Origin of the sequence: Frankia sp. ACN1ag (assembly GCF_001414035.1) — a bacterium.
Lineage (GTDB): Bacteria > Actinomycetota > Actinomycetes > Frankiales > Frankiaceae > Frankia > Frankia torreyi.
Genome location: NZ_LJPA01000012.1, coordinates 1 through 113904 on the forward strand (window position 1 = coordinate 1; position 113904 = coordinate 113904).

The 113904-nt window shown below is 70.2% G+C and carries 104 protein-coding genes, 1 tRNA gene and 13 pseudogenes (1 of these 118 only partly in view); 70 read left to right on the forward strand and 48 right to left on the reverse strand.

All coding sequences use genetic code 11. From position 1 onward, the window contains the following. Positions 1 to 118: 118 nt before the first annotated feature. Complete coding sequence (locus UK82_RS12380; protein WP_055407223.1) at positions 119 to 790, forward strand: NIPSNAP family protein; 672 nt, start codon at positions 119 to 121, stop codon at positions 788 to 790. 47 nt (positions 791 to 837) lie between these two features. On the opposite strand, the gene UK82_RS12385 is transcribed toward UK82_RS12380, so the two are convergent. The 6 genes and pseudogenes from UK82_RS12385 to UK82_RS37500 form a co-directional block, all read right to left on the reverse strand. Continuing rightward, positions 838 to 2139, reverse strand: a complete 1302-nt coding sequence (locus UK82_RS12385) for a DUF2399 domain-containing protein (protein WP_082121932.1) — start codon at positions 2137 to 2139, stop codon at positions 838 to 840. Beyond that, positions 2136 to 3284 (reverse strand): TIGR02678 family protein, encoded by a 1149-nt coding sequence (locus UK82_RS12390; RefSeq protein ID WP_044885718.1) that lies wholly within the window; start codon positions 3282 to 3284, stop codon positions 2136 to 2138. Before UK82_RS12390 ends, UK82_RS12385 begins: the two co-directional genes overlap by 4 nt. Then, positions 3284 to 4825 (reverse strand): TIGR02677 family protein, encoded by a 1542-nt coding sequence (locus UK82_RS12395; protein ID WP_044885719.1) that lies wholly within the window; start codon positions 4823 to 4825, stop codon positions 3284 to 3286. The genes UK82_RS12390 and UK82_RS12395 overlap by 1 nt, the downstream gene beginning before the upstream one ends. Next, complete coding sequence (locus tag UK82_RS12400; protein WP_161849111.1) at positions 4822 to 9000, reverse strand: TIGR02680 family protein; 4179 nt, start codon at positions 8998 to 9000, stop codon at positions 4822 to 4824. The genes UK82_RS12395 and UK82_RS12400 overlap by 4 nt, the downstream gene beginning before the upstream one ends. Before the next feature lie 134 nt (positions 9001 to 9134). Next, positions 9135 to 9317, reverse strand: a pseudogene (locus UK82_RS37495) (nitroreductase); the annotation flags it as partial. 1 nt (position 9318) lies between these two features. Next, a pseudogene (locus UK82_RS37500) lies at positions 9319 to 9749 on the reverse strand (nitroreductase family protein); the annotation flags it as partial. Between the two features lie 130 nt (positions 9750 to 9879). Here UK82_RS37500 and UK82_RS12410 point away from each other — a divergent pair. From UK82_RS12410 to UK82_RS42620, 10 genes are all read left to right on the forward strand, one after another. Beyond that, positions 9880 to 10590: a TetR family transcriptional regulator gene (locus UK82_RS12410; RefSeq protein WP_055407229.1), complete on the forward strand. Its 711-nt coding sequence runs from the start codon at positions 9880 to 9882 to the stop codon at positions 10588 to 10590. 158 nt (positions 10591 to 10748) lie between these two features. Continuing rightward, entirely contained in the window at positions 10749 to 11624 is an 876-nt protein-coding gene (locus UK82_RS31305; protein WP_052681140.1) for a hypothetical protein, read from the forward strand. After that, positions 11621 to 12736: a hypothetical protein gene (locus tag UK82_RS12420; RefSeq protein ID WP_236705859.1), complete on the forward strand. Its 1116-nt coding sequence runs from the start codon at positions 11621 to 11623 to the stop codon at positions 12734 to 12736. The genes UK82_RS31305 and UK82_RS12420 overlap by 4 nt, the downstream gene beginning before the upstream one ends. 155 nt (positions 12737 to 12891) lie before the next feature. Next, on the forward strand, positions 12892 to 13680 hold the full coding sequence (locus tag UK82_RS12425; RefSeq protein WP_044885722.1) for a TetR/AcrR family transcriptional regulator: 789 nt from the start codon (positions 12892 to 12894) through the stop codon (positions 13678 to 13680). A 62-nt stretch (positions 13681 to 13742) separates the two neighbouring features. Beyond that, positions 13743 to 13949, forward strand: a complete 207-nt coding sequence (locus UK82_RS12430) for a CopG family transcriptional regulator (RefSeq protein WP_044885723.1) — start codon at positions 13743 to 13745, stop codon at positions 13947 to 13949. 1 nt (position 13950) lies between these two features. Then, positions 13951 to 14295 carry a glyoxalase/bleomycin resistance/extradiol dioxygenase family protein gene (locus UK82_RS12435; protein WP_044885724.1) on the forward strand — a complete coding sequence of 115 codons (345 nt, stop codon included), beginning with the start codon at positions 13951 to 13953 and terminating at the stop codon, positions 14293 to 14295. A 114-nt stretch (positions 14296 to 14409) separates the two neighbouring features. After that, a complete protein-coding gene (locus UK82_RS12440; protein ID WP_044885725.1) occupies positions 14410 to 14655 on the forward strand; it encodes an AbrB/MazE/SpoVT family DNA-binding domain-containing protein in 246 nt (81 codons plus the stop codon). 250 nt (positions 14656 to 14905) lie between these two features. Continuing rightward, positions 14906 to 15058: a hypothetical protein gene (locus UK82_RS34335; protein WP_199865399.1), complete on the forward strand. Its 153-nt coding sequence runs from the start codon at positions 14906 to 14908 to the stop codon at positions 15056 to 15058. A 250-nt stretch (positions 15059 to 15308) separates the two neighbouring features. After that, a complete protein-coding gene (locus tag UK82_RS12445; RefSeq protein WP_044885727.1) occupies positions 15309 to 15752 on the forward strand; it encodes a Zn-ribbon domain-containing OB-fold protein in 444 nt (147 codons plus the stop codon). A gap of 740 nt (positions 15753 to 16492) precedes the next feature. Next, a complete protein-coding gene (locus UK82_RS42620; RefSeq protein WP_396229919.1) occupies positions 16493 to 16879 on the forward strand; it encodes a thiolase C-terminal domain-containing protein in 387 nt (128 codons plus the stop codon). 100 nt (positions 16880 to 16979) lie between these two features. Here UK82_RS42620 and UK82_RS12455 read toward each other — a convergent pair whose 3' ends face one another. Beyond that, positions 16980 to 18851, reverse strand: a complete 1872-nt coding sequence (locus UK82_RS12455; RefSeq protein WP_152989868.1) for a DEAD/DEAH box helicase — start codon at positions 18849 to 18851, stop codon at positions 16980 to 16982. Positions 18852 to 19317: 466 nt separating this feature from the next. Here UK82_RS12455 and UK82_RS37505 point away from each other — a divergent pair. Next, positions 19318 to 19998, forward strand: a 681-nt coding sequence (locus UK82_RS37505) for an acyl-CoA dehydrogenase family protein (protein ID WP_236705860.1), incomplete at its 3' end; no start/stop codon positions are given. A gap of 1 nt (position 19999) precedes the next feature. Continuing rightward, a pseudogene (locus UK82_RS37510) lies at positions 20000 to 20466 on the forward strand (acyl-CoA dehydrogenase family protein); the annotation flags it as partial. Positions 20467 to 20611: 145 nt separating this feature from the next. Here UK82_RS37510 and UK82_RS12465 read toward each other — a convergent pair. Beyond that, positions 20612 to 21025 carry a hypothetical protein gene (locus UK82_RS12465; RefSeq protein WP_044885729.1) on the reverse strand — a complete coding sequence of 138 codons (414 nt, stop codon included), beginning with the start codon at positions 21023 to 21025 and terminating at the stop codon, positions 20612 to 20614. 182 nt (positions 21026 to 21207) lie between these two features. Continuing rightward, positions 21208 to 22059 (reverse strand): DUF72 domain-containing protein, encoded by an 852-nt coding sequence (locus UK82_RS12470; RefSeq protein ID WP_044885730.1) that lies wholly within the window; start codon positions 22057 to 22059, stop codon positions 21208 to 21210. Between the two features lie 342 nt (positions 22060 to 22401). Here UK82_RS12470 and UK82_RS12475 point away from each other — a divergent pair. The 3 genes and pseudogenes from UK82_RS12475 to UK82_RS12480 form a co-directional block, all read left to right on the forward strand. Further along, positions 22402 to 22885 (forward strand): cysteine hydrolase (locus UK82_RS12475; RefSeq protein ID WP_236705888.1); only part of this gene is annotated, 484 nt, incomplete at its 3' end. A gap of 1 nt (position 22886) precedes the next feature. Further along, positions 22887 to 22989, forward strand: a pseudogene (locus UK82_RS41480) (cysteine hydrolase); the annotation flags it as partial. An 8-nt stretch (positions 22990 to 22997) separates the two neighbouring features. Continuing rightward, positions 22998 to 23594, forward strand: a complete 597-nt coding sequence (locus UK82_RS12480; protein ID WP_044885732.1) for a TetR/AcrR family transcriptional regulator — start codon at positions 22998 to 23000, stop codon at positions 23592 to 23594. Here the strand turns inward: UK82_RS12480 and UK82_RS31315 are convergent. Both UK82_RS31315 and UK82_RS12495 read right to left on the reverse strand, forming a co-directional pair. After that, on the reverse strand, positions 23563 to 24432 hold the full coding sequence (locus tag UK82_RS31315; protein WP_236705861.1) for a class I SAM-dependent methyltransferase: 870 nt from the start codon (positions 24430 to 24432) through the stop codon (positions 23563 to 23565). The two genes, UK82_RS12480 and UK82_RS31315, sit on opposite strands and share 32 nt — an antisense overlap. A 513-nt stretch (positions 24433 to 24945) precedes the next feature. Next, positions 24946 to 25416, reverse strand: coding sequence for a MarR family winged helix-turn-helix transcriptional regulator (locus tag UK82_RS12495; protein ID WP_044888582.1), 471 nt, complete (start codon positions 25414 to 25416; stop codon positions 24946 to 24948). Between the two features lie 127 nt (positions 25417 to 25543). Between UK82_RS12495 and UK82_RS12500 the strand changes: the two genes are divergently transcribed. After that, a complete protein-coding gene (locus tag UK82_RS12500; protein ID WP_044888583.1) occupies positions 25544 to 26302 on the forward strand; it encodes an SDR family NAD(P)-dependent oxidoreductase in 759 nt (252 codons plus the stop codon). Positions 26303 to 26374: 72 nt separating this feature from the next. On the opposite strand, the gene UK82_RS12505 is transcribed toward UK82_RS12500, so the two are convergent. Further along, complete coding sequence (locus tag UK82_RS12505) at positions 26375 to 27370, reverse strand: aldo/keto reductase (protein WP_044888594.1); 996 nt, start codon at positions 27368 to 27370, stop codon at positions 26375 to 26377. A 143-nt stretch (positions 27371 to 27513) separates the two neighbouring features. Here UK82_RS12505 and UK82_RS12510 point away from each other — a divergent pair. Both UK82_RS12510 and UK82_RS37515 read left to right on the forward strand, forming a co-directional pair. Next, the coding region (locus tag UK82_RS12510; RefSeq protein WP_236705862.1) for a helix-turn-helix transcriptional regulator at positions 27514 to 28273 on the forward strand (760 nt) is incomplete at its 3' end. A gap of 1 nt (position 28274) precedes the next feature. Then, positions 28275 to 28368, forward strand: a pseudogene (locus UK82_RS37515) (transcriptional regulator); the annotation flags it as partial. A gap of 21 nt (positions 28369 to 28389) precedes the next feature. Here UK82_RS37515 and UK82_RS12515 read toward each other — a convergent pair. Next, entirely contained in the window at positions 28390 to 29001 is a 612-nt protein-coding gene (locus tag UK82_RS12515) for a TetR/AcrR family transcriptional regulator (protein ID WP_044888585.1), read from the reverse strand. 153 nt (positions 29002 to 29154) lie between these two features. On the opposite strand from UK82_RS12515, the gene UK82_RS12520 reads away from it, so the two are divergent. Beyond that, positions 29155 to 30090 carry an SDR family oxidoreductase gene (locus tag UK82_RS12520; RefSeq protein WP_055407239.1) on the forward strand — a complete coding sequence of 312 codons (936 nt, stop codon included), beginning with the start codon at positions 29155 to 29157 and terminating at the stop codon, positions 30088 to 30090. A 37-nt stretch (positions 30091 to 30127) separates the two neighbouring features. On the opposite strand, the gene UK82_RS12525 is transcribed toward UK82_RS12520, so the two are convergent. The 9 genes and pseudogenes from UK82_RS12525 to UK82_RS12560 form a co-directional block, all read right to left on the reverse strand. Then, a complete protein-coding gene (locus UK82_RS12525; protein ID WP_044888587.1) occupies positions 30128 to 30553 on the reverse strand; it encodes a type II toxin-antitoxin system VapC family toxin in 426 nt (141 codons plus the stop codon). Continuing rightward, entirely contained in the window at positions 30550 to 30849 is a 300-nt protein-coding gene (locus UK82_RS12530) for a type II toxin-antitoxin system Phd/YefM family antitoxin (RefSeq protein ID WP_201784180.1), read from the reverse strand. The genes UK82_RS12525 and UK82_RS12530 overlap by 4 nt, the downstream gene beginning before the upstream one ends. Before the next feature lie 84 nt (positions 30850 to 30933). Continuing rightward, the gene (locus tag UK82_RS12535) at positions 30934 to 31908 is read right to left on the reverse strand and encodes an alpha/beta hydrolase (protein WP_044888588.1); all 975 of its coding nucleotides are present in this window, start codon (positions 31906 to 31908) and stop codon (positions 30934 to 30936) included. A gap of 78 nt (positions 31909 to 31986) precedes the next feature. After that, the coding region (locus UK82_RS12540) for an NmrA family NAD(P)-binding protein (protein ID WP_236705863.1) at positions 31987 to 32628 on the reverse strand (642 nt) is incomplete at its 5' end. Position 32629: 1 nt separating this feature from the next. Beyond that, a pseudogene (locus tag UK82_RS42625) lies at positions 32630 to 32835 on the reverse strand (SDR family oxidoreductase); the annotation flags it as partial. Next, positions 32832 to 33248: cupin domain-containing protein (locus UK82_RS12545; protein WP_236705864.1), on the reverse strand; the 417-nt coding region annotated here is incomplete at its 5' end. The pseudogene UK82_RS42625 and the gene UK82_RS12545, both read right to left, overlap by 4 nt. Before the next feature lie 367 nt (positions 33249 to 33615). Continuing rightward, positions 33616 to 34548 carry an AraC family transcriptional regulator gene (locus tag UK82_RS12550; RefSeq protein WP_152989869.1) on the reverse strand — a complete coding sequence of 311 codons (933 nt, stop codon included), beginning with the start codon at positions 34546 to 34548 and terminating at the stop codon, positions 33616 to 33618. 209 nt (positions 34549 to 34757) lie between these two features. Continuing rightward, on the reverse strand, positions 34758 to 35018 hold the full coding sequence (locus UK82_RS12555) for a PIN domain-containing protein (protein ID WP_199865554.1): 261 nt from the start codon (positions 35016 to 35018) through the stop codon (positions 34758 to 34760). Beyond that, positions 35015 to 35254, reverse strand: coding sequence for a type II toxin-antitoxin system Phd/YefM family antitoxin (locus UK82_RS12560; protein WP_044888598.1), 240 nt, complete (start codon positions 35252 to 35254; stop codon positions 35015 to 35017). Before UK82_RS12560 ends, UK82_RS12555 begins: the two co-directional genes overlap by 4 nt. Positions 35255 to 35318: 64 nt before the next feature. On the opposite strand from UK82_RS12560, the gene UK82_RS34340 reads away from it, so the two are divergent. Beyond that, entirely contained in the window at positions 35319 to 35705 is a 387-nt protein-coding gene (locus UK82_RS34340; protein WP_055407247.1) for a hypothetical protein, read from the forward strand. 84 nt (positions 35706 to 35789) lie between these two features. Here the strand turns inward: UK82_RS34340 and UK82_RS32710 are convergent. Continuing rightward, positions 35790 to 35860: transfer RNA gene (locus UK82_RS32710), tRNA-Lys, on the reverse strand. Positions 35861 to 36489: 629 nt separating this feature from the next. On the opposite strand from UK82_RS32710, the gene UK82_RS31330 reads away from it, so the two are divergent. Together UK82_RS31330 and UK82_RS12575 are read left to right on the forward strand one after the other, a co-directional pair. After that, positions 36490 to 36864, forward strand: a complete 375-nt coding sequence (locus UK82_RS31330; protein ID WP_152989870.1) for a hypothetical protein — start codon at positions 36490 to 36492, stop codon at positions 36862 to 36864. Positions 36865 to 37109: 245 nt separating this feature from the next. Continuing rightward, positions 37110 to 38135: a WD40 repeat domain-containing protein gene (locus tag UK82_RS12575; protein WP_255354291.1), complete on the forward strand. Its 1026-nt coding sequence runs from the start codon at positions 37110 to 37112 to the stop codon at positions 38133 to 38135. Between the two features lie 275 nt (positions 38136 to 38410). On the opposite strand, the gene UK82_RS12580 is transcribed toward UK82_RS12575, so the two are convergent. Then, on the reverse strand, positions 38411 to 39121 hold the full coding sequence (locus tag UK82_RS12580) for an IS6 family transposase (RefSeq protein WP_055407253.1): 711 nt from the start codon (positions 39119 to 39121) through the stop codon (positions 38411 to 38413). Positions 39122 to 39390: 269 nt separating this feature from the next. Here UK82_RS12580 and UK82_RS12590 point away from each other — a divergent pair. Then, positions 39391 to 40865 (forward strand): IS3 family transposase gene (locus UK82_RS12590; protein WP_396230538.1). Its coding sequence is split into 2 segments (ribosomal slippage): positions 39391 to 39819 and positions 39822 to 40865, totalling 1473 coding nucleotides; the frame shifts between segments, so codons are not numbered across the junction. A 116-nt stretch (positions 40866 to 40981) separates the two neighbouring features. Further along, the gene (locus tag UK82_RS12595; RefSeq protein ID WP_152989872.1) at positions 40982 to 41404 is read left to right on the forward strand and encodes a type ISP restriction/modification enzyme; all 423 of its coding nucleotides are present in this window, start codon (positions 40982 to 40984) and stop codon (positions 41402 to 41404) included. 127 nt (positions 41405 to 41531) lie between these two features. Here the strand turns inward: UK82_RS12595 and UK82_RS12600 are convergent, their stop codons facing one another. Next, on the reverse strand, positions 41532 to 42389 hold the full coding sequence (locus tag UK82_RS12600) for a hypothetical protein (RefSeq protein ID WP_055407259.1): 858 nt from the start codon (positions 42387 to 42389) through the stop codon (positions 41532 to 41534). Positions 42390 to 43004: 615 nt separating this feature from the next. Here UK82_RS12600 and UK82_RS12605 point away from each other — a divergent pair. The 3 genes from UK82_RS12605 to UK82_RS12630 all read left to right on the forward strand — a co-directional run bounded on the left by UK82_RS12605 (position 43005) and on the right by UK82_RS12630 (position 49141). Beyond that, complete coding sequence (locus UK82_RS12605) at positions 43005 to 44477, forward strand: AAA family ATPase (RefSeq protein ID WP_201784181.1); 1473 nt, start codon at positions 43005 to 43007, stop codon at positions 44475 to 44477. Between the two features lie 2461 nt (positions 44478 to 46938). Continuing rightward, positions 46939 to 48147, forward strand: a complete 1209-nt coding sequence (locus tag UK82_RS12625) for an ImmA/IrrE family metallo-endopeptidase (protein WP_083507162.1) — start codon at positions 46939 to 46941, stop codon at positions 48145 to 48147. Positions 48148 to 48949: 802 nt separating this feature from the next. After that, the gene (locus UK82_RS12630) at positions 48950 to 49141 is read left to right on the forward strand and encodes a hypothetical protein (RefSeq protein ID WP_055407269.1); all 192 of its coding nucleotides are present in this window, start codon (positions 48950 to 48952) and stop codon (positions 49139 to 49141) included. Between the two features lie 291 nt (positions 49142 to 49432). Here the strand turns inward: UK82_RS12630 and UK82_RS12635 are convergent, their stop codons facing one another. Further along, positions 49433 to 49624, reverse strand: coding sequence for a hypothetical protein (locus UK82_RS12635; protein WP_055407271.1), 192 nt, complete (start codon positions 49622 to 49624; stop codon positions 49433 to 49435). 308 nt (positions 49625 to 49932) lie between these two features. On the opposite strand from UK82_RS12635, the gene UK82_RS12640 reads away from it, so the two are divergent. From UK82_RS12640 to UK82_RS12660, 8 genes and pseudogenes are all read left to right on the forward strand, one after another. Then, positions 49933 to 50682: a hypothetical protein gene (locus tag UK82_RS12640; protein ID WP_152989874.1), complete on the forward strand. Its 750-nt coding sequence runs from the start codon at positions 49933 to 49935 to the stop codon at positions 50680 to 50682. Next, on the forward strand, positions 50679 to 51806 hold the full coding sequence (locus UK82_RS42630; RefSeq protein WP_396230539.1) for a cyclic nucleotide-binding domain-containing protein: 1128 nt from the start codon (positions 50679 to 50681) through the stop codon (positions 51804 to 51806). The genes UK82_RS12640 and UK82_RS42630 overlap by 4 nt, the downstream gene beginning before the upstream one ends. 342 nt (positions 51807 to 52148) lie before the next feature. Continuing rightward, entirely contained in the window at positions 52149 to 52937 is a 789-nt protein-coding gene (locus UK82_RS12645) for a hypothetical protein (RefSeq protein ID WP_055407275.1), read from the forward strand. A 220-nt stretch (positions 52938 to 53157) separates the two neighbouring features. Further along, positions 53158 to 53337 (forward strand): annotated as a pseudogene (locus tag UK82_RS31340) (hypothetical protein); the annotation flags it as partial. Positions 53338 to 53471: 134 nt separating this feature from the next. Next, positions 53472 to 53759, forward strand: a pseudogene (locus UK82_RS37520) (transposase); the annotation flags it as partial. Position 53760: 1 nt separating this feature from the next. Beyond that, a pseudogene (locus UK82_RS12650) lies at positions 53761 to 54539 on the forward strand (integrase core domain-containing protein); the annotation flags it as partial. A 197-nt stretch (positions 54540 to 54736) separates the two neighbouring features. Continuing rightward, positions 54737 to 55315: a hypothetical protein gene (locus UK82_RS12655; protein WP_055407280.1), complete on the forward strand. Its 579-nt coding sequence runs from the start codon at positions 54737 to 54739 to the stop codon at positions 55313 to 55315. Between the two features lie 179 nt (positions 55316 to 55494). Beyond that, positions 55495 to 57120, forward strand: a complete 1626-nt coding sequence (locus tag UK82_RS12660) for a PepSY domain-containing protein (protein WP_055407282.1) — start codon at positions 55495 to 55497, stop codon at positions 57118 to 57120. 126 nt (positions 57121 to 57246) lie between these two features. Here the strand turns inward: UK82_RS12660 and UK82_RS12665 are convergent, their stop codons facing one another. After that, on the reverse strand, positions 57247 to 57657 hold the full coding sequence (locus UK82_RS12665) for a DDE-type integrase/transposase/recombinase (protein ID WP_055407284.1): 411 nt from the start codon (positions 57655 to 57657) through the stop codon (positions 57247 to 57249). A 1498-nt stretch (positions 57658 to 59155) separates the two neighbouring features. Between UK82_RS12665 and UK82_RS12675 the strand changes: the two are divergent. After that, positions 59156 to 59430 (forward strand): annotated as a pseudogene (locus UK82_RS12675) (transposase); the annotation flags it as partial. Between the two features lie 512 nt (positions 59431 to 59942). Beyond that, complete coding sequence (locus UK82_RS12680) at positions 59943 to 60578, forward strand: HNH endonuclease family protein (protein WP_055407288.1); 636 nt, start codon at positions 59943 to 59945, stop codon at positions 60576 to 60578. Between the two features lie 273 nt (positions 60579 to 60851). On the opposite strand, the gene UK82_RS12685 is transcribed toward UK82_RS12680, so the two are convergent. Continuing rightward, complete coding sequence (locus UK82_RS12685; RefSeq protein ID WP_055407290.1) at positions 60852 to 61862, reverse strand: DUF2278 family protein; 1011 nt, start codon at positions 61860 to 61862, stop codon at positions 60852 to 60854. 2116 nt (positions 61863 to 63978) lie between these two features. Beyond that, positions 63979 to 64146 (reverse strand): hypothetical protein, encoded by a 168-nt coding sequence (locus tag UK82_RS33630; protein ID WP_161849113.1) that lies wholly within the window; start codon positions 64144 to 64146, stop codon positions 63979 to 63981. A 2537-nt stretch (positions 64147 to 66683) separates the two neighbouring features. Between UK82_RS33630 and UK82_RS42635 the strand changes: the two genes are divergently transcribed. Both UK82_RS42635 and UK82_RS42640 read left to right on the forward strand, forming a co-directional pair. Next, positions 66684 to 67170: HAD family hydrolase (locus UK82_RS42635; protein ID WP_396230541.1), on the forward strand; the 487-nt coding region annotated here is incomplete at its 3' end. 1 nt (position 67171) lies between these two features. After that, positions 67172 to 67316: pseudogene (locus tag UK82_RS42640) on the forward strand (HAD family phosphatase); the annotation flags it as partial. Here UK82_RS42640 and UK82_RS12710 read toward each other — a convergent pair. Then, a complete protein-coding gene (locus tag UK82_RS12710; RefSeq protein ID WP_055407298.1) occupies positions 67302 to 68630 on the reverse strand; it encodes a helix-turn-helix transcriptional regulator in 1329 nt (442 codons plus the stop codon). The pseudogene UK82_RS42640 and the gene UK82_RS12710 overlap by 15 nt on opposite strands. A gap of 90 nt (positions 68631 to 68720) precedes the next feature. Between UK82_RS12710 and UK82_RS12715 the strand changes: the two genes are divergently transcribed. The 14 genes and pseudogenes from UK82_RS12715 to UK82_RS34345 all read left to right on the forward strand — a co-directional run bounded on the left by UK82_RS12715 (position 68721) and on the right by UK82_RS34345 (position 78414). Next, positions 68721 to 69131 (forward strand): 6-carboxytetrahydropterin synthase, encoded by a 411-nt coding sequence (locus UK82_RS12715; RefSeq protein ID WP_055407466.1) that lies wholly within the window; start codon positions 68721 to 68723, stop codon positions 69129 to 69131. After that, positions 69128 to 69874 (forward strand): 7-carboxy-7-deazaguanine synthase QueE, encoded by a 747-nt coding sequence (locus UK82_RS12720; RefSeq protein WP_055407300.1) that lies wholly within the window; start codon positions 69128 to 69130, stop codon positions 69872 to 69874. Before UK82_RS12715 ends, UK82_RS12720 begins: the two co-directional genes overlap by 4 nt. Before the next feature lie 57 nt (positions 69875 to 69931). Then, positions 69932 to 70588: a GTP cyclohydrolase I gene (gene folE, locus UK82_RS12725; RefSeq protein WP_055407303.1), complete on the forward strand. Its 657-nt coding sequence runs from the start codon at positions 69932 to 69934 to the stop codon at positions 70586 to 70588. 61 nt (positions 70589 to 70649) lie between these two features. Next, a complete protein-coding gene (locus tag UK82_RS12730; RefSeq protein ID WP_055407305.1) occupies positions 70650 to 71186 on the forward strand; it encodes a phosphoribosyltransferase in 537 nt (178 codons plus the stop codon). Continuing rightward, positions 71183 to 72016, forward strand: coding sequence for a bifunctional 2-polyprenyl-6-hydroxyphenol methylase/3-demethylubiquinol 3-O-methyltransferase UbiG (locus tag UK82_RS12735; protein ID WP_083507165.1), 834 nt, complete (start codon positions 71183 to 71185; stop codon positions 72014 to 72016). The genes UK82_RS12730 and UK82_RS12735 overlap by 4 nt, the downstream gene beginning before the upstream one ends. Continuing rightward, entirely contained in the window at positions 72013 to 72720 is a 708-nt protein-coding gene (locus UK82_RS12740) for a thymidylate kinase (RefSeq protein ID WP_055407308.1), read from the forward strand. The genes UK82_RS12735 and UK82_RS12740 overlap by 4 nt, the downstream gene beginning before the upstream one ends. Further along, complete coding sequence (locus UK82_RS12745; protein ID WP_055407310.1) at positions 72710 to 73756, forward strand: radical SAM protein; 1047 nt, start codon at positions 72710 to 72712, stop codon at positions 73754 to 73756. The genes UK82_RS12740 and UK82_RS12745 overlap by 11 nt, the downstream gene beginning before the upstream one ends. Continuing rightward, a complete protein-coding gene (locus UK82_RS12750) occupies positions 73753 to 74859 on the forward strand; it encodes a DegT/DnrJ/EryC1/StrS aminotransferase family protein (RefSeq protein WP_055407312.1) in 1107 nt (368 codons plus the stop codon). The genes UK82_RS12745 and UK82_RS12750 overlap by 4 nt, the downstream gene beginning before the upstream one ends. Before the next feature lie 85 nt (positions 74860 to 74944). Then, a complete protein-coding gene (locus tag UK82_RS12755; RefSeq protein WP_055407315.1) occupies positions 74945 to 75715 on the forward strand; it encodes a thymidylate kinase in 771 nt (256 codons plus the stop codon). Between the two features lie 53 nt (positions 75716 to 75768). Further along, on the forward strand, positions 75769 to 76425 hold the full coding sequence (locus UK82_RS12760; protein ID WP_201784183.1) for an HAD family phosphatase: 657 nt from the start codon (positions 75769 to 75771) through the stop codon (positions 76423 to 76425). Continuing rightward, positions 76425 to 76608: pseudogene (locus UK82_RS42645) on the forward strand (phosphoribosylaminoimidazolesuccinocarboxamide synthase); the annotation flags it as partial. The gene UK82_RS12760 and the pseudogene UK82_RS42645, both read left to right, overlap by 1 nt. A gap of 1 nt (position 76609) precedes the next feature. Then, a pseudogene (locus UK82_RS42650) lies at positions 76610 to 77387 on the forward strand (phosphoribosylaminoimidazolesuccinocarboxamide synthase); the annotation flags it as partial. Positions 77388 to 77489: 102 nt separating this feature from the next. Beyond that, positions 77490 to 78194 carry a PolC-type DNA polymerase III gene (locus UK82_RS12770; protein ID WP_055407319.1) on the forward strand — a complete coding sequence of 235 codons (705 nt, stop codon included), beginning with the start codon at positions 77490 to 77492 and terminating at the stop codon, positions 78192 to 78194. A 16-nt stretch (positions 78195 to 78210) separates the two neighbouring features. Next, positions 78211 to 78414, forward strand: a complete 204-nt coding sequence (locus tag UK82_RS34345) for a hypothetical protein (protein WP_055407322.1) — start codon at positions 78211 to 78213, stop codon at positions 78412 to 78414. A gap of 86 nt (positions 78415 to 78500) precedes the next feature. Here UK82_RS34345 and UK82_RS12780 read toward each other — a convergent pair whose 3' ends face one another. The 4 genes from UK82_RS12780 to UK82_RS12800 all read right to left on the reverse strand — a co-directional run bounded on the left by UK82_RS12780 (position 78501) and on the right by UK82_RS12800 (position 83054). Then, positions 78501 to 79064: an NUDIX hydrolase gene (locus tag UK82_RS12780; RefSeq protein ID WP_055407470.1), complete on the reverse strand. Its 564-nt coding sequence runs from the start codon at positions 79062 to 79064 to the stop codon at positions 78501 to 78503. A gap of 235 nt (positions 79065 to 79299) precedes the next feature. Next, a partial coding sequence (locus tag UK82_RS42655) for a GNAT family N-acetyltransferase (RefSeq protein WP_396230542.1) occupies positions 79300 to 79739 on the reverse strand: 440 nt, incomplete at its 5' end. A 1570-nt stretch (positions 79740 to 81309) separates the two neighbouring features. Next, positions 81310 to 81846, reverse strand: a complete 537-nt coding sequence (locus UK82_RS12795; RefSeq protein WP_055407329.1) for a flavoprotein — start codon at positions 81844 to 81846, stop codon at positions 81310 to 81312. Then, a complete protein-coding gene (locus tag UK82_RS12800; protein ID WP_055407473.1) occupies positions 81843 to 83054 on the reverse strand; it encodes a helix-turn-helix transcriptional regulator in 1212 nt (403 codons plus the stop codon). Before UK82_RS12800 ends, UK82_RS12795 begins: the two co-directional genes overlap by 4 nt. Positions 83055 to 83410: 356 nt before the next feature. Between UK82_RS12800 and UK82_RS12805 the strand changes: the two genes are divergently transcribed. The 10 genes from UK82_RS12805 (at position 83411) to nhaA (ending at position 92712) form a co-directional block, all read left to right on the forward strand. Further along, the gene (locus UK82_RS12805; RefSeq protein ID WP_055407331.1) at positions 83411 to 83896 is read left to right on the forward strand and encodes a hypothetical protein; all 486 of its coding nucleotides are present in this window, start codon (positions 83411 to 83413) and stop codon (positions 83894 to 83896) included. 146 nt (positions 83897 to 84042) lie between these two features. Further along, on the forward strand, positions 84043 to 84837 hold a 795-nt coding region (locus UK82_RS12810; protein ID WP_236705890.1), incomplete at its 3' end, for an SAM-dependent methyltransferase. Between the two features lie 1292 nt (positions 84838 to 86129). Next, positions 86130 to 86873 (forward strand): hypothetical protein, encoded by a 744-nt coding sequence (locus tag UK82_RS32725; protein ID WP_055407335.1) that lies wholly within the window; start codon positions 86130 to 86132, stop codon positions 86871 to 86873. 29 nt (positions 86874 to 86902) lie between these two features. Continuing rightward, positions 86903 to 87160: a hypothetical protein gene (locus tag UK82_RS12825; protein ID WP_152989877.1), complete on the forward strand. Its 258-nt coding sequence runs from the start codon at positions 86903 to 86905 to the stop codon at positions 87158 to 87160. Continuing rightward, positions 87157 to 88014, forward strand: a complete 858-nt coding sequence (locus UK82_RS12830; protein ID WP_055407339.1) for a PHP domain-containing protein — start codon at positions 87157 to 87159, stop codon at positions 88012 to 88014. Before UK82_RS12825 ends, UK82_RS12830 begins: the two co-directional genes overlap by 4 nt. A gap of 8 nt (positions 88015 to 88022) precedes the next feature. Continuing rightward, positions 88023 to 88532, forward strand: coding sequence for a hypothetical protein (locus UK82_RS12835; RefSeq protein WP_152989878.1), 510 nt, complete (start codon positions 88023 to 88025; stop codon positions 88530 to 88532). A gap of 20 nt (positions 88533 to 88552) precedes the next feature. Beyond that, positions 88553 to 88768 (forward strand): hypothetical protein, encoded by a 216-nt coding sequence (locus UK82_RS12840; protein ID WP_152989879.1) that lies wholly within the window; start codon positions 88553 to 88555, stop codon positions 88766 to 88768. Positions 88769 to 88912: 144 nt separating this feature from the next. Beyond that, complete coding sequence (locus UK82_RS12845) at positions 88913 to 89782, forward strand: Crp/Fnr family transcriptional regulator (RefSeq protein ID WP_055407346.1); 870 nt, start codon at positions 88913 to 88915, stop codon at positions 89780 to 89782. A gap of 981 nt (positions 89783 to 90763) precedes the next feature. Next, the gene (locus UK82_RS12855; protein ID WP_152989880.1) at positions 90764 to 91276 is read left to right on the forward strand and encodes a hypothetical protein; all 513 of its coding nucleotides are present in this window, start codon (positions 90764 to 90766) and stop codon (positions 91274 to 91276) included. Beyond that, entirely contained in the window at positions 91240 to 92712 is a 1473-nt protein-coding gene (gene nhaA / locus UK82_RS12860; protein WP_236705868.1) for a Na+/H+ antiporter NhaA, read from the forward strand. Before UK82_RS12855 ends, nhaA begins: the two co-directional genes overlap by 37 nt. A gap of 15 nt (positions 92713 to 92727) precedes the next feature. On the opposite strand, the gene UK82_RS33635 is transcribed toward nhaA, so the two are convergent. After that, a complete protein-coding gene (locus UK82_RS33635) occupies positions 92728 to 92868 on the reverse strand; it encodes a hypothetical protein (RefSeq protein ID WP_161849115.1) in 141 nt (46 codons plus the stop codon). Between the two features lie 617 nt (positions 92869 to 93485). After that, entirely contained in the window at positions 93486 to 94589 is a 1104-nt protein-coding gene (locus UK82_RS42660) for a BTAD domain-containing putative transcriptional regulator (protein ID WP_396230549.1), read from the reverse strand. 1262 nt (positions 94590 to 95851) lie between these two features. Here UK82_RS42660 and UK82_RS32730 point away from each other — a divergent pair. Next, positions 95852 to 96346 carry a hypothetical protein gene (locus UK82_RS32730; protein WP_152989882.1) on the forward strand — a complete coding sequence of 165 codons (495 nt, stop codon included), beginning with the start codon at positions 95852 to 95854 and terminating at the stop codon, positions 96344 to 96346. Positions 96347 to 97045: 699 nt separating this feature from the next. Here UK82_RS32730 and UK82_RS12880 read toward each other — a convergent pair. Next, positions 97046 to 97339: a hypothetical protein gene (locus UK82_RS12880; protein WP_055407358.1), complete on the reverse strand. Its 294-nt coding sequence runs from the start codon at positions 97337 to 97339 to the stop codon at positions 97046 to 97048. Positions 97340 to 97341: 2 nt separating this feature from the next. Continuing rightward, entirely contained in the window at positions 97342 to 98460 is a 1119-nt protein-coding gene (locus tag UK82_RS12885; RefSeq protein ID WP_055407359.1) for a MarR family transcriptional regulator, read from the reverse strand. A 535-nt stretch (positions 98461 to 98995) separates the two neighbouring features. Between UK82_RS12885 and UK82_RS37525 the strand changes: the two genes are divergently transcribed. The 5 genes from UK82_RS37525 to UK82_RS34350 all read left to right on the forward strand — a co-directional run bounded on the left by UK82_RS37525 (position 98996) and on the right by UK82_RS34350 (position 102167). After that, positions 98996 to 99229: a hypothetical protein gene (locus UK82_RS37525; RefSeq protein WP_236705869.1), complete on the forward strand. Its 234-nt coding sequence runs from the start codon at positions 98996 to 98998 to the stop codon at positions 99227 to 99229. Between the two features lie 60 nt (positions 99230 to 99289). Then, complete coding sequence (locus UK82_RS31355; RefSeq protein WP_083507169.1) at positions 99290 to 99787, forward strand: DUF3846 domain-containing protein; 498 nt, start codon at positions 99290 to 99292, stop codon at positions 99785 to 99787. A gap of 120 nt (positions 99788 to 99907) precedes the next feature. Further along, on the forward strand, positions 99908 to 100765 hold the full coding sequence (locus tag UK82_RS12900; protein WP_055407365.1) for a DNA-processing protein DprA: 858 nt from the start codon (positions 99908 to 99910) through the stop codon (positions 100763 to 100765). Continuing rightward, positions 100762 to 101559: a hypothetical protein gene (locus UK82_RS12905; protein WP_055407367.1), complete on the forward strand. Its 798-nt coding sequence runs from the start codon at positions 100762 to 100764 to the stop codon at positions 101557 to 101559. The genes UK82_RS12900 and UK82_RS12905 overlap by 4 nt, the downstream gene beginning before the upstream one ends. 161 nt (positions 101560 to 101720) lie before the next feature. After that, positions 101721 to 102167, forward strand: a complete 447-nt coding sequence (locus UK82_RS34350) for a hypothetical protein (protein ID WP_201784185.1) — start codon at positions 101721 to 101723, stop codon at positions 102165 to 102167. 483 nt (positions 102168 to 102650) lie between these two features. Here the strand turns inward: UK82_RS34350 and UK82_RS12915 are convergent. From UK82_RS12915 to UK82_RS12965, 10 genes are all read right to left on the reverse strand, one after another. Further along, the coding region (locus tag UK82_RS12915; RefSeq protein WP_236705870.1) for a hypothetical protein at positions 102651 to 103091 on the reverse strand (441 nt) is incomplete at its 5' end. Between the two features lie 398 nt (positions 103092 to 103489). Beyond that, positions 103490 to 103945 carry a hypothetical protein gene (locus UK82_RS12920; protein WP_152989884.1) on the reverse strand — a complete coding sequence of 152 codons (456 nt, stop codon included), beginning with the start codon at positions 103943 to 103945 and terminating at the stop codon, positions 103490 to 103492. 381 nt (positions 103946 to 104326) lie between these two features. Then, positions 104327 to 104995 (reverse strand): hypothetical protein, encoded by a 669-nt coding sequence (locus tag UK82_RS12925; RefSeq protein WP_055407370.1) that lies wholly within the window; start codon positions 104993 to 104995, stop codon positions 104327 to 104329. Positions 104996 to 105341: 346 nt separating this feature from the next. Next, positions 105342 to 105653 carry a hypothetical protein gene (locus UK82_RS12930; protein WP_055407371.1) on the reverse strand — a complete coding sequence of 104 codons (312 nt, stop codon included), beginning with the start codon at positions 105651 to 105653 and terminating at the stop codon, positions 105342 to 105344. 194 nt (positions 105654 to 105847) lie between these two features. Then, positions 105848 to 106501: a hypothetical protein gene (locus UK82_RS12935; RefSeq protein ID WP_055407372.1), complete on the reverse strand. Its 654-nt coding sequence runs from the start codon at positions 106499 to 106501 to the stop codon at positions 105848 to 105850. A gap of 555 nt (positions 106502 to 107056) precedes the next feature. Next, the gene (locus UK82_RS12945) at positions 107057 to 108868 is read right to left on the reverse strand and encodes a VWA domain-containing protein (RefSeq protein WP_055407376.1); all 1812 of its coding nucleotides are present in this window, start codon (positions 108866 to 108868) and stop codon (positions 107057 to 107059) included. 86 nt (positions 108869 to 108954) lie between these two features. Then, the gene (locus UK82_RS12950; protein ID WP_083507172.1) at positions 108955 to 110295 is read right to left on the reverse strand and encodes an AAA family ATPase; all 1341 of its coding nucleotides are present in this window, start codon (positions 110293 to 110295) and stop codon (positions 108955 to 108957) included. Between the two features lie 958 nt (positions 110296 to 111253). Next, a complete protein-coding gene (locus tag UK82_RS12955) occupies positions 111254 to 112183 on the reverse strand; it encodes a bifunctional lytic transglycosylase/C40 family peptidase (protein ID WP_055407377.1) in 930 nt (309 codons plus the stop codon). Continuing rightward, positions 112180 to 113145, reverse strand: a complete 966-nt coding sequence (locus UK82_RS12960; RefSeq protein WP_055407380.1) for a replication-relaxation family protein — start codon at positions 113143 to 113145, stop codon at positions 112180 to 112182. The genes UK82_RS12955 and UK82_RS12960 overlap by 4 nt, the downstream gene beginning before the upstream one ends. Beyond that, a protein-coding gene (locus tag UK82_RS12965; protein ID WP_083507173.1) for a type IV secretion system DNA-binding domain-containing protein crosses the window boundary here: on the reverse strand, positions 113142 to 113904 show its final stretch. It continues 1757 nt past the right edge of the window; 763 of the gene's 2520 nt are visible here — the last part of the coding sequence; the start codon falls outside the window, past its right edge; it ends in the stop codon at positions 113142 to 113144. The genes UK82_RS12960 and UK82_RS12965 overlap by 4 nt, the downstream gene beginning before the upstream one ends.

A 113904-nucleotide genomic window follows, 5' to 3' on the forward strand; every position in this document is an offset into this window, starting at 1 on the left:
AGATGGAGCCGGCGGGTCAGGTATAGGTCAGTAAGTCAGGTAGTCGATAGGTCAGGTAGTCGACTCGGCGGTTGGGATGCCGCCGGCGCGACCGACCGATCGTGACCGAAGGAGCCGCATGACCGAGCCCGCCGCCATCACCGGAGCCGACCTGGGCGCCGCCGAGCAGGCCGTCCGCTACGAGCTGGCGACGTTGCACTTCGGCCTGGCCGACGGCGGGCGGGCCGCCGAGAGGGTGCTGCCCTGGGTGGAGGGCGAGGGCGCGCGGGGTCGCCTGCTCGGCTGCTGGCAGACCGAGCACGGCCCACTCGGCCGGCTGTTCGTCCTGCGGTCGTTCGACGATGACGGCGAGCTCGCGGCCGAGCGAACCCGAGCCCGCCTGTCCGCCGCCCCGTTCGGCGCCGGGCCCGGCAGCGTCGTCACCGACCTCTCCCTGGCGAGCTTCGCGCCGTTCCCGTTCGTCCCCCCGGTCCGACCCGGCGAGTTCGGCAGGGTCTACGAGATCCGCGACTACCACCTGCGCCCCGGCGGCCTGTCGCCGACCATCGAGGCCTGGCGCGGGGCGTTGCCCGCCCGCCACGTCATCGACCCGCTGACCGTCGCCATGTACGCGCTCGACGGCCCGACGCGCATCATCCACATCTGGCCGTTCGGCGGCCTGGACGAGCGGGTCGAGATCCGCCGCGACCTCGCCGCCCGCGGCATCTGGCCCCCGGCCGGCGCCCCGGAACAGATCCTCGACGCCCAGTCGATCATGGCCTGGCCGACCGCCTTCTCCCCGCTGCACTGATCCCGCCCCACCTGGGTCGGGGCAGGGTCGGACCTCGCGCGGTCGGGTCACCGCGGGAATGTGCCGCCGTGGGCGGTGAGTACCTCGTCCATCACCCGCTCCTCGTGCACGATCGCCCGGGTGTCGTCGAACGCCGTCGCGAGATCGGGATCCCACGGGGTGGGTGGGGCCGGGGCCGAGTCGCGGGGGAGGTCGACGTTTTCGGCGCGGGCCGCGGCGAGGGCCGCGGTGTAGTCGGCGGCCGACATGTGGAACGGTGTGCAGCCGGCCGCCCGGGCCCGCGCCGTCATCGCCAGGCCGGCGGCGTCGAAGTCGCCGTGGTAGCGCAGCTGTGCGCCGCTCGCCCGCAGCCGCGCGATCGCCTCCGACGGGGCGGTCGCCGGGTTGCCGCCCGTGCACAGCACCGCCGCGGGCAGCCGGCGGCGGGCCGCGGCCTCGACCAGGCGTGGGTTCTCGACCACGAGCACGGGCGTGCCCGCGACGACGGCGATCGGCGCCGCGCGCAGCGCCAGCACGGTCAGGTGCACAGGCAGCCCGGCGGCGGTCATCGCGCGGGCGGCCAAGGCCGCGGCCGAGTCGCCGAGTAGCGGCAGTGCCCAGGTCAGGACCGGCGCGGAGACGAGGTCGAGCGGGATGCCGGCGCGCTCCCAGGCGGCCCGCTCGCCCGCCGGGCCGTCCCGGGCCACCAGGGCCCGAGTGACCAGGGCGGTCAGCCGGGTGGAGCTGTCCAGCGCGTGGGCGTCGCCGCATTCCCTGGCGGCGATCTCCCCACGGCTCAGCCCCGAGCCGGTGTGCGCGAGCACCGCCGCCACCGTGCGGACCAGGGCCGCGACCTCGTCCGGCGCGCGGCCGGCGAACAACCCGTCGGACCAGGCCGCGTCCCGCCAGCCGGTCGCCCAGCCGGTCGCCGAACCGGTATCCCGGTCCGGCCGCGGGAGGGCCGCGAGATGGGTCTCGACCGCCATGTCGAGGGCGGCCCGGCGTCGCCGGGACTCCTCGCGCCGTACCAGCGCCGCCTCGTGGCGCCCTCGCGGCGCGTAGCCAAGGGCGGTGAGCGCCTCGACGAGCCCGGTCCCGGTCAGCCGTTCGACCGCGGCGGCCACGTCGGTGAGCGGCAGCGCCCGGCGTCCCGCGGGCACGGGCCGTTCCACCATGACCCCGAGGCGGCGGCGTCCCTCGGCCGGCAGAGCGGGCAGCGCGAGCCGGCCGCGCCAGTCCAGGCCGTTGCGGTCCAGCGCCGCCGCGACGGACTGCCACAGCGGGCGCAGCGCCGGATCGGCCAGGAACGGGTGCGCGTCGGAGGTCTGGGCGCCGGTCTCGGCATTGCCCGGAACCGTCGGTGGCCTCACAGCAGCATTGCCTGCTCGGGCTCGTCCGCCGGCGGCTCGCTTCGAGGTTCGCTGACCGTGACGCGCGCGGCGAACCGCGCGGCGGCGGGACGGGGGCACAACCGGCCGTCGGGCTCCCACCGGACCAGCCCCATCGAGGCGAGCAGCGCCACGGCCTCGTCGCGCAGCCGCGCCGGCTCGGCCACGGCGTCCTTGCGCCAGTACCGGCCGTAACGTTCGAGCAGATCGTCGAGCTCGTCGTCGACGTCGTCCGTGGTGGCGCCGCCGCGGTGGCGGGCGACGAGCGCCTCGACGAGCAGCAGCGCCGCGTGCGCCGTCGTCCCGCCCGCGGGGAACACCACGTCGCTGCATCCCCCGTCGATATCGATGGCGGCGACCCCTTCGGCCCGGGCCTCGACGAGCAGACCGAACATCTCCTCGCAGTAGCGGGCCTCCTCGCCGAAGCGGCGGCGCAGCTCCGCCCAGTCCTCGGGCGCCACGTCGTCGGCGTACAACACCGGGTCCTCCACCAGCCGCCGGCGCAGCGCCGCCCGACCGCGCCCCTCGCCCCCGGCCCGTTCCAGCAGGTCGGCGGCCGATCGTGCCCCCACCAGCGCCGGCGCGGGCAGCATCGCCAACCGGTCGTTGCGGATCTCCAGCAGGGCGTCCGCACCCTCGTCCGTCTCGTAGCCGCTGACCGACCGGTCCAGCTCACGCACCACGCCGTGCTCGATGAGGAACCGCAACGCGGTGACGAGGGCCCGCCGTTCCCCCGCGGCACCGTCCAGGGTGATCTCCGCGTCGGCCGCCGCGGATCGCACCTGCAGCACGAGGTCGCGCAGGCTGATCCGGTCGGGGCCCGCCGCCGTCGCGGCCAGGACCAGGGCGAGCACGACGTACTGGCGGGTGGTGAACGGATGGTCGGTGTGGGTGCGCAGCGGCCGGTCGGGCGGAACGTAGCCGGACTTGACCAGCCGCGCCGTGTCGGCGCCGACGACGAGCCGGTAGCCCAGCCGCTGGGTGAACCAGCGGTCGAGCACGTCGGCATGCCGGCGGATCAGGACGAACAGCGACCGGTCGGCCTCGGCCGGGCGCCAGGGCCGGGCGAGCAGCGCCCGTGCGGCGGCCGTCAGCTCGCCGGGCCGCTGCGGATCGTCGCGCGTCATCACGCCTCCCGCAGCGGGAGCAGGGTCAGGGCCAGGTCGTGCACCGTCAGGGTGCCCACCGGGGTGCGTAGCGTGGTCGGCTGCCCCGGTCGACGTTCGACGACGCAGCGCAACCCGTCGGCCTCGGACTCGCCCTTCGACCGGCTCGGCCCCATCGCCGCGACGGCCGGTCCCAGCAGGCGTTGCAGGCGGGCCAGCGCCGCCTCGGACAGCGGGGTGCCGTCGCCGAGGGCGCCGTCGGGGCCGGCGGCGGCCAGCAGCTCCTGGCGCGCCGCGGCCTCCCGCTCCTGCGCCGCCCGGCGTCGGGCCAGCAGGTGCGCCCGTTCCCGCGAACGGTCGAGGATCTGCCCGGAGCGGCCCCGGTTGGTGGTGTCGCCGCGCTGGCGCAGGCTGACCGGCACCCGCGCCACCGGTGCGTTCCACCACGACGTGGCGGACGGGACGGGATCGGTCTCGTCGCCGGCCGCCGCGGCGAGGTGCCGGGCGCCGAACAGGCCGAAGGCGGCCGCCGCGAGCCGGTGCGACTCCTGCGGGCTGTCGCGGCCGGCCTGCTCGAACCAGGCGGCGAGGCGCAGGTAGTCGGCCCGCCGGGAGGTGCCGCCGACGCCGGAGCGGGACAGCCGGGTGAGATTCTGGGTCAGGGTGCGCACCGCGTTCACCGCATCGTGGCCGAGGGTCGCGACCCGGCTCGGAGTGCCCGGCCGTCCGAGGAACCAGGCGGTGAGGTTCTCCCAGTCCGCCGCGCTGCTGCCATGCTCGGCGCGAACCCGCACCCCGGTCAGCCCCGCCTCGGCGACCCGCGCGGCCAGGCCGTCCCGGGCCCGGGCCACCAGCACACCCACGTCCGGGGCCAGCACCGCGAGCAGCGCGGCGATTGGCCGGGCCCGGCGTTCCAGCGCCTCCAGCCGCTCGCCGACATAGCCGACGAGCACCTCGGAGAAGAACGCGAACTCGGTCTCGTCGAGGTCGAACCGCGACTGCCACTGGTTGATCGCGGCGAAGAACTGGGTGATCTCGGCGGAGAAGGCGCGGTGCGGGTCGAAGACGGCCCGCACGTGGTCGGCGAGCACCGCCGGGTCGGCACGTTCGAGGTCAAGCCGCAGCAACGCGTCCAGCGCGGCGGCGAGCGCGTCGAGCCGGCCGAGGGAGACGTCGCGGACGTCGTCGACCTGGGCGAGTACGCCCTCGACGAGTTCGTGCACCTCCTGCCCGATCCGGGTGATGAGATACCGGTTGCGGCGCCGGTAGTAGTCGGCGACGGTGCCGACCGTGCCGACCGACGCCGACACGTCGAGGTTGCCCCACTCGCGCAGCTTCTCCAGCCGACCGGTGACCGTCTCGATCGGGAGGATCACGCCCGCCTCGGCGAGCCGGGCGGTGATGTCGTCCGGGGTGAGCTCGGCGAAGAAGGTTCCCGCGAAGATTCCGAGGATCACCCGGTAGTCCGGGCTCTCGGTCACGTAGGCGAACACCGAGGCGTGCACCTCGCCTCGGCTCGCGCCCGTGGTACTGCTCGACCCGGCGGTCCCGGCGTCGCTCATCGGGACGCGACCGCCAGCTCGGTGCGCGCCCGGCCGTCCCAGTGGTAGTGGACCAGCGCGATCGTGCGCAGGTCCGGGTCGCGCAGCACCTCGATGATCGACAGTTCGGGTACGTCCGCGTGGGTGCCGAACAATCGCTCGCTCGTCACGACGAAGTCGAGATCCAGGCTCACCAGCAGGCCGAACAACCGAGCGTGGTTGTCCTCCGACACCTTCGCGAAGGCATCGTCGAGCAGGATCAGTCGCGGCGCGCCGACGCCGTGGGGATCGTGGGCGGCCGCCGACGCGGAGGCCGCCGCCGCCATCGGCAGGTAGGTGACGAGCTTCTTCTCTCCCTCCGACAGCCGGGTCCGCCGGCCGAGCAGCTCGTCGGCGCGCCCCGGCCGGCACAGGTAGATCCGCAGTTCGTACCAGTTCCGGTAATCGAGCACCACGCCGATGACGTCTCGGTAGGACGCCTCGGGACGCTCGGCGCGGGCCTCGTCGACGAGGCCGGCGACCGCGGCGCGCACGGCGGCGTCCTCCTCGGCGGTGCGCGCGTCCGGGTCCTTGGCCAGCAGCCGCAGCGCGGTGGCGGTGGCCGGGTCGAGATCGCCGCGGGTTCGCCAGTCGAGCCGGACGCCGATGCCCTGGCTGGTCGTCACCGCTGTGAGGACCGCGTTCATCCGGTCGATCAGCTCCCGCGCGTCGAACAGCGCGCGGGCGACCTCCTGGGCGACCCGGCCGTGCAGCAGGTTGCGCAGCGCCTGATCCTGCTGGGCGGTGAGCAGCCCGCGGGCGCGGCGCAGGTCGGCCGCGACCTGGATGGTGGCGTCGGGCAGCACGCGGCGGCCGTAGGGGCCGGACACCTCCACGGCCAGCGGCGCGCCGTCCGCGCCGCGGCGGGACTCGGCGTCCCAGCCGGCGCCCAGGCCGTCCCGGATGGCGCGCAGCGAGCGGTGCAGTGCGTCCTCGTTGACGTCGCGCTCCGGCTCCGGCACGCGTTCGCGCAGCCAGGAGACCAGCCGGGACGTCCCCTCGATGGTGTCCGGCGTGGACGGCGGTCGCACCTGCCCGTCCTGTGCAGCCTGTTCGTCCTGGTCTGCCGGTCCGCTGTGGTCCTCGGCGTCGCTGTGGTTCTCGGTGCCGCTCGGACGTTCCCGGGCGGACGCCGCGAGCAGGCCGTCGACCGTGGCCACGGCGAGCAGCTCCGTCCGCTGGTCGCGGCATGCCCGCTCGGCCCGGTCCGCGGCGTCCGCGGCGCTGTCCGCCCTCTCCCGCGCCGACACCGACAGGCCGAACGCCTCGGTGTGGGCGCGGCGGGCGGCAGCCAGCTCACCGTCGATCCGGCCACACCTGGCCTCCAGCTGGATGATCTGCTCGGCAACCCGGCGCGGTTCCTCACCGAGCGCCGCGCGGGCCGCGGCCAGCTCCTCGGTGGCCGTCTCGGCGGCCAGCCCCGTCTCGGCGGCCTCCTCGGCGGCCCTGGTCAGGGTGTCGGACTCCGCGACAAAGGCCGCGACGGCCGCCGCCCAGTCGTCGAGGGAACGCCTGGCAGCCTCCACTCGCCCCGGCATCCGGTCCAGCTCCGCCTGGGCGTCGGTGACCGCGGCTGCGGCGCTGGTCAGTGCGTCGTCGTCGAGGGGGAGCCGGGCGGCCGCCGCGCCGGTCTGGGCCCGTGCCCAGGTCTGCTCGGCCGCGCGTTCGGCGCTGACCGCAGCCTCGCGCGCCTCGGCGGCCCGGCCGGCGGCGCGCCGGGCGTCACCGGTGGCGCCGAGGGCGGCCGCCGCCGCGTCGTCGACCGGCGCGGTGGACGGCACGGTGCGGGCGTGGGTGCGCAGCGCCTCGGCGTGCCGCCGCAGCGTGCCGTGCGTCTCCCGCTGGACGTCGCGGCGCCGCTCGGCGACGTCCAGCGCCGCGGCGAGCTCGGCGATCCGGCGCTGCCGGGCCGCGGCCCGCGCGCCCGCGCCGACATGCTCGGCACCGGTCTTGGCGTGCCGGCCGCGCAGCGGTCCCGCGGCGAAGGCGCCGTCGACGTCCACCCACAGCGCGGTCCCGGCCGCGGCGCCCAGCCCGACATGCTCGAGGACGCGGCGCACGGCGTCCGCGCCGACCGCCGCCCCGACCGGCAACGCCGGGACGAGCGCGGCGGCGAGGTTCGGCGCCACCGCGGGTCCCGGGACGACGAGCAGCTCGCCCGTCGCCGCCAACACGCTGCCGTCGTCGAGCACCCGTGCCGTCAGCAGCCCGACCGCCTCGCACGCCGCCTCCAGACCGGCCCGGGCGGCGCCGTCGAGACCGGGGGCAAAGTCGACGAGCGAGGCGAACAGGGCGGCGTCCGCCGGTTCCGCGGCGCGCCAACCACCCCGCGGCAGCGGTAGCTCGGCGGCGGCCCGCACCGCGGCCAGCTCCGCGGCCAGCCCAGTGGCCTCGAACGTGGCCGCCTCGACGCGGACCCCCGCCGCCGCCACGGCCGCGGCCAGCGCCTCCGTGGCATCGGCGGCAAGGGCGGCCGCGGCGTCGACGCGGGCGCGGGCGACGGCCCGCAGCTCGTCGCCGCCGGGGTCAGGCGCGGGTGGCACGGGCAGCCAGCCCGCGGGGCCGGCCGGCTCGGCCGGCGGCACCGCCCGCAGCAGCTCGGCGAAGCGCCCGGCCCAGTCCAGCACGGCGGCGCGATGGCGCTCTCCGGCCGTCGCGGCCTCGTCACGGGCCTTCGCCGCGTGCTCGCGCGCCCGGTCGGCGTCGACGCCAGCCGTCTCGGCGACGCCGTTCGCCGTCGCGGCCGCGCTGTCGGCCCTTTCCGCGCCCCGTAGCAGGTCGCTCACCTCGCGCACGTCCTGGCGGCGTCGACGCAGCGCGTCTGCGGCGGACCGCAGGGAGAGTTCGGCCAGCGGGTCGACGCCCGACCGCGGTCCCTCCACCCCACCGGCGTGGGGCTCGACCCGCAGCACCGGTGGGTCCGGCAGGCGCAGCGGGACGGCCGCGGGCAGAGCCCGCCGAGCGACCTCGGCCAACCCGAGTCGGATCCGGTCCAGATCGCCATCGACGCGGGCCCGCCGGGCGGTCACCGTCGTCGCGGCCACGCCGACGCGACGCTGGGCGTCCGTTCGCTGCGCCGCCATCCGCGTCGCCTGCGTGCGCAGGTCCGCCACGTGCTGCTCGCGGGCGAGCAGGGCCTGGTGGTCGCGGTAGGCGGCGGAGTTGCGCAGCCCGGTCAGGCGCGCCTGCGTCGTGGACTGCTCCTTCACCAGTGCGTCGACCTGGGCACCGAGCCGGCGCTCGGTCTCGACCGCCGTCTCGGCAGCGGTGCGTAGCCGCCCCCGCTGCTGGGCCGCCGAGCGGGCCGCGCTGACCACGGTCACCGCCTGCGTCGCCGCGGCGAGCAGCACCCGGCGACCGTAGTGCCGGTAGGTGTCGAGCAGGCTGCCCAGGGCGCGGTCGGTCTGCTCCAGCGCGGTGACGTTGCGCCGGTGGTCCTCGAGGTCCTCCAGCGGCTGGGCGGCGTCGGCGATGGCGTCCTGGGGCACCGGCGGGAGCGCCTCCCGCAGGCGTTGCGGCAGGTCGGCGTCGATGCGGTCACCGACCCGTGGGTTGCGGATCTGGTGGAGCAGCGCGAGGTAGCCGGCCGGGTTCGCGCCACCGAACAGCCGCCGGGACACCTCGTCCTGGTAGTCCGCGGCCCTGGCGAACACGGCCTCCGCCCCGAGTTCCGCGCGCAGCGCATCGATGGTGAGGGGGGTCCGGTCGGCGGTGAGGGAGAAGTCGATCCGGGCACGTCGGGGGGTGGAGAACCACCAGGAGGTGACCCGGTCGGTGCTGCGGTTCGCCCGGATGCCGCAGCCGAAGCAGTGGTAGCGCACCCCGCCGGGGACCTCGTCGTCCGGCCGGGCGAACTCGATCCACAGGTAACCGGTGCGCTGCGTTTCCTCGGTGTCGGCGAGCATCCACGAACGCAGGACGCCGGTCTGCTCCCCGGCAGCATCGATCCGGCGAGTGTCGGCCTCCAGCAGGAACGGCAGCAACATGTTCATCGCTGTCGACTTGCCGGAACCGTTGACCCCCCGCAGCAGCAGGCGCCCGCCCGCGAAGTGCAGCGTCTCATCGCCGTACTGGTAGACGTTGAGGATTCCCGCCCGCGACGGCCGCCACCGCGCGGCGGCGACCGGTGCCTGAGTCGGGCCCGGGGCCAAGGTCAACAGGCTCCTCTTCTCTCAACGGGTCCGTGTCCGGCGTGCCCTACCTACCGATTGTTACACGTCGCGGACAGTCGTCATCCCCTGTGACGGAGCCTTCTCTGCGCTGCGCCGACTCTCGGTCGCGGGCCCGCGGGCTAGGCCAGGTGGCCCCAGCCGTCGTGGTAGGTGATGTCCTCGACCGGGGGCCAGACAGCGGGGTGGAAGGTGTCGGTGGTCGTGTAGGCGACGGCCAGCATCGAGATCTGGGTGACGTCGGCGGGAATGCCGAGAATGCCGGCAACCTCCTGCTCGCGGCCGATCAGGTGGTAGCCGACCATNGTGCTGCCGAGGCCGCGGGCGCGCAGGGCGAGCTGGAAGCTCCAGATCGCCGGGTAGACCGAGCCGTAGAAGGCGGACAGTTCCCCGTTGTCGCCGGCGGGGCGGCCCTGCATGCACGGCACGACCAGCACCGGGACGCGGTGCAGCGTGTCGAGCAGGTGCTTCCCGGAGGCGAGCGTCCGGGCGTCGACCAGGTGCCCGTACTTCGCCTGGGATTCGCGGCCCACCTCGCGGATCGGCGCTGCGATCTTCTCGCGCAGAGCCTGGTCGCGAACCACGATCCAGCGCAGGTTCGAGCGCAGCATGCCGGCGGCCGGGGCCTGCTGGGCGATACGCAGGCAGTCGGTGAGGACCTCGGGTTCCACCGGCCGGTCCAGATCGAGCTTGCGGCGGACCGAACGGGTGGTGGTGAGCAGGGTCTCGGCGTCCACGGGATCCTCCACTGAAGCCAGCGTTGAAGCCGGCACTGGACCAACACTTATGCCGTAAGCTTACAAGGTAAGTATCGTAATATCACGCCCGCCGACCCCTGCTCTGCCCAGCTGTTTTCGGAGGCGATCCGTGCCGCGTCAGACCCTGAGCCGGCGGACGGTTCTCGACGCCGGGCTGCGGCTCGCCGACGAGCGTGGCCTGGCCGGTCTGACGATGCGCCGGCTCGCGGCCGAGCTCGGGGTGGAGGCGATGTCGCTGTACAACCACGTCGCGAACAAGCGTGACCTGCTCGACGGCATCGCGGCGCGCGTGTACGAGTCGATCCCGTTGCCCGATCCCGCACTCGCCTGGGACGAACGGCTGCGGTTGCTGGGCAACAGCGCGTTCGCGGCGTTCGCGGCCCATCCGGTCGTGGCCCGAGCGGTGGTCGCGGGCCAGGCCGACCCGCGTTCGGTCCGCGCGCTGCGCGTCGTCGACGAGTTCTTCGGGGCGCTTCTCGACGCCGGGCTCGACGGGTCGAGCGCCGTACGCCGCTACCGGTCGCTGGTCGGGCTGCTGTTCGGCGCGGTCCTGGTCCAGACGGCGAGCCCGGCCGGAGCGCAGACGCACCAGGCCGACCTGCTCGACGACTGGTCGCGCACGGCGGCGCGCAGCGAGGAGCTACCGCACCTGCGGCTCATCCTGCCCGTCATGGCCGCCGACGAATGCCGGCCGGACTTCGGCCCCGAGCTCGACCTCTTCATCGACGGCCTGCGCCCCGCGCGCCCGGGCGTCCCAGCCTCTGCCCCCGCCCCTGCCTCTGCCTCCGCCCCCGCCTCTGCCTCCGCGCCCAGGCTCTGACGCGGCCTGCCGCCGTCGACCGATGCCCCTGGACGACCCTTAGCGTAAGGCTTACGCTAATCGCCTCCACTCCCCGGACGACGATGGGATGACGCCATGTACGGATCGGTAATGACGCCGGCCGCCGGCCGCCGGCCGCCCCGCGATCGGGTCGCGGCATGACGGGCCTGGTGCAGGGTGTGCGGCACGCCACGGTTGCGCGGACCGTCGCCGAGCTCGCCGCGCTGCTGGGCAGCGAGGGCGGCACGCTCGCGCTCAGCGCGGTCGACGAGCGCACCGGCGCGGTGGACCTGTCGTTCCGCCTCGACGACGCGGACTGCGGGGACAACTGCGCCCTGCCGCCCGACCAGTTACGGCAGGTGGTCGAGACCCGGTTGCGCAGCGCCCTGCCCGGCCTCACAGCGGTGCGCATCGACGACTCCCGCCGGCCGGTCCCCGCCGGTGACGGCGTCGCCGGCGATGGCCGCGTCGCGCCCGCCGGCCCGGGGCCTTCGTCGATCACCGTGCTGGACCCCACCGGCGGCGTCGTGCCCGGTGACGCCGATCCGGGGCCGGATCTCGGCTCGCTGCGGGGCCGGCGCATCGGGGTGCGGGTCGACGTCCTGTGGCAGGCGTGGGACCAGACCGTCGACGAGTGGATCGCCGAGCTGGAGCGGGCCGGCGCGATCGTGACGACGTGGCGGCGCGCCCAGGGGCTCAAGGGCGCCGAGGGCGAGCGCAGGCAGGCGGAGTACGACGCCTTCGTCGGCGGGGTCGACGCCGTGATCTCGGGCCTGGCGAACTGCGGTTCGTGTACCTCATGGAGCGTCAAGGACGGCCTGAACGCCCTCAACCGCGGGCTGCCCACGGTCGTCGCGGCCACCGAGCACTTCGTCGGCCTCGCGCGTACCCTCGCCGCCGACAACGGCCGGCCGGGCCTGCGCCTGGTCGAGCTGCCCTCGTCGCTGAACACCCTGCCCGAGCAACAGGTGCGCGCGCACGCCCGCTCCTCGTTCCCGGCGCTGCTCGACGCCATCGGGGCGGTCGTCCGATGACCACCGTGACCACCGCGGGCACCGCCACCACCGCGGGCACGGCGACCGTGGGCACCCCGACGTCCGCGCCCCCGGCGCTGGCGAGCGTGGTCCACGAGGTGCCCGCCGACCAGGAGGCCTTCGACGCCCTCGCGCGCGAACGCGGCTGGAGCGACGGGCTGCCGCTGGTGCCGCCCACGCCCGAGCGGGTGGCGCGCTACCTCGCCGAGTGGGGGACGCCGCCGGACGAGGTGATCGGCGCGCTGCCGCCGTCGAGGGCCCCCGTCACCGCGGAGAAGCTCGCCGTCAACGCGGTGATGGCCGGCGCGCCGGCGGCCGCGCTGCCGCTGCTGCGCGCCGCGGTGGAGGCCGTCGCCGACCCCGGCTACGAGCTGCACGCCCTGAACGCCACGACCGGCTCGGTGACGACCGCCCTGATCGTCAACGGCGCGCAGCGGCATGCGCTGGGCATCCCGTTCGGCGCCGGTTGCCTCGGGGGAGCGGACGGGCGGGCGGCGTCGATCGGGCGGGCGTTGCAGTTGGTCATGCGCAACGTCGCCGGTCAGCGGGTCGGCGTCACCTCGCAGAGCACGTTCGGTCAGCCCGGCCGGGTCAGCGGCATCGTCTTCGGGGAGTGGGAGGAACGCTCGCCGTGGGCGCCGCTCGCCGAGCGCCGCGGTGTGCCAGGCGACGCGGTGACGGCGTTCGGCACGATGGGGACGGCCAACATCTGCGAGGTGGTGGCCACCGACGCCGACGTGCTGCTCGAGTTCGTCGGGCGCGCGCTGGCCCATCCCGGGGCCAACGGCTACCTCGTCCAGCTCTCGTTCGCCGAGGTCGTCATCGCGCTCAACCCGGTCTGGGCCGCGCTCGTCGGCAAGGCGTACCCGGACGTTGACGACGTGCGCCGCATCCTGTGGGAGCACGCCTCCATCCCGCTGTCGGAGTTCCCCCGCCAGCATCAGCGCCAGTACTCCGACATCGGGTGGGTGGACGCGCGCGGCCGGGTCCCGCTCACCCGCCGGCCCGAGGACGTCCTCGTGATGGTCGCGGGCGGTCTCGGCGGCCTGCACGGGGCCGCGCTGCACAGCTGGGGTACGACGATCACCCAGACCCGGCCCGTCCGTCCGTGACGCCCGGCCCCGCCCGCAGCGCGCCCGCCCGACGCGGCTGTCGGGCGCGGCTGTCGGGCGCGGCTGTCGGGCGCGGCGCAGCCTTCGGGCGGGGCCGTGACAGGGCAGCTTCGGGCGGGGCCGTGACAGCGCAGCCAACGGGTGGAGCCCCGACAATGGCGGGCGTGCGTGAATCTGCCGAAGGCACCCAGTCGTCGGCCGTCGGGCGACGCCGGCGGGCGCGCGGCTCGCTGAGCAGTGGCGAGATCCTCGCGGCCGCGCGGGATCTCGCCGCGCAGGACGGCCTCGCCCGGCTGAGCATGCCGGCGCTGGCCCGGCGGCTCGGCTGCGGCGTGATGAGCGTCTACCGGTACTTCGACACCAAGGACGACCTGCTCGGGGCTCTGGCCGACCAGGTGATGTCCGACCTGCACCGCCAGTTGCCGCCCGCCGGGGGCGGCCCCTGGCGCGACGAGCTCATCACCTACTTCACCGCCTACCGGGATCTGATGGAGAGCTTCCCGGTGTACCGCGAGGTGGTGCTCTACGCCCCCACGTTCGTGATCCGCGCGGCCCTCACCCCCGCCCAGCTCCGCCGGCTCGACACCGGCATCGGGCTGCTGCTGCGCGCCGGCCTGCCCCTGGCCGACGCCGCCGCGGTCTACAACGTCTGCTTCAACTACACCCGCTCCTTCGTCGCCTTCGAGCACGCGGCGCGGGCCACCGCCGCTACCGCCACCACTGCCACCATCACCGCGGCCGGCGGGGCCATCGCGGCCGGCGGGGTCGGCGCGCCGGCCGCGGGGCCGGCCTCCGGCAGGCGGCTTCCGGCCGACGAGTACCCCCAGCTCAGCCGGCTGGCCGACATCGACGGCGTGCTGGGAGTCGACGAGCGGGGTTTCCGGCTGGGCCTGGAGCTGCTCGCCACCGGGATCGCCGGCAGATACCACGTGGCCGAGCGCTGAGCCGTCGTCGGCGCCGCGGCACCCGTGGCGAAGCTCGTGGCTAGAATGCTAGCATCGAGCCCGTGGGGGATGAGGACGTCAAGCAGTTCAACGTGTACCTGCCGATCGGGCTGATCAAGCGGGTGAAGCATCGCGCCATCGAGTCGGAGCTGTCCCTGTCGGCCCTGGTCGCCGACGCGCTGCGGACCTACCTCGACGACCTCGACGCACACGGCGACCACGACACCCTCCGCGACCAGCGCGGGCAGGCGTCCGGGAAGGGGATCTGACATGGCGACCGAGGGCGTCGAGGGCATGGTCGTGGAGACCCACAACTGGGGCCGGGCGGCCAGGTTCTTCCAGTCGCTGGGGTTCACCCTGGAGTTCGAGACCGACCACGGCTCGGGGCTGCTGCGAGCCGGCGACGGCCCCTACGTCTTCCTTCGCGAGGTTCCCGCCGACGAGGTGCCCCGGATCCAGCCCGTGCTGACGGTGGCCGACGCGGACGCGTTCCGCCTCGACCCCGCCGTCGAGGTGGTCACGCCGTTCGAGGAGACCCACTACGGCACCCGCGAGATGACCGTCCGCGACCCCGACGGACGCACCTGGAGCCTCCAGGCCCCGACCAGGGGCTGACACCACAACCCGCGTCGCCGCCGCCCCTCCCGCCGCCCTGCAGGGAGGCGATGCTGCGAGGAACAGCGAGTGACTGATGGTTGCTCGGTGTGATCTGAATGGTAGATTATTGGTATGCGAACTGCCATCGATGCTGCCGGGCGGGTCGTGATCCCGAAGGTATTGCGCGACGCGCTCGGCCTCACGGCGGGCCAGCCTCTGGAGATTGCCGAGCGGGACGGACGGTTGGAGATCGTGCCGGCACCCACGCCGATGCGACTCGTCGACGACGGCGACGGCGTGGTCGCCGTGGCGGACGCCGACATGCCAGTCCTGACCGCCGACCAGGTCCGGGAGACACTGGAACGGACCCGGCGGTGAACGCGGTCTACTCCAGCGTGGTGGTGGCGGCCTTTGCGACCTGGCACGAGCATCACGACCTCGCTCGCAAGGCTCTTGCGAGGCGGCCACGCCTGATCGCTCATGCGGCGGTTGAGTCCTACTCCGTCCTGACCCGACTGCCTCCGCCGCACCGGGCTCAGCCGTCGCTGGTGCACGCGTTCCTCGCCGAGCGGTTTCCCGCCCGTTCCTGCCCCTGTCGGACGCCGGCTACCGGGACCTTCTCGCCAGGTTGGCGACCAGTCAGATCCTCGGCGGCCCGGCCTACGACGCCCTCATCGCCTTCACCGCCACCGAGCATGACGCGACCCTGCTGAGCCTTGATCAGCGTGCCGCGGTGACCTACGAGGCCGTCGGGGCCAGCGTGGAGCAGCTCGCGCTCTGACGCCGGTGCGTCGGAAGGTCCGCGCCGCGCCAACCCCCTGCTCGGGACGACGCGTCTTGCTCGGGGACGAGGCGTCGAACTACGGTGCTGGTGGGAGCAAGTGCCGGACGACGCCGTTGTCGGTCATGATCGGCGTGGGCGGTCGTCGGTGCGCGGACGGGGCGGTTGCTGCCGTGGTCTCCTGGTCCCAGGCCGAGCCGCCCCCGGCGCCCGAGGATGGGCTGTTCCAGCCCGAGAGGACGAAGCCGGCATGACGCAGCAGGCAGACTTAGCGAGGCCCGCGCCCCCCGAAATGGTGATCGACGCGCTGAGCGCGCCGTTCTGGGCCGCGGCGCGGGAGCGCAGGCTGGAGCTCCAGCGCTGCCAGGACTGCGGTCTTTTCATCCACCTCCCGCGACCGGTCTGCCGGCGCTGCGGCTCCTTCCGCCTCGAGTTCGAGCCGGTGTCCGGGCGGGGATCGGTGTACAGCTTCACCGAGACGCGCCGGGTGTTCCACCCGTTCTTCGCCGACCGAGTCCCCTACCTGCTCGCGTCGATCGAGCTCGCGGAGCAGACCGACCTGCGGATGCTGTCCAACCTGGTGGGGATCGCCGAGCCCGACGTCCGGTTCGGGATGCCGGTCGAGGTCACCTTCGAGGACCTCTCCGCGGACCTCACGATCCCGGTGTTCGCGCCCGCGGGGAGCCTCGCGTGAGGGGCGGGCGCCGGGTCGCCATCGTCGGCGTCGGCTACTCCGACGCCGGGCGGCGCACCGGGCTGAGCGAACGCCACCACGCCGCCCAGGCGGCGCGGGCGGCCCTCGCGGACGCCGGTCTCGAATCCGCCGACATCGACGGGCTGACCACCTGGGGTGGCAACCCGATCGACTTCGCGCACATGCTCGGCTTCTCGCCGCTGCGCTGGCACCTCGACGTCGGCATCTCGCCGGCCTTCATCAGCCCGGCCATCCACGCCGCGCACGCGGTCGCCAGCGGCCAGGCCGACGTGGTGGTGGCCATGCGGGTGATCCTGCAGCAGCCGAGCCGGGCCAACCTGTGGGCCGGCGGGACCGGGATGGCCTTCGACGCGCAGTTCCAGCACCCGTTCGGCGACCTGATGCCGGCGCAGTGGGCGGGCCTGCTGACCAACCGCTACCTGCACGAGTCCGACGCGACGGAGGAGGACTTCGCGAACTTCGCCGTCACCCAGCGCGGCTACGCCGCGAACAATCCCGAGGCGCTGTTGCGGGAGCCGCTGACGGCCGAGGACTACCTCGCCGCGCCCTACATCAGCAAGCCGCTGCGGCTGCTCGACTGCGACTATCCCTGCGACTCGGGTGCGGCCGTCATCTTCACCACCGAACAGCGGGCCCGCGACCNGCGCCAGAAGCCGGTGTTCGTCGAGGCGACCGCGCTCTCGGCGATCCACGACATGACCTTCGAGCTGCTGCCCGACATGGTCCGGACGTCGCCGGTGCACTGCCTGCAGGAGCTGTGGTCCAACACCGACCTGACCGCCGCCGACCTCGACTGCGCCCAGCTCTACGACGGTTTCAGCGTCATCACCCTGCAGTGGTTGGAGGCGTTGGGGGTCTGCGAGCCGGGGCAGGCCGGTCCGTTCGTCAGCAGCGGCGGGACGAGCCTCACCGGCGCGCTGCCCACGAACACCGACGGCGGCGCGTGCAACGTGGGCCGCCGCCACGGCGCGAACTTCTGCATCGAGGCCACCCGGCAACTGCGCGGCGGCCAGTCGGGCGAACGCCAGGTCGCCGACGCCGAGGTCGCGCTGTGGGCCAACGCGGTCGGCCCCTTCACCGGCGCGATGCTGCTCACCGGGTCGTAAGCGGCCCCCCGGGTCGTCAGCGGCTCACCGACCCGTCAGCGGCTCACCGCGACCCGGTAAGCGGCGGGTCCGCCGGGCCCGCGCGCACCCGCCGCGGGCGCTAGCGACTGTCCTGGCGCTCGCGGCGGACGGCGACCCGGCGACCCTTGATGGTGCTTCCCCGCAGTGAGGCGATCACCTCGTCGGCCGCGCCGTCGGGCACCTCGACGAGCGAGAACCGCTGCGCGATCTCGATGGCGCCGATGTCGCGGCCCGACAACCGGGTCTCCCCGGTGATCGCGCCGACGAGGTCCTGCGGCCGGACGCCGGCGCCACGGCCCGCACCGACGAACAGCCGAGCCATGCCCCCGCTGGCCGGTCGGGGTCGCCGCTCCCGGCGGCCGGCGCCGTCGCGTCCTGCCCGTTCGCCGCGCGCGTCGGCCACCGGCGGCAGGTCGGGGATGTCGTCTGCGTCGTCCGGCACGAAGCTGGCGTCGTGGGCGAGCTTCACCGCGGCCAGCGCGATCTCGATGGGGTCGAACTCGTCGGTGAGCGTCTCGACGACGACGCGGAACCGCTCCAGGTCGTCCTCGAGCAGGCTCTCCTGCAACGCGGCACGGGTCAGTTCCAGCCGCCGGGCGTGCAGATCGGCGACGGTGGGCACCTTCTCGACGGCGATCCGCTGCCGGGTGACCCGCTCGATCGTCTTGAGCATCCGGTGCTCGCGCGGCTCCGCCAGGGTGATGGCCACCCCCTCGCGGCCGGCCCGCCCGACCCGGCCGATCCGGTGGACGTAGGAGTCGGGCGCCGACGGGACGCTGTAGTTCACCACGTGGGTGAGCTGCTCGAAGTCCAGTCCGCGGGCGGCGACGTCGGTCGCGACGAGCAGGTCGGCCGTCGCCGTGCGCAGGCGCTCCATCACCCGCTCCCGCTGCTCCTGGCTCATCCCGCCGTGCAGCGATTCCGCCCGGTAGCCGCGCCCGTTGAGCGAGTCGGCGAGCTGGTCGACTTCCTCCCGGGTGCGGCAGAACACGATCGCCGATCGGGGCGACTCGACGTCGAGGATGCGGCCCAGCGCCGCCGTCTTGTATGCCCGGGGGACGACGTAGGAGACCTGCCGGACGAGCGGTGCCGCGCCTGGCTCCGGCGCCGCGCGGCCGATCTGGATGCGGACCGGATCGCGCAGGTGACGGCGGGCGATCTGGTCCATCCGAGGCGGTAACGTCGCCGAGAACAGCACGGTCTGGCGATCCTGCGGCGCCTGCTCCAGGATCGTGTCGATGTCCTCGGCGAAGCCCATGTCGAGCATCTCGTCGGCCTCGTCGAGGACGACGGTGTGCAGGCCGTCGAGGCGGAGCGTCCCGCGACCCATGTGATCGAGCGCGCGGCCGGGCGTGGCGACCACGACGTCGATCCCCTGCACCAGCGCGCGGACCTGCCGGCCGATCGGAGCCCCGCCGTACACCGGCAGGACCCGGGCGCCGAGATCACGACCGTACCGGTGGATCGCCTCGGACACCTGGACGGCGAGCTCCCGGGTCGGGACCAGCACAAGGGCCTGCGGGCCGCGGTCGCCGGTGCGGTCATCCGTCAGGCGGTGCAACAGGGGGAGCGCGAACGCGGCCGTCTTCCCGGTGCCGGTTGCCGCCTGGCCGAGCAGGTCACGGCCCGCGAGCAGGGGCGGAACGGCCTCCCGCTGGATCGGCGTCGGCTCCTCGTACCCGAGGGCGGCGAGGCTGCGCAGCAGCTCGGGCCGCAGCGCCAGCTCGGCGAAGCCGGCCACGTCGTCAGCCGGCTTGACGTCCCCTGCCGGCTTGACGTCCCCTGCCGGGTCGACGTCTCGTGCCGGGTCGACGTCTCGTGCCGGGTCGACGTCTCGTGCCGGGTCGACGTCTCGTGCCGGGCCGACGTCTCGTGCCGGGCCGACGTCCCTGGCCTGGCCTACGTCTCTCGTCGGGTCCGGATCCGGGTCCGGGTCGGTGGTCAAGCTCATGCGCATCCCCCAGTCGCGACTCGTGTGATCCGGGCATCCGCGCTGGTGCCGGCAGGTCTGCTCCGAAGGTAGTCGCTTGCCGCGCGCAGGTGCTGCGGACCGCCCGGGGAACGCCCCACCAGCGGCGTCGCCACCGAGTGCCCGCCGCATCCGGCTGGCATCACACTCCGTCACCGAACACCGGAATGGAACCTGTGAGCGGCTGGCGCGTGCNCCCGGTTGCGATCAAGGAGGGCTTGCCCGCACTCATGATCGCTGGAGCTGGAGCTGGAGCTGGGGCTGGGGCTGGGGCTGGGGCTAAGATCCGTCGCCCGGTTCCGCGGCGCTCTCCTGCGGCAGGCGTAGTGCTGGTGTATTACTTGGTCAGCTATCACTGTCGCGGATGGAGATCGCCTTCGGTTCCCGGTGGCGTCGCGTCGGCGCGGGCCCGCGGCCGGCGGCGCCCGGACAGGTGAGGAGGTCGGACGTGGAACGCACGCTCTACGGGGATGATCATGAACTGTTCCGGGAGTCGGTGCGCGCGTTCGTCGAGCGGTTCGTCAGTCCCGGCTACAGCCAGTTCATCGCGGATCGGGTCATCACCCGGGACGTGTGGCACGAGGCGGGCCGCGCGGGCTTCCTCGGCCTCGGTGTCGACGAGGAGCATGGCGGCAGCGGTGTGCACGACTACCGATTCAACGCCGTCTGGGTCGAGGAGCTGTCCAAGGTCAGCGCCGGGGTCGCGTCGTCGTTCAGCGTCCACACCGACATCGTCGCGCCCTATCTGGCGGACCTGACCACGCAGGAGCAGAAGAAGCGCTGGCTGCCCGCGTTCTGCTCGGGCGAGGTGGTCGCCGCGATCGGGATGACGGAGCCGGCGGCCGGCTCCGACCTGGCCGCGTTGCGGACGACCGCGGTCCCGGCCGGCTCGGACTGGATCATCAACGGATCGAAGACCTTCATCACCAACGGCTACTCCGCCGATTTCGTGGTGCTGGCCGCGCGGACCGATCCGGGGGCGAAGGCCGCCCGCGGCATCACGCTGTTCGGTGTCACGGCGGATACCCCGGGGTTCTCTCGGGGCCGCAAACTACACAAGGTCGGCCAGCCGGAATCCGACACGGCCGAGCTCTTCTTCACCGATATGCGGGTGCCGGGGGACGCGGTGNTCGGCGAGGTCAACCGCGGATTCCCGCTCATGATGGAGCGGCTGCCGCAGGAGCGCATCAGCGTCGCCGTCTCCAGCATAGCCCATGCCACCCAGATCCTCGGCGAGACGCTCGAGTACGTTGCCGAGCGCAAGGCGTTCGGCGCCGCCATCGGCAGCTTTCAGCACAACAAGTTTCTGTTGGCGGAGCTTGTCACGAAGATCGATGTCACCCAGGCGTTCGTCGACTCGTGCGTCGCGGCCCACAGTCGTGGACAGCTGTCCGCCGTCGACGCGGCGAAGGCGAAATGGTGGTCCTCCGAAGTCCAGAATGCCATCCTGGACGCCTGCGTGCAGCTTCACGGCGGATACGGCTACATGACCGAATACCGCGCCGCGCAGGCCTGGATGGACGGCCGGGTCACGAAGATCTGGGCCGGCACCAACGAGATCATGAAGGAGATCATCGGGCGCAGCCTCGGCCTCTGAGCCCCGCGGCGACCCCTCCCGCTCGTTTCCCACAAGCTGGGAGGGGCGTCGCACGCACACGGCCGCGCCCGGGTCGGGGCCGACGGCCGCGTGTCCGCCTCGAGCGGCCCGCGGACTTTCGCGCAGTGCTCGGCGAGGTGAATCCTCAGGCGTTCCGGTACACCAGGTAGACGTACTTGCCGCCGGCGCCCTTGTTCAGGTCGACATCGATGCGTCGCCACGGCGCCTGCGGCTGGATCCCGCTGTTGTCGCCGAGAATGACGTCCAGATCCTCGATCGGGCTGCCCAGGTGGGCTTCGCGGGTGAAGGCGGTGTAGATGTAGGCGCCGCCGGCGCCCTTGTTCAGGTCGACATCGATGCGGTGATAGCTCGGCGGCGCCGACTCGTCCTTGCTCAGCAGGAAGATGATGTTTGTGATAGGTGCACCGGAACCCTGCTCGTAGGCGAAATAGAGGTAGGCGCCCCCAGCGCCGGCGTTGAGATCCTTGCCTATCTTGATCCAGCCATCCGGTGTCGGCTCGTCGTCGACGAGTACGGTCAGATTCGTGACACCACTCATGTGAACATCCCCCACGCTGGTCGGCTGCTGCTGGTCGGCAGACCTGGTATCAGCATCGTTGCACGGAGAATCGGGCCTCGTCCGCGGAAAAAGGGAATGTCGAGGGCTGGTGGCAGCAGTCCGGCCGCGGTATTTCATGGCCGGGCAACAATGGCGTCGTGCGACCGTGGAGGTGGCTCGCGTCAGAAGAGGGTCGCGGGCGCGGTCGGTATCGGCTGCGGCAGGGGCGCCAACGCGGGCACGCGTGCCCGTACCTCGTCGTGGAAGCGGCGGGCGAGTTCCGGGGCGTCGGCGTTGTCCGGGGTGTGGATGAAGACGGTGGGGGAGCGGCCCTCGCGCAGCCAGTCGACCACGACGTCGACCCAACGCTGCCAGCCTTCGACCGTCCGGGCGGAATCGTCGCGGCCGAGGTAGCGGACGATCGGCCGGTCGGTCAGCGCGACCGATCGCAGCGGCACGCGCGGCTTCTTGGTCCAGGCGTCCCGTTCGGCATCGCTGGTCGGCGGGCTGCGGAAGAGGGCGGTGGTGTCGAAGGGAATCCATTCGGCGGCCGCGACGGCGAGTGCCGCCTCCAGCGTGCGCATCGCCCGGGGATCGTCGAAGAACGCCCGGTGGCGGACCTCGACGGCGTACCGGTGGGACCGGGGAAGCCGGCCCAGGAAGCGGGCGAGCGCGGGGACGTCGGCGGGCGCGAACGATCCCGGTAGCTGAATCCAGACCGCATGGGCCCGCGGGCCGAGTGGCTCGATCGCCGCCAGGAAGGCGTGCAGGGCCTCGTCGACGTCGGTGAGTCGGCGTTCGTGCGTGATGACCTTCGGCAGCTTGAGCACGAAGCGGAAGTCGGCATCGGTCTGCTGCGCCCACGAGGCCACGGTGTCCCGGGTCGGAGTCGCATAGAAGGTGGTGTTCCCTTCGACCGCGTTGCACCAGCCGGCGTAGTGCCGCAGGCGTTCGTGCGGCGCAAGCGGATGCGGGAGGAATCGCCCCTGCCACGACTTGTGCGTCCACATCGCGCATCCCACCTGCAGTCGCATGGTCCCCCCTTCGTGCCTCNCCCGTNCCCGTNCCCGTNCCCGTGGCGGACGGGCCCGAGCGCGCTCGCCAGGTTCCGACCGCCTCGCCTGCGACTGACCTGTCTGCGACTGACCCGTCTGCGACTGACCCGTCTGCACTGTATTCGGGCGTCGCGTCCGCCCCGGCCTGCCCAGAACGCCGCGCCACCGTTTTNACATTCTGGATGATGATTATCATCCTGTTCTGGATGATCGTGGTCATCCACCAAGTGGCGAGTGGTCGGAGCGTGGGGCCTCGCCACGAGATGCGGAAGGCGTGGGGCAGTGACCAACGTCGAATACGACCGTGCCCGGACCGGGCTGGTGTTGATCGATCCGTACAACGAGTTCCTCGCCGAGGCGGGCAAAATCTGGCAGGTGGTGCGGGAGATCGCCGGCGCCGTCGACCTGCACCGGCATCTGGCCGAGGTGCTGGCTGCGGTGCGGGCCGCGCGCATTCAGGTCTTCGTGGCGCCGCACCGGCGGCGGCAGCCCGGCGACTTCGACAACTGGAAGCACCTCACGTCGGGACAGCGGGCGATCCAGAGCGGCGCGATGCTCGCGGCGGGAAGCTGGGGGGCGCAGTGGTACCCCGAGTTCGGCCCGAGGCCGGGCGACGTCGTCGTGCACGAACACTGGGTTTCCGGCGGCTTCGCCAACACCGACCTGGACTTCCAGCTCAAGCAGCACGGAATCGAGAAGATCATCCTGGTGGGTCTGGTGGCGCACACCTGCGTGGAGTCGACGGGCCGGTTCGGTGCGGAACTGGGCTACCACGTGACGCTGGTCAAGGACGCGACCGCGGCCGNCAGCGCGGAGGCGATGCACGCCGCGCACGACATCAACGGCCCCACCTACGCCCACTCCATCGTGTCGACGAGAGAACTCCTCCCCGCACTGCCCACCGGATAGGCGGACCCATGGGACATTCCCAGCAGGACAAGGCGGCGAGCCACGACCGGGTCGTCCGCGTCGCCGCGGCCCGGTTCCGCGAGGCGGGGCTCGACGGCCCCGCGGTGGCCGAACTCATGCAGGAGGCCGGGCTGACGCACGGCGGCTTCTACCGTCATTTCCGCTCCCGCGAGGACCTCGTCGCCGAGGCGGTGGAGCACATGAGAACGCAGTTCGAGCACGGCATGGCGGCGGCCGCCGAGAACGGGTTCACCGGCCTGATCAACCAGTACCTGACCGAGGCCCACCGTGACTCCCCGGCAACCGGCTGCGCGGTGGTCGCGGTGGGCGGCGACGTGGCGAGGAGCGGCGAGCGGGCTCGCGCCGCGTATACCCACCAGGTGGAGCTCTATCTCGAGCTCATCGGCGAGCTCATCGGCGAACCCGTCGGCGGAGTCGGCGGCACCGCTGATCCGGCCGCCCGGCAACGAGCCGTCACGACCCTCAGCACCATGGTGGGCGCGATGCTGATCGCTCGAGCGGTCAACAGCAGCGAGCTGTCGCAGGAATTCCTCGACACGGTTCGAGGCCATCTCACCGGGCAGGCGGGGGAGCGACCAGCCTGACCGTCACCGTCGGCCGTCTCGCGACCGCCGCGACGACGTCGTCTTCTACAACGCCCGCCGCGGCGCCGCCACGACCACCTGACGGGTCGCGAGAGCCAGGAAACGGTGCGGTGGGTCGTCGTGGCTGTCCAGCCGCCAGCCGGAGGCGGCGAGCATCGGTCCGAGCCGGGCGGCGGACAGCGGCGAGCATCTCCGGAGTCACGTCCAGGCCGAGCACCCTGCCGGTGGGACCGACGGCGTCCCGCAACGCCGGCAGCGCGCGTCCGGTGCCGCACCCGGCGTCGAGGACCACCGCCCCGGGACGAAGACCGATCTCGCGGACGGCGGCAGCGTAGGCGGGCAGGTCGTCGCCGAACTTCGTGTCCCACGTCGCGGCGCGCACGCCGAAGAACGCCTGGCTCTCCCGGACGTGCCAGCCGCCGTCGCCCGCCAGCCGGTCCGCGACCCGACGGATCACCGGCCAGGCCGGGTCATCCACATCCACGACGACGTCGGCGCGACGCCCACCGTCGTCGCCGCGGACCCGCCTGCTGCGCAGCCGGACGACGACATCCCACCCACCCGCCGGCGCGTCCGCCCGCCACGACGCAGCATCAGTGACCGCCACCCCACCGTCCTCACCCATCGACGCGGCGCCCACGAGCCGATCGCAGTCCCGACCCGTCGCCCGCACCTCGTCGGCGATCCAGCCGGCGACGAGCCCGGTCATGCCTCCGTCGTCGGCACCGTCGACCAGCACCCGCACCCCGCCGGCCGGCAGCATCCCGACGATCGTGCGCAGCACCGTCTCCCACCGACGGGCCTGCTCCCCGGCCATCGCCCGCCCCTCCGCCGACACCGCGGCTTCTCCGGCGCCCCACATAGCCCATGATGGCGAACCGGGCGGCCCGCCCCGGCTCATCGCGACGCGTCGAGCTGGTCGAGCCACGCGTGGAACACCAGGCGGGCACGCGCGGCCAGCCGCGCACCAGGTCCGCGTCCGCGAGCGCGGCGTCCACCGCGCCGACGGACGTGTCGTCGCTGTCGCCCGCGTCGCTGTCGCCCGCGTCGAGGTACCGCACGCGGTAGCCGCGTTCGGACAGCAGGGGTTCGAGGATGCCGAGATCCTCGAACGGGACGTGCCGAACGGCTATCGCGGTGCGAGGAATGACCACAGCTACCGCCTACCACCCTGAGTCGACGCCACGCCAGCGCCTTCCTGTGGTCGCGGATACCGACCGGACCCATCGAGTGGGCGATCGCGCGGCTATACCAGGAGACCGGTGCGCGTCAAGGGAAGCCATCACCGACTTCGCAACCCCGACCCTCACGGGCATGACGTCACCGTTCCCGTCCACGCGGGAGTGGGTCTCTAGGCGCGGTCCTCGTCGGCGTCGGGGAAGTACAGGTAGAGGTCCATGGCCTGCATCATCGTGCGGAGCACGCGCCGAAGCTGGCGCTGCTGCTCGTCGTCGAGGAAGGCCAGGGTGCGATCCTCGGCTTTCCTGGTCGCCGCCTGGGCGCGAGCGAGCAGCTCGGTGCCCTCCGGCGTGATCCGGACCTGAAGGATCCGCCCGTGGGTGGGGTGCGGCTCGCGGTCGACGAGGCCCCGCTCGAGCAGCCCGGCGATCGCCGTCGACATCGACTGCGCGGTGACCCCGTTGCGCTGGCCCAGAGTGGCTCCGGACAGTGCCCCGGGGTCCACGAGGCCGAGCTGGGCGAGCGCGCCGAGCTGGGTGTGGGTCAGCGAGAACTCACGCAGCGCTCGGTCGACCTGCTGGGCGAGCGCTGTGCTCACCCGCCGCATCAGGTACGGCAACCGCTCCTCGAAGTTCTCCGCCACCGTGCTCCCTGTTCCGTTTCCTCCGTCGCGCCCGTGCTTGCGTGGCCACGGTAGCGGCCTGGACATGTGTCAGGTGCCTGATAATGTAACTGATATTGGCACGATCCGGCTCGAGAGGAGCAGAGCTATGAGCGCAGCACGCACCGTCGTGGTCACCGGCGCCTCCGGCGGCATCGGTTCCGAGATCGTCGACCGGTTTCTGACCCAGGGCGACACCGTCGTCGCCGCCGACGTCTCGTCGGAGGCGCTCGCCACCTGGCGCGCCCGGTGGGACTCGGGCGCGCCCGGCGGGCAGCACCCGTCGCTGCACGCCGTCGTCGCGGACATCTCCAGCGAGGAGAGTGTCGCCGAGCTGGCCGAGGCCACGCGGCGACGCTTCGACACCGTCGACGTGCTGATCAACTGCGCCGGTATCTTCCCCTCGGTTCCCTTCGAGGAGATGACCGTCGAGCTGTGGCGTCAGGTGCTCGAGGTCAACCTCACCGGCACCTTCCTCATGACGCGGGCGTTCGTCCCCCTCATGAAGGCGAGCGGCCGCGGTCGCATCGTGAACATCGGGTCCGGCTCGGTCTTCAGCGGTACGCCCCTGCAGTCGGCCTACGTCGCGTCCAAGGGCGGCATCATGGGCCTGACCCGGACCCTGGCGCGCGAGCTCGGCGGGTACGGCATCACGGTCAACCTGGTCACCCCGGGGCTCACCGCCACCCCGGCGGCGGCCGACGTGATTCCCGCGTCGGTGCTGGCGGAGCAGCGACAGTTGCGGGCGCTCCAGCGGGACGAGACCGCCGAGGACCTGGCCGGCCCGGTCTTCTTCCTCGCCTCCGACGACGCCGCCTTCGTCACCGGCCAGACGCTCAACGTCGACGGAGGCCGCCACCTGCTGTGACCGTCGTACGGCCTGAGGGGTGCAGGGCAGGGTAGCGACGCCAGCGGCCGAGAATCGGGGTCGGGGTCGGAATCAGTTCCCCACGCCGAGGCTCGACATGTGCGCGGATGGATACCGATCGCCGCGCGCCGCGCCCGCCGGCACCGCCTTCTCGATCTCGGCGAAGTCGTCCAGGGTGAGGTTCAGCTCCGTCGCGGGCAGTGCCTCGGCCAGTCGCTGGCGGGTGCGGGCGCCGATCAGCGGCACGATGTCCCGGCCCTGCGCGGCCACCCAGGCGATGGCGAGCTGGGCGACGGTGCAGCCCTTCGCCTCGGCGACCCGGCGCAGTGCCTCCACCAGGGCGAGATTGTGTTCCACGTTCCCGTTCGAGAACCGCGGGCTGAGGCCGCGGACATCGCCAGGGCCGGCGACGTGACCGGCGCTCCAGTGCCCGGAGATGAGGCCCCGCCCGAGGACCCCGTACGCGGTCAGGCCGATGCCCAGTTCCCGCAGCGTAGGCAGAATGTCCGCCTCCACCGCGCGGGACAGCAGCGAGTACTCGATCTGCAGATCGGCGATCGGGTGCACGGCGTGCGCCCGTCGTATCGTCTCGGCGTTGACCTCCGAGAGCCCGATGTGTCGGACATGACCGGCGTCGATCATCTCCTTGATCGTGCCCACCGTCTCCTCGATCGGTACCCCGGGGTCCAGCCGGGCGGGACGGTAGATGTCGAGGTGATCGGTGCCCAGCCGGGTCAGCGAGTAGGCCAGGAAGTTCTTCACCGCCTCGGGACGGCCGTCATGCCCGCCGAACTCGGAGCCCGGTCCCCGCAGCGAGCCGAACTTGACGCTCAGCGTGTAGCTGTCGCGGTCCCGGCCGCGCAGCGCCTCGGCGAGCAGCAGCTCGTTGTGGCCCATGGCGTAGAAATCGGCGGTGTCGATCAGCGTGACGCCGGCCTCCAGCGCGGCGTGCACGGTGGCGATACTCTCCGCGCGGTCGGCCGCGCCGTAAGCCCCCGACATGCCCATCGCACCCAGGCCCAGCGCGGAGACGGCCGGTCCGGTGCTGCCCAGGGTTCGTGTCTGCATCGCGTTCTCCTCGTTGTCGCTGGCGCCCGTCGTCGCCGGCGCCACCCACCATGCGCCTGCGCCGGGACGGGCAGCAGCGGAGTGTTCATCGTGGGAGCGCGGCTCCCTGGCTCGGCCTGCCGGGTCCGAGGGAGCATGAATCCATGCAGCGTGCCGAGCTCGCCGACTTCCTGCGCCGCCGCCGCGAGACGATGCGACCGGCCGAGGTCGGGATCGCCGACGGCCCCCGGCGCCGCACCACCGGCCTGCGCCGGGAGGAGGTGGCCATGCTCGCCGGCATGTCGGTCGACTACGTCGTACGCCTCGAGCAGGGCCGCAGCAGCCAGCCCTCGGCCCAACTCCTCGGCGCGCTGGCCCGGGCGTTGCGCCTCGCCGACGACGAACGCGACCACCTGTTCTACCTGGCCGGCCACCGACCCCCGCCCGCCGACGGCGTGGCCCGCCTGGCTCGCGCCGGCCTGGTGCGCATGCTTGATCTGCTCGGCGACACCCCGGCCCTGGTGCTGTCCGACCTGGGGGAGGTTCTCGCCCAGAACCGGGCGGCCATCCTGCTGCAGGGCGATCACACCGGCTTCTCCGGCGACCGGCGCTACATCGCGTATCGGTGGTTCACCGACCCCGCTGCTCGGGCCGCCTGCCCGGTGGAGGAACAAGAACACCGGGCTCGTCAGATTGTCGCCGACCTGCGCGCGGTCGCCGGCCGGCGGTCCGGCGACCCCACGGTCGCTGGACTCGTCGAGCGGTTGCAGGCCGCGAGTACCGACTTCCGCCGGTTCTGGGCCGAGCATGAGGTGGCGGTGAGGCGGGCCGACCGCAAGACCATGCTCCACTCGCGGGTGGGCCGCCTGCTGATGGACTGCGAGACCCTGGTCACCCCCGACCAGGGTCAGCGGCTGCTGGTGCNCACCCCGGCGAATACCGAGGCCCACGAGCGGCTGGAGCTGCTGCGCGTGCTCGGCCTCGAGGACTTTCCCAAGGGGCTCCGGGCACGCCCCTGACGTGAGGCGGGCCGGTGCGGCTCACCGGGGCCGCGCGACCGACGGCTGCGTGCCGCCTTCGAGGGTGGCGGGGCGTTCGAGGGCGGCGAGGAAGGTTTCGGCCGCGTCCTGGACCCGGTCCCGATCACCGGTGGCGAGCAGGTCGAGCAGCAGCCCGCGGATGGTGGCGATCACGAGGGTGGCCGTGCGCGTCGCGGTCGCCGGGTCGGTGTCCGGTCCCTGGGCGTCGACCAGGGCGCTCATCCAGTAGGCGACGACGTGCTCGAGGAACGCCGCGAACTGCTGCGGAGCCTGTAGTGCGCGCCCGTAGACCGCGAAGAACAGCCTGAACTCCGCTTCGTGTTGCGGGTCGAACGCCCGGGTCCAGGACGCGCGGGCCTCCGCGGCCAGGTCGGGCTGCTCGCCGGCCAGGTCGCGAGTGGCCGCGAAGATGCGCTCCCGCAGGCGTCCGAGGATGGCCTCGAGCATCTGCTCCTTGGTGCCGAAGTGATGCACCAACGTCGTGGGCGACACCCCGAGGGCGGCGGCGACGGGCCGCCACGTCAGCTCGGAGAACCCGTACTCGGCCGCGTACTCGACCGCCGCGTCGAGCAGCTCGGCCCGCCGCTGATGGTTGACCGGCCGTCCCGCCATGGCCGCCGCCTCCCGGGTCGTCGTGGTTTGACGTTGCTGGTACGGCCGCATACTGTCATTTCTAGTACGGTCGTACTATCAATGGTAGACGGGCATCCCGGGTCGCTCGCCGCGCATCCACCCCGGTGCGCGCCCCCATCGTGGAGGTTTCCCATGCATGTGTTCGTCACTGGAGCGTCGGGCTGGGTCGGTCGCGGGCTCGTCCCCGACCTGATCGCCGCCGGTCACACGGTCACCGGGCTCGCCCGCTCCGACGCCGCGGCCGTCGCCCTGCGGGCGGCGGGGGTCGCGGTCCGCGCGGGATCGCTCGACGACCTTGACACCCTGCGTGACGCCGCCGCGGCCGCCGACGGCGTCATCCACCTCGCGTTCAAGCACGACATCGCCTTCGCCGGCGACTTCGCCGGCGCCACCGACGCCGACCGCGCGGCGATCGGGACCTTCGGTGAGGCCCTCGCCGGCACCGACAAGCCGTTCGTCATCGCCTCCGGCATCCTCGGCGTGCTCGGCCTACCGCCGGGAGTCGTCGCCACCGAGAACGACGGGCGCGCCGCGCAGGACGCCGATCGCGAGGTCCCGATCAGCGGGGCGAACGGGCGGATCGACAACGCCAACTACACGCTCGCGCTCGCTGCCCGCGGGGTCCGCTCCTCGGTCGTGCGGCTGCCACCGGCCACCCACGGCGACGGCGACAACGGGTTCATCCCGACCGCGATCGACTTCGCGCGTCAGAAGGGCGCCGCGGCCTACGTCGGCGACGGAACCAACCGCTGGCCGGCCGTCCACCGCGACGACGCCGCGCGCCTGTTCCGCCTCGCCCTCGAAGCGGCGCCGCCCGGTTCGGCGCTGCACGCGGTCGGCGACGAGGGCGTCCCCCTCCGCGAGGTCGCCGAGGTCCTCGCCGCCCATCTCGACCTTCCCGCGGTCTCCGTCACCCCCGACCAGATCGGGGATTACGTCGGCTTCCTCGGCGGCTTCTGGGGATTCGACGGCCCCGCCTCCGCGCAGATCACCCGCGACCTACTCGGCTGGCAGCCAACCCGTCCGGGTCTGATCGCCGACCTCAAGGAAGGCCACTACTTCGCCTGATACTCCCACCGGTTCAGCTGGGACAGGACCCCGTCGATCAGCTCCCCGCAGCGGAGTGCGGCCCCGGCGCCGCGGTCGGGAGATCGGCTCGGCGCGCCGCTTCGAGAAGGCGCTTGTCGTAGGTGACAAACGCCTCCATCCGGGTGTCGTTCTCGTCGGACAGCCGAAGGGCGGTAGCGAGGTGAATGGCGTCGGGAGACCGTAGGAGCGGGTCATCAAAGGCGGCCGCGACGGCGCGCACGTGGGCATCGATTTCCAGGCGGTACATCCGGTCCAGTACTCGCGGCACGCGTCCGAGTGCTTCCGGGGCGGCTCGCCTGATCGCGCGCGTCACCTCCACCTCCGCCAGGGTGGAGGTGAAACGTGGTAGGGCGTCGCGGACGTTGAGCCAGTCAACAAGCGCGGGGCTTTCAGGTTCGGCCACGACAAGTTTCACTACTGCCGCCGAATCCAGGTAGATCACCAGCGTTCCTCGTCCCGCATGGCGATCAGATCGTTGGTCGCACTGACGGCGGGGTCGCCAAGAAGCGGCGGCATGGGCACCGGCCCCTCCGTCGCCGGCGGTATCGCGCGGCCCTCCGTCACAAGGCGGTCGAGCGCTGCTGTGCCACGGCCGATGGGGACCAGCCGCGCAACCGGACGCCCGCGGTCGGTCACCTCGATCGTCTCTCCGCGCCGAACCCGGTCGATGACCTGGCTGGTGCTCTGATTGAGTTCCCGCACCCCGACCCTGTCCACGTGCCCAGTGTAGAACATCATGTCCTACGTAGTGGTTGCGGGCATCGAGCCCCGGCCAGGCACCCGCCGGCCGGCGGTCCCCGGCTTGGCTGGACGGTGGGGCGGTCACAGGGAGCGGATGACCCTGATCCGGTCGGCCATGGCGCGGCGCGCGGCGTCGCTCTGGTAGGCGATGGCGTCGTACTCGTGCGGGGCGCCTGGGGTGAGGTGCAGTTCGACGGGCACACCACCGCGGCTGAGCAGCAGCGCGTAGGCCAGATCCTCGTCGCGGAAGATGTCGAGCTGGCCGACCTCGAGGTAGGCCGGTGGCAGCCCGGTCGCGTCCTCGAGCCGGGCGGGAGCCGCGAGTGCCGGTACCTCGGTGCCACCGGCGCGCGCACCGAGGAACGCCTGCCAGCCGGTGATGTTGTCCTCGTAGGTCCAGGCGGCGTAGGGCACGATGTGCGGGTCCGGAATCGTGGTGCGGTCGTCGAGCATCGGGAAGATCAGCAGTTGTCGCGCGATGGCCGGTCCGCCGCGGTCGCGGGCGAGGATCGACACCGCGGCCGCCAGGCCGCCGCCCGCGCTGTCGCCCATGACGGCGATGCGAGCCGGATCGACGGCGAGCTCGGTGGCGTGCTCGTGCAGCCACTGCAGCCCGGCGTAGACGTCCTCGACCGGGGTGGGGAACGGGTGCTCGGGGGCGAGACGGTAGTCCACGGCGAGGAAGGGCACGCCGCTGCGTGACACCAGGCGGCTGACGGCGCCGTCGTTGATCGACACGCTGCCGAGGATCATGCCGCCGCCGTGGAGGTACAGCACCGCGGGGCCGGGCGCGACGTCGTCGGTGTCGCTGGTGTCGGTGTCGCTGGTTCGATACCAGCGCAGGAGCAGCCTGGCTCCGTCCGCGGTGGTCAGCTCGTGATCGGTGATGCGGACGTCGTCGGCGGTGGGCTGAAGCCGGTCGACGGTGGCGAGCATCGTGTTCATGACGACGCGGCGGCCGTCGACATCGCCCACCGGCGGCGGTGCCACATCGGCCAGCCCGGCCATGAGGGGGCCGAGCGCCTCGGCGATCTGCGGATCGAGTTCAAGCGTCAACGGTCCGATGTCCTTCCCTGGGCTTGAAGATCCGGTGGGCGGCGCGGGGGGTCGGCGGGCGGTGAGCCCCCCGGCAGGTCATGACGCGCCCGGCCCGGATGCGCCGAGTTCCGCGATGTAGGCGGCCAGTGTGCGCGGCTCGCGCCGCAGGATCGTGCGGAGCACGAGTGCATTGCCGCCATGGAAGCCGTGCCGGTCGTACTCGGCGAACATCGCGCCCAGACCGGCGGGCTGCCCGGGCGGCAACGTGAACCCGGTGGGCAGGTCCTCGGCGGTCACCGCGCGACCGGCGGCCTCGGTCATCAGCTCGGCGAGCCGCACGCGGTCCACCGTGCCGGGTGCGGCGAGCTCGAACGTGCCGAAGGAGAGCCGATCGTCGACGAACGCGAGCGCGGCGGCCTCGGCGACGTCGCGGTAGTCGACGTAGGTCATCTTCGCGTGCTTCGACCAGGGCATGACGAGCGTGCCGGTGCGGCGGGCCTGCTCGTAGGCGCCGTCGAGGCCCTGCATGTACATCGCGGGCTGCAGGATCGTGAAGTCCAGCGTCGAGGCGTAGAGGGCCGCCTCGATCGGCCGGGTGCTGGCGTGGTTCTCCAACGGTAGGGAGGGGTGGTAGACGCCGTTGTAGACGATCTTACGGATGCCGGCGGACTGCGCCGCCTCAACGAGGTTGAGTCCCATTTTCGTCGCGTCCGGCGCGAAGGCCGGGGTGATCAGAAANGCGCCGTCGACGCCGTCGAACGCGGCGCGCAGACTGGCCGGGTCACCGAGGTCCGCGGTGACGGTCTCGCCCGCGCCGTGCCCCAGCGGGATGTCGCGCTTGCCCGGATCGTGCACGACCGCGCGTACGTCGATGCCGTGGCGCACGAGAGCGGGCACGACCAGCCCGGCGAACGTGCCGGTTGCCCCGGTCGCGAGGATCTTCATCGCGGCGGTCCGACGACGATATTGCCGAACTTCTCGGCCGCTTCGGCCATCCGTTCGGGGGAAATCTGGAAGCCGTCGGGTCGCGGGGTGGACTTGTCGCGGCCGCTGTAGCGGAACATGCCCTCAATGCCGGCCGGCGTGTTGATCATCAATAGGTCGGCCTTCTTCGACGTGATCCGGTAGGCGTGCGGCTTACCCTTGGGGAGGAAGACCACGCCGCCTTCGGACAGCTCGTACTCGCGGTCGTCGTACCAGACCAGCGCGGTACCGCTGATCAGCATGAACACCTCGTCCTCGAGGGTGTGCGTGTGATAAGGCGGCGCCTCGCCCTCGCTGACGTCGAATCTGCCCATCATCAGCTGGCCGTCGGTCGCCGCGCCGTCGAGCACCATCGTGAGAGTTCCGCCGTCGAGNCATTCGAGCTGCTGTTGCTGCTGGGCCTGGGCGAGATAGAGCATGCTCACGCCGTTCTCCTTCGCATCGTCGGTGCAACGTCCATCGCGCCTTCCAGCCCGGGGCCGGCACGGCGCGCCACGCGGGACGGAGCCCTCAACCGGGTGCGATTTCTGGCATCCACGCGCTAAGCCTCATGGTGACCACGCCTCGAGCCTAGGCGTACACGCATCCGGCGCGCATGCGCTTGATTGCTACAAAGATGTTCCTTATTGCGGCGCTCGCGCCTCAGGCTCGGTCACGTGTGGTCGCGGCCGGCCGCAGTCCATCGCGGCCGGTCGCAGTCGATTGCGGTAGTTCGCAGTCGATCGCGGCCGGTCGTAGCCCCTACGTCGCGCGGCTGCGGCGGAACGCCCGAGGCGCCATACCGGTCTCGCGGCGGAACGCGGTCGAGAACTGGCTGGCGCTGCTGAACCCGCACTGCCGCGCGATGTCGGCGACGGACAGATCGCTGTCCTCGAGACGATGCCGCGCCACGTCGATCCGCAGGCGGGTGAGAAACCGGCGTGGCGGCAGTCCCGTCGAGGCGTGAAAGACGCGCAGGAAGTGATACGGGCTCAGCCCGGCGCTGCCGGCCAGGTCGGCGAGCGACAGGGGCAGGTGAAGGTTGTCCCGCATGAACTCGACCGCCGTCCGGACCCGGGCGTCCTCCCTCCCGACGCCGACGGGCCCCGGCGATCCGGTCCCGTAGTGGCTGAGCACATGGGCGAGCAGGAAGGCCGCCGAGGTCTGCGCGTACAGCTCGTCGACTCCCGCGGCCATCGCGTGCGTGAGCGCGGTCAGGACGCTGCGCACGACGCGGTCCTCGGTCAACACCGGCTCCGTCAGGGTGACCGGCGAGGACCGTCGATGGCTCAGCAGGGCGGCGGTACGCGCGAGATCGGCTGCCGGGAGAACCATGACAACGAGCTCGCGGATGCCGCTCCCCGCCTGCGTCCACTCATAACTCAGCGGTACTCCGGCTGGGACGATCCACGCCTTCCCCGGCGCGAGCTGGGCGGATCGCCGCGCTACTCCGTCGCGTCGTTGCACGGCCACGCTTCCACGGGTCACGAGCATGATCCGGGGATGGGGCAGGACGCCCATGTCCGCGCGTCCCGAGGAATCACAGCGCTGAGCGACCCGGACGAGCACCGACTCCCAACCGGTATCCCGCACGCTGCAACGTCGGGTCGCACACCGCACGTCCTGGTCGAAGCGCTGCGCCAGGTCAGCCGCGGCGAACCGCATCGCCCCCGACGCCAACGGATCTGCCGTCACGCTGAGCTCCTGTGCTCTCGTCCTCAGGCCCCGCGGCGCGGGTCGCCTCGCCGTGTCCAACCCAGTCTGCACAGCGAGAGGCCGTCGAGCAGGCGAGGCAATCAGCTCCCCCGGCGACCCGCTGGGCAGGCTCACAGACCGGGAACGAGCGGTGCTGGCCCTGATGGCACGCGGGCACTCCGTGGAAGCCGGCGCAGGACCGTTGTCAATCAGTCTTGGTCGACGCCGAGAAGTCGACCTGTGTAGGCGGGTAGCACGCTGTGATCCAGCCACGAGTCGAGGACGGCCGTCTGCCGCGGGTCGTGTCGTCGCTTGGTTTCGATGCCGGCGCGCAGTTCGAGCAAGGTGATGACGGAGAGGAAGGTGCCTGATGGCGACAGGGTTTCTGCCCAGGCGTTGAATCGGTCGTCCCTGCGCGTGGACGGTTTGCGGAGTTCCGAGATGACGTTGGTGTCGAGCAGGAAACTCACAGGTCGACCTCGCGCAGCGAGTCCCGTGGACGCACAGGCTCGAAGTCGATGTCCTCGTCCAGAACGAATACGTCGCCCAGACTGCCCGCGGTGCCCGTGAGCCGCTGATAGTCGGCGAACGACAGCAGGACGTGCGATGGCCTACCGTGATCCGTAATGATCACAGGGCCATTGGCGGCGGCCCGCTTGACCGCGCTCACGTCGCGGTTGAACTCCCACGATGAGACGATCGACATCTCGACCACCTCCCTGGTAGGTACGTACCTACGCTATCCGTCAGGGGGTGCCTCGCCCAGCCGGGTGCCGAAGATCGCGACACTCGACTTTGCCCCCGTCGACGCCCGCGACGTCGCCACCGCACACCGGCTGGCGCTTCAGGTACCGGCCGCCGCGGGCCGCCGGTACATCCTGTCGACCGAGGCCATCTGGCTCGCCGACATCGCCCGACGGCTCGTCGTCAGCGAACGCACCGTCGAAGGATACGTACGCCACCTACTGATCAAGATCGGGCTGGCCGAGGTGGACCACGGCCACCGCCGCGTGCTCGCTGTCCTCGCTGTCCTCGCCCACCTACGACACGCCGCCCTGCCGGCCCCGCCCATGCCCGGCGTCTGGCTGGAAACAGCGGTTCGGGTGGCGGCAACCCGGTTGTCTACCCGGGGCTCGAACCAGCCACCGACGTCCTGACCAGCACCGCTCCGAGACACCGACCTCACAGCGATAGATCGCAAACCACACCCGCGCAGGTCACAGGCCTGATCAGTAACTAGGTGGGCCGTCAGGGACTCGAACCCTGAACTCGCCGGTTAAAAGCCGGCCCGACCGTGTGTCAACCGCTGTCCGATAGTGTCGAATAGCGTTCCTCACCAGCATGTTTCACGCTGTGTAATGTCAGAGCGTGTCGGGGAAGTACGCGCCTGACCGCGCCGTTCGCGCCCACATCCCGGCCACAATGATCATGTTCTGATGCGGCCCGGTTCCCGCCTGGGGGAGCCGGGCCGCCATCCGTTTCGGGCGGTCGCCGGCGACGCCGAGGCGCCTGCCAGCTCAGGATCTACCGCAGCACGACGATCCCCGGCCAGGTGCCACGCCCACCAGCCACATCCGCCGCGACTTCACCGCCACCCAACCCTCGTCGGCTGGCTGGGCGCCGACGATGGACAGGCCGGGCTGGCCCAGCGGTATTGTGCCCGATGACGCCGAGCAGGGTGTGCAGTCCGGTGACGTCGTGGCCGACGGCGACCGGGGATCGGCCCGGCCGCGGGATGCTGGGCGATCAGCCGCAGCACCTGCCAGCGCGCAAACCGATCCGCCGCACCGCATCGCTCTTCGCGCCGGTTGGACGGCTGTGAGGGGCCCGGTCGGCCTGAGGCCCGTGGGTGCGATGGGTAGGCGATCGGATGTCTTTCTGGGGATGTTCTTTGCCACCACGGTCTGATCGGCTACTTTCTGTGTCATGTCGGCGGTTTTGTTGGCGCTGTGGGGCCTCTTCGGCGGGTTCGCCGTGGAAGGCCTTGATCTTTATGCGGCGGTACGTCGGCATGGCCGCTGGCCGTGGCAGCGGGGGAGATCGAGGGAAGCGGGCCCGCGGGCGTATCTGGTGGCCGAACTGGTGCGGCTGGCGATCGGTGCGGGTCTGGCCGCGGCGGCGGGGACGTCCGGTCAGATCACCACACCGTTCGCCGCGCTGGCGGTGGGGGTAGCGGCTCCGCTGGTGGTCGAGCGTCTGAGCCACGCGATCCCCCTCGAGGTGTCCGCCGTTCCCGCGCCCGCCGATCGTGCATCGCTGGAGCCGGACGTGGTGTCAGCCGGCCCGGCCGGGTCGGGTCCGCGGATGGGAGACTGATCGTGCGCGCCGAGTCGTTTGCCGGGCAGGTCCTCGCGGTGCTGTCGCGACGCACGCCGGCGTTCACCCCGCTCGACGGCGAACCGGAGACCTTCCCCGGCCGAGCCGTCGCCCTGCTCGAGCGTTCCCAGCGACTACCAGGGGGCCCGGGCACCGGAGATCATCAGAATAGTTTGCCGGNGGCTGTGCGCCATTCCCGGGCCCCTGGTCCCTTGCGGGCCGGGTGGCTGGTGGGAGCCGCTGTGATGGTAGTGGCAGTCGTTGCCGCTGTCGGGCTGTCAGCTTTGCGGGGTCAAGAGCGAGACAGCATCGTTCCTGCCACGCTTCCGTACAGGCTCGGCCTTCTGGACGCTGGAAATGCCGGTGCCGTCGCCTCGGTGGCATTCAGTCCCGACGACCGTACCCTCGCCACAGGCGGCGACAAGGCAGTCGCCCTGTGGGACCTCACCGACCGGGCCACGCCGCATCAGCTGGGCACGCTGACCGGCACCCTTGGCGGCATCGCCTCGGTGGCGTTCAGTCCCGACGGCCGTACCCTCGCCACAGGCGGCGACGACAAGGCGGTCACCTTGTGGGACCTCACCGACCGGACCGCGCCGCATCGGCTGGGCACAGCCCTGGCAGCCGGCACCAGCGGCGTGTATTCGGTGGCGTTCAGTCCCGACGGCCGTACCCTCGCCGCCGACGCCGGCCAGACCGTCACCTTGTGGGACCTTACCGACCGGGCCGCACCGCGTCAGCTGGGCACGCTGACCGCCACCAGCGGCGCCATCGCCTCGGTGGCGTTCAGTCCCGACGGGCACACCCTCGCCACAGGAGGTGACGACAACATGGTCGTCTTGTGGGACCTCGCCGACCGGAGTCATCCCACCCGCCTGGGCGCACCTCTGACCGGCGCCACTGGTGGTGCTGTGTATACGGTGGCGTTCAGTCCCGACGGGCACACCCTCGCCGCTGCAGGCATTGACGAGACCGTCCTCCTGTGGGACCTAGCCGACCGGACCGCGCCGCATCAGCTGGGCACGCTGACCGCCACCACCCACGGCGTATATTCAGTGGCGTTCAGTCCCACAGGGCACACCCTCGCCGCCGGCAGCGGTGACAAGACGGTCGTCTTGTGGGACCTCGCCGACCGGAGTCATCCCACCCGCCTGGGCGCACCCCTGACCGACACCACCAACTCGGCCTCTGTGGCGTTCAGTCCCGACGGGCACACCCTGGCTGCCGCCGGCGGCTATAACACCGTCACCCTGTGGAGCATTACCCGCTGACAAATCAGATGGCCACGCCTGCCGGGGGTGGTGGTGGTTCCACCGGTCGCGCTGGGCGATATAGGTGCGGAGGGTCTGTTGCATTGTGGGCGGTTAGACATGGCTGTTCCTGCCGAGCCGGTGATCAGATCGTGAGGGTAAGCTCGGCGAACGCGGTCGTCAGTCGGAGTCGTGGATCGGTGTCCAGGGCCTCGGCATAGTTGTCGGTTAGCAAGTAAGCTGGGTCTGTTGCGTTACGGGATGGCAGGGCATGGCTGACCCTGCCGAACAGTTGATCAGATCGCGGCGGCGAGCTCGGTGAACGCGGCTGCCAGCCGCAGGTGCGGGTCGGTGTCGATGGCGAGTTCGTAGTGACCGCGGCGGATGTTCTGGACGAGCGCATGCCCTGCGTTGATCCTCTGGACCGAGCGCAGCCGTTTCAGTCCGCGCATCGGCCGGAGCCGGGCTTTCAGGCGGCTGTGATCGGCTTCGATCCGGTTGTTCTCCCGCGCGGCATCGACGTGACAGGCCTCGGGTAGCAGCTCGTCGAGGACTCGAGGGTAGACAGGGGCCTTGTCGGTGGTGATCTCGACCGGCCGGCGGCCGTGGGTCAGTGCCGCGGTGAAGAACTTTCGGGCCACGGCCTGGTCGCGGCGGGTGCTGGCCATGACGTCGATGACCTGCCCGTGCTGGTCAACCGCCCGGTACAGGTAGGTCCAGCGGCCGGTGACCTTGACGTAGGTCTCGTCGATGAACCACCTGTCCCCAGGACGGTGCCGACACGGCCGTGCGGCGTCGACGAGCAAGGGCGTGAAGCGCTGCACCCACCGGTACACAGTCACGTGATCAACCTTGAGGCCGCGTTCAGCGAGCAACTCCTCGACGTCCCGGTACGACAGGGCGAACCGCAGGTACCACCGGACCGCCAGGACGATCACCTCAGGAGGGAAGCGGAACCCGGCGAACTCCGACGTCGGAGCCGGTGGACGGACACGACGTCGACGCATCCTTCGATCATGACTGATCGGTGGCCGTGATGGCGGACTTCGCCGATGCAACAGTGCCCTCTGCCTTCGGTCCTGGGCACCCGACCGCTCTCGGTGAACAGCTCCTCTGGCCCCATGCCTACGGCGCCGTCACCACCGGTCCCGGCCCTACCTGTCAGCATGAGGTGAGACAGGTACTGTCTACCATCTTGTGACCAGGGCGGCGTTGGGAGAAGAAGATCGTGGTGGTGTCGGTGACGACGGGGCGGGTCCTGGTCGATGATGGTCGGGTGGGAGATCGTGACGACGGCCCGTCACGGCCGGATCCGGAGGTCGAGCCGAAGGCGCGGCGGCGGTCGTTCTCGCCGGCGTACAAGCTGAGGATCCTCACCGAGTACGAGGCGGCGACCGAGCCGGGTGCGAAAGGCGCGATCCTGCGCCGGGAGAACTTGTATTCGGCGCACCTGGTGGAGTGGCGTAAGGCCCGTGACGCGGGGGCGTTGGCGGGGATGTCGAAGCCGAAGGGCCGGCCGGCGGTCGATGACCGGGACCGGGAGTTGACGAAACTTCGGGTGGAGAAGGAACGGTTGGAAAAGGAGCTGGCGAAAGCCCGCTTCGTGATAGAAGTCCAGGGAAAAGTCTCCGAGCTCTTGGAGAAACTCTCCGAGGGCATGCCCGGGACCACGGACGACCCGAACTCGCCGACCAGGCGGAACGGATAATCGAAGACGGACTCACCTGCCTCACCGGTCAGGTCGGGGTGAGCACGGCGGCGGCGTGCGCGGCGTTGGGCCGGTCGCGGGCGACGCATTACCGCCGGCACCGGAAATCCCCGGCTCCGCCGCGGCCGGCGCCGATCCCGCACCGGGCGCGCCGCCAACCCGCCGCCCTGTCCCCGGCCGAGCGGGAGCAGTTGATCGAGGTGCTGCACTCGGAGCGGTTCGTCGACGCCGCCCCGGCACAGGTCTGGGCGACGCTGCTCGACGAAGGGGTCTACCTGGCGTCGCAGCGCACGATGTACCGGCTGCTGGCCGAACGCGGCGAGACCGGTGAGCGGCGCCGTCAGGCGACGCACCCCGCCCACGTCAAACCCGAACTCGTCGCAGACAAACCGAACACGGTATGGAGTTGGGATATCACGAAACTACGCGGCCCGAAGAAATGGTCCTACTTCTACCTGTATGTGATCCTCGACGTGTACAGCCGTTATGTTGTCGGCTGGATGGTCGCTGACCGCGAGTCCGCCGCCCTCGCGGAGGACCTCATCACCGCGTCGTGCGAGAAACAGCGGATCGATCGGAACCGGCTGACGATCCACGCCGACCGGGGCACCTCGATGACGTCGAAGACCGTCGCGCTACTCCTCGCCGATCTTGGTGTGACCCGTTCCCATTCCCGGCCCCGGGTATCGAATGACAATCCCTACAGTGAGGCCCAGTTCAAAACGTTGAAGTACCGGCCCGACTTCCCCGGTTCCTTCGACAGCATCCAGACCGCCCGTTCCTGGTGCCGGACGTTCTTCGACCACTACAACAATGATCACCGTCATTCCGGGATCGGGCTGCTCACCCCGGCCGTCGTCCACCACGGCCAGGCGCCCGCGGTCCGCCGCGCCCGCGCCGGCGTCCTCGACGCCGCCTACGCCGCGCACCCCGAACGGTTCGTCCGCCCGCCAACCCCACCAGCGATGCCCGAACCCGCCTGGATCAACCGACCCCAGAACGACGGGGACCAGACCGAGGAGACAGAGACGGAGACCGGCTAATTTCCGCAACAACCTGCCTCAAAAAGGTTGACAGGTTCCGCGGCTATCCAGCCGGCACCATACGATTCCCGCACGGCGACCCACGCCAGCCCCTGGCCACGAAAGCCATCACCACCATGCCCGATGAACTGGGCTACAACGAATCTCGCCGTGCCGTCATTCTCGGATCCGGCGAGGTAGGCCCGGTGTCGCAGGAGGCCATCAAGTACGCCGTAGGAGGGAAAGAGATCGTCAAGTCCTGGTTCAACTACAGGAAAAAAGAGCCCGGAGGGCGCCGCGCCACACCGCTCGATGACATCAATCCCACGGCCTGGAACCCTGACTGGACGACGGAACTCATCGACCTACTCACGGTAATCACCCGGCTCATCGACCTTGAGCCACTCCAAGCCGATCTCCTTACCCACGTGCTCGCCGGCCCCGTTCAGACCTACAAGTCACTCCAGGTCGGCGGCACCCGCTGGCCCAGCGAGCAGAAGGACCGCCGGCCGCGTCGAGGTCTCACTGGCAACGACACGCCAGGGACCCTCGAACTGTAGGAACGGCGGCGGATTCCAGCGGTTGATTGGGTGTGCTGGGCCTGCTGCGGTTCTCGAGCCCCTGGCGTCACGGCGCGCACGATCCCTCCTCCTCTGATGGGTGCCGCGCGTGAGCGGGGTGCCGTTCCTACTCCATCTTTGTCGCGTAGACAACTGTCCTGAGCATCGGGCCATGCATAGATTTGCAGGCGAGGGTGAACCGATAATGATCTTGGATCTCTTCGATATCGGCGTCGCCCTTAGTGCATGCCTTCTCGTGGGAAGGCGGTTCAGCCGTCCAGGTGACGCGCCGTACGACGGCCGCGGCGGTGGCCTGGTCCAGCTCTGCACAGTAAGTCACCCGCAGGGGGTATCCGCCGCCGCCTGTGGATGAACGGTTCCCGATGTCGTTGCAGGCGTTGCCGTCGGGCACGTAGCCTGGTGACCCACTCCAGCCGTAGTGGGAGGTCGGTGTGATCTCCAGGTGGTAGAAGGATCTGCCGGCGATGACGTCCCGGCATGTGATCGCCAGATCGGCCGTGCCGGCGTCGAAGGTCGCCAGCGTGGCGCCTGCCGTCGGGCAGGGCTCGCCCAGCGGCTGCTCGACCGCCGTGCGGTAGACGTCGACTCTGAGGACCTCGGCTTGGTCGAGTTCCTCAGGCGTCACCCGTGTTGCGATGAAGACGCCGGCCTGCGGGCTGGACTCGGTGATCCCTGGGAGATGCTTGCACGCGTAGCGGATGGAGGCGCCCATCCAGGTGTCTCCCACGTCCGGGGACGCGGTGTTGCACTGCGTGCTACCGAGGAAGGCGGGCCGCTCGGGACTTGTCTGGAAGCTATAGAGGTACTTTTCCCCGGCGGCACCGCTGGAGACCATGCCGCAGAAGGCCCACATCCGTACGGCCGATCCAGGATCGCTGAGCGTCACCTCGTCGGCGTAGGTGGTGCATGACTGACCGATGATCGGGTTGAACGCCGCAGCCAGGAAATCCTCGTCACGAGGCATGACCGGCGAGGGTGGGCCCGGAGAGCCGGATGTGCTGCTCTGCGAGGCAGTCGGGACCGGGGTGGCAGCGGCAGCCGACGTTGCAGGCGTGGGCGTCGGCTCATCGGTCGACAGCGGCGACGGGCCTGTGGCGGTGGCGCCACTGCCGGGACTGACTCCGACAGGTTCACAGGCTGCGGTGCCGACCACAGCAGCCGCGACGATGAGCAAGGCAATACGGCGCATGGTCCCCCCAGGTATGCGCTGCGATGAGATCGGCATCGTAGTACCTGCTTGCTGCGGTCACCGACGGCGGGTGCCGTGGTTTTGCGACACATGTCTGGCGCGTGGACTAACGGAGCTGGTGGTCACCAGGCGCTAAAGGCAAGGGCTTGTCAGGTTGGGATCCTTGATGGCTCGGGGATCCTCCTTCCTGTGCGGGGGTGGGCTTGGCCTTGCTTGGCTCCTGCAGCACGGCACGCAACGGCTAGCTGGGCCGACCCGCGGGATCTGCTTGTTCCGCCCCTTCGCTTACCTCTGGGCTGGTAACCTCCTCCCATGATCGGGGCCGGCGAGCAGATCGAATTCTCGACGCTGCCCATGTACGGGAGGCCGCCGGCCGGTTCGAGGAACCGCGTGTTCCTCGAGGAGAACGGCTGGAACGATTTCGGCTTCTCGACTTTCTGGAATATCTCTCTGGCCGACTCGGATGGAGTCATTCATCGACTCGGCCATGTCCGCATCGGTGCCTTCAATCTCGGTAATCAGAGAAGGGTGACGATTCCGTCGTCCTTCATTCGGCTACCCGAACAATTTTTCTCGCTCGGTGCAGACGACGCCTACTACTCCGCCCTTACAGAACTGGGTGACGACGTACGCGATACGGTGCTTCGAGGGCTCCGTGACATCGCCCTCGATCTCGACACCTTCGAACGGGCCCGCAGCGAGAAGGTGACACAAGATTCGCTACTCAGATCGATAACGCAGTCAACCGTGCAGGGCCAGCTTCATCGCATGGCGACCGGAGGAGTCCGACTTTCCCCGTACGAGTTCACATTCCACCACTATTTTCGCGGTTCCAAAGGTCGTATCCGGTCAACCGTCGCCCTCAACTTTCAGGTCGAACCGGAGTCGAAGCCCGCATCAAATGTTCACGTCATCATCGGAAGAAATGGTGTTGGGAAATCGGTACTCCTGAACAGTATGGCAAATACGCTCGTTCGGCCAGGAGGTCAGGATGCCGGAAGCATCGATTTCGTCGAGCCTGCAGATAGAATGCTCGCGAGCAAATTCTCGCGGGTAGTCTCGGTTTCCTTCAGTGCCTTTGATGAGTTCGAGCCCCTTCGCGGTAGCGAGAAAAGCGACACCGCTATGCTCGCCTATGATTACATAGGTCTGAAGCTGGTCGGGCCATCCAAGTCTGGATCCTTGAAGACTTCGACGACGCTCGCGAACGAATTTGCGGCGAGCGTGAAAAAATGTCTCGACCGGCCCAGACTGGCGCGTTGGCGTCGGGCGCTAGAGATGCTTCAGAGTGATCCGATCTTCGCGGAGTTCGAAGTAGCGCGCCTTGCCGAAAGCACTGAAGACGAAGAGATTCAAGCTGCGGCGAAAAAGATTTTTCGGGGCCTAAGCTCCGGCCATAAGATCGTCTTGCTGAGCATCACGCGGCTCGTAGAAGCAGTTGAGGAGGCCACTCTGGTGCTCCTCGACGAGCCGGAAGCACACCTCCACCCCCCGCTGCTCGCGGCCTTCATTCGCGCGCTGTCCGACCTTCTGGAGAACCGAAACGGCGTTGCAATCATCGCCACCCACTCACCCGTCGTCCTTCAGGAGGTTCCCAGATCGTGTGTGTGGAAGCTGCGACGATCGGGGTGGGAAGTATCCGTGGATAGACCCGAGATAGAAACGTTCGGCGAGAACGTCGGAATCCTGACCCAAGAAGTATTCGGTCTCGAGGTCACCACATCCGGGTTCCATCGCACGCTCATGGAGGCGGCGGGCTCCGACCTGTCCTATGAAGCACTCCTCGGGCAGTTCGGGAACCAGCTTGGCGGAGAGGCACGTGCACTGCTCCGCGTCCTCATCCTGTCCCGGCGCGATCGCTGATGATCACACTTCCTCGGCCTCGTTTCAACGCCGCGGACACATATGCGGCCTGCCTGTCCGGCATGCGGGCTATCGAACGCAAGACNAGGCTTGTCAGCGACTCCGATTTCGTCGCGGAGGCCGGTACGCGCTACTCGGAAGCAGGTGAGGATAACGCGGTATCAAGGCTCAACGCAGCCGACTTCCACATGCCGACCGCGACGACCGATGACATGACATGGCTGTACGACAATAGGTTTGCGGGACGAGCGCGGGGCACGCGGCGCATATACGACTCGATCAAGCAATCCGCGCCCTACGGCCGCTGCGCTCTCTGTGGGGTACGTGACGCTACCACCCTCGATCACTGCTTGCCGAAGTCGGTATTCCCAGCATTGGCAGTCAATCCGCTGAATCTGGTCCCGTCCTGCGNTCGATGCAACCAGCTGAAGTCAAGCCAGCTCGACTCGGTGATACATTCCTACTTCGATGAGCTACTGCTCGGCGAGCTGCTTCGCGCCAGTATCGCGGAAGAAAAGCCATGCACGGTTCTCTTCAAGATTGTCTGCCCGGAGAGCTGGCCGGAGAATCTTTCCGTGCGCGCAAGGAAACACTTTCTGGTCCTTAGGCTCGGGGAGCTTTATGCGCTGGAGGCGGCCCGGACACTGCGGGGCGAGGCGTTGGCGTTGCGGCACGTGTTCGAGGCCAGCGGCTCGGACGGGGTGCATGCATATGTCAAAGAGCAGGCGGAGTCATGGACTGCCTCCGACGGCAACTGCTGGGAGGCCGCGATGTATACGGCAATGTCGAAGTCCAGCTGGTTCTGTGACGGTGGATTCGAAATCGGCTAGCCCGGCATCCGGACGGTCGGCCTCGGGCCTGCCCGCGCTGGTCAGAAAAGGAAAGACGGGTATCCGGCTCACTCGATCACAGGCTCTGCGCCAGATCGAGTTTTCACGGACTGGCGACAGGTGCGATCTTGGAGCTGCCCCGGTTTCGTTCTGACTACGAGCTCCGCTGGCGCAGAAGATGATCATCCCTGGCTGATGCCGTCGTTGCGATACGGGCCTCGCCGTCCCTGCGCGGGACCCGGCATGGCGCCGTCAACCGGTCGGGCAGCCCCGACGACCAGTGGGACGCATCCGTCGCCGCCGACGTGGCGCGGGCGATCGTCGAGCGGGCGGTCGTCGAGCGAGATGCAGGGGCGTGGACAGCCAGCAGCACTGGGCGGGCCGACGGGTTTCCAACGGCCGGCGGCGGCGTTGAAGATGTCGCCGAACCCGTTGCGGCGGACTGTGCCGCCGACGTCGACACGTTCGCGGAGTGCGCCCGGGGCGAGCACGACCGCACCGGACCGATCGGCGATCCGCAGGCGGCCTTCGAGGGCAAGCGGGCTCTGAGCTTCGCTGATGACGCCCGCACCTCGCTTGCGATCATCTCCCGCGCGCTCGGCAGACCGATCCCGCCCACCGATCCAGACTCATGCCCGCGCCCACCACCCCCGTACCCGCCTCGCAGCACACCGATATCCAGAGCCGGGGCGCGCGGCGAGCCTCCCCCGGCGTCATCATCCGGGAAGTCGATGTTGAAAACTTAAGTACTTGTGATACTTTCATCAACATCAAGTAAGTGGCCGTCTCCGTGGAGGTGCCGTGAGTGCCGTGGTCGAGCCGTCGCAGTGGGCGATCGGACAGTTCGGGGATCATGCAGCCGAGGTGATGCGCCACGTGGTCACCGGCCTGGCGCGCAGCCAGCGGGCGGCCCGCGAAGTCCAGGAGGCGGCCGAGGGTGCGGGAGCNGCGAACAAGCGGCCGTACGGCAGCATGTGGGACACCCGGTACAACATGGTCGTCGAGGAGTTCGCGCTGGCCGAGCTGCCTGGCTACCAGCCCCTGAGGCCGAAGGGAGCCTCATACAGTCTGGCGACGGTCAATGGCCGGGTGCTGATTCCGTTCCGTCATGCCACGTCGCTTACTAAAACGATCTTCGATGCGAGACTCAGCAACCAGATCCCCCGCAGAGTGTCGCGAGCGAACGGCGTGAATCCGGCGCCGACGCTGTTCGACGAGTCGAACGACGCGGGGACGGCCAGTGCGACGGCGCCCGAGGCCGCCGCAGTGGCCGGCCCGACGGTGGCCGAGGTGGCCGCAGTGGCCAGAGAAGCGCACCTGACGGTGATCTATATCGCCTACGTGGCCAACGCGGACAGCGACGAGGTGTTGGCCGCCTGGTGGGGGACGCCGACGTCGCTGGAGGACGACGGCTCCATGACGTGGTTGCCCGAGTCCCTCGATATGAGTATCGCCATCACGACGCCCGCCGTCGGGCGCCGCGGGGATCTCCGCGCAGTCGGGGGCGAAGCCACGGCCGGCTTTGCCCAGGGAGACCTGCCGCGGCTCGCCGTCACCCCCCGCACCATGCCCGCCGACATACCGTCCAGCGAAGCAGCGGAAAGCACGCCTGAAGCAGTTGACGAAGACGAATGAGCCGGGATATTCAGCCACCGCTGTTCGCTGCGCCGGATCTCCGGAGTCGCCGGGGGGGCACGAGCAGCGGAGACCTCTCACCCGTCGAGGTACACGACGCATTCGACCCCACCAGGCTGACCCAGGCGCGCAACCTGGCAGGGATGACCAAGCGGAAGCTCGCTGACGATCTGGGTGTGACGCCGGCCGCGGTCAGCCAGTACGAGATGGGCACCAACCGGCCTCGCCCGGACCTGTTGCTGCGCCTGGCCGAGGTGCTGGACGTGCCCTTGGCCTTCTTCCTCGCGGGCCGCCCACACGCTCGACTGGACACCTCAGCCGCGCACTTCCGGAGTACCCGATCCACCCGCGCCTACCAACGCGCCAAGGCCGTCGCCTTCACCGAACAGGTCTGGGAGCTGACCTACGCCTTGGAGAAACGGGTGCAGCTTCCCTTCGTCGACCTTCCTGGCTTCACGGGCGGCGAGGTGCACCCCGGCACCGACCTGCCTACCGACCCGGTCGCAGCCGCCCGCGCCTTGCGTGCCGCGTGGGGACTGGGCGCGGGACCGATCACCCATCTGGTGCGACGTCTCGAAGCGCACGGCATTGTCGTGCATTCCCCTCAACGCGACGATGACATGCTGTCGGTGGACGCTTTCTCCACGTCACGACTGCCGCGTCCGGTGATCGTGCTGACCCCCAACCGAAGCGACGATGTCTACAGGCATCGGTTCAGCGCCGCCCACGAGCTGGGCCACCTGGTGCTACACGGCGAGGCCACCCCCGGTGACATCACGCAGGAGCATCAAGCAGACATGTTCGCCGCCGAGTTCCTCACTCCCCGCGAAGCAATCCTGCCTCAGCTGCCCGCGCGGCTCGACCTGCGCCGGCTGTCGCAGCTACGCAGCACCTGGGGAGTATCCGTTCATTCGCTGATCTACCGCAGCCGCGAACTCGGCTTGCTGTCGGATTCCTCGGCCAGCCGCGCCTACCAGCGTCTACACAGCCTCTCAGGACAGCCCGGCTTCGCCCCGGAGCCCCCGACCGGCTACCCAGGCGAACTGCCGTCACTGCTGGCCCAAGCATTCAACCTTGCCTGCGACCACGGGCTCACGATCACAGAGCTGGCACGCGAACTAGCCTGGAACATCTCACGCGTTCGACAACTACTCGGCGTCGAGGAGCACCGACCGGTTCTGCGCGTGCTCAGCGGCGAATCCTGACAGCGCTGACGGGACGGGCTGGCTATCGAGAACGAGACCCGCCTACAGAAGTAGGCATCGAGGGCGAAAGCTGGCGACCAGCGGTCGGATTTGTCGTGGCGTCCCTCCGTGAGACCTGGTCACTGGTCTCACGTGGTGCAAGTTCATCCGATCGGCGGTGCTGCCCCCGACGATCGGACCAGCACCACGTGGTGCCGCGCTACGGTGATCGCTACGCGGAGTACCCGTTGTGCGTTCGCGATCTTGACCGGCTCCAGGCAAGATCGAGCAGTGTGATGCCGTCGGCCAGGTTGGGATGATGATCCCGATCGACATCTGGACATGCCAGCCTCCGACGGGCCACTGGACGGCGGGCAACGGCGCCCGCCCGAAGCGACATCATCGTCGCTTCACTCTCCCGGTTCAGGGAGAGTGAAGCCGTTCGCCGGCGGCCTCCGACACATTGCAGGCCGACCCCGACAGCCCGAGCGCTCCCCCGACAAACGGCGCCAGCAGTCCATTGATCGACACAGTCCTGCAGAATGAGCCCATAATGAGCACTGAATCGATCTTCAGGCCCGGATTTCCGATCTCCACAACAGAGAAACCGCAGGTCAGGGGCTAATCCTCAACTCGGACATGAGTTCTGATCGCCCGCATCACTCGATTACAAGTCGTACACAGACGTGCCGGGCCGTGCCGGACGATGCCCCGTTCTCCCAGATCACGGCGTTCTTGATGCCGTCGCGTTCCCGCCGGTGCCGCGCCGTACCGGAACGTCTGTGTCCACGATGAGCCCACGTCCACGCCACACCAGAGGGTCGTGATCGGCTGCGACCTGATCGGACAGGGGCGACTCTTCCTCGCCAGCCTTGCGGAGCCGCTCGTCGCCCTGTTCGCCGGGATCGAGCACGGCGTCGATCAGACGGCCTACTCCGGAGCCGCGCTGGTAGATCCTGATCTGCTGGGTCGCGCGGAGGTCTTCACTCACGTCGAGGATGTCGCGGGGCGGTGATTGGGTGGTAGCCGAGGGCTTGTGTGACGACCGGGCGGTGGCCTGTAGGACGAGCTGGCGCAGCGTGGCGGTGCGGGCGGACTGGATCGGGATCCCGAGGGCGCGGATCTGGTCGCGCAGACTGCCTGGGTGCAGCGGCTGGGCCGGCGCGGCGGCCAGGGAACAGCCATTGGCTGTTCGGGTTCGTGGCGGTGGTCATGTTGTCCCGGTAGGCCGCGGCGGTCAGCAGGAGGGCGGTGGCCGAGTTCTGGCACCCCCCAGGCCTCACGGCACGGGACGCGGGGCGCAGCGCTAATTGTCGATCAGCGTGTGGAACAGCATCAGGGCACCGCCCGCTGCGCTGCCCCCGATCAGGGCGGCGGCGGGCGGGGAGTGACCGGCGAGGTAGGCCAGGGCGGCGGCGGCGGCGCCGACGACGGCGGTGAGCAGCAGGATCAGCGTGGCGCGGATGGTCAGTAGCGGGTCGGGGCGGGACGGGGTCATGGGCTCTCCGGATGGTGGAAGCGACGCCGGACTGTAGGTCGTTAGAGCGCGTCATGCCCACGCTGATCCGACGGCGGCCATTCCGGGAAATTTTTGAAGAGAGATCCGTGGGGTGGTCGGGACGGAGGGACTTATGAAGCGTTGTCCGCGTCCCGCGCGACGCCGGGACGGTCAGGGACCCCAGGAGCGGAAGGCGACGGCAGGTGAGCGACAGCGACGAGGGAGCGGGGAGTTCGCCTNCCGCCCAAGTCCCCGCTTACCGGAACGTACAACCGCGGCATCCCCCACATATCGATCTTGGAGCGCCGGTGTCCACATCGGAGATCCTCGCTGGCGTCGCCCCCGAGCAGGTGGACGACGCCCGGCGGCTCCAAGAGAATCTGGACCGGCGCCTGAGGGACCAGCAGCTACGCGACGAACTGGCCGCAGCCGACTTCGCGGGACCCCGTTATGAGATGTTCGAGACCGAACTCGCCCGCTACGGCATGTCCGTGCAGCGGGCTTGGATGTACACCGGGTACATCTTCGCCCTCGCGACCTCCCGAGGGTTTGCCCTGCACCCCACTGATGCCGAACTCGATGAGCTTCGCCGCGACTCCGACGCTCGGGAGGAGCTCGCCAACATGACCGTCGCGGTGGCGCTACCCCGCTTCCACGCACGGGCGCTGCTTGGGGGCGGGTGGCGACCCGACGGCGGCGCGAGCCTGGCGACCTACTTCATGGGCGCCTGCCTGTACGTCTTCCCCACCGAGTTCCGCAAACGACGTGCCGCCCACCGGCGATGGACCCGTGCCCACCTGGTCGAAGCCCGCAACCTCAACAGGTATCCAGTCGACCCCGTCGCCTACACCTTGAGCGCTACCAGCGTCGCCGAGGATCTATTGCGGATCAATTCCCGTGCGCGGGAGATTGTTGCTCTCACCATCGATGGTTATTCCCAGGAGGAGATCGTCGAGATTCTTCACGAGCCGTCGGTCCGCGCCGTCGAAGGTGTACTGCATCGTTGGCGGACCCAGGAGAAGAAACGTCGAGGGCAGGAAGGGGGACCACAACTATGAGTACCGAGGAGTTCAAGTCGCTCATTGAAGAGTCATCGCTGGGCACGGTCGGGGCCGCCCGGCTCCGCGCCCGCACCGATCCCGAGACCGTTCGCAGGCTCCTTGACCTGCCCGAATCCCCCGATTCACGCAGTGCGGGCATGTCGACGTCGGAAACCGATGACGGACTGGTCGGCCTTGGTGACATCGCCTTCCAACTGAAGGTTACCAGGCAAGCCGTTGACTACTGGACTCGGAAAGATCCGGACTTTCCGGCACCTGTGTACGTCCTGAACGCGCCTGTGGGCAGCGGAGCCAAAGGAACTCGGGCATGGCGGAAACGCGAGATCGACTCTTGGATCATTGAGTACCACCGACGTCGAGCCCCCACCGCCAGGACGTCGGCATCCCCCCCGAAGAGCTCCTCTCCGGAGCAGCCGAGAGTCGTGTCGGAGCCAGAACCGCTTCGTCTGGATTGGCCGGCATCGTCTCTTCTGGGTCGTATGCCAGTAGAAACACGCGCTGAGCTTCTCAAGATTGGAAGTTATCGCACCTACGCCGACGAAGAGGTGATCATGCGGGAGGGGGACCGCACCAACTTCTCCGTTCTTCTCTTGAACGGATGGGTGAAGGTTACCGCGGTGACAGAGAACGGTGGATTCGCAATGCTGTCCATTCATCGCGATGGCGACCTTGTCGGAGAACTCGAAGGACTAGACGCCGAACCCCGCATGGCCACGGTCACCGCCGCCGGAGATGTTCTCGCGAAGGTGATCCAAGCTGACATGTTTGTCGATTTCCTCCGCCGGCGCCCTGAAGCGCATCAGGTCGTGAGTAGCACGATTGGAGCAAAGCTACGTTCGGCAACCCGACGCCGGATCGAGTTCGGCGGATGCACCGTTGCCGTCCGACTGGCCCGGGTAATCCTCGAGCTCGAACGGTCCTATGGAACCTCTACCGGTGACGGAACCCGAGCCATTTTCGTCTCGCTCACCCAGCCCGAACTCGCCGCCCTCGTAAGCGCAGCCGAGCCGGCCGTACACAAGGCTCTACGAGAACTGCGCCAGCGGCGCATCCTCGAATCCGGTTACCGCACCATCATCGTTCACGACATCGAGGCACTGCAACATTGGGCATACCCATGAAACCGCCAAGTGATACAGAGGGACCTAAACAACCTGCCGCTCGACCACGCAGTCCGGGACGTCAACAGCGCCGGGGTTCGCCTCGGGTGCCGTCGGAGTAGGCCCTGAGGATCGACCGCAACGCGGCCAGCCGGTTACCTGGCCTAGGCCGCGGGGATCCGGCGGCCTGCGGCACCGCCTATTCGACCAACACACGCCCAATCTTGCCTGCCACGTGCGGGATGAGCCGGATGGGTGGCGACGGTGCGGATTATGCTTGGATGGGGTACTCGTTGCGGCGGAGGACCTGCGCTTGTATCCGCTAGGTTTCCTACTATTTCGCCGAGGATACGGAGAGTGCGTATGTCCCTTGCGATCACCCCGTCGCTCCTGCTCCGGGTGATGGATCTGGTGAATCAGGGAGCCCAGCCCGAGGAAGTCGGCGTTGGTCTGACCCGATACGGCTGGGATGCCTATCATGATTTCGGCGCCGTGTTCAGTGCCGACATAATGCCGATCACCGGCGAGCAGATCATTGCTGCACTGGGGAATGACGGTGCACTCGACGAGCAGGTGGCCGAGCGAATGTGCCGGCCTGCTGACGGGGCAGCTCGCGAAACTTACGCCGTACCAAACGAACATGGGAAGTTCGTCACGCCTGAAGGCGGCGTCTCGTGGGAGGTTGTCGTTGCAACCTACGACGAGGAGGATGGTGCTCCGACACCGTCGTGGGAAACGGCCTATTGGATCAATCTCGCAACCTTGACGAAAATTGCTAGTCGGGGAGATGATCCGATGATGTTCTACCAGAACCCCTGGGAGATATGGCGTACGCCGGGCGGCCGCTACCTATTTCACGTTTTATGGGAAGAAGAAGGCGGCGTCGATGAGTGGGTGGATGTGTCCATCGCGAGTGCGATCGCGACGCTCGCTTACCTGGACGATCCGGGCCGCCTGGTCGGTAGATCTACTACCCGGCAGGCGATCCGGCTTGTCCAGAGGATAAACGGCGTCCTAGATTGGCCGCTGGACTCCAGTGCCCGGGTCGTCGACGCCGTGGCAGCGACGGAGATCCTCGAAAACTATCTGCATCTCGTGGTTCGTCCGAAATTGAAGGGTCGCAAGCGACGGCAGAAAATCGCCCGGCAGTGATCGTCTTCCCCGGAGTCGGCCCGACCAACTCTCACCCTTAAGAACGCTGCCGGAGCCGATGGGCCGGCGACTTCGACTTCTTGGTTCGGACGTGATGATCGCGGCATCCGCCTTGGTCCGAGCCGGCAGCCTGAGTTTACTTCAGAGGTCGGGCTCGGTGACCGGGATCGGAAACTGAAGGTGGTCTCTGGGCCTCGATCTCCGCCACAGAGCGGCTTCGACCGACACGACGTGGCGGCAGTTCCTGCGCGCCCAGGCATCGACGGTGCTGGCGGTGGACTTCTTCCACGTGGACTGCGCCGTGACGCTGCAGCGTCTGTACTGCTTCTTCGTCCTGGAAGTCGGCACCCGTTACGTCCACGTCCTCGGGGTCATCGCCCACCCGGACGGGCTGTGGACCTGTGGGGCTCCGGAACCCCGATTTGGGCGGTGACCTGCGCATTTGCCTGCCGGACCTGTGGGGTGCCAGAAGTCTGCTTGGGCCTGTGACCTGGGCTGACGCGGCGGAGCGGGCTGCCGGCATGATGGTCAGCTATGTCCATCCGCCTGCTCTATCTGATCTTCGTTCGGGTGTGTGGCTGGCTGGTCCTCTTCGGTCGTTCGTCGGCGTCGAAGGACATCGAGTTGCTCGTGTTGCGGCATGAGGTCGCGGTGCTGCGCCGTACCCAGCCCAAGCCGCGGTTGGACTGGGCGGACCGCGCGGTGCTCGCCGCACTGATCAGGGTTCTCCCCACGACGCTGCGAGCGCACCGGCTGGTCACCCCTGGCACCGTCCTGCGGTGGCACCGCCGTCTGATCACACGGACGTGGACCCATCCGCAGNGGACGGGCCGGCCACCGATCGGCAAGGAGATCGTGACCCTCATGGGACGGCTCGCGACCGAGAACACGACGTGGGGGTACCAACGGATCCAGGGCGAGCTGCTCAAGCTCGGCCACCGGGTGAGCGCCTCCACGATCCGCCGGGTCCTGAAGTCCCTGGGTCTCCCACCGGCTCCGAAACGGCAGACCGACACGACGTGGCGGCAGTTCCTGCGCATCCAGGCATCGACCATGCTGGCCGTCGACTTCTTCCACGTCGACTGCGCCGTGACGCTGCGGCGCCTGTACTGCTTCTTCGTCCTGGAGGTCGGCTCCCGCACCGTCCACATCCTCGGAGTGACCGCCCATCCCGACGGGCCGTGGACCACCCAACAAACCCGGAACCTCCTCATGGATCTCGGTGACCGGGCTGCCGACTTCCGGTTCCTGGTCCGTGACCGGGCTGGGCAGTTCACCGCGTCGTTCGACGCGGTCCTGTCCGGCGCCGGCATCCCCGCCGTCAAGATCCCACCCCGGACTCCGCGGGCGAACGCCTACGCGGAACGGTTCGTCAGAACCGTTCGGACCGAGGTCACCGACCGGACGCTGATCTTCGGTGAGCGGCACCTGCGCATGGCCCTGGCCGAGTACGCACGGCACTACCACGAACGACGACCCCACCGCGGCCGCGGCCTTCAACCACCACGGCCCGACCACCCCGTCGCGGACCTGACCCAGGAACGGATCAAACGCCAGCCCGTCCTCGGCGGCCTGATCAACGAATACGCACGAGCCGCCTAAAACCCCAGGTCACCACCAGTGGACGAGTTCTGACACCCCACACGCGCGCGAAGACCTGATCGTCGCCTACCGCGACAGCAGCACTTCACCCCGCATGCTGCGCGCGATCAGCTGAGCCGCACTTGCTTGCCGGCTAAAGTGCCGAGCTTGTGAGCTGGGCGGCGACACCGGTCGGGCGTGGGACGCGTGCCTCGACCGTGGCCGTACTGGCGGTCGCCCTCTCCGTCGGCGCGCACAGGGCGGCCTGCGGTGAGCTGCCGAGCCCGACCGTGACCGCCTGCGGCGGCGCCCTCGCGCTGCGCGTGTGCTGGGGCAGCACCGGCCGGCGGATGTCGCTGCGACGCATAGCCGGGCTGGTGGCCAGCGTCCAGGCCGGCCTGCACTTGGCCTTCACCGTGACGATGCCGTCGAACCACGAGGCGCACGCCCATCACGGTTTCCCGACCGGAACAGCCGGCACGGCCCCCGGCGTCGAAGGAATCGACTTCCTGCCCGGCGGGCCCCGGATGGCGCTGGCCCACCTCAGCGCCGCGCTGCTGCTGGCGTGGTGGCTCTCCGCGGGAGAACGACTGCTGTGGCGGGCCGCCCGCGGGGCGGCGGCGGTGGCACGCCGGGCGGCGGGCCGCCTGCGTCGCCGGCGACGTCCGGCCGTGGTCTGCCCGCTTCCCGCCCGTGCGGTGCCGCGGTGCCGGCCCGCGACGGACCGGGCCCCGCAGCTGGCCCAGCTCGTTCATCTGGTCATTCGCAGAGGTCCACCGAACCCGGCTCTGGCCTGATCGGTACCGCCGGGGCTGTCCGTCGCGCACACGTCGGACGGCGAGTTTGCGGTGCCCGGATCCGGCCTGTCGCCACCCGGCCGCAGCTGACGCGGCACGGGATCCGACCGCGGCTGTCGCCAGCGGGTGACGCCGCGGCGGTGCCGCATGTCCTCGACAAGCCTGTTCGGAGAACCCCTGTGACCACGATCGACCAGACGGGGCATCCCCCCGACGACCAGACCCTCCCGCCCGCCGACCCGACCACGTCCCCCACGGACCTGGCCACGGTGCCGGTCCTCCCGGAACCACACCGACCCGACGTTCCCGAACCCGACGCCCTCGAACCCGACGTGCCCTCCGCCGACACGTCGAGCTTGGCGAGCTCCGACACGTCGGGCTCCGCGCCCGCGTCGAGGTCCGACGGGGTGCGACGGCTGCTGCTGCGGCTGCACTTCTACGCCGGGGTGCTGGTCGCGCCGTTCCTGGTGGTGGCCGCGCTCACCGGCCTCGCCTACACGTTCACCCCGCAGCTCGACCGGCTGGTCTACGCGGACGACCTCTACGTCGACCAGGTCGGCACGGCACCGCGGCCGCTGTCCGAGCAGATCAACGCTGCGCTCGCCGCCCATCCCGAAGGCACCTTCGGTTCGGTGCTCACCGGGGACGCACCCGACCGGACCACCCGGGTGGTCCTCACCGTCTCTGGCCTGGGAGAAAAGCAGCGCACCGTCTATGTCGACCCCTACACGAACCGGGTTCAGGGCGCGCTGACCACCTGGTGGGGCAGCACCCCGCTCACGACCTGGCTCGACGACTTGCACCGCAACCTGCACCTCGGCGCGCTCGGCCGGAACTACTCGGAGGTCGCGGCCAGCTGGCTGTGGGTCGTCGCCCTCGGCGGGCTGGTGCTGTGGCTGGCCCGGCGGCGCCGGTCCCGCCGGGTGCGCCGCGTCCTGCTGCCCGACCTGGCCGCCCGCGGTCGGCGGCGCACGATGGGCTGGCATGGAAGTCTCGGGGTGTGGCTCCTCGTCGGCCTGCTGTTCCTGTCCGCAACCGGCCTGACCTGGTCCCGCCACGCCGGCGCGCATTTCGCCACCGCACTGGACGCCACCGACAGCCACACCCCCAACCTCGACACCACCCTGCCCCAGGCAGCGCCGCCCACCGGCGCCAGCGGCAGGGAGCACCAAGGCCACACCGCCACCAGTGCCGGCGGGACCACCCACACCAGCTCCGCGGACGCGGGCGGGGCGGACCGGGTCGACCGGGTCGCCGCCGCCGCGCGTGGAGCGGGTCTGCACGGACCCGTGGAGATCACCCCGCCCACCGAAACCGGCACGGGATGGTCCGTGGCCCAGACCGACCGGCACTGGCCGGTGCGGCTCGACCAGGTGGCCGTCGACCCGGCCGGCGCCCACGTGGTCAACGAGGTGCGCTGGGAGACCTGGCCGCTGCTGGCGAAACTCACCAAGCTCGGCATCGCCGCGCACATGGGTCTGCTGTTCGGCCTGGCCAACCAGATTCTGCTGGCCAGCCTCGCGATCGGCCTGATCTGCGTGATCGTCTGGGGCTACCGGATGTGGTGGCAGCGTCGTCCGACCCGAACCGATCGGGCCGGAATCGTCGGCCTGGCCCCCGCCCCGGGGGCTTGGCGGCGACTACCCAGACCCGCGCTGGTCGCCGTGATCCTGGTCACCGCCGCGGTCGGCTGGGCGCTGCCCGTACTCGGGGTGACGCTGGCGGCCTTCCTCGTCCTCGACGCCGCGACGAGCCTGGTCCGCGCCCGGCGCCGCCAGCGGGCGGGCAACGCCTCCGCGGCCTGACCCGCGGGACGGGCGCTACGCCCACGTAACGTCCGCCCGCTGCGCCGCAAAGCCGGGGCAGCGGGCGGGCCGGTGCTGTTGCGTTATGGGGAAGCTGGGCATGCCAGCGGCCGAGGTGGCTGCCGGTCAGACGGCTGCTGCAAGTTCGGTGAACGCGGCTGCCAGCTTCAGCTGTGGGTTGGTGTCGATCCCGAGTTCGTAGTGGCCGCGGCGGATGTTCTGGACCAGGGCGTGGCCGGCGCTGATCGTCTGGACCGAGCGCAGCCGTTTCAGCCCGCGCATCGGCCGGAGCCGCGCTTTCAACCGGCCGTGGTCGGCTTCGATCCGGTTGTTCTCCCGGGCGGCGTCGACGTAACAGGCCTCGGCGAGCAGCTCGTCGAGGATCCGCGGGTAGACAGGTGCCCTGTCCGTGACGTCCCGGTAGGACAGCGCGTACCGCAGGTACCACCGCACCGCCAGGACGATCATCTCGGGAGGGAAGCGGAACCCCGCGAACTCCGACGTCGGAACCGGTGAACAGGCACGACGTCGACGCATCACTCGATCATGACTGATCGGCAGCCGCCGGACAGCGGACTCCGCCAATGCAACAAAGCCGCGCGGCGAGGTGCAGGCGGGCACGGACATATCAGTCGGCACCGGACTCCGCCGCGGGCGCGCGTGTCTGCACCAGTGGCCGATGTTCTGGCACCACAGGCTGGCGGCGAGCCTCATCCGATGGGGCGTCCGGGCGGGGGCTGCGGTCAGGTCTCGCGAGCTCAGTTCGGCGGGTCAGGCGATGATGTTCCCGATGTGGGAGGGTGCGGTATGAAAGATGCGCGGTCGACCTGCAGAGTGTAGAGGTCGGGGNGGGGGGGGGCCGGCTGTCGACTGAGGACGGTGGCGGTAGCGGTATTGCCGTCCTCGTCGCCCACCAGGATCTGCGCACCGATGGCGAGTTCGTCGTAGGTCTCGACCGCGTCGGCGTAGACGGTGATCCGCCCGGCCGGGTCGAGTTCGTTGAAATCTACCCAGACGTCGCGTGCCTGGCTCGCCACGGTGCTCCCTTCCGGGTCGGAGTGTCCTCCTCGAGTGGATCTACGCCCAGTGGGGCGCCCTGTGCAATTGCATGAGTATAGAGCGCGGCGTGTGGCGAGCAAAGAGGCGGGACGGTGCGCTCTGCCGACTAGACGTTATACCGGCTGATCGGCGGTCCGAACAACGATGTCAGACGTTCGAGTTCCTCGTCAGTGCAGTACGAAGACGTCCAGATCGACTGATGATATTCCGCTAGAGTCGCTTCCACATCGAAGCCATTGCGACGAAGTGCCCCGGCGGTACTCAGACGTACCACAGGATGCGGTAGCCGATCGCCCACCGCAACAAGTAGGGTCGGAACCGACATGCCGTCGGCCCCGAAGACTGATAGCCCCGGCCTTCCCAGTTTCCGTCGCGCCTCCCCGACGCTCTTCCTTAACTCTTTAAGCTTCATCTCGCCCCCTCTCGCCACGATAGCGTCGTCAGAGATAGCAGGCAATGAGTGTCCTTCTTCGAGCACCTTAACTCCAAGTGTCGGACGCCCCCCTCGCCCGACGTCTCGGAGCCCTGATCGCTCGCCCGCGTCGGCGGCCAGCTTCATTGGTCACGCCAGGGGGGGTGGCGTGCCGGCGCGTCTCCAAGGCCGCGCCCATGTGCACACTCCATTCACGCGTACGTCGTGTATCGATGTCGCGACTTCCGGGTGCTTCGAGCCCTGCTCATAGGGCTAGCCGTCACCCGTATAGCAGTAATCGTACACGCGTGGTGGGTATGCATGGCGGCACACCTCTGGCGGAGAAGGTGGACCGCCCCGCGATCACACACCATTCAAGCTCCGCATCNATAGCATAATGATTTTGTCGAATAACAGGATGGCGAATAACGATCCGAGAGGTCTGATAAGAGCACCGAGGGCTGCGGCCGAGTTTCGCTGGCGTTCCGGTCTGAACCTGGAGGCTTTCGTACCCGCTTCGGGGGAAGTTCATGACCGCCTGAGCGATGCAGGCCAGCTGAGCGGGTGGACTGCGCCGTGACGCTGCGGCGTCTGTACTGTTCTTCTTCCTGGACGTCGGCTCCCGGGCCGTCCGCCTTCTCGGAGTCACCGCCCACCCCGACGGACCGTGGACCAGCCAGCAGATCCGAAACCTTCTCATGGATCTCGGCGACCGGGCGGCCGACTTCCGGTTCCTGGTCCGTGACCGGGCTGGGCAGTTCACCGCGTCGTTCGACGCGGTCCTGTCCGGCGCCGGCATCACCGCCGTCAAGATCCCACTCCGGACTCCGCGGGCGAACTGAGGTGCTGCCCGTTTCGCGGACACGCCTTCGCCCAGAACATCCGCCGCGGCCACTACGAACTCGCCATCGATGCCGAACCCCACCATCGGCTCGCCGCAGCGTTCACCGAACTCGCCCAGGCGCTCCGACCAGGGCACCACCTACGTCCGCCATGCCTCACCCCGGCTCAATGAAACAGTGCCCCTGGCACCACGGCCAGGTCTTTCGCGGGACCGCAGCCTGACCTGTCGGCCAGGCCCGGCCGTTTCGGCGGGTGCCGCTCTGGCAGGAGACGGCCCGAGACCGCCAGGCCGGCGTGGGCAGGCCGGTCCATCTGAAGAGTTCACGACAATTTCGCTGCGGAGCACGCCGAGTTCTGCTCGGGGTTACCGTTACACCTGAAGGTTCACCGAATATTCGCGTGCGCGGCGACATGCGGCCGGCAAGTATCTGCGACCCTTTCCTGGGTTTCGTCGTGTCCTGCGCACCGGATTCCGTTCGGCGGCGGCGAGACCGGTCAGGAGTACGCTGTGACCCCTCGTGCCCTTAAAACGGCCGCCGTTATCTTGACAGCCGTTGTCCTGGGTGTGTTGTTCGCGGCCGGCCCCGCGGGCGCCACGCCCCCGAATATACCGTCGGCGAGCACGGCGCTGAGCCGGTTGAACACGCTGACGGTTGCCGCGGAATCGCACGGATCCACCTACGACCGGTCCCTTTTCCCACACTGGATCACGATCAGCGGAGCGTGTAACACCCGGGAGCAGGTGTTGAAGCGCGACGGGGTCGGCGTGGTCGTGGACAGCAGCTGCGCGCCCACAGCCGGGTCCTGGTACAGCCCCTACGACGGGGCCACGTGGACCAGTCCCGCCGACGTGGACATCGATCACATGGTGCCGCTGGCGGAGGCATGGGCCTCTGGGGCCTGGGCGTGGACCACCGCGCAGCGTCAGACCTACGCGAACGATCTTGGTGGCCCGGAGCTTTGGGCCGTCACCGATAACGTGAACCAAAGCAAAGGGGACAAGGATCCCGCCGAGTGGCAGCCGTCGCTGACATCGTTCCGCTGCACCTACGCACGGGCCTGGATCCAGGTGAAGTACTACTACAACCTGACGGTCGACAGTCCGGAGAAGTCCGCCCTCACGGGCATGCTGAACACCTGCTGACCGAGGAGCCGGACGAAACGCCTCTGAACGGCAGCCTGCATCGGCAGAAAGGCCGGGGCACCGGTCGACATGACCACGTCTGAGAGTGCCCTCGTCGTCGCTGCACGCCGGTCGTCGCCCTTGATCCGATGCGCGGGCGAGGAGGCATGGGGAACCTGCCCTCCTCGCCCGCCGCGGTCGGCCTGTCATTGCCGCACGGAGTGGACAAGATGATTGTCAGGCTTCTTAGGTCCTGTCAGGTCGTGCATGCCGGCCCGGCTTCTGGCTGCCCGCTCAGAAGGCGAGGCTGCGTCCTTCGGGCGCGGTGGTGTAGGCGACACCGTCGACTTTCAACCCGTCGGGGTTGAGGAGGGTGATGGTGCCGCCGTGGTTGCCGAGCGCGACCGGAGCCGGGACGGGGATCCGTACCGCGTCGCCGGCGGGCAGCACAAGACCGGGTAGCGGGCCGGCGTGGTTGGCGCGGTCGAGTAGCTTCCAGCCGGTCAGATCGACGGCGGCGACGGTGGTGTTGAGCAGGGTGACGGTCTCAGCTTCGGGTGCAGGGCCGGTCGGGTTGACCAACGCGGCGATGATGCGGACCTGCCGGTCAGGCTCCCCGGGCGCGGGCTGGCCACCGGGGGCGGCGGGCGGAATGCCGGGCAGGGTGTGGCCGGTGGTGTCGTCGGTGTGCCAGGACTGGTTCTGGAACGCGAGGAAGATCGAGACCCACCGGTCAGGGAAGGACAGCAGGAGGGCGCCATCCTGCCAGACTCCGTCGTCGCCGGCGAACTGTCGGCTGTTGCCCTGATTCATGTGGATGTCGTGGATGCCGTTACCGGGAACGAATCCGAAGATCTTGTCCGGAGTGGTGGGTTCCGGTCCCCAGCGCTGCCCGAAGGCATAGAGCCGGGCGGTCGGGTCGGCCGCGGCCCGCTGGACGTAGTGATCAAGCTTGTCGGCCAGGTCGTTGTCGGGGCCGGGCTTGTCTGAAGGCAGAGTCCGCAGGGTGGTGCGGTCGAACAGGTTGCCGCGAATGAAGTCCAGCGCGAGGCCACCCGGTGCACTGTCCAGCGGGGTGAATCCCTCGGGCAGGGCGGTGAGGCCGGGCAGGATCGGGTGGGTGAAGTCCTCGTCGGCGGTGTAGAGCAGTTCCGCGGGTGTCTGGGCGGACAGCACGTTGACCGCTATCCGGAACTGGGTCCCGGCCGCGTCTACCTGGATCTGGTAGTGCGGGCTGTCGGTGTTGCTCTCTCGACGCTGGCCCCGTACACGGCCGGTGAGAACTCCATAGGATTTTAGCGGCACTATGCCCTCCACCAGATTTTCTGTGCGGTTGCAAGGCTTACGCGGAGCGTAGCAGCACGCCTGCGGGTGGACGTCTACCGGCGATCCCACGACGCCGAACAATAGGGGACGGCGGCACCGCCGGGGCTACTGGTACTGGCTCAGGAAAGTCGACGGATCGCCGAGGGCCCCGGGACATCAAGTCCGACTATCAGCCTGGTGACCTACGTTTCGCCTGTGCGACCGCGGTAGCCACCCCGCTGAATATGAACGTGGAGGGGCTGCACTTCGTCGGTGGATGAAAAGAAATGTGAATAGACGTGAGTGATGCGGATGTCGCGCTTGCGCACGGGGCTCGCGTAGCAGGGCCAGATCTAGTTGTCAGGGAGCGCCGTCGCCGGCTGCCGCGCTACGACATCTCGATCCTGCAGGCAGAGTTCTCCCTGCCCCAGGCTCTGACAGCCGGTGTCCGGACGGTCTCCCAGGGTCTCCTGGATCGCCAGAGTCAGGCCGTTGCGCCGATCCCAGCTCGGTCGGGTGCGGCGTGCTCGACTACTGTGCAGGCGACTTAGAGGGGACTTGAACCCCTAACCGCCCGATTACAAGTCGCACGCAGACGTGCCGGGCCATATCGCATCGTGCCGGGCAATGCCCCGTTCTCCCAGGTCACGGCGCTTTCGGTGCCGCAGTGTGCCCGCCGCTGCCGCGCCGTACCCGAACATCCGTGCCCACAATGAGCCCACGTCGGTCACGTCCACGCCACACCCTAGGGTCGTGATCGGCTGCGACCTGATCCGACTCTTCCTCGGGCGGCAGATCGGCGAGTGCTCGACCTCCCGGGGAAGGTGCTCGAAGGCTTGGACGTCTGGCGTAAAGGGGCGGCGCACCCTGTGTGACTGGAACTGGATCGTGACGGTGTCGCATCCCCGCCGCGCAGCGGACAGGCCAGGGGCTGAAGCCTGGGGTGTCGGGGATTACCGGGCGTCAGGTGATCGATAGGGTCAACGGTGAGCACCGTTCTTGGTTGGGGATGACAGGACGGGGGCCGACGCCACCGGCGAGCAAGGAGACCACCCACGGGCCCCGGCCTCGTGCGGTGACTCGCCGGGGAGCGGGACCGCAATCGTCGTGTGTTGCGGCCCCCGGCGCTGGCCAGCTCGCCGATGCACCCCGCTGCCTGCCAGCGCCGCGTCGGCCGGGGCGAGGCGGCGCGATACGGGAGCACCGGTGTCCGTCGGNCTCGCGGTCGTCCTCATCGTCCTGGCGGTCCTCGCCGCCCTTCTCTTGGCCACCCTCGCTGGTACGGCGGTCGGCATCCTGCACCGGCTCGCCGGTGCCCCGTGGCCGCGGGTGCTGCTCGCTGGCGCCGGCGCCACGCTGGCCACCTTGGGTCTGCTCGTCGCGGTCGCCGGGGTGGTGGTCACCGCGGTGGGGCTGTAGATCTTCGAGCGAAGGGCCGGGAATATCACCGGATGCTCCCCGGCCCCGGGGGCACGGCGGCGGGCCGTGCCGGCGGCCACGGAGGGCGGGTCACGCTCGGACGGGAGGTCCTGCGGTGGTCGCGCTACAGGGTTCATGGCGATCGCAGTGGCGGCCGCGCCATACGCGGTCAAACCAGACGGCCATCGGTAACCGGAGCGCTGGTAGCGCCGCCCCGGCCTCCGCCGGGGCGCGGCGCTACCGGGGGCGCTCCCACTCGTCTTAGATCATGGGCGCCTCCGATCCGGAGACTGCGCTCGCACAAGGGCCATCGCACGGGCGCGGCGTGCACGGTTCCGACTGAACAGGGCCACGATGGTGGCGACTCGCAGGGGCTCCGACAGACAGCACACCGCCACCACGACGTTAGCCGGGGTGAAGAGGGCCTCGATGACATGAGGCATGGACAACCGTGTTCCCCGCCTGATCCCCTGACGGATCGAGCGGTCTAATGATCAATAGGTCTCCCGGTGTGAATCGAGTCGCGCTCCGAAGTAGTGGTCCGAGTTGCGGTCAATGGTCAGGCACATCCGTGACAGCCGGTTAAGATCACTATAGGCGATCATGGCTCTGACCTTTGCATCCGCGGCCCGACGGCCGTCGCCGATCCGAGGCCAGACCGCCCGCGAGTCCGCCTGTGGTGACGAAACGCTGCGGGCTACGGCTCGACGTTGCCGTCTCGCACGTCGCGCAGCGCGAGGACATAGCCGACCTCGATGGCGCGCTCGATCGCGGTGACCACGTCGGTGTTCATGCCAGGCGTGCCGTACTCGGAGAGCACGTTGGCCGCAGCCTCGCTGGCATCGCGTTCGTCCGGCGAGTCCACGGCGTCATGGCCGAACAGGTCGTCGACCGCGTTGGTGCCCTACCGATCGAAGATCGCGTCGAGGGCGGCGCGCACGGCGCCGGAGATCGCGGCGGCCAGGATCGTGCGAGTCAGGGCCCGCCGGTCCCGATGGCGGGCGGGGTCAGTGCGGGTCATCAATCTCCCCAGGGTGCGTCGGAACGACGACCGCCGGCCGGCGTGACGCCGACCATGAGAGCTTCTGGCCTCGCGGCGCGGCGGAACAAGCCGGAAATGCTCACCGTCTGCCGGTGGCTTGGCGGGTGCGATGACGCCAGGAACGATCATCGCTGCGGTCGGGGGGACTGACTCCGAGTTCGGAGGAGAAGGCATCGTCGCCTACCCTTCTCAAGATCACTTCTAGGCGGATGGGGAATGGAGTTGTGGGCCGGATCCGCCGCCGATGGCCGTCGGTGTCCGAAGGCTGGTCTGCCGCGGGAATCGACTCCGGGGCGGAGACGCGCCGCGGCGGACCGGCCGATCCGGTCCCACCGACTTCAGGAGGCCGGTGAGCACTCAACGCTGGCTGGTTCGGCCCGGTGCGTCATTCACTGGGAAACGAATTTTTTGTTAGGCAGTCGGGGAGCCCGGGACCTGCGGCGATGCGGCGTCGGCGTGCAACTTCTTCGGCTGTCCCCGGCGCTCCTGGGCGTAGGCCTGGGCGACGGCTCGCCGCTCGAGTTCGCTGACGGGCGGGTTGCGCTTACTAATTCCCAGCCGCGGGATTGCATTTCTACGCGTGGTCTGATCTGCCGATCGGCGGATCAGGTGGAGGGTCTGTGACGCCGAGTCGGTTCAGGTTTCGTCGAAGTACTCCTGCGCCGCGCGGCGGATCAGGGTGAGGCGCTTGGAGACGGCGCTGTGGTTGGCGTACCCCAGGATGTTCGCGATCTCGGTCTTGCTGGTCACGCCACTGGCGAGGAGTACGACGATCTGCCGGTTCCGGGTGTCCAGCAGCGCGAGGAAGTCGTTGGTGACCAGCGACCCCAGCACCTCGCTCTCCGGTCCCTGGACGGGCACGGTGTCGGGGAGTTCGACGAAGGCCACCTTCACTCTGCGTCGTCTGCCGTGAAGCTTGCGCTCGAAGTCCTCCCGCGCGTACGACCAGTGGTGAGAGAAGTCGTCCTCGATCCGATGCGAGCGGACCGCATCGAGGATGCCGCGCAGCTGCCCCGTCTGATCGGCGGCTTCCACGGTCTCGATCACGGCCCAGTGGGCCTCGTCCTCGCCCTGCCAGACGGGGCCGCCCTTGCGGGGGTTCCCGCCCACTGCCCCGGGCAGGACGCTGCCGTCCGTCAGGGTGACGGGTCCGGGGGTCTTGCCCTTGTCGACCTCCGGATAGTCCTGCAGCCAGGCCTGGATCGTGGCAGTAACCGCGGGCACCCAGAAGTCAAGGTTGTGGGCCAGCAGCCGGATCGGGTCGTTGGTCGAGAACGCGTTCATCGTCGAGCCCGACACGAGGCGCGGCCACACCGTCGCCGCCCACGCGCGGGCGAGCCGCGCCGAAAAGTCGGCCGGCAGGAGGTCATCGATGTCGGCATGGTCGGCCAGGAACGGCCACTGGCCGCCGCGAAGCGTCGGCAGCCCGAACCTGTCCAGGACCCGTTTGGGCAGCAGATGGAACAGCGGCGCGTACTCGAAATACCGGGACTGCGTGCGCGGCACGAACGTAACGTTGAGATCCCCAAGGTCCGCGATCGCGGCCATCGGCCCTGGCAACTTGTCCATGTCGAAGAAGCGGCGCCGGAACTGGGCTGCCTCCCACAGCAGGTTCCACTGCCCTACCGCGGCGGCCATCTCCAGGCCCGAGGGATGGGGCATCTCCAACGCAACGTACTCCGGCCGCGCCGGTTCCAGCGGGCGGATCNCCCCGTCGAAGAAGAACCCCGCCGAGATGTTCGTCAGGTGCGGAAACCGCGCTGGCGTCGCCTCGGCGTCGGGCAGGAAAGCGGCGTCGCGGCGCCACGCCAGCACCTCGGCCGCGGTCGGCTCACGCTCGCCGCCCATGAGGTCCTCCGCCAGGGGCCGCTCCGTGCGCTGGTCTGCCTGCTCGTCGATCTGCGTCATACCTACCTCACGACAGTCGACCCCCGAATCCGTTCCGAGCGATCTGAGGTCACCACCTCTGCCCGATCTGATACCACAGCCGTAGATTGCACCGGCGACCCGCGATGATGTTGGACGCAGCGCGGCTGCCAAACTTGGACACCTTCTGCGATCCGGCATGAGCAGGGAGTGCTGGTATGGTGTCTCGGCCTGACGACGTCAGCAGGTGGTTCGCCTCGCTGCTTCCGGGCAGCAGCCGCGAATAGCCGACCGCCAGCGGGCGCGCTGGTCGCCGAGGTAGTGGCCCGCCCCCGCATCCCTGTACTGGCGACAATCGCCCCGCCGACCGGTGTCGCCCCGATTCGTATTCCCGTCGGGATCCGGCCGCGCTGCTGGCGGCAACCCGCTGTACGCCCGCCGTGCCCCTTCGCTCGGGCATAGGAGAGTGGATCCGCCGCCTGGCGGCCGGCGCTATGCTCGGCGAGGTGACGGCTTTGGCGCGCGGGTTGATCCTGGACTTCTTCGGCGTGCTGACCAGCAACATGGTCGAGGTCATCGAATACTTCGAGGACCGGGAGAACTTGGCCAGGGGCACGTTCCTGCGGGGGTGGGCGGACCCGGCTGGGAAGGCCCTGTTCGCCGCCCTGGAGCTCGGGCAGATCAGCCAGCGGGACTGGAACGTCGGGTTCGCCAAGCTGATCGGCGTTCAGCCTGACAATCTGATGGCGCGGTACCTCGCCGACGCCTACCCCGCCTACCGGGTCCTCAACGTCGCCAAACAGGCCCGCGCCGCCGGGATCAGGACCGCAGTCCTGTCCAACTCGCTGGGACGAACCCCCTACGACCCGTACGCCGGGTGGGACCTGCGCGCAAGCTTCGACGAGGTGGTCTTCTCCACCGACCTCAGGATCCGCAAACCCGACCCTCGGATCTTCCAGATGACCGCCGACAAGCTCGGGCNGACGCCGCAGGAGTGCGTGTTCGTCGACGACACCGAGGACAACCTGGTCGCCGCGGCCCGGCTGGGCATGAGGGTGCTGTTGGGGTTGGACGAGGATGCGACCGCTGGTGAGCTGCGGGCGGTCTTGGGCCTACCCGCCCTGTAGGAAATCGCGGACTGTCGGGCTGGCCGAGTACGGCGCCAATTTCCTGCGCAGCCCCGACAGCGCCGAACCCGACCGCGCTGAATCCACCGCGCTCAGGCAGCGCGCGGCGTGCCGGGCGCAGGTGACGGCGGCGTCGAGGTCACGCAACGCCAGGTGAGCTTCGGCGGCTCGCGCCAGGTAGATCGCGTGGCTGCGCGGGAACTGCTGGTCTCCGGGGTAGTCGGCGTCGGAGGCGGCGGTGAAGAAGCGCAGTGCTGCGGCCGGGTCGTGCAGTTCGAGTGCCGACGACCCGGCGATCATCTCGATCTCCGCGAGTGTCACCCAGTACAGGACCGGCGGGTCGTCGTCGTGCGGTCCGTGTTCGAGCAGGTCGCGGGCGTGGTGAAGGGCGCGGGTCACGGCCGCCCGGTCTCCGGTCTTTGACAGGGCGCGGGCCTTCCTCGCCGCGAGCATGGCCCGCATTCGCGGTGTGGTCTGGCCCGCGACGGACTCCTCGGCGAACGTCAGCAGGTTCACCGCGTCGCGCGGGTCGCCGACCGTGTAATGCTGAACAGCCAGGAACGACATGGCATACGCACCGGCGGTGACATCCCCGCCCGTCGCCGACGCCCGCAACGCGGTCTCGAAGTATCGTTCAGCGAGCCCGTGGCGGTCGGAGTCGAACAGGCTCCACGCCGTCTGCCGCGCCGCCTCGGCCGCCAGTGACAACGCGCGTGCCTCGGCACGCTCAGGCAGCCCTCCACCGTTGATCAATTGGGTCACTAGTGCCAGTTCGTTGCGGGCCAAGCGGGCGATCTGGCCGCTTCCGAGTTCGTCGTCCAGGTGCCTCAGATGCTCCAGCCGGTCGCCGATGTGGTCGAGTAGCGCCGGGGCGCCGAACGGCGGCCTGCCGCGCAGCATCGTGGCCGTGCCTGCAGGCTGCTCGGACTGGCCGGTGACCGCGGTATGCCAGTGGCCGAGGAGTGCGGCCAGGGCCGTGCCTGAGGTGAGGACGAAGCTGCGACGGTCCACACCACCTCCACGGGCTTGATCACTCAGGATCTCAAGTGTCCCCCGCCTGTTCCACGGCGGCGCCGCCCGCGGACCGTCAACCATCTCGGTGAAGGCCCCACAGGTCCCCAGCACGCGATCGTAGGCCCTGGCGACGTCACACGTGACGGCACGGTTGCCGTTCTCGACCGCGCGCAGGTGCGACCGGGAGAACCCGGCTTCGCGGGCGAACCTATCCCATTCCAGGCCGCTGTTCTGGCGGGCCTCGCGCATGGCCGTTCGGACGTCGGCGTCCACCGCCTGCTCCTTCAGAATCTGAATCACCTATGGATCAGCACAGTTCATTGTTCCCCGGCACCCGCCGGTGTGTGCTTGAAGCGGCATAGATTGCCGACGCAGGCCAGGGAGAAGGCAATGACCTTCAGCTCCGTTCCGATGCCGCCGGGCACCTACACCATCAGCAAGACCTTCGACTTCGAGGGGGGTCACCGACTCCCCGGTCTGCCGTCTGAGCACAAGTGCTCCCGCCAGCACGGGCACAGTTACGAGGTTGAGGTCATCCTCACCGCTCCCCGCCTGGAGGAGCCCGGTTTCGTGACAGACTTCGGCGCGCTGGCTCCTTTCAAGGAGTTCCTGGCCGCCGATCTCGATCACCATAACCTTCACGAGATCCTTCCCTTCGAGCCGACCTCGGAGCTCCTCGCCCAGTTCCTGGCCGGGTGGTTCATCCAGAACGTCGAGCCGACGATCCCCGGGCGCTTGGTCGCCGTCGGGGTCCGCGAGACCAGGCGCAGTTGGGCCAGGTTCGAGGTGGAGGGGCAGTGACCGCGCTGGGACCGGCCACCGTGGAGCTCTCGGCGAGCGACACCGGCTCCTGGCTGATCATCGCGGAGTGTTTCGGTGTCGAGACGCCGACCTTCCAGGGCGAGGGCCCGAGCTGCGGGCATCCTGCCCTGTTCATCCGCCTGTCCCGGTGCAACCTGACCTGTGCGCAGTGCGACACGAAGTACACCTGGGACTGGTCTCGGTTCGACCCGCGCACGGAGTCGACGAAACGGCCGGTGGCGGATCTGGTGGCCTGGGCGGCGTCGTGTCCGGTCGAGCTGGTCGTGATCACGGGCGGTGAGCCGCTGATCCAGCAGCGGAAACTGGCGGCCCTCGTCCAGGGGCTGCTGGCCGTCGGCAAGCGGGTCGAGTTCGAGACGAACGGCACCATCGCGCCCGACCCGGCGCTCCTGGTCGACGGAGTGCGGTTCAACGTCTCCCCGAAGATCCAGAGCTTTGGGGTGGCGGAGAGCAGGAGCATCGTGCCCTCCGCGCTGGAGGCTTTCGCGGCGACGGGCAGCGCGGTGTTCAAGTTCGTCGCTTCTTCAGTCTCCGACCTCGACCGGATCGCCGAGCTGGCCGCAGCCCACCGGCTCGCGCCGGTGTGGGTGATGCCAGAGGGCACCACCGCCGAGGCGATCATCGCGGCAACTCGTGTCTTGGCAGACGCGGTCGCGGCCCGGCACTGGCATCTCACCACCCGGCTGCATGTACTGGCGTTCGCCGACGCCCGAGGCCGCTGACCTGGCCACTGCTCACTCCCTCTTCTATGCCCCGGCCCCCGGAAGCGAGAAGGCCCCATGACGAGCACCTCCACCTCCAGCCCGACCGCGGCGGAAAGCAGCGCCGTATCCGCGCTCTCCGTACCCGCGGTATCCGTACCGGTGCCACGCATCGATACCGGCCGAGTCTCCGACCTGATCGCCCAGCTCCTGGTCGCACTGGGTGAGGACTCCGCCCGCGAGGGACTGATTGGCACTCCGGAGCGAGTCGCGTCCTGGTGGAACACTTTCCTTTCCTCGGACAGTGCCGCGACCGCGACATGCTTCACCGAGTCACATGTGAGCGGCCAGATGGTTGTCGTGGGCGGCATGAGCGTGTGGTCGCTGTGCGAGCACCACCTGCTGCCCATGAACCTTCAGGTCACCGCCGGGTACGTGCCCACGGGACAGCTCCTCGGCCTATCGAAATTCGGCCGCATCGCACAGCGGCACGCCGGCCGTCTCCAGGTCCAGGAACGGTTCACCCGACAGGTCGCCGACGAGCTCGCCAGCGTGATCGGCAGTGACGATGTGGCCGTAGCCGTCCGCGGCACGCACCTGTGCATGAGCATGCGGGGTGTCCGGATGGAGGCCGCCCGCACCCGAACGCTGTGCGCCGGCGGCCGGTTCGCGAGCGACCTGCTTCTTTCCCAGCAGTTCCTCGCCCTCGCGCACCCCCACACCCATCCCGAATGAGAGCAGGTATCCGATGGACACCACAGCAGGCCGCCCTGCCGCCCCGCCTCACGATGAGGCGATGGTGGAGCGCGTCTTCGAACACCGCCGTATCTGGCGTCTGACGCAGGACGCTTTCGCCTCTGCTGCCGCGTTGATCGCCGGGCGGGAGCCGACACCCGGCGTGGTGGTCGGGATTGCGCGCGGTGGGGTTCCGCTGGCCCGGTTGCTCGCCGCGCACTACGGGGCGCCGGTCGTGGAGTTGACGGCCCGCCACAATCGCAGCGACGAGGTGTACCTTCCCGCGACCGGGCAGGTCGAGCTGCCCCAGGAACCCGATGCAGCCCTGGCGGCGCACCGCGGAGCCCGGGTCCTGCTCGTCGACGACATCTGCGGCACCGGCTCCACCTACCGCGCGGCGGTGGGATGGCTGGAGGCGCATCTGGTCCCGGCTGCTATGCGCACCGCGGCGCTCTGCCGCAGCGAGGCGGCTGGTTTCACCCCGGACACCTGGGTGTGGGACACGCTCGACTGGGTCGTCTTCCCTTGGGATGAGCCGACGCAGACCAGCGAGGACCTGGTCGTGCCGGCCTCGCCACGAGTAGGAGAAGAACGATGAATGCTGTACACCTGTCGGAGCAGTATGTGACCCGGCCGGGAACTCCGATGGTGGGGCCCTACAGCACCAACCAAATGGATGACTTCTACGCGGCGTTGAGCCGCGGTGAGGCCAAGCCGTCGGGTCTGATGAACCTTGTGCAGCACCTGATCGTCGCTGAGCGGTGCGCGCCAGGCTCGCGTGTGCTGGACGTGTGCTGCGGCCGGGGCCTGGCGCTGCCGCTGTTGTTCCGCTACGCCCCGACGATCGCGGGGTATGTCGGGCTGGACATCAGCGCCGCCAATCTCGAGGAGGCCCGGGAGCGGATCGAGGCCCTGCGCTCGGCGTACGGCGACCCGTTCCCGGTGGCGCTGGTGGAGTGCGACGTGGCCCAGCCCTGGCCTGATCTGCCCTCGCACGAGCAGGGTTTCGGCATCGCGCTGTACACCTCGGCGCTGGAGCATCTGCCGTTCGAGCTCGGCGCGCAGAGCCTGCGCAGGACCGCCGCGGCGCTGGGACCGGGGGGAGTGCTCTTCCTTTCCACCCCGGCGGCCGTCGGGCCCCCGCCGCGCCCGTTGCAGTACCGCGTCCATGTCTACGAGTGGTCGCGCGAGGAGGTCGAGCAGGTGATCGGAGGCGCGGGCCTGATCATTGAGGACGTGATGGGCCTGCTGCCGCCCACACCGGACGCCACGGTGGCCGCGCTCACCGACCGGTACGGGCAGGCTGCGGCAGCCTGGTACCGCGATCTCGTCGAACGCGTCCCCAGGGCGCTGCTGGACACGGTCTCCGCCGTCGCCGTTCCCGACGTGGCCACGGAACTGCTCTACGTCTGCCGGAGGCCGGCATGAGCACGTCGACGACGATCCGCGGGTCCGCGCTCGGAGCCACAGCGCTGTGGGTGAGCATCGAGGGGATCAACGGTGTCGGGAAGACCAGCGCGGCCCGCGCGGTCGCCGCCGTGCTCGGTGCGCGGTGTCTGCTCCTGGACGAGCTCACCGACTCCGGCGACACGCTGACCGGACGGGTGATCGCCGCGTTGAGCGCCGAAGGTGACCCTTTCCTGCGCACGGGCAGCCCGGTCGTGGAGACCCTTGCCCTGCTCGCGTTGGAGGTCCGCAAGGCCGAGCGACTGGCCACCCGGGACCTGACCGGAGTCGGGGTGATCCTGGAGGACCGTGGCGTGGACTCCGTCGCCGTGTGCCAGGCGGCGATCCTGTGCTCCCAGCACCCGGAGTCATCGCCGGACGCGGTGGCCCGGCACGTGCTGTCGAGTGCTCGGCGGTGGACGGTGTTACCGGACGCGACCATCGTGCTCACCGGTGACCCCTGGGTGTGCGCGCGGCGTTTCGCCGACCGGACCGGGTGCTCACTGACGCCGGCGGACGTGCAGGTACTCGAACAGATCGACATCCTGTACCGCGCGGCGGCTGTCCGCGATCCCGGACGGTTCACGCTCCTGGACACGGCCGGCATGTCGCCGGAGGAGACCGCCGCCGCCGTCCAGGAGGCCGTGACCACGCTGCTGCATCGGCAGGCCACCCATGCCTCGTGACGTGACCCTGTTGTGGGCTCTGCGCTCCCCGTGCGCGTTCGCCTGCCCGCATTGCTACTTCGGCACCATCGAGGAGCACAAGGACGACCCGCCGGAGCAGGCGGGTGTCCTGTCGCACCTGGCGCGCACCGACCTGCCGGCGAACGTGCTGACGGACTTCGCGCGGACGCTCGCGGACTCGCCTGTCGAGCGGGTGATCATCGCCGGCGGGGAGCCGCTGGACTGGCCCGCCGCACTGGAAGTGATCTCCCTCATCAAGGCCGGGGGCTGCCAGGTCGTCGTCGCGACGAACGGTGTTCCGCTCACCCGCCCGCACGTGGCCGAGCGCCTGGTCGCGCTCGGGGTCGACGGCGTGTCGGTGTCGCTCGACAGCGCGGACCCCGAGACCAACGACCAGATGCGGCCGTCCCGTTCGGGTCGTTTCGGCTACCACGACGTCCTGGAAGGCATCGGTGCCCTGCTCCAGGCGCGCGGCGCAAGGCCCGCACCCAGGGTCGGGATCTACACCGTGGTCACGCGATCACGTCCGCAGGAGATCACGGACGTGGCGCGGCTGGCGGCGAGCCTCGGTGTCGACTACTACGTGCCGCAGCCGATCTCCCTCGCCGCCGACCACCAACTCTTCCACCCGATGTGCCACACCCCCGGCGACGTCGCCGACGTCGGCGAGTACCTCGACCTCCTCTACAGCGCCCCCCAGGGGCTGGCCCTGCCCGACCCGTCCTATGTCCAGCGCTTCATCGCCGCGATCTCTACCCACGACGGCGGGCATGTGCCTGACTGCTTCGGCGGCGCGCGCCTGTTCTTCATCCAGCCCGACGGGTCGGTCTGGGACTGCCCGTCCGATCGCCGGATCGCCGCCCAGGTCACGCATGCGCGCGGGCTACGGCACACCATCGAGGACGGCGACGCCCGCACGCTGTTCGCCACGCGGCCGACGTGCACGGACTGCTCGCTGTTCAGCCGTGACTGTGTGAACATGTGGCCCCTCGTCCTGGACATGCCGCGGCTGCTGAACCCGGGGCCGGGACGATGACACTGCCTGCACTCCCCGGCGGGACGCAGCCACTCGCGGAGCAGCTCGCCGCGGTTGTCGCGCAGATGCCCGACCCGAGCGGCGGGCCGGACGTCGCGCAACTGGAGCGCGACCTGGCCGAGGTGTTCGGCGTACCGCACGCCGTCGCGGTGTCCTCCGGCACCGCGGCCCTCCACGCCGCACTGTCGGCCTGCGGCATCGGTCCAGGAGACGAAGTCCTCGTTCCGGCGCTGAGCGTCGTCATGACCGTGGCGCCCCTGGCCGCCCTGGGGGCGGTGCCGGTGTTCGTCGACAGCGACCCAGCCACCCTGGACCTGGACTACGACGACGCGGCCCGCAAGGTCACGTTGCGGACTCGGGCGATCATCCCGGTCCACCTGTGGGGCCGGATGGGAGACCCCGCGGCCCTGACGGCGTTCGCGTCCACCCGCGGGCTCACCGTCATCGAGGACGCCGCGCAGGCTGCTGGCACCGCCCGCGACGGGAAGCGAGCCGGCACCGTCGGCGTCGGCTGCTTCAGCATGAAGGACGGCAAGATCCTCTGGAGCGGTGAGGGCGGCTTCCTGCTCACCACCCAACCCGAGGTCGCGGAGCACGCTGCCGCGTTCCGCAGCCACTGGCAGCAGGCCCCTGCCGGCGAAGCCCCGCTCAGCCGCCTGGCCACCAACTCCCGCCTCGCGGCCCCCCTCGCCGCGATCGCCCTGGCAAACCTCCGCCGGTTCCTGGCTCTGGTCGAACGCCGCCGCGCACAGACCCGCCACCTGCTGGACGCCCTGAAGCAGGCATCCGGCCTGGTGGCCCTGCCACCAGGCACCGGCGAGCAGTGGAACGGCCACGCCCCGCTGCTTCATATCGACCTGCCCAGCCCCCGCAGGTTCGCGCAGCACCTCTCCCAGCAGGGAGTGCCGAACTCCACCGGCAGCTTCCGACTCGTCCCCTGCGACACCCGGCCCATGTTCACCGGCCGCGGCCGTCCGTGCCGTGGTGCCGCCGACATCCTCGACCACACGCTCGCCGTCATCCTCACCGAACGCGACAACAAAACCACACTCGACAGGTACGCCGCCGTCATCACCGAAGAGGCCGCCGCATGGGCCCCGTGACCGACCAGCGCGGCCGGCACCACAACCCCACCGGAGCGACCCCTTCCACGGCGCCCCATCCTCGTCCCGGAACGGAACTGCCGGCATGACGATTGCCTCGGTACGCCAGTCCTGCACCCGCGGCCCACTGATCTCCGTCGACGGCGTCACGGGAGTCGGCAAGACCTATCTGACCAGGCGCGCCGTGCACGCCCTCGACGACAAGCCGCTGGCACTGGAGGGGTTCTCCCAGAGAGCCGACAGTCGCCGGGGACTGGGTGAAGCCCTGCTGGGCGCGCTGGGCGAGGCCAGCGCAGGCGACCCATTCCTACGCGGCGGCACTCCCATGGCCGAAGCCCTGATCCTGCTGGCGATCAAGCGGCATGACCTGGACGTCGCCGTCGGCGAGCTGTCGCGCGGACGTGCCGTCATCGAGGGCCGTGGCGTCGACACCACGGCGGTGTGCCAGGCACTGCTGCTGCACCCCGACAACGGCGACGCCGCCCTGGACACGGCGATCGCCCTGCTGGAACTCGCTTCCTCCTACCGGCCGCTGCCCGACCTCACGATCCTGATCACCGACGACGCCTCCGAAGCCATCGGACGTGCGCAACGCCGCGACCAGCGCGTCTTCACCAACGAGCAGGCCACGTTCATCCGTGAGGCACGCGAACTCTACGAACGGCTCGCCGCCACCGATCCGGCCCGCTACCGGGTCGTGGACCGGCGCAGCGTCGACGAGCACGAGGCGGCCGATCTGATCCGGACGTGGATCCACGGCGAGGGGACCGACCTGGGCTGCTTGCACGAGCCGTGGCAGGACACAGATACCCGGTGCATGTGCTGCGGCCACCACGCGGACCCGGCGCCCGCATGAACGAGGCGGCCCCTCCCTCGGTCTGCCCACACCCGGACCCAGCGGGCACCTGCATGCCCGCGATCCCTGCCGGCATCAAGGCCCTTGTCTTCGACTTCGACGGCACCCTCGCCGACACCACACCCAGCCACGAGCAGGCGCTGCGAGCGGCGCTGAAGGCACACGGCGTCGGCTTGGACCACGACTGGTATCGCGGACACGTCGGCCTATCCATCCATGACCTGCTCGACGCGCTACCAGGCGGTCGGCACCTGCCGCACGAAGAGATCATCGCCCAGAGCCGCGCCCATCTGCTGGCCACCGTCCACAGCATCACCCCTGTCGCGTGCGTTGTCGCGCTCCTGCGCCGCGCCCGCCGTGCTGGGCTGCCCTGCGCCGTGGCCTCAGGTGCCAGTCGCCTGCTCGTCCATCCGGGCATGCACGCCCTGGGCCTGACGCGGGAGTTCGCGGCGGTCGTCGTGCGCGAAGACGTCACGAAGGGCAAGCCGGCCCCCGACGTGTACCTGCTGGCTGCCCGACGCCTCGAGGTGCCGCCGGACCGCTGCCTGGCCGTCGACGACGCCCGCGACGGCGTCGCCTCGGCCCGCACGGCCGGCATGCACGTGATCATGGTCATCGACGGCCACCTGGCCGACGACGCCGAACCGGCCACCACGATCAGAAGGTTCCGCCCGATGACGGCACGAGGCCGTCGCACCCGGGGAGCATGATGCCCGTCCTCCACTCCACCAAGAACCTGGAGATCATCGACCCGCCCACGCCCACGAGAGAGGGCGTCGGAGTCTTCGAGTACACCGACCACTACACGGTGTTCCACTACGGCAGGATGCCGGACCCGATCCCCGGCAAAGGCGAGGCGATCGCCCACATGGCCGCCTTCACCTTCACGATGCNGGAAGCGGCAGGCGTGCCAACCCATTTCCGCCGGTTCATCGCCCCCAACCGGATCGAGTTCGACCTCGCCCGTGTGCCAGGCCCCGACACCGGACCGCTCACGCCGAACGCCGGACCCTACCTCGTCCCCGTGCAGGTCCTCATCCGCACCGAACTCCCGCCAGGAAGCTCCGTTCACCGCCGGCTCGCAGCAGGCACGCTGACACTGGCCGAGCTCGGGCTCACCAGCCTTCCCGCGGACGACCAGCGGCTTGAGCGCCCATTCGTCGAGTACGCGACCATGCTGGAGGACGTCAACCGCTACGTCAGCGCGCCCGAGGCCCAGCGCCTCGCCGCTTTGAGCGACGAGCAGTTCCAGACGATGCACGACACCGCCATCGCGGTCGACCAGGTGCTCACCGAGCACAGCAACAAGGTCGGGCTGAGGCACTGTGACGGCAAGGTCGAGTTCCTGGTGTCGAGCGATGCGCGCCTCGTGGTCGCCGACAGCCCCGGCACACCCGACGAAAGCCGCCTGATGTTCGGCGGAGTCCACTGCGGCAAGCAGATCCTCCGGGACTGGTACGTGGCGAACAGGCTGGAGGTGCCGGTCGACGCACTGATCCACGACAGTGTGCCCAGAAGCCACTGGCCACAGCCGGCACCCCTCCCGCCAGAGTTCGTTCCGGTCATGTCAGACCTGTACCGCGCCCTGAGCGAGACCTGGACAGGCGAGCGGCGCTGGAACGCGCCGAGCCTGAAGGCCGCCACGCAGGCCGCCTCCAGCCTTATTCAATGACGACGCATCATCGAGCGGGCGCTCCGGCATGCTCGTCTCGATACCAAGCGCAGGCGAGCGACCGCCACGACCCGGCCCTACGAGGAAGAGAGCGGTGGAAGCATGGGCGGTTTGACACAAGATCCCGCCTTTCGGGCGACCACCTTCGTGGTCATCGACTTCGAAGCGACGACCCCTGCGGGCCACCCGGCCCAGCCCACCGAGGTTGCCGCTCTTGCACTCCGCTACGAGGACGGCGGGTGGAGCGAGGCCGGTAGGTACACCTCCCTCATCCGGCCGCCCGACTTCGCCCCGGTGACGCCGGCCGACACGGCCCAGACCGGCCTCACCCCCGAGCAACTGCGCCAGGCGCCCAGCCCGGCCGACGCGCTGGGCGCATTGGACCGGCGATTCACTGAAGGCATTCAATACTTGCTCGTCGCTCAACACGCCGCCACCGAAGCCAACATCATCCACAATCAGCGCGAGCACTGCCCGGCGCTGGCTCACATTGACTTTCTCGACACGATCCCGCTCGCCACGCACCTCATCCCAGGTCTGCCGAACTATCGGCTCGACACGCTGCTCGCGTATTTCCACATCAAACAGCCGCCGAATCGCCACCGGGCCCCTGCTGACGTTGACGTCACCGCCCAGATGTTCTTCCGGCTCGTCAGCGCCGCAGACGAAGATCCGCAGCTCAGCGATCTCACGGCCCTGGTAAAACTCGCGGGACGCACGGCCAAGGGCAACAGGCCCGTCCAAGGCGGCCTGTTCGACATCGAGCCCCCGGCGGGAGAAGACCTGAGCACAACCGGTCCGAGATAACACGGAGTTCACTCCGATGACCAAGGAACAGCCCGGCCGCGCCGAGGCCGGGTTCTGGGACGGACTGGTCATGGTCGCCGTGACGGACGGCTTCTTCGAGCTCAAGCGGACCCGGGACCGCACCATCCTTCGAGTGAGCCGCGTGAGCGGACACCACAGCTCGGCCAGCGTCGGCCGAGGCCCGGGTTCGGTTCGACATCCGGTTCGGCAGGGAGGCTGACGACGACCGCGGAGCCCTGACTGGTGCGCTCCGCGGTAAGGCGCCGCTGCTTGCCGGAGGCGTTCAGCGAACCCCGGTCAACCGATCTAGGCCGGTGCGTTGACCGCTCGCGCGATGCGGTGGCCGACAAGCCGCTCTGCCACGGCAAGCGGATACCATGCGGCACCGTGCACCTCGGACTCCTGGATGCGCCCCACCTCCGCATGTGCCGTGGTGAAGGCGTACCCGATGTCGAGGTGGTAGTGATCCGGCTCGTCCTTCGTCGGTCGTGCCGGAACCTGCCCGTACTCGATGTAGACGGGGGTCTGCGACGCGGGGAAGACCGTGTCAGGGTCAACACCGGTCTCCTCCGTCAACTCGCGCACTGCCGCGCCGATGAGTGTGGTGTCGGTCGGCTCCAGGTGGCCGCCAGGCTGCAACGTGATCCCGTACGCGCGGTGCTCGACCAGCAGGATCTCGGCGTCACCGCAGCCGTCACTACGGACCAGAAGCGCACCGGCAGTTACGTGCATCGGAAAGGTCCGCCGCGAGGCGAAATCCCGTCCTTGGGAAAGCAGTAGCAGCGGCTCAGTCAGCAGCGCAGCCTCGTCGGGGTAACGCTCGATGTAAGCGGAAAGTGCACTCGATATGTCCGAATCACTGATCGCCACGAGCTGCCCCCGCATCAGCCCGAGAGGCCAGCCTTCCGGGACCTCCTGCTTGAAGGTGAGCGACGAGATGCGACACAGCCAGCTCCGTAGATAGCGCATGGCGTAACAGGAAGCCCGCATCCTACATGTGGAGCCTCAGCGGTGGGCGTATGCCCGGCGATCTGCACGAAGTGATCGGCTCCGGATGCGTGTTCCAGCTCCAGGCCGGTCCGACGTGGTCGGGACTCGGCTCCCGTCAATGCCTTTCGGCAAGGACCGCATCAGCCACCTCGACGAGGATCGAGTCCAGATCCGGCTGCGGGGTGGCCGGACGTTGCAGCGACCAGACGGTGACGGTCGCCTTGCGGGGGTGGGGGATGGCGCGGGTCACCGTCCAGCCCTGTAGGCGGTAGTAGCCGATGAGTCCGCGGTTGTCCGGGCCAATGGTGAGGACTCCGCGGCGCACCCACTGAGCGCCTTGGTGGGCGGCATGGTCGAGCGCCCAGAAGGCGATCAGGGCCCCGAGGCCGTCGCCGGCGAGGTCGGGATGCGTGACGGTGGACCGGAGAAAGACCGCGGGCTTGGTCTGTTCCTGGTCGGTCCAGCCGAGGCGCGGGGTACCGGCCGTGATGGTGGTGCAGCCGACGATCCGCCCGGATCCGGTGGTGAGGACCCAGACGGGCCAGTCGGGGTCGGNGGTCTGGGCGCCGAGCTGCTCCGCGTTGGTCTGCCAGCTCGACCAGCGGCCGTGACCGTGCGCGCGCATCCACTCCGCACAGGCGTGGATCATGGACGTGACCGGTGCCTGATCGGTGGCGGTGGCCGGTCGGATCAGGTACATCCGTGCCCTCCCGCGGCGGTTGTGGTTCGTGGCTCCAGGCTAAGGATGCTGAACAGACCGGTGTCGACGGGTCCGCCGTCGGCGTGTCGCTGGTAGGCGGCGCGGAGCTGGCCGCCGTCGAGGTAGCCCAGGTCGATGAGCAGGGAGTCGTCGAGGATGGCCGCGAGCAGAGGCATCCCGTGCTCGCGCACGCCCTGTTCCATGTCGATGCCCTTGTCGCGGGCGGCGGTGAGGATCTGTTCGACCGCTTCGTGGTAGGGCTCGGCGAGGGGGCCGACGGGTTCCCCGCGGGCCCGGCATCCCCCGGGATGCAGCGGGGGATGTTCCCAGGCGGGGCCGCCGATCAGGAGTGCGTAGGCGAGGACCTGCCCGGGATCGCGGGCGGCGAGGGTCACCGTGACGTTCCCGGAATCCATCCCCCCGGACGGCTCCACCGCGCTGGCCTGCGGTGCGTACGGCCGCCGGCCGACGGCGTGGTTCAGGAGCAGTTCATACACGTCGACGATGTCGACGCCGTCGCGGATCTGTCGAGGACGGGCGTGTTGTGCGGGATCGGGATAGANCACGGTGAGCGTGGTCGCGCGGGGATCGTAGTGGGCGCTCGTACGCTCGGTCAGCATGGAGATGTCGCGGAACAGGGTCTGCGTGCTGTAGCGGCCGCGTCGGGTCAGCGCTCGTGTGACCGCGATCGGGTAGAGGCCGCCGGTCTCGACGCGGGGGGTCAGCTCGGCCAGTGACCAGGATGCATGCAGCGCGCCGTCGCCGAGACCGAGGTACAGGGGAGCGGTTCCCCAGTGGCCCGCCGTGAGCTGGACCGTGCCGTCCGGAGCGCATTCCACCAACGTGAAGTCCAAGGGCCAGTCGAGAACCTCGCGGCGTCGAGCTCGGTAGAGTCCTTCGTCAACGAGACACGGCCGGCGACCGCCATCGCCCTCATCGGGGGATGCCTGCCTCATTCTCTCCCGCACGAACAGGAAGCTGGAATGCCCGTCGGTCACGACACCATGTTCCAGCAGAGGATGCCCGAAGGGCTCCAGCCAGTTCTCCCCGCTCGTCCACCGCTCCTGATGCCATCGCCACCGTTCGGAGACCCGCACGGGTCCGAACCTGAAGGTCAACACGGTCAGTTTGGTGTGCTGTATGTTCCGACGCCGGCGGGGCGGCCGGGAGCGGTCGGCGACATCTCAGATCTCGTCGTATTTATTGCGCGTGTCACTGTCTCCTTCGACCTTGAAATACTCAGACTCCGCCACTTTCAAGATCACATCTCCTTCGAAGGCGTCATTGAAGTCGAGTTCCATGGCTACCGCCCTCTCTTTGCCATAGAGCAGTCGTCGCCGCAGCGACCTACGAAAAGCATGGTGCCACCGCCGCGGTCCCCCGTCATTCAGTTGGAGAGAAAGGTGGCGACTTGGAGGGCCCGATTTAACTCACCGCGTCCACCGCTAGTTCCCAAGGAAAAGTTGAAACCTTGGTCCCGCCAGAGCGGGGTGGGTGGGGCTCGAAGGCACCGTGCCCGAGGAGGACGGTCACGCCGGCCGCTCGTAGCTCCTCGACGCTTCGGCTGAAGGCCCGGTTCGCTGCGAGGGCCTGGTTGACGAACGGCAACACGGCGATGGGCAGGCCGAGCCCGGTGAGCTCGGCCACGACGCTCAAGGGGTAGGTGTCGGCTGCCCCGGACGCCCATTTGTTGATGGTGTTGTATGTAGCGGGAGCCACGATGACGGCGTCAGCATCGGGCACCCTTGCCGGATCGCCCGCCGGCCGATAGGTGGTACGGACGGGTCGACCGGACTGCTGCTCCAGGGCCGGCACGTTCAGGAAATGGCTGACGGCAGCATGAGTTGCGATGAGCTGCACCGTCCACTCGCGCTGCTGGGCCAGCTCCACGAGCTGGCCGACCTCGCTGGCGGGTCCAGCTCCGCACACCACGACGTACAGCACCCGCCCCCGGTGATTCACGTGGACAGCCCAATCCGCTGGGCCAACTGGCTCAGCTCGGAAAGGGGACGGGTACCGGGGCGCTTGAGCAGGTCGTTGACAAGCTGCTTTCCGACTGGGCGGCACCGTACTTCTTCGGGGGCGATCCGGTCTGCATCGAGCAGGGCCCGGATGGCCGGCTCGGGATTGCCGGCCTGACGGTGGGCCTCGGCCAGATCAAGCAGGTAATTAGCCCTGCGTTCACGAGGGAGCCGGTTCAAGCGGGCGGGGTCAATGGTTTGAGCGAAGGCCACAGCGGCAGCTCCTTCGTGCAGGCGGACGAGCGCCGCCAGGCGGTGGAGCTCGACGTTGGTGACGCCGAAGGCGGTAACCCGGTGGCTGAAGTCTGGCGCCAGGGTTCGAGCTACGGCGTCCGCCTGCTCATGAAGGGACAGCGCGGTGGCGGCATCGCCTTGGGACGCGGCGGCAATCTCGGCGGGCAGGAGCAACATTCCGTAGAGAGAGGTCAGCTCTGGATCGTCGGTGATCTGTGTTTCCATGCGATCGGCCATGGCGATGAGCAGGTCCACGGCTTCGGCAAGCTGGCCGGTCTGGGTCATGGCGCGGGCGACGCTGCGGGTGGCTCGTGCCAGACAGATGGTGTCGCCGGTCTGGCTGGCCAGGTTGATGGCCCGGTCGGCCGCGAGCCAGGCCACGTCGGTGGTCTCGAACTTGAGCAAGGTGGAGGTTGCCAGGCGGTAGGTCATCACCAGATGGCGGCTGGCTTCCAGACGGTCGTCGCCGTCGAGGGTCCGGACGGCGGCCTGGGCCTCACCCATCAGGCCGGGCAGGACCTGGCCCATGACGGTGAAGTGCGAAGACAGCCAGGCGGCACAGGCATGGTCGACCTGCTGCCGAAGCCGGCCCAAGTCGGGGTCACGGGCGCTGTCCAGCGGGCCGAGAAGGGCATCGTAGGAACCGAGAGCCGCACGGATCGCTCGTACCTCGGTGCCGTCGAGGCATTGGGCGGCGCGTTCGGCGGCGTCATCCTCGGTGAGGGCGGCCACCTCGATGTTGAGAGCGGTGGCCACCCTCTCCAACATCGGTAGGCGCACAAGATTGCGCTGTCCGGCTTCGATTTTGTCCACCCAGCTGTTGGACCGGTCGCAGAGGTCAGCGAGCTGCTGGCGGGTGAGACCGCGCCGCGTTCGCCAGTAACGCACCCGCTGGCCGACGCCGCGACTGTCCATAACCACCCCCATGAGGCCTGGCGCGGCACCACCCAGAGACGATCCGCCCTGCCACGGATGGTATCGCCGGACCTCGCTTGTCCCGTCTCACTCTGCGTCCCCCGCCCAGGCTCGGGCCACGGACATTTTGTCCAACCCCAGGGGCCAGAAAGCCCCCTAGGTTCAGATCCGGTCACCGTTGCCGGACCCGCCGAACCAGCGGTCCTCATGCCCCTCTCCGCCCGCGGCGCCTCACTGTCGAGGACGCCAAGATCTACGTCCTGCTGCGGGCGGGGAGGTTCCATCAACCCGCCTATCCGATCGGGAAATCTGTCATGCCTCCGAACTATTCGACGCGCCCGCATGATGCGGGGATCATGGACCTGACCCCTGAGACCACGGCGCCCACGGAACTGCTGGGCAGGGTCCTGGATCACCACGGGCGCCTGGTCCTGACCGCGGACCAGATCGTGACGTTGCTGAACCTCCAGGCCGAGTACCGCCGTGGGCGGAGGGACATCGAGCTGGACATGGCCCTGGCCGCGCACACTGTGGCGGTCACGCCCGAGGCGCTGACTCCGGAAGGGCTCAAGGCGCGTCAGGTCGTTTACGGGCAGCGAGGTGGGTCTCTGGCCGCGCTCGAGGCGCGGGGAGACGAGTACATCGCGAAGGTGATGGCGGTCCTCACCGCGCAGCAGACGGACACGCTGATGGAGATCTACGTCGAGGAACGGCGGGATCACCTGGAGAAGATGACGCGGGTCCTGATCAACGCGGTGGGCCCGCGGTTCGTGCTGGCGGAGCCGGACCCGGACGGCGACGGCTTCCGCCTCGTCGGCGGCCGGGTTCTCGCGACGCTCTGATCCGGCATGCTTCCGCTCGCGGGCTCCAGCCATACGGATGGTGAGAGCCTCGTGCGGGCGGGCAGGCCCCATCCCCGACAAGGGACAACATGATCGACGATGACGGGGGCGGCGGCGCCGCGCCCACCCTGGTCTCCACCCCCTCGATGTGGCCTACGACCGACCTGAAGATCGATGTGCCGCATTCGGCGCGGATGTATGACTACTACCTGGGTGGGAAGGACAATTTCCCGGCCGACCGGCAGGCCGCCGAGGACGCTCTCGCCGTGTTCCCCAACGCGGTGGTGATGGCCCGCCAGAACCGGGAGTTCATGGTTCGGGTGACCAGGTATCTGGCCGGTGAAGTCGGGGTCCGGCAGTTCCTCGACGTCGGGACGGGAATCCCGACCAGCCCGAATCTGCATGAGGTGGCCCAGAGGATCGCGCCCGAGTCCCGGGTGGTGTATGCGGACAACGATCCGATTGTGCTGACCCATGCTCGTGCGCTTCTGGCCAGCACTCCGCAGGGGCGGACGGCCTACCTCGACGCCGATCTTCTGGACCCCGAGCGGATCCTGGCCGCGCCGGAGCTGCGGGACACCTTCGATTTGAGCCGGCCGGTCGCGCTGTCCGTCATCGCGATCCTTCATTTCGTGCCCGACGACGCCGACCCGTATGGGATCGTCGGCCGCCTGCTGGAGGAGTTGCCGTCCGGCAGCTATCTGGCGTTGACCCATGCGACCGCCGATCTCGACCCGGCGGCGCTGGAGATGGCGGAGGTGTACCGGGCGCGGGGGATCACCGCCCAGGCCCGCACGGCCGCCCAGGTGGGCCGCTTCTTCGACGGCTTGGAGCTGGTCGAGCCGGGTGTCCAGGTGGTGCACCGCTGGCGGCCCGACCCCGCGGAGCCGTCCGACGTGACCGACGCCGAGGTCTCCATTTACGGGGCGTTGGCCCGCAAGNCATGACCAGGTTCTTCCGTCCGGGTTCTCGGCGTTGGACGTTCGCGCCGGATGATCCGGTGCCCCTGCTGGTGGGGGGAACGGGCTACCGGGGGGTCGTCTTCGACGAAGCCGAGGTGGGCGCGGGTGCCCGGGTGCTGGACCTGGGCGGGGACCCGACCCTGACTGCCGAGCTGGTCAACCACGTGGATGACCGTGCCGTGGTGCTGGTACGGACCGGCGAGGACGGCGCACCCGTGGAGGGCCGGTTCCGGCCGGTCCGCGCGGCTCTGGACGCGCTGCCGCTGTCCGACGGCGACGTGGGTCTCGTCGTCGGCAACGACGTGTTCCGCAGCGGGGTGCCGCTGACCCCGGTGCTGCAGGAGATCGCCCGGGTGGTGCGCCCTGGTGGTTGGGTCAGCCTCGTCCAACCCGCACACCACCGTGTGATCGTCCCCGCTGTGCGGGGCCTGGGCGCGCAGGACAGGGGCATCCCGCCAGAGCGCACACCGGCGCTGCGTGTCCTGGAGGCCGAGATGATCTGGCGTGCCCGCGCCGTCGGCCTTCTGCCGGTCGTCATCGGTCTCGGGTTCACGCGCGGGCGGGTGGACGCCGGCGACGTTGAGGCGTTCCTGTACAGCTCGGTGGCGGGGATGCCCAGCCCGGTGGGGACCGTGACCGCGGCTGGGGGTGCCGACGCTGCCGACTGGTATGTCCGCGCCTGGCGGCATGCCGCGGCCACGGCAGGGTCCGTGGACGTGCTGACGCCGGTCGTCCAGATCGATGCCGTCCGGGTCGATCCGTGGCCGGACCGTCCTGTGACCAGCGAACCGGAATGGTACGAGGCGTACTCCCGGGCCCTTGACCAGGCACGGGCCGCCGGAATTCCCAAGGCGGCCTGGCAGATCGGCCAGGCTGTGGGCCGCCATCTCGACCGGGAGGAGGACCTGCGCCGCGGCGGGCCGGAAACCGGCCAATGCGGGATGCTGACCGGCTGCTGGGACGACGTCTGGGACGACGACGGTGAGGCCGACGTGGACACCGATCCCCTGGACGCGCTCAAGAAATACTTTCTCTTCCAGGCTGCCTGGATTTCCTTCCTCATCGCCGTCGACATCGTGGTGAAAGCCCTGTAGCCAGATTTCAGTGTTTGATCTTCATGTCTCTTTTTCGTGGGGGCGTGTGGGCCTCCACCTGACGCGATGCGTGGCGCAGACCGAGGCGCGCCGTATCGAGTGTCGCCGGCAGCCTGCGGCGGAGGCTTTTTCTGAGGGCAAGGGACGGCGGAGTCGGACGGAAACGAGGAAAGGGTGGTGCCGGCGGTGACGGTGTCGGGGGTGCGGCGTGTTCTGGACGCGGCGGAGATCAGCCCGGGTGGTCTGGTCGTGGACCTGGGCGGTGGGGCCAGCGCACTGTCCCTCCCGGCTCTGGCCCGTGTCGGACCGTCCGGTGTCGTCTGCGCGGTCGATTCGGCATCGGGTGGCGGGGGCGCGCCGGACGGGGTGCGCAGGGTTGTGGCCGAGGCGGGTCGTCTGCCGTTTGCGGACGGGGCGGTGCAGGCTGTCATCGGGCACACGGTGCAGGTCGATGTGGCCGGGGTGTTGGGTGACGCGGCCCGCGTGCTCGCCCCGGAGGGGAAGCTCTCACTGGGCCAGCCTCTGCCGCATTACCGGCGCCACGACGTGCTGGCCGGGCTGACCGCGGCGGAGCAGTGGCGGGCCGACACCGCGATCCTGCAGGCGGTCCCCGCGCGCCTCCGTCACGCCACCGATGATCTCGCGGCCGCCATCTATCCCTACGGCGCGTGTTTGGCTGTCGACAGTTTCGCGGTCGTTCCTGAGACCGTCATTCTGCGTGATCAGGATAGCGTTGCGGAATTCCTGCGGATGCCGCTGTACCCGGGGGTCTCCCGGCCGATGGACATGGTCCGCGACCAGCTCGGCGATGTGTTTGCCGCCCGATATGAGGCAGCCTGGTATGTAACACTACGACAGCGTAGGACGATAGCCGTGAGCACACCGACGGTGTTTGTCGGCGCCCGGCGTGGTCTGCCGTGATGCCATACACCCGGCGGCAGGTTCTCGCGATGGTGCGCCGGGTCGTTTCCCGGCCGCTGCCCGACGGCGCGGCCCGGGTGAATTTCGCGGACATGGACGGCGACGGCACACTCACCTGTTCACTGGATGGTTTCCCGGGCGGGCGGCCTGCACCGGGGAGCAGCGTGCGAGTCGGGGACCGCGCGGGCCGGCGGGCCGCCGCGGTGGTACGCGGCGTGGACACGACGACCGGGCTGGTCTGGCTGCGCGTCACTCTCACCACCTTCACGGACGGGATTCTTCGATGACCATTGACTTGCACACCCACTCCACGATCTCGGACGGCACCCTGGACCCCGAGGAGCTGGTCCTGCAGGCCCGCGCAGCGGGGCTCGACGTCGTCGGTCTGACCGACCACGACGACATGACCGGCATCCCGCGGGCCGCCGCGGCGCTGCCGGCGGGGTTGACTCTGCTGCCGGGGGTGGAGGTCTCCTGCTACATCGTGATCGGCGAGCGGCGGCAGACCCTGCACCTGCTGGCCTACCTGCCCGACCCGGACAACCGGGCGCTGACCGCGATGCTGCATGCGACGCGGGAGGGCCGGAGGCAACGCGCCCGGGAGATGGTCGCGGCCCTGGCCGCCGACGGCCATCCGATCGGCTGGGACAGCGTGGCGCGCCGTGCCGGCGGGCGGCCGCCCGGTCGGCCGCACATCGCCGACGAGCTGATCGCCGCCGGCCTCGTCGCCACGCGGGAGGAGGCGTTCACCGAGCAGTGGATCGGCCCCCGGGGCAGATACCACCGGGAGAAGGTCCAGCCCAGCGTGTTCGACGCGATCGCCGCGGTCCGCGGGGCGGGCGGCGTCCCGATCCTCGCCCATCCGGGTGACCCGGGCCGGGGCACGATGCTCACCACCGACCAGCTCACCGAGCTCGCCGGCTACGGGCTTGACGGCTTCGAGGTGGACCATCCCAAGCACAGCCCGCAGATCCGCGGGTGGCTGCGGGACCTCGCCACCCAGCTCGGTCTGATCGTGACGGGGTCAAGCGACTTCCACGGAAGCCGCAAGCCCCAGCAGCTCGGGGACGAGACGACCAGCGCGCAGGCGTACCAGGACATCCTCATGCGGGCCGGCGCCATGCCGATCCCATCACGGTGATCCCCGCGATGGGTCTTTCTGCTGCCGCCGGGCGTACCGCGCCCGGCGCATCGAGGACCCCGCCGGGCGGCCTGGACCCGCGCTGGTCCGGCGACCTGCAGGCCGCGGACCGCGAGGCGGCAGCGACCGGTCTGATCCTCGGCGCCGGCCCGCTGCTCCTCCTGGTCGCCGGCTCGATCCGGTGGGCGGGACGGGTCCCTGGCCGCCGCCCCTGTGACCGGGACCCTCCCGCGCACCTCACCCACACCCGCCCACCCTCGGCGATCAGGAGAGACGACATGACGGCGACCGCCTTCGTCGACTGCAACACCATCGAGCCGGGCGACACCATCCGCGTCCCGGTCAGCCGTTTCCGGGACGGCGTGCCCACTCCAGGCGGCGCGGTCCTCTGCGACGACGAGGAGAGCCTGCGCGCGTCCGCCGTCGTGCTGGCTGCCAAGGGAGAGCTGATGGTTCTGCGTGTGGACATGGACTCGTTCGTGTCCGACCCGTGCCTGGCGGACTCGGGGGAACGATGACCGCCTGCGCGGAGGAAGCGGTGGCCTCGCGGCCGGGCCGCGGCGGGCGCGCGGAGCATCTGGCCCACCAGTTCGGCCTCACCCTCACCTCGCCCTCGACGGCGACGCCGGTCACCCTCAGCGGCCAGCAGCAGCGTGCGTTTCGGGCCCGGACCCGCCGGGTGGACCTGCTCGCAGCCCGGTACGCCACCGCGGAGCTGCATCGCACAGCCTGGTGGGTGCATGCCGGTGGATGAGACCACGCCCTCGCCCGCGCAGGACCGTCGGCAGGACGTCGGGCGGGCTGCGGGGGAAGCGGGGCCGCCGGTGGGGGAGTGCGTGGTGGCGGTGGCCGCACTTCTCGCTTTGATCATCCTGGTGTTGACGACCCCGCACCTCCCATGATCGCGGAAGATGCGGCGAAGACCACCCGACTTCCCGCCGGTTGCCGGGTCCTCGGTGGGACCTGGCAGCCTCGGCGCGGCCCGGAATTGCAGCGGTGGGCCGGCCGGTTCCTCGGCGGTCTGGACCCGCAGACCCGCGCCGCCGTCGTGAGCATGGGGCGCGGCGACGCGGTTGCCGCGGGGGAGCCCGTTCTGCGGGAAGACGAGGCGGGTCAGCTGGTGATCGTGCTGCTCTCCGGCTGGGTGACGGTGACCGCCGCCGCGGAGAACGGGACGACGGTGCTGCTCGCCCTCCATCACAGCGGTGAGGTGGTCGACGCGGACACGCTGTCGGCGGTGGGTGGGATGAGGGTGACGGCGGGCGCACTCACGCTGGTCCGGTGGATCCCGGCCGCCCGGTTCGCGGAGGTCCTCGCCGCGTATCCCAGCGCCCGGGAGTCGTACTGCCGCGTGCAGTGCGCGCTGCTCCGGCAGGCGACCCGGCAGTGGATCACGGGTCTCGCTCCGGTCGCCGTGCGCGTCGCGCGCACGCTGATCGAGCTGCGCCGCAGCTTCGCTGGCCGGCCCGACCCGGCGGGACGCGTGGTGATCCCGCTGAGCCAGTCCGAGCTGGCGGAGCTCGCCCACGCTTCCCTCCCGGCCGTGCATCGCGCGCTGGCCGACCTGCGCGACGCGGGTGTCCTCGCGCTCAGCCGCCGCGCCCTCGGCATCGTCAACCTGCCCGCGTTGGTGGCCGCCGCCGGGACGACCGCCCCGCTGGCCGCTCACGGGACGGGGCTACCCGATGCCTGCCCTGGCTGCCCGCGACCGGCGACCTCACCCCACAGACGGGGACGAGCCATGCCGGGCTCGCCCGCAGCACCCTGACGGGAGACGACGTGCGTTCACCGACCCGGCCGAGGGCGGCCGCGAACGTTCACACGATCAACCGTGTGCCGGTCGGTCGGCTACGCGAGGCCCTGGCCTGGTCCACTCGCCGAGCGGCGCGCACGGGCACGTTTCCCGCGAGCCGAGTAGCGGATCGTCTCCAGGTGCCCGCCGTCGAGGCGGCAACCCTGCTCAACGTTCTCGCCCTGCTCGGTCTGTGCGACCGGTATGAGACTGGTGGCGGCTGGGTGTATGCCTGCGGCCCGCTGCTCGCCGCGGCGCCGCACTCCGACTCCGGGGCACGCCCGCAGGAGGAGGTGCTGCCGCGGGAGCTGTGGGCCGCGATCATCATCGCCCAGGCCGAGACCGGCCTGGCCTCGGGCGAGGCCATCGCCGAACTGCTGGACACCGCCCGGCGCGTGGACCGGGTCGACGTGACGCTGCGCCTCGCGGTGCTGGCCGTGCGGGGGCTGCTCCTGCTGGGCCCGGACCGCGGTGCCGCGCACCGCCAGTGGCAGGCGACCGCCCGCGGAACCTACTGGTCCCGCGACCTGCTGGCACGGGGGCTCACCGACCACGAGGTGTGGACGGTGCTCGGCGCCGACAGCCCCGACATCGACGCCGACGTGGACCTCCTCACCGCCGCCCGCCGCCTCGGTGTCTCCGGGGAACGGTTGGAAGGGTGGGNGGACCGGCACACCCGCACCGGTCATTTCACCCGGGTCGGCCCGGGGTTGNGGTTCACCGACGTCGGCCGGGAGGCGATCAACGCCGTGCGGGAAAGCCCGGGGCAGTGAGACCGCACCCCTGCCGCCACCAAGCTGGCCCCTTCCGCTGCCTAGGGACGGAGCCGGGGTGCGGCACGCGGGGTGGTGACCGCGTGCCGCACCCACAGCCTGTGCCTGCGGCGGAGGTCTCACAGCGGGTCGCTGGCTGTCGGGTCCTCGGCGAGGCTTGGCCGCCTCGGCACTGGCGGGCTCTGTGACGGTCCAGGACATCGGGCAGGTATCTGTCCAGGCTCTGCGGGCATCGCTGCTTGTGACGGCGGCCCGCACGGCTCACGCGGGCATGTTCTCCGCCGGGCCGGTTGCGGCTGCCCTGGCGGCGACGGCCATCCAGGTGGGCCGCTGGCTGGACCTCCTCGCCGTGCTGGGCCTGCTCGCCCGCTACCCCACGGCGGTCCGGGCCTATGCCTGCCAGCCGCAGCTTGTCGCGGCGCCGGCCACAGGCGCCCGCCCGCTCGACGAGGTCAGCCCGAGCGAGCTGTGGGCGGCGGTGGTCACAGCACAGCTCCAGACAGGCAAGGCATCCGCATCGCAGATCGCCGCGTTCCTCGACACGCGGACCAGTCGGGTCGACCGGGTGGACCTCCTGCTGCGGCTCGCGGCGCTGGCCGCCTGCGGACGGCTCTGGGCCTGCACCGACGACGCCACCCGGCTGCGTCCCACCGACATCGGATGGACAGCCGTCCCAACAACATCGCCGGCGCCATGACGCGCCCGACCACCAGGAGATGCGCCACGTTCCTGCGGGCAGAGACCACCAGTGGCCTGCTCCTTGCCGCCTGCACGGTTGCCGCCCTGATCTGGGCGAACACCGCACCGCACGCCTACCACACCGTGTGGTCCGCCCAGGCCGGCTTCGGACCACCCTGGCTACACCTGAACCACCTGCACGTCACCGAGTGGGTCGCCGACGCCCTGCTCGCCGTGTTCTTCTTCGTCGTCGGCCTCGAACTCAAACGCGAACTCACCATCGGCGACCTCGCCGACCGCCACAGCGCCACCCTCCCCGTCGCCGCCGCCGCCGGCGGCATGCTCGCCCCCGCCCTGATCTGCCTCGCCCTCACCCACCACGCCCCCGGCGCCGGCCGCGCCTGGGCCATCCCCGTCGCCACCGACATCGCCTTCGCCCTCGGCGTCCTCGCCCTCGCCGGCCCCCGCGCCCCCACCGGCCTACGCACCGTCCTGCTCGGCCTCGCCGTCGCCGACGACCTCGGCGGCATCCTGCTCATCGCCGTCGGCTTCAGCCACGGCATCAACCCCGCCTGGCTCGCCACCGCCGCCGCCCTGCTCGCCACCGTCGCCCTCGCCCACCGGCGGCGATGGGACTCACCCCTGCTCCACCTCCCCCTCGCCGCCGCCACCTGGACCAGCGTCCACGCCGCCGGCATCCACGCCACCGTCGCCGGCGTCGCCCTCGGCCTACTCGTCCGCGTCCACCCCGACCCGAACGAAACCGAAGCCCCCGCCATCCGCCTCGAACGACGCCTGAGCCCGATCACCGCCGCCGTGATCCTGCCCGTGTTCGCCCTGTCCGCCACCGGCGTGTCCCTCGCCCCGTCCGCGCTGCTCGGCGTCGTCACCAACCCGATCAGCCGCGGCGTCGCCCTCGGCCTGCTCGCCGGCAAACTCCTCGGCGTCCCCGCCGGCGCCTGGCTCGCCGTCCGCCTCCGCCTCGCCCGGCTACCCGACGGCGTCCGCTGGCGCCACCTCATCCCCCTCGGCCTGCTCGCCGGCATCGGCTACACCGTCAGCCTGCTCATCGCCACCCTCGCCCTGCCCAACCCCGACCAGACCGAAGGCGCCGCCACCGCCATCCTCGCCGCCTCCGTCACCGCCAGCGCCCTCGCCCTGGCCGCCATGCGCACCCCGCTCGCGGCGCAGGGACCGCCTCGCGGGCCAGGGGAAGGCCATCCCGGGGCGGCTGTGCTGGCCGGACGCCAGCCGCAGACAAGCGCGGACGGGGCCGGCGCGCCCCTGCCTAGGGGGAACCAGGTGGACCTCCTGCTGCGGCTCGCGGCGCTGGCCGGTGGCCCGCTACCTCGGCCCTCAGGGTGGCGGGCCACCGGCTTGTCGGCGTCGGCGACGACTCGCGCGATGGTGTTCTGCGCTGTGTGTCGGCTTCGCTGGTGCGGCCGTGCTCGGTGAGCCGGCCGGCCTGTGTCAGAAGTATGCGTGGCTGATCCATCCGAGCCAGGATCCGGCGGCGATAGAGACGACGGCGGTGAGGATGACGAGTGCGGCGACGAGGCGCCAGGAAACGCCGTCGTCGGATTTCCAGGGGGACGGACTCCAGTCGGCCATGGGTGCTCTCCTTCTCGGAGGGAAAATTAGGTCAGGATGGCTCTGCTGATAGCCGGAAGGGGGTTTGCGAGGGGCCTCTTTTCGCAGCTCAGGGAAAGAGGGCGGTGATTTTTAGAGGAGGGGTGGGTCTTCGAACGTTGGAGGAGTGCGAGGGCTCCATCGGAGGTGGTCGAGGAGGGTCCGGTGCACGTGGGGCCGGTCGAGGTGGAGACGGATCAGGCTGCCGACGGTCATCGCGATTTCAAGGTCGGAGTGGTAGACCCCCGTTTCGGCGACCATCCGGTGCGGTACGCACAGCGCCTGGCCGGGGGACTGGAGGAAAACGATGGTCTGCAGGTCGGTGAGGTAGAGGGTTCNCTCGCCGTGATCGAGCCAGATGGCCGAGGTGACGGGCGTGTCGTCGCGAGTGGACCATGCCCGGCACACAGTGGAGGCGTAGACCCGTTCGCCCGGGTAGCACCACCGCGGCACCTGGGTCAGTGGTGTCGGTGGGGGTCCGGCGGCGAGGGCGCGGGCGGCGTCCTGGTCGGTGGAGTGTGCGGGCGGGTCGCGTGTGGTCCAGAGTTCCCGGATCCGGCGGAGGTTTCTGAGGCCGGCGGTGCGGGTGTCGTGGTCGTTCATGGGCGTGTGGTTCGTAGCAGGCGGGGGAGGAGGGCGATGGTGGCTGGGCTGGGCTGGGCGTCGAGGTCGGCGAGGCGGGCGACGAGTCGGTCGTAGACGCGTCGGACTTCGGTGAGGTGCCCAGTCCGGGCGTGCAGCCGCATGAGGTGGGTGTGGAGGGGTTCGGAGGAGGGGTCGGTGGTGGTGAGGGCCTGTTCAAGGACGACGGCGGCCTGGGTGGGATCGTCGTCGGCGAGGAGGTCCGCGAGGTCCTGGTAGGCGTCGATGGCCTGGTGTTCCAGGGTGGTGGCGTGACCGGCGGCCCAGGGGGCGTCAAGGTCGCCGCAGAACCGTCCCCGATACAGGCCGGCGGCGCGGCGCAAGGCGGCGCGCCGGGTGGGGTCGTCGGGGGCGTGGTTGGCGTCGTGCAGCGCCTGGTGGAACTCCCACAGGTCGCAGCGTCCGCCGTGCAGAGTGAGACGGTAGCCGCCTTTGCCGTTCGCGATCGCGATCGCGCCGCCGGCGGCCTGCCCGCAGGCGTCCCGCAACCGGCGGACTGCCTGGTAGATCTGGTCTTTCGCACGGGCGGGGTCGGCGTCGGGGAGCATCTGGTCGACGAGCGTCGCGGTCGTGACGCCGGCGCGGTGCACGGCGAGGTAGGCGGCGATCTCCATGCTGAGTAGCCCGTGGTAGACCGGCACGCCGTCGAGTTCGAGATGCGGCCGTCCGAACGTGACCACCTGCACGTCGCCTGCCACCCGTGAGGGAGGCGGGGGGTGGTCGGTGTGCGGTGGAATGGCCGCCGGTGGGTGGTGCGGGTCGGGGTTGCCGTCGCCGGGTGAGACGGCCGGCGATGGGGGTGGGGGTGTCGGGCCCTTGGGCAGTGCGCGCGGCGGTGGGGGCCGGTAGCTGACGAGGGGGATGGTCACCTCGGTGCCTGCGGGCCGGGGGGTCAGCAGGCGTAGGGTCGCCGCGGCCGTCAGGGTGAAGGCGCGGCGCAGCTGCGGAATCCGGTCGGCGCGGAGCGAGCCGTCGGCGGCGACATGCACCCCGGTCAGGGCGGCGCCGGTGAGCAGCCCGCTGACCCCGACGGGGTGGGCCTGAGCGAGCAGGCTATGCATTGCCCTCGCCGTACCGTGCTTGGTGTTGTCGAGGTCGGTGAGGAACAGCAGCGCGGGGAACGGCTCGTCGGGAAGGGCGGCGCGTAGTCCTGGAAGATCGGTGGGGGCCAGTCCGACGGTGGCGGCCAGGGNAGCGCGGTGGCGGAGTTCTGCGGCCAGGTGCCGTAGCGCGACGGTGGTTGTCGGGGCTACCAGGAGTCCGAGGCTGGCGGGGTCGGCGAGTCCGAGGTTCTGCGCGTGGCCGGCGGTGATGACGAGCTGGCAGGGGCCGTTGCCGAGGTTTGGGCGTGCCAGCAGCACCTGGGCGAGCAGCGCCCGGATCACCCCGTCGCGTCCTGGCCCACTGATCTCCCAGACGGGCCGTGTCAGCAGGTCCACTGTCACCGTGCCCGCCGGCCCGACTCCTGCTGCGACCCGTAGTCCCCCGCTGCGCGGCGGTGTGGTGCCTTTCGCCGACCGGTCGGGGTTGCGGAGGACAGCGGCCAGAGCGCCGGGCAAGAACCCGCCGTCGCCCACGGCGACGGCCGCCTCCCGGCGCGGGTGGTGGTGCAGGCCCGGATGCCGGCCCGGATGGGTCACCGTGGATCCCAAGGGAAGGACACGAGGGGGGACGAACCGCTCCGAGCGTCGGGCGACGGCTCCCGAGGTTCGGACGGCGGGCTGCGTGCAGGCGTGGACGGCGTCTTCTGGGATTCGCCGGGACCTGGTGACCTGGACCGGGAGCGTGAACACGGTGAGTTCTCGGCCCGTCCTGCGCCGTGGGGCCGTCCCCGCACGGGGCGCGAGCGACAACGGGAGAGCGCCGTTGGCGACGGGGCCGAGGTGTCGTACCGCGAACGCCGCGGCCAGTCCGACGCCGATGGCTGCCCACACGCCCCACCCGGTGGCCGCGGCAACGCCACGCAGACCGTCCGCGTGCAGATGCCACGGCCAGCCGGCAGCGACAACAAGCCCGGCCAGCGCCGCGACGAGCAACATCCCCCACCACGGCCACCACTGTCCGCGCACGATCGTTACTCCCTGCCCTGGAGTCAACACGGCACAGAGCAGAGTAGCTGACGAAACCTGTCGCAAACCGCCTCAAACAAACTTTAACGCGCTTTGGGATCTTAAACGGCCAATATCATCACCGAAACAGCGAGAAAGGATCTTTCCGTGGGTGGCGCGCCCACGTAGGCCCGATACTTCGGGTGAGCAAGTCGCGGGCGGCGGGTCGCGCCGGGCCAGGGACTCGCCAAAGGTCCCGCTACAGGAGGTGGGCGATGCCAGGTGCGCCGCGGGATCGGGCGAGCAGAGCCATCACCACGACCACCGCCGCGCCGACGCACCGCGACGCCGATCGGTTCCCGCCGCCCTGGCCACGTTCACCCGCGTGGTGCCAGCCCGGCGAGGACGTGTATGCGGCCGCACCCTGCCAGGTCTGGGTATGGCGGCGCGCACGTCGCCGACGTTCCGCGGGCGTGCTCGCCGGCGGCTGGGTGAACCACGGCCGCGGGATCCTCTATCTGACCAGTGCCCGTCTCACCATCGACCTCGGCGAGACAACGGGCTGGTGTGCCATGCCGCTGCGCTGGATCAGCCGAACCACGAGCGTCCCGCCATGGCTGACGGTGCAACCGACGATCGGCGACCCGCTACGAATCCACCTCGACCAGCCGAAGCGGTATCACACGATGATCAGCATGCTGATCGTGTCACGTCCACACGCGCCGCTACCTCCCCCTCGGCCTGCTCACCGGGATCGGCTGCATCGTTGACTGCTCGTCGCCGATCTCGCCTCACCCGATCCAGGACCGTAGGCGTGGTGATCGGGCATGGCGGACGGAGACGACGGGGTGCATGCAGGCGGGGGACGGAAGGCGCGACGGCAGCCAACCTTGCCGCCGCAACTGGCACGCTGGGACCGTCGGCCAACCGAGCGACGCCCCGACATGGTGGTAGAGATCAACGGGACTGTCGCGATCCCCCGCGGGGCACGCTGGCCGGTGGATCCTGGTCGCAGGTGAGGCCGACGTGAGACGGCCCTTCGGGTGGGGATGGTTCGGACCTCGGTTGTCGCGGCGGAGCCGCTGATCTCGTGGAGGGGAACCCCGATGGGGTGCACGCACGTCGCTCGCGAAGTTGTCGATGTGTTCCGGTTCCGATCGCGGCCGGTACGCCGCGGCATGTGGGTGCTGGCTGCCGTCGAGCTGGTCGGCTTCCTGGCGGCGGCTGTTCTCGCCGCTCTGCCTGGCCGGATTCATCCGGTAGGTGCTGCCGCCGGGGGATGCTCCTCACCGTGCAGGTGCTGTCCATCATCGCAGCCGGATGCGCCACGGTGTTCCGCGACTTCTGATCCGGCCGTACGGGCGTGGATCTGATGCCCGGACGTTGCCTGCGCTGCCGGACGGCAGCGCAGGCAGGGTGTGGTGGTCACGGGCGGGCCCGTGACCACCACACCCTTGTGTGGTCGGCGGTCAGTCGGGTGGGGTTTCCTCGTCGGGGTCGGGAGCGACCTCGCGCGCCCTGGGGGCGAGTTCGACGTGGAGGCTGGCGAGGTGGATGCGGCCGGCCAGGTTCTGTAGGGCTCCCGCGAGCTGCAACGCCTCGTAGGCGGTGAGGTGGCTGACGGCGACCTGTCCGGTCGAGCGGGCGTTCAGCCGTAGCACGATTCTCGGGGTGGGGTCGGTGTCGGCGCGGACGAGGATCTCGCTGCCGTCGAGGTCGGTGGTCAGGACGGCGGTGTCGGTGTGCGGGTATTGCAGGGGCATGATCATGTCACCTTGTCTGCGGCGGGGGCGGTCTGGTAGCGGGCCGGCCGGCCGCCGGGGTTGACCGCGCTCACCTGCCCGTTGTCCACGAGCTTGGGCAGGGCAGCGGCCACCGCCCCGCTGGACCGGCCGCCCAGTTCACGGGCGATCTCGCCGGCGGTCAGCTGTGCCTGCGGGTTCTTCTGGAGAAGCTCGGCGATCTGCCGGCCCAGCTCGCCCGGGGCGAGGCGGGCGGAACCATCGCTGTTGACCTTCGGTGTCGTTGTTGCCGTCGGACGGGCACGGCGTCGGGGAGCGGACGTGGACGGCGCGGGCATGCCCGTCCGGGCGGGGCAGGCCGCCAGCGGGCACGTCAGCGCCGCGCACACCGCAGCGCCGCCGCCCGTGCTGCCCGCGGTTTCGTCGGGCTGACCGGACGCGTCGGGTTCGCCGTCAGGGTGGTCCTCGCCGTCAACGTTCATCTCGGGTGTGGCCTCGGCGTTCACCGCTGCGTCGGCGTCACGGTCGTTCGTAGGGGCGGGCTCGGGACGCTCGACGTCGGGCTGCGTGCCGGTATCCGGCTCGCAGTCGATGTCGCTGGTGGAGTCGCCTTGGCCATGGGGAGTCGCGTCAGGGTCCGCGCTGGGCGCCGTGGCCCCGTCCGCGTCGGACTCCGCCGGCCCTGCCGGGTCGGCCTCGTCCGGCCCGGGAGTCTGGGCGTCGTCGGCTGCGGGCGGGCCGCAGGCGCTGGCCGGTTCGCTGGTGTCCGTGTTCGCAACGGCGTCGTTCTCGCACGGCGATGCGTCGGTGTCGGACGTGGCCGCGTCCGGGCCGAGTGGCGCGTCCGTACTGGTGTCGTGGGGGATGGTGTCGTCGGGGATGTGGGCCGGGTCGGTGTCCGCGGTGGGTACCAGCTCCCACAGGACCGGCCGGCGTCCGGCCCGGCCCGGGGCCACGTCGACGTTCCCCTTGCGGATCTTTCCGTCCCCGCAGAGTTCGTCCAGAAGGCGGCCGAGGCTTGTTTTCGCGATGGTGGTGCGTTCGGTCAGCTGTGTGGCGGTGAGCGGGCCGGCGGTGAGTGCGGCCAGGATCCGTGTTTTCTCGGGTGTTGCCGCGGGCGGGATTTCGCGGTCGGGTTCCATGGGTATTCCCCTCGTGGACGGGATTTTCCGGGTGCATTTCAGGGGTAACTCCTGATAGGTGTGCGCAGCCAGCAATCTGGGTAGTGACATGAATCACTGCACCTGTTTTCATGACTGTTTTCCGTTTCGGCTTGCTGTCCCGGATTCGATCACGTTACGGTCCGTGGTGCCCGCCATCCGCCGGGCATCCGGGAAACCGTCGGCGACCCGCCGCACGGAAAACCCTCACCCCGCCTTTTTGTGGCCGCCTTCTTTCTGGAGTCTCTATGAGCACATCGCTGACCGGCGTGCTGCTGCCCGCAGACCTCGACCGACCCCCTGAGGCCGTGACGTTCCACGCCGACGATCTTTCGTTCTATCGCGGGATTGTCGGTGGGAACATCGAGCCTGTCCATCTCCTCGCACCGGCCGGGACGATGTACGTGAACGAGGACGGGATCGACCTGCGGCTACCCCTCAATCAGCGTGCGACGCTGCTCACCGCGGCGGCGAATCCCGCCTGGCGGGTGGTGTGCTGCTCGGGAACGCACTGGTCGTGGGCGCAGTGGACACCGATGGCTGGGACACCTCGGCGCCGGTGGACTACACGCAGGTTCTGCTCGCCGGGACCGGCTGCCGGTTTCACGTCGAGTTCCAGGCCCCGTCAGGTGGGCGACGCAGGCTCCTGTCCGGTGTGGAGTGGGCAGAGGTGTTCACCGCCTACACCGAGGGTCTCCAGCTTGTTGAAGCCTTTCCAGGGGTGGAGGTACGGGTCGTTCCCGTCCCCTGACCGACCACCACATCAAGACCCCCTTTCCGTCTTACGGTTCCGTCTTCTTCTGGAGTCCTCATGAGTGCGCTGATAGCCGGTGTTCTGCTGCCATCAGAAGCCGGCCGCCCCCTGGAAGCCGTCACGTTCCAGGCCGATGATCTCTCATTTCTTCGACAGACGGTGGGAGGCGACGTTCAGACAGTTGATCTTCTCCGGCCTGCTGCTGCGCTGTATGTGCGCGAGGACGCTGACCGGTTGGGGGCGCCGGTGAACCGGCGCGCAACCCTGCTCCGGAGGGCGGCAAATCCGGGCAGGCGCGGTGAGTACATCTGCGGGGATGCGATTCTCGTGGGACCGTCCGAGGAGAACGGCAGGATCACCTCGGTGCCCGCGGACTACAGCGATGTTCTGCTCGCCGAGAACAGCCGTTTCCGGGTGGAGTTCCAGCCGCCGGAAGGCGGACGGCACCTGCCGCTGCCATGGCCGATCTGGCCGGAGGTGTTCCTCGCCTACGCCGAGGGGCTGCGGATCGGCCGGGCTCTGCCCCGGCAGGCGGTCCGCGTCATCCCCGCCTGACCCCGCCCGCGCTGGGCCCGCACCCCGGCGGGTGTGGATCGGCCGTCGACGCACGGCGCCGGTCGCCTCGCCCCCACCCCGCTTTCCGTTTTTGTCGTCACCCTCCCTTAAGGAGCTGTCATGGACCTCGACGAACGGTCCGCCCGCATCGGCCTGGCCTGCGCGGCCAGCCGCGATGCCTCCCTCTCCTCGCCCGCGGCGCAGCCACCCGCGACAGACCTGTGGGAGCAGGTCACCGCCACCTACCCGACGATCGACCCGGCCGGGGTGGAGGCCGCCGCGGCGGGGGCCGGCTGGCGGATCGTGACGCCCGGGGACCGCGAATGGCCTGCGACGCCGCACGGCACGTCGGACGGCGGGGACACCCCGTGGGCATTGTGGGTGTACGGCGACGCCGACCTGTGGAAGCTCACCTGCCGCTCGGTCGCCGTCCTGGGCACCCGCAACCCCTCCTCCTACGGCGCGCAGGTCAGCGCGCTGCTCGGCCGTGAGCTGTCCACGGCGGGCTGGTCCGTCGTCGCGGCCTGCGCGCTCGGCTGCGACGAGCAGGCCCTCACCGCCGCGTATCGCATGGACACTCCGCCGATCGGCGTCTACGCCGCCGGGCGGGACCTTCGCGCCTTCCAAGCCCGTGGGCACGCCCTGGGCATGCACGGGCTGCTCGTCTCCGACGTCCCACCCGACGCTCCCAGCCGCCGGGACCGGTTCCTCGCCCGCCATGACCTGCTCGCGTTCCTGACCGCCGGTGTCGTCGTCGTCGAGACCACCTGGCGGGGACTCGCCCTCGTCAGCGTCGCCGCCGCACGCCACCGCGGCCGGCCCGTCATGGCCGTCCCCGGCCCTGTCACCGACTCCCGTAGCGCCGTCGGCCATCACCTCATCCGCAACCACGCCGCTGTGCTCGTCGAGTCCGCGGAGCAGATCACCGCGACCCTTGTCCACGCCGCGCGCACCCCGACCACCGGGGATCCGCGGTGAAAGTCGGACTGACCGACCAGCCGCGCCTCCGCGACGCGTTCCGGGAGGCGGGCATCGGACCGTGGCACGAGGACCTGCAGCTGACCGCCGGGGACATCCTGTTTCTCGGTACCGACATCGCCCCGCGGATCCTCGGCCACATCCGCGGACTCCTCCTCGTTCCCGACGTCGACATCATCCTGGTCACCGACGCGGCCCGCCGGCCCGCCGAAGCCGCCGGTCTGCCCTACCCGCTGCTGCGTCTGCCTACCGACCGTGCCGAACTCACCCGGCTGCGCACCGTCCTGCACGCCACCACCCTCACCCCCACCACCGATCAGCTCACCCTGATCACCGCACGCCTCGAGGTCCGCCACGGCGACCCCGCCCTCATCACTCCCGGGCGGGAATGGGCACGGCGCGACCTGGTGCGCGCCGGCATCCTCAACGCCGGCCTGCCCTGGCCCGACGCCGCGATGACCCTCACCTGGCAGCCGCTGCGCACCACCGGCCACCGCTCTCCCCTACCTGTCACACCCGGCGCCGAGGCCGACCTCGCGCTCGCCGCTGTCCTGCTCGCCGCCGCGGACGGCGTCTCCCAGGCGGCTCTGCAACGCGTCGTGTTCGTCGGCAGGGTCGCACCCGATGGGCAGGTCCACCCCGTCCCGACTTTGCCGCCGTTTCTTCCCACGGTCCGGGAGGCGGGCTTCCGCCACCTCGCCACCCCCGCCGGCACCTCTCTCGTACCGGTCCCCGCCGGTCTCACCGTCTACCCCGTCACCCGCCTGCAGGACCTGACCTCCCTGGACCCCTGAACGCCCCGGTCGCCGGGGCCGGACGACCTCTCCGGCCCCGGCCTGCCTGCCACCGCCGTCCGCGAGCCGTACCCCACGGCGCCCTCACACGGACGGCCCCGCCACACCACCACCCGACCTGCCCTGCGCGGACCATCCCCGATCTCGGTAGAGGAGCAGCCATGACAGACCCATCCCACCCACAGCCAGACGATCAGCACGGGTCGGCGGGCACAACCGGCCCCGCCCAGCCCCGCGGCGAGGCGAACCCGTCGCAGAGCCTGAGCCTTCTGGAACGGCTGGCGCCGATCCTGTCCACCCGTATCGCCCAGGAGATGCCCGAGGTCGACCCGGCCGTGATCGAGCAGGTCGCCGGCCGGGTCCTGGGCCTGCTGGCCGGCTCGGCCAGGGTGAACCAAACCCGGCCACTTGCGGACGCCACCCTCTGGTTTCTCACCCACGTCCTCGAAGATCCCGAACGTCACCGGGCGGCCCTGGCGGCCGTCCGATGGGAACTCCCCGGTCTCACGATCGAAGACTTCGCCCGCGACGCCGCGTTCGTCCGCACACCAGGCCACGAGGACGAACCCCCGGGCGATCACCCTGCGCATCGAGGCCCGCGACAGTGACCGCGGCAGCCTCCGTATCCCCGATGATGCATCGGCCGGCCGCAGCGACCCGCTCCTCGACGAGTTGCGCGTCGCCTTTGAGTACACCGGCCTGCCCTGGCCCCACGCCGCCGCGCTGACGGTCCGCTGGGCACCCGCCTACCACCCACCCCGGACAGCGAGGCGTCCCTCGCCGCCGCCGCCCTGCTCGCGGCCACCGGCACGATCCCGCCGGCCGCGCTACGCCGCGACGCGTTCGTCGGCGACGTCGCGCCGGAACGGGCACCTGCGGCCGCTGCAGTCCATGCCCGCCGCGTGGGCAGCCGCCCACGCGGCCGGGATACCGGCATCTCGTCGCTCCCGCCGCACACGCCGCCGCGTCGTCCACCCGATCGCCACCGTGGCCGACCTCGTGCCCCTCCTACGCTCCTGACCGTCCGCCCCCGCACACCCTGATGCCCCCGGCGCTGCCGGGGGCATCAGGGGCTTCTGCTCGTACGCCGGTCAGGGGATGAGGCACACCCGGACCGCATAGAGCGGATAGCCGCGCGCGAGACGCAGACCGTCGTCGTAGGCGACGAAAGCGTCGGTCCACGCCAGCGGCAGCAAGGGCACTTCCGGCTCCCCGGGCGGGGCGCAGAGCTCGACCCCGAACCTGCTGCCAGCGGAGGCGAGCAGCACCTGTGCGTAGGCGGGGTCGGCGGAGGTTTCCACACCGCCGCGTGCGGCGCCGACGAGCACCGCGTCTCCGACGATCGTCCCGCCGCGCCACACCGGGTTCGCCGCCGCCGCCAGCAACGTCGCTCTCGGATTGGCGTGGAGGCCGAAACGCATGCCCCAGGCGTTCACATACAGCGTGCCAGCCGGCTGGAGCAGAATTACCCGCTCGGCCGGCCCGCCGACGTCCTCCCAAAGATACGGAAGGCTGCCGACGTCAAGGCGGGGNTCGGTGACCGGACGGTGTGTTTCCACCGGAATCAGAACCGCGGTCAGAACAGTACTCACAGGCAACTCCAAAAGAGTGCGGCATCCAGGTACGGGGACGGAAAAGACATGCAGGGCCACCGGCGTCTGGTTCGTTTTCCCCGGCCCGTGTGCGTACCCGGACGGGTGGGCCGGCAGACCGGCCGGCCCGCCGTGACGGGAACCGGGGCAGCCCGGTACGGCGGGCACGGCGACGCGGGAACCGGAGGGCCCCGCGGACGGGAGCATGCGCGCCGTGACGGCGGCCGGCCCCGGTCGGACACCGCGCCCCTGCGGCGCAACCCCGGTGCGGGGCTTGGCCGACGGGGCGCGGTACGGGTATGCGGGCGGCGGCGGGGGATCCGCCGTCCGTCAGGGGATCAGCGGCGCGTGTCCGCGATCTCGGCGGACCAGGGGAACCCGAGGAGGAGCGGAACGCCGTCGGGGACGTGGACCGGGTCACTGACGAAGTAGTCGCCACGCCAGGACTGGATGCATGCGGGGCAGATGGTCTCGAGGTGGGGACCCTCGTAGGGAGTGTCCGTGGGCCATCCGGGTGGCGCGGTCTCAGGGCAGCCGTCGGGGAAGTAGGGAGTCACCTGGGCGGCGGCGTGCGTGTCCGGCACGAGGTAGTCCTCACGGCTGTTGTAGGTGATCAGTACCCGGTGCTCGAGGGATGCGGCCCCGGCCGGCGGGGACTCGGGATCGGTGGGGGTGACCTCGACGGTGGGAACGGTCACCGATCCGGGCACGGCGGGCCGGGCGAGGTCCGCTGAAGCACTCTCGCGGCCCGCGTCGCCGATCGAAGGAACGGCGGGAACAGCAATCGATGGCATCACGGAATAGCTCCTTCTGAAACATGTAGGGGCGGGTATGGCCGGACGTTCCCCTCGGCGCGGTCCAGCGTGACATCACGTCATCCCGCTAGCCGGAACTCAATCTCGCGACCATTCCGTTTTTCCGTCGGAACGCGACGTGCCCGGGAATGATTCGCGGCGTTGCGCCGATTTCCATCGGGTGCGAACAACGTAACTCGATCATCGATGGCCGTACAATGCATCCGACCGATTCTCAATGTGATCTGTCGCACGCCACGGAAAGAAATATCGAGCGTCTATTTCTTTTGTTTCCGCGGTGTGGAGAGGGCGGAGTGGCGCGGAAACTCTGCTCGGGGTGGGGCGGGCCGTGGTGGGCCACGCAGGCCCGGTGCGGGATGGCTACGGGGCGGGCGGTGGCGGCGTGCTGTCGACAGGCGTGACGCGGGCCGTCACGCGGCTTCTGCGGCTGCTCCTTCGCGTGGCGCCCGCCAGGTCGCAGGTGGCCTGGTAGGCGGCGACCAGCCCGGTGTAGCGATCCCCGAGGCTGATCCAGCCCAGAGTGCTTTCTCGTTTGACCTGGACGCGGTAGCGGGAGGCGTCGAGCAGGCGGGCGTAGACGTCGGGCACGTCGGTCACCTCGATGTCGTCGAGGCCGTGGACGGTGAGGCCGGTGATGACGACGTCGCCGTGGATCGGCTGGTCGTCGCGGAACCATCGGGGATGGAAGGCCGCGAGCGCGGTGGCGCGGTCGTTGCGTGGCGTGTGCTCGGGCAGGGGCGGGTCGCCCATCCACATCACGGCACCGGCCCGTCCGAGGTCGACGGGTTCGATGCCGCCGCCGGAGAGGGCCCTGAGCGCCGTGTCGTCTGCGGGGTCCACCTCGAGGAGACGGTGCGGACGGGCGGGGTCGGCAGGAACCGCGAGGACAGTGATCGTCGTGGGCGTGGGCTGCGGGGCTGCGTCGTGGGCGGCGCTCGCGTCGAGGTCGGCGGGAACGATGCGGGCGTGGGAGTCGGCGTCGGCGAGATGGCCGCCAGACGTGGGTGCGGTGTCGCGATCGGAGATCATGGCAGTGCTCCTGTGCGGGAACGTGGTGGCTGTGCCCGGTGTGGGGGAAGGGCGGGGCCGGTGGGTGGTGCCGGTCCGCCCGGGGCGGCGCTCGGCGGGCTGACCGGCACGTGGGGGTGAGGGGAGGCCAGGCCCCGGGGTGTCGTGGGCGGGCTGTGACCGCCTCCGGGGCGGCTCGGCGGTCATAGTCCGGGGGCCTTCGTCCGTGGCTGGGGCGGGCAGCGTCCGAGCGGGTGTCGGGTCTGGATCTTCGGCGTGGGCCGGGCGCCGGTCGACGTAGCCCGGCCGGATGGCGGGTGGGGGCGGTCATGGGTGGGCCGTGGCCGCCCCCGTGGCGGATCGGTGGTCAGTCGTCGGGGGCGGTGTCGTCGTTCTCGTACACCGCCACCCAGGTGAAGCGCAGGGCTGGTGGGGTGCCGGCGGGGACCGTCGCAGGGTCCGACACGAGGTTGTCGATTGACCAGGAGGCGGTGCACGCGGGGCACACCGTGTCGGTGTGCGGCGCGTAGGGCGCGTTTAGCGGCAGACCGGCCGGCCTGGTCGGCGGGCAACCGTCCGGGAAGTAGAGGGCCATCTGGGTCGAGGCGAGTTCGGCGGGGCGTGCGGGATTGTCCGCGTCCCGCATGATGATCAGGACGCGTTGCTGGAGGTCGGACATGGCGGGGGCTCCTCGCGGTAGTGGGCCGGGCGATGGGGGCGGCCAAGCCGCCGGCCTGGTGAAGGTCGGGCGGAGAAGGGGAGCGCGGGTTGCGGATGAAGGCGAGGGTGCCGTTGGGCATGCGGGCGGCGAGGATCGCTCCGCCGCGCAGCGCGTCGATCAGGCCCAGGTCGGAGTGCTGCCCGTGGACCTGATCACCGGTGGTGATCAGGTCCACGGCGTTGTCCGCGGTCAAAAATCGTCCGCCGGGCGGGGCGGGCGGGAAGCACGGGGACGGTCGGGGCCGAGATGTCGCAGGCGGGGTGGCCGCCTGCGGTGAGAGCGGCGTGGAGGAGGGGCAGGTCGATGCGGGGGCCGGCGAAGACGTGGAAGGGACGGCCGGTGTCGGGATCGCGCAGGTAGAGCTCCACGCCGTGGACGTCGAGGATCACCCGGGTGCCGGCGGCCGGATGGTCGGCGACGAAGGGGCGGTCGAAGCCGGGGAGGGGAAGCCAGCCTGCGCGGGTGAACCCGGCGGCGTGCAGCAGGCGAAGCAGGTCGGAGCGGCCGCCTGCGGTGTCACGGACATCGGGCGCAGTGGGGGCCGCGCCGAGAAAGTAGATCATCGGCTGGTTGGCGGGGGCGGGGAAGGGGTCGGAGATGTGGGCGTGGAGGCGGGCGGTGGGTAGGCAGCCGGGGCAGACGGTGTCTTGGTGGGGGTGGGTGTAGCGGCCGTCGGAGGCAGGCCAGTCCGGGATCTGCTCGGGGCAGCCGTCGGCGAAGTAGGGCACGGCGAAGTCGGCGGGGGCGGGCAGGTGTCCGGGCTGGTCGTGGAGGCGGACGGTGACGCGGTGCGTGACCGGGTCCATGGCGGTCTCCTCTTCGGGGTGTCGACGATCGGGCCGGGTGCGGTCGAGATGCTGGGTCGGGACGGGCCCGGAGGCGACCGGCCCACTCGCGGGAAGGGCCGGTTGGCTCACGGCGTGGGCAGGGCCTGCGTGACGGCGGCCCATGCTTCGAGGCGGGCCTGGTAGTCGGTGATCTGCAGGGCCAGCCTCGTGACGGTGTCCGGATGTGGCCGCTCGGCCCGGATGGACTCGCCCGCGCGGACCTTCTTGGCCAGCGCGAGCATCTGCGCGGCGACCTGCTCGAGGTGGTGTGCCANCTGGGAGGCGGTGGTCTCGGCTGCGACCCCCACGGTGGCGACCAGGTCCTTGAGGGCCTCGGGCGCCCGGTCGTGTGTCTGCGCGACGGCGATGCCGGTCGGGGGGGTCGGGGTTGCGGTAGGGACGGTGGGTTGGCCGGTCATGGTCGGCTCCTCGAGGTCGGTGGCGCTGTCGGGTGGGGCTGTCCGGCGGTGGCGTGGAGCCTGGTCGGGTGGTGGGGTCGGGGCGACGGGTGCGGGCCCGCCGCCCCGGGGGTGGTCAGGGGTGGGTGAGGGTGCGGGTGATGGCGGTGGCGATCGCGGTGGCGGTGTCGGCGGGGTTGGTCATGGTGACGACTTGGACGCCGCGCATCGGGTCGGGGCTGGGGCCGGGGAGGATCCACAGCAGGTGGCAGCCGGAGGCGGCGAGCCGGTCGAGGCGCTGTTGACCGTCGGTGAGGTTCCTGGCGGTGAATTCGCCGTCGGAGATGACGACGAGCATCCGGGTGGCCTTGGCGGTGGCGAGGTCGAGCGCGCCGGTGAGGGCGTCGACGGCTTTGACGAACCGTTCGGTGCCGTCGAACGCGTAGAACTCGGTGACCTGGGTGGGTGCGGCTCCCGGGTAGATGATCGGCCGGACCTTCTCCCCGAAGATGACGGTGGCGGTGCGGGTGTCGGGGATGTGGGCGGCTGCGGCGGCGGTGATCCACGCGGTGGAGGCGACCGGGGCAGCGAAGGCGCTCATGGAGCCGGAGACGTCGCAGGCGATCCCGAGGTGCAGGGGTGGGTTGGGGACGCGGCGGCGGCGGGTGCGGCTGAACGGTTCGGCGGTGGGCAGCGTTCCGGCGGCACGTTGCGCGTCGGCGGTGAGAGCGCCGCGCATCCGCAGCCGGCCGGGGGGCACCTTTGAGGTGATCGTGGTGGACACCCGGGTGCCCTGAGAGGCGTCGCGCAGCGTGCGGGCGAGGCGACGCGCGGCGGTGTGTTCGTCGTCGGTCGGGGGACGCTTGCCGCGTAGCGCGGTCGGTCCGAAGGTGTCGGGCTCCTCGTCCCGTCCGGCCGCTGCGGTACCACCGCCTTCGCCGAAGACATCCTTCGCGGCGCCTGTGGTGGCCCGTCGGGCGGAGTCCCGCGCGGTGCGACTCGCAGCGAGCGCCGCAGTGCCGGGCAGGCTGGTGGTTGTGGGGGCAGTGCTGCCGGTGACTTCGCGGACGATGCCGGAGATGGCGTCGCTGAGGGGGGACGGCGTTCCGTCCGGCCGGGGCTCCTCGTGCGGAGGCGGGGGCGGGGTGTCGCCGACGACTTCGGCCCACAGCTCACCGAGGATCATCATGGTGTCGGCGTCGTCGTCGGCGACCGTGTGCGCGGTCTCCCAGATCCCGCGGAGCAACGCGAGGGTGTCGGCGCCGAGCACGCCGGCGATGATCGTCTCAAGGTCGGTGGTCTCGTGGAGGTCGAGGACTCCGGTGTCGACGCGGGCGAGCAACAGACCGGCGGCGCGGGCCGCCTCGGACGGGCTCATGCCCACGGCCGGCGGAGCAGTGCTGGCGAAGTCGGGGTTGGCCAGGTCGGGGCCGCCTGGATCGGGTGCGGGGGTGGGGTCGTCCGAGGCGAAGGCGGGCAGCACGATCTGGCTGATCGCGGCACGTAGCCAGTGCAGGTCGGCGGGCCGGCGGGTCAGATGGGCGGCTTCGGCCCGTGACTCCTCGAGGATCTTCGCGGCGTCAGCGGCCGGCGTGGCGTTCTGGCCGGGGGGCGGGGCCCAGACGGTGTGGGTGGCGTGCGCGGCCTCGTGTATAAAGACGCCCCACAGGGCTGGGTAGCGGTCCCGGTCGCTGGGCCGGTCCGGGCTGATCGTGGTGGGGTCGACGCCGTCAGGAAGGTGGACACCGTCGATTTCGATGGTGGCCAGGGCGGGGAAGAACACCCCGGGGGACCCGCGTCCTGCACCGGGTGCGCAGGTCACGATGAGATCTTCACGGCCGGTGAGGGTCGGGGCCTGCGAGGTGAGAGCGGCGGAGACCGCGAGCCACGGGCCGTGGGGGTCGGGGGCGGGGATGGTCGGGTCGGTGTGGACATGGGCGGCGGACATCAGGGCTCCTCGGGGGTGGCGGGGTTCGGTCCGGGCGGTGCTTCGGGCATCGCCCGGACCGAACCTGTGGGGTGGGGGCGCGTGGGTCAGATCTGCTTGCCAAGGGCAAGCGGGCTGACCGGCCAGCCGAAGGCGCTCTTCACCGCGTCAGCGACCACGTCGCGGTCTTCGACCGGGGCGATTCCGAGAAGGTTCGCCGCGGCGGCTTCGGTGCCCAATACGTCGGCGATCTTCTGGAAGGCGATCAGTTCGCGCAGTTGTGGCGCCCAGCCGATCTTTCCGGCGGCCCGCTGCCGGGCGAGGTTACGGGCTACCCGTACCGCCCGGGAGTCGATCTTCAGAGATCGGGCGAGGTCGTAGTCGGAGACGACCTCGACCTGCACGGAGAACCGGGACGACAACGCCTCCGTCAACACCGCCCCGTGCACACCCGGGTTGTGGCCACCGACAATGTAGAACCCGGGCGCGGCGATGATCGTCTCACCTTTGTGGGCCTTCACCGTGATCGCCTTACGGCCGTCCATCGCCGGGTAGACCGCGGCGAGCACCGCCGGACTGATCAAGGTCGTGTCGTCGACGAACAGGACCCTCCCCTCCTGCATGGCGGTGATTAGCGGGCCGTAGACGAACTCGTAACGGCCGTCGGAGGTCTGGGTGTACTCACCGATGAAGTCCGACACCTGGGTGTCGCCGTCACCCGCGACGGTGATCAGGTCGCCGAAGGCGGCCTCGATGAGGCTGGTCTTGCCGGTCCCGGGCGGCCCGTAGAGCAGGACGGGAATCTCCGCGTCGCGCAGGCGGCGCAGCGCCTCGACGTCTTTGAAGTCCGCGAGTTGACGTGGCCGGTACACCTGCCCGGACGGACGGATCACACCCCCGTCCGGCAGGGTCGGGGGGAACTTCGCCGGTGCCGGTGCCGGTGCCGGTGCCGGTGCCGGTGTCGGTGTCGGTGTCGGTACGGCAGGCTTCAGCGCGGCTGGTATTGGGGCCGCCGGTCGCGGCGGGCGGGGGGCGGAGGTGACCACGGCCATCGTGGCGATCGCCTCCCGCGTCGTGGCCGTTGCACGGAACGCCTTCGGCTTCGGGCTGACGAGCTCGGCGTGGCCGAGAGCCTGGAGGTGCTCGCAGGCGTTGAGGACCGCCCCGGAGGACCGCCCCCCGAGCGCGATCCCGATCTCCGTGGGAGTCCATCCGCGCTCGGGGTGGTCGGCGAGGTACTCGGTGACCTGACGGCGCAGCGCACCCGCAGGAAGCCGATCCGCAGGAGTGGGGGCCGGGGGCGTGGTCACGGGTGGCTCCGGCGGGGGTGCAGTGTCGGACAGGCGAATCTCGGGGACCCACGGCGTGGCCGCCGGGGCCGGCGTCAGGGGGGACGGGGGAAGGCCGTCCTGGGCGACGGCCTGCGGCACGGTCAGGGGCGCGGTCATGCGCGGACTCCTCGGCCAAACAGAAAGGGGGGTGTGATACGCACCGTCGGACGCGTTTTCGCGTTTCCGACGTCCCACCGGGACCGGTATTTCACGGGGTCCCGTTCCGGGTACGTTCCCGCCTGGGATAAACTGTACGATCCGCATTCCGGTGTAGCAACCGTTTTTCCATGACTCTTTTTGGATTTTCGGTTTCCGGATTCGGTTTCCCGGGCGGTCCGTATTTCGTTGTGGAACAACCGTAACTCGCCATTCCGACGCCTAGCAACCCTATTTCCATGACTCTTTAGGTGAAATTCGGGAAAAGAGTCATGGAAAATGGCTTGCCTAGTTGACGATCTCGAGATATCCCATGTGTGCGCGGTGAAATACGGTCGGAAAAGAGTCATGGAATTGGGATGGTCGAATGTGGCGCGGCGTGGTATCGTTAATCAATCCCGCAAACGACGGACGGAGGTGATCGGATGGTGAAGTCGGCCGACTCGGGCGCGCACCGCCCGTCCGGCGCCTTCGGGGTGCGGTGACGGGTCGGGGCGTCGGAGGCGAGCGGCCCGCGAAGGCGGCCGACGGCAGGCGACTACGGCCGAATACAGGCAGGTGAGCACCGGGGAAAGGCGAGAAAAGCACGCCAGTAGCAAGCACCGGGACCCGGGTGGGGGGCCAGGTGCCCCGCCGCTGGCGTTTTTTTCGTGCCAAGCAGGCGAGTCTGGGCGCCACCCGGAGGGGTCTGCAGGCTGCTGGCCTGCTGTTTCGTGTGGGCGACCCCCCTCCGGTTAATGGCGGAGGGGCTTTTGGAGGGGCTAAAGGAGCCCCTTTTGGAGGGGGGTGTGCCGCCTGCCTCTGGTCCTGACAGTCTGGCCGTCCTCACTCGTCCCCCTCCGGGCACCGCGGCCTGCACGGAGTCTCCTTCCTGAAAGATTGGAAGAAAATCCTGTACAAAAGGTTTCCGGTCGGGATGTCAGGTGTGGATGGGGCGGGTAGCTCCACGGTAATCATTCCACCGGTAATCTTCAATGCGCACTGGTGCGTTTCTATTTGGGGCGTCGATCATCTGGTTTCCGCCGATGTAGATGCCGACGTGGCTGATGCTGGTGGTGGAGGCGCCGAAGAACAGCAGATCGCCGGGTTGCAGGACCGCGTCGGGGGGCAGGTGGGGTCCGGCGTTGTACTGGTCCTGGGCGACGCGGGGAAGGCGCACACCGGCGGCCTGGGTGGCGGCCTGGGTGAGTCCGGAGCAGTCGAAGCCGATATCTCCGGCTGCGGGCCCGTCGCCGCCCCATTCGTAGGGCAGGCCGAGTTGCGCGATGGCGTAGTCGACCGCGACCGCCGCGGCCCGAGACGACTGAGGCACCTCGTCCCCGGCCCCGCCGGTATTGTCGTCGCTGGTGTGGTCGGTATAACCCTCCGCGGTGCTGAGGACTCTCGCGATATACGCGTCATCGGGGTTATAGGCGAACAGGGCGCCGTGGATATCGCGGCCGCCCGAGGCGCCGGAGGCGCACAGGTAGGTGGCGGCGGTGAAAATCGCGTCGGCGGGATCGTTGATGTCCGGGCCGCCGCCGTCGGCATCGACGGCGTAGGCGGCGAACGTGGCGGGCAGGAACTGCATCGGCCCCTGCGCCCCGGCGTCGGAGGTCCAGTCGGGGTTGCGGCCGTGGTCGGTCTCTTCCTTGCCGACGGCGGCGAGCACGGTCCAGGGCAGACCGGGGCAGGTCGCGGCGGCGGCACGGTAAAGCTGCTGGTAGTCGGCGGGAATGTCGTCGGCGGCGGCCTGGCTGGGCAGATCCCCCCCGTCGAGGTCGGCCAGGCTCAGGACCCCGGCGGCGGCCGCAGCCAGCAGCAGGACCAGGCCGAAGAGGACCGCACCGGCCGCGGCGAGTGCTTTCACGTGCCCAGGTGCAGCACGGGTGGTCGTGGGTGGGGGGCCGGGTCGGGGTCGGCCGGGTCGCTGCCCGGCGGGGGGTCGAGGGGGCGGGTGGGGTGCAGCGGGGTGCCGTAGCGGCGGGTGAGCCCGTCGAGGTCGGTGCGGGCGGTGGCGTGCAGGGGCAGCCACACCGTGCGGGCGGGAGCGAGGTCGTCGTCGGCGCCGGGGGCGGTCAGCGGGCCGGGGGCGGCGGTGATGACCGTGACCCCGGGTGGGCTGGTGCGCAGCGCCGCCCGCAGGTTCGTTTCCCGCCGTGCGCTGGGGAGCCAGATCAGCAGCGGGGTCACGATGCCGCTGCGTTCGGCGAGACGGCTGTAGGCGGGGAGTTTGGCGAGCACGCGGGTGAGGGGTTCGGTGCCGCGGTCGACCTCGACCATGACGTCGAGGCGGCGGTGCCCGTCGACCCACACCCCGTAGCCGTCGGGGCGCACGACCCGCCCCCAGGTGTCGGCGGCGCGCCGCTCGGACCACCAGGTGACCAGCCCGCTGCCGTCGGGGCGGCTGCGGCTGGCATGGACCAGGGCGGTGAACAGTGTGTTGACGTCGGCGAGGTGCGCGAGGCGGACGCCGTGGGCCAGGGCGTGGAGCCGGTCGCGGCGGTAGCCGAGATCCCGGACGCTGATGCCGCGTTCGGCGGCGAGGACCGCCGCCCCGGCGGTGGCGAGCACATAGTGCAGGGGGGCGGCGATGAGACGGTAGTTCGGGTGGACCCGGTCGACGATGCCGAGACGGTGCAGGGTGGCCAGGCGCATCCGGGTCTGGCGCTCGCCGTCGAAACACAGCCGGGTGATGTGCCGGCGGGTCAGCACCTGATGTTCGAGCAGCATCGCCAACAGCCACCGGTCGCGAACTGTGAGCCGCCCGGCGAGCGCGAGCAACAACGCGTCCTGCGAACGGGCCGAACCCCGGCGGGAAGGAGGTGTCATGCCCCGCCCCCGTGCGGCTGGCCGGGTCGGGGATCGGCGGCCGGTCGAGGCCGAGGCTCGTGGACACCGGCCGTGGGGGCGGCGGTGTGCCGGCGGGCCGCGGCGCGTAGCCCCGCTGCCCGGCCGGGCACCGCGCCGGGCAGCGGCCGGGTTCGCAATGTGAATGCGGCGCTGTCCGCGCCGTCGACGATGAGCCGGCTGGCGGCGGTGAACGCGGGCAGCCGCGCGAGGTCATGGTGGGTGAGTACCGGAGTGACGTGACGGGCGAGCTCGGAGGCGTCGCGGGGCGAGACCGCGAAGAACACCTTGCTGCGCGCGTTGGTCGACAACGCGTCAGCGAGATCGGCGGGGAGCTGACGCAGATGCTGGTGGGCCAGGACCATCGACAGTCGGTAGCCGCGGGCTTCGGCGAGCATGTCCTCGATCGCGCCCGGCAAGGTGAGGAAGTTCTGGCATTCGTCGAGGTAGGCGGCGCAGTCCGCCCGTCGGGCGGGGGGCACGGCCGCGCGGCGCAACGCGGCCTGCCACACTTTTGCGAGCACGATCGAGCCGATGATCTGGGCGCCGTCTTCGCCGATCGCGCCTTTGGGGACGCGGACGAGCAGGATTCCGCCGCGGTCGAGGACGGCGGGCACGTCGATGGTGGACTCCCCGCCCGCCAGCGCCGCGCGGGCGAAGTCGCGGAGCAGTAGCGCGCGGAGTTTGTTCATCAGCGGGCCGACGGCGGCGGCGCGCGCGCCGTCGGACAACTCCGAGTAC

What these genes read in the sequence shown, in the direction of transcription:
- UK82_RS12520 (WP_055407239.1), top strand. Translation starts at nt 29,155, where the DNA reads ATGCATGTGTTCGTCACTGGAGCGTCGGGCTGGGTCGGTCGCGGGCTC.
- UK82_RS12580 (WP_055407253.1), bottom strand. Translation starts at nt 39,121, where the DNA reads ATGCGTCGACGTCGTGTCCGTCCACCGGCTCCGACGTCGGAGTTCGCC.
- UK82_RS12945 (WP_055407376.1), bottom strand. Translation starts at nt 108,868, where the DNA reads ATGTCCGCCGCCCATGTCCACACCGACCCGACCATCCCCGCCCCCGAC.
- UK82_RS12455 (WP_152989868.1), bottom strand. Translation starts at nt 18,851, where the DNA reads ATGAGCTTGACCACCGACCCGGACCCGGATCCGGACCCGACGAGAGAC.
- UK82_RS12425 (WP_044885722.1), top strand. Translation starts at nt 12,892, where the DNA reads ATGGCGGGCGTGCGTGAATCTGCCGAAGGCACCCAGTCGTCGGCCGTC.
- UK82_RS12735 (WP_083507165.1), top strand. Translation starts at nt 71,183, where the DNA reads ATGAATGCTGTACACCTGTCGGAGCAGTATGTGACCCGGCCGGGAACT.
- UK82_RS33635 (WP_161849115.1), bottom strand. Translation starts at nt 92,868, where the DNA reads ATGGCCGACTGGAGTCCGTCCCCCTGGAAATCCGACGACGGCGTTTCC.
- UK82_RS34350 (WP_201784185.1), top strand. Translation starts at nt 101,721, where the DNA reads ATGACAGACCCATCCCACCCACAGCCAGACGATCAGCACGGGTCGGCG.
- UK82_RS12530 (WP_201784180.1), bottom strand. Translation starts at nt 30,849, where the DNA reads ATGATGTTCTACACTGGGCACGTGGACAGGGTCGGGGTGCGGGAACTC.
- UK82_RS12560 (WP_044888598.1), bottom strand. Translation starts at nt 35,254, where the DNA reads ATGTCGATCGTCTCATCGTGGGAGTTCAACCGCGACGTGAGCGCGGTC.
- UK82_RS12935 (WP_055407372.1), bottom strand. Translation starts at nt 106,501, where the DNA reads ATGGACCCGGTCACGCACCGCGTCACCGTCCGCCTCCACGACCAGCCC.
- UK82_RS12835 (WP_152989878.1), top strand. Translation starts at nt 88,023, where the DNA reads ATGGGTCTTTCTGCTGCCGCCGGGCGTACCGCGCCCGGCGCATCGAGG.
- UK82_RS12825 (WP_152989877.1), top strand. Translation starts at nt 86,903, where the DNA reads ATGGTGCGCCGGGTCGTTTCCCGGCCGCTGCCCGACGGCGCGGCCCGG.
- UK82_RS12595 (WP_152989872.1), top strand. Translation starts at nt 40,982, where the DNA reads ATGCCCGATGAACTGGGCTACAACGAATCTCGCCGTGCCGTCATTCTC.
- UK82_RS12445 (WP_044885727.1), top strand. Translation starts at nt 15,309, where the DNA reads ATGACGCAGCAGGCAGACTTAGCGAGGCCCGCGCCCCCCGAAATGGTG.
- UK82_RS12395 (WP_044885719.1), bottom strand. Translation starts at nt 4,825, where the DNA reads ATGAGCGACGCCGGGACCGCCGGGTCGAGCAGTACCACGGGCGCGAGC.
- UK82_RS12760 (WP_201784183.1), top strand. Translation starts at nt 75,769, where the DNA reads ATGCCCGCGATCCCTGCCGGCATCAAGGCCCTTGTCTTCGACTTCGAC.
- UK82_RS12740 (WP_055407308.1), top strand. Translation starts at nt 72,013, where the DNA reads ATGAGCACGTCGACGACGATCCGCGGGTCCGCGCTCGGAGCCACAGCG.
- UK82_RS12830 (WP_055407339.1), top strand. Translation starts at nt 87,157, where the DNA reads ATGACCATTGACTTGCACACCCACTCCACGATCTCGGACGGCACCCTG.
- UK82_RS12380 (WP_055407223.1), top strand. Translation starts at nt 119, where the DNA reads ATGACCGAGCCCGCCGCCATCACCGGAGCCGACCTGGGCGCCGCCGAG.
- UK82_RS12920 (WP_152989884.1), bottom strand. Translation starts at nt 103,945, where the DNA reads ATGCCATCGATTGCTGTTCCCGCCGTTCCTTCGATCGGCGACGCGGGC.
- UK82_RS12440 (WP_044885725.1), top strand. Translation starts at nt 14,410, where the DNA reads ATGCGAACTGCCATCGATGCTGCCGGGCGGGTCGTGATCCCGAAGGTA.
- UK82_RS32730 (WP_152989882.1), top strand. Translation starts at nt 95,852, where the DNA reads ATGCCAGGTGCGCCGCGGGATCGGGCGAGCAGAGCCATCACCACGACC.
- UK82_RS31355 (WP_083507169.1), top strand. Translation starts at nt 99,290, where the DNA reads ATGAGTGCGCTGATAGCCGGTGTTCTGCTGCCATCAGAAGCCGGCCGC.
- UK82_RS12950 (WP_083507172.1), bottom strand. Translation starts at nt 110,295, where the DNA reads ATGACCGCGCCCCTGACCGTGCCGCAGGCCGTCGCCCAGGACGGCCTT.
- UK82_RS12750 (WP_055407312.1), top strand. Translation starts at nt 73,753, where the DNA reads ATGACACTGCCTGCACTCCCCGGCGGGACGCAGCCACTCGCGGAGCAG.
- UK82_RS12420 (WP_236705859.1), top strand. Translation starts at nt 11,621, where the DNA reads ATGACCACCGTGACCACCGCGGGCACCGCCACCACCGCGGGCACGGCG.
- UK82_RS12730 (WP_055407305.1), top strand. Translation starts at nt 70,650, where the DNA reads ATGGTGGAGCGCGTCTTCGAACACCGCCGTATCTGGCGTCTGACGCAG.
- UK82_RS12600 (WP_055407259.1), bottom strand. Translation starts at nt 42,389, where the DNA reads ATGCCTCGTGACGAGGATTTCCTGGCTGCGGCGTTCAACCCGATCATC.
- UK82_RS12745 (WP_055407310.1), top strand. Translation starts at nt 72,710, where the DNA reads ATGCCTCGTGACGTGACCCTGTTGTGGGCTCTGCGCTCCCCGTGCGCG.
- UK82_RS42620 (WP_396229919.1), top strand. Translation starts at nt 16,493, where the DNA reads ATGGTCCGGACGTCGCCGGTGCACTGCCTGCAGGAGCTGTGGTCCAAC.
- UK82_RS12465 (WP_044885729.1), bottom strand. Translation starts at nt 21,025, where the DNA reads ATGAGTGGTGTCACGAATCTGACCGTACTCGTCGACGACGAGCCGACA.
- UK82_RS12505 (WP_044888594.1), bottom strand. Translation starts at nt 27,370, where the DNA reads ATGCAGACACGAACCCTGGGCAGCACCGGACCGGCCGTCTCCGCGCTG.
- UK82_RS12715 (WP_055407466.1), top strand. Translation starts at nt 68,721, where the DNA reads ATGACCTTCAGCTCCGTTCCGATGCCGCCGGGCACCTACACCATCAGC.
- UK82_RS12500 (WP_044888583.1), top strand. Translation starts at nt 25,544, where the DNA reads ATGAGCGCAGCACGCACCGTCGTGGTCACCGGCGCCTCCGGCGGCATC.
- folE (WP_055407303.1), top strand. Translation starts at nt 69,932, where the DNA reads ATGACGAGCACCTCCACCTCCAGCCCGACCGCGGCGGAAAGCAGCGCC.
- UK82_RS12770 (WP_055407319.1), top strand. Translation starts at nt 77,490, where the DNA reads ATGGGCGGTTTGACACAAGATCCCGCCTTTCGGGCGACCACCTTCGTG.
- UK82_RS12645 (WP_055407275.1), top strand. Translation starts at nt 52,149, where the DNA reads ATGTCCCTTGCGATCACCCCGTCGCTCCTGCTCCGGGTGATGGATCTG.
- UK82_RS12925 (WP_055407370.1), bottom strand. Translation starts at nt 104,995, where the DNA reads ATGATCTCCGATCGCGACACCGCACCCACGTCTGGCGGCCATCTCGCC.
- nhaA (WP_236705868.1), top strand. Translation starts at nt 91,240, where the DNA reads ATGGACAGCCGTCCCAACAACATCGCCGGCGCCATGACGCGCCCGACC.
- UK82_RS12880 (WP_055407358.1), bottom strand. Translation starts at nt 97,339, where the DNA reads ATGCCCCTGCAATACCCGCACACCGACACCGCCGTCCTGACCACCGAC.
- UK82_RS42630 (WP_396230539.1), top strand. Translation starts at nt 50,679, where the DNA reads ATGAGTACCGAGGAGTTCAAGTCGCTCATTGAAGAGTCATCGCTGGGC.
- UK82_RS12435 (WP_044885724.1), top strand. Translation starts at nt 13,951, where the DNA reads ATGGCGACCGAGGGCGTCGAGGGCATGGTCGTGGAGACCCACAACTGG.
- UK82_RS42660 (WP_396230549.1), bottom strand. Translation starts at nt 94,589, where the DNA reads ATGCATAGCCTGCTCGCTCAGGCCCACCCCGTCGGGGTCAGCGGGCTG.
- UK82_RS12635 (WP_055407271.1), bottom strand. Translation starts at nt 49,624, where the DNA reads ATGACCCCGTCCCGCCCCGACCCGCTACTGACCATCCGCGCCACGCTG.
- UK82_RS12575 (WP_255354291.1), top strand. Translation starts at nt 37,110, where the DNA reads ATGGTAGTGGCAGTCGTTGCCGCTGTCGGGCTGTCAGCTTTGCGGGGT.
- UK82_RS12665 (WP_055407284.1), bottom strand. Translation starts at nt 57,657, where the DNA reads ATGCGTCGACGTCGTGCCTGTTCACCGGTTCCGACGTCGGAGTTCGCG.
- UK82_RS12800 (WP_055407473.1), bottom strand. Translation starts at nt 83,054, where the DNA reads ATGGACAGTCGCGGCGTCGGCCAGCGGGTGCGTTACTGGCGAACGCGG.
- UK82_RS12755 (WP_055407315.1), top strand. Translation starts at nt 74,945, where the DNA reads ATGACGATTGCCTCGGTACGCCAGTCCTGCACCCGCGGCCCACTGATC.
- UK82_RS12515 (WP_044888585.1), bottom strand. Translation starts at nt 29,001, where the DNA reads ATGGCGGGACGGCCGGTCAACCATCAGCGGCGGGCCGAGCTGCTCGAC.
- UK82_RS34345 (WP_055407322.1), top strand. Translation starts at nt 78,211, where the DNA reads ATGACCAAGGAACAGCCCGGCCGCGCCGAGGCCGGGTTCTGGGACGGA.
- UK82_RS12845 (WP_055407346.1), top strand. Translation starts at nt 88,913, where the DNA reads ATGATCGCGGAAGATGCGGCGAAGACCACCCGACTTCCCGCCGGTTGC.
- UK82_RS12930 (WP_055407371.1), bottom strand. Translation starts at nt 105,653, where the DNA reads ATGTCCGACCTCCAGCAACGCGTCCTGATCATCATGCGGGACGCGGAC.
- UK82_RS12885 (WP_055407359.1), bottom strand. Translation starts at nt 98,460, where the DNA reads ATGGAACCCGACCGCGAAATCCCGCCCGCGGCAACACCCGAGAAAACA.
- UK82_RS12960 (WP_055407380.1), bottom strand. Translation starts at nt 113,145, where the DNA reads ATGACACCTCCTTCCCGCCGGGGTTCGGCCCGTTCGCAGGACGCGTTG.
- UK82_RS12480 (WP_044885732.1), top strand. Translation starts at nt 22,998, where the DNA reads ATGGGACATTCCCAGCAGGACAAGGCGGCGAGCCACGACCGGGTCGTC.
- UK82_RS12470 (WP_044885730.1), bottom strand. Translation starts at nt 22,059, where the DNA reads ATGCGACTGCAGGTGGGATGCGCGATGTGGACGCACAAGTCGTGGCAG.
- UK82_RS12805 (WP_055407331.1), top strand. Translation starts at nt 83,411, where the DNA reads ATGGACCTGACCCCTGAGACCACGGCGCCCACGGAACTGCTGGGCAGG.
- UK82_RS12390 (WP_044885718.1), bottom strand. Translation starts at nt 3,284, where the DNA reads ATGACGCGCGACGATCCGCAGCGGCCCGGCGAGCTGACGGCCGCCGCA.
- UK82_RS12900 (WP_055407365.1), top strand. Translation starts at nt 99,908, where the DNA reads ATGGACCTCGACGAACGGTCCGCCCGCATCGGCCTGGCCTGCGCGGCC.
- UK82_RS31305 (WP_052681140.1), top strand. Translation starts at nt 10,749, where the DNA reads ATGACGGGCCTGGTGCAGGGTGTGCGGCACGCCACGGTTGCGCGGACC.
- UK82_RS12625 (WP_083507162.1), top strand. Translation starts at nt 46,939, where the DNA reads ATGAGCCGGGATATTCAGCCACCGCTGTTCGCTGCGCCGGATCTCCGG.